The sequence below is a fragment of the Vibrio penaeicida genome, assembly GCF_019977755.1.
GTDB lineage: Bacteria > Pseudomonadota > Gammaproteobacteria > Enterobacterales > Vibrionaceae > Vibrio > Vibrio penaeicida.
This window is the reverse complement of the sequence record NZ_AP025144.1, coordinates 115,343-230,685: the sequence shown is the minus strand read 5'-3', so window position 1 is coordinate 230,685 and position 115,343 is coordinate 115,343. Positions and strand designations below refer to the sequence as shown.

Annotated in this window: 100 protein-coding genes, 3 tRNA genes, 6 rRNA genes, 1 pseudogene and 1 riboswitch (2 of these 111 running past the window's edge); of the genes and pseudogenes, 30 read left to right on the top strand and 80 right to left on the bottom strand. The window is 45.1% G+C overall.

All coding sequences use genetic code 11. From position 1 onward, the window contains the following. A protein-coding gene (gene murB, locus LDO37_RS01050) for a UDP-N-acetylmuramate dehydrogenase (RefSeq protein ID WP_126606384.1) crosses the window boundary here: on the bottom strand, positions 1-275 show its beginning. 769 nt of this gene lie to the left of the window's left edge; only the first 275 of its 1,044 coding nucleotides appear in the window; its start codon is at positions 273-275; its stop codon lies beyond the left edge, outside the window. 66 nt (positions 276-341) lie between these two features. Between murB and LDO37_RS01045 the strand changes: the two genes are divergently transcribed. The 3 genes from LDO37_RS01045 to LDO37_RS01035 all read left to right on the top strand — a co-directional run bounded on the left by LDO37_RS01045 (position 342) and on the right by LDO37_RS01035 (position 3,397). Continuing rightward, positions 342-767: a GNAT family N-acetyltransferase gene (locus tag LDO37_RS01045; protein ID WP_126606379.1), complete on the top strand. Its 426-nt coding sequence runs from the start codon at positions 342-344 to the stop codon at positions 765-767. A 101-nt stretch (positions 768-868) separates the two neighbouring features. After that, positions 869-2,209, top strand: a complete 1,341-nt coding sequence (pssA, locus tag LDO37_RS01040; protein WP_126606380.1) for a CDP-diacylglycerol--serine O-phosphatidyltransferase — start codon at positions 869-871, stop codon at positions 2,207-2,209. 146 nt (positions 2,210-2,355) lie between these two features. After that, a protein-coding gene (locus LDO37_RS01035; protein WP_224056041.1) for an IS630 family transposase occupies positions 2,356-3,397 on the top strand; the annotation gives its coding sequence in 2 pieces (ribosomal slippage) (positions 2,356-2,814 and positions 2,816-3,397; 1,041 coding nt in all). A 42-nt stretch (positions 3,398-3,439) separates the two neighbouring features. Here LDO37_RS01035 and LDO37_RS01030 read toward each other — a convergent pair. The 9 genes from LDO37_RS01030 to LDO37_RS00990 all read right to left on the bottom strand — a co-directional run bounded on the left by LDO37_RS01030 (position 3,440) and on the right by LDO37_RS00990 (position 14,359). Beyond that, positions 3,440-3,530: transfer RNA gene (locus LDO37_RS01030), tRNA-Ser, on the bottom strand. 88 nt (positions 3,531-3,618) lie between these two features. After that, a 5S ribosomal RNA gene (gene rrf / locus LDO37_RS01025) occupies positions 3,619-3,735 on the bottom strand. 93 nt (positions 3,736-3,828) lie between these two features. After that, positions 3,829-6,713 (bottom strand): 23S ribosomal RNA (locus tag LDO37_RS01020). A 351-nt stretch (positions 6,714-7,064) separates the two neighbouring features. Continuing rightward, a tRNA-Ala gene (locus tag LDO37_RS01015) sits at positions 7,065-7,140 on the bottom strand. A gap of 75 nt (positions 7,141-7,215) precedes the next feature. Further along, positions 7,216-8,754: ribosomal RNA gene (locus tag LDO37_RS01010) — 16S ribosomal RNA — on the bottom strand. Positions 8,755-9,145: 391 nt separating this feature from the next. Then, positions 9,146-9,261 (bottom strand): 5S ribosomal RNA (gene rrf, locus LDO37_RS01005). A 107-nt stretch (positions 9,262-9,368) separates the two neighbouring features. Then, positions 9,369-12,257 (bottom strand): 23S ribosomal RNA (locus tag LDO37_RS01000). 371 nt (positions 12,258-12,628) lie between these two features. Continuing rightward, positions 12,629-12,704 (bottom strand) — tRNA-Glu (locus LDO37_RS00995). Between the two features lie 119 nt (positions 12,705-12,823). Beyond that, positions 12,824-14,359, bottom strand: a 16S ribosomal RNA gene (locus LDO37_RS00990). Together the 16S, 23S and 5S rRNA genes with 3 tRNA genes alongside form the textbook arrangement of a ribosomal RNA operon. A 592-nt stretch (positions 14,360-14,951) precedes the next feature. Here LDO37_RS00990 and LDO37_RS00985 point away from each other — a divergent pair. Continuing rightward, positions 14,952-15,392, top strand: a complete 441-nt coding sequence (locus LDO37_RS00985; RefSeq protein WP_101114508.1) for an RNA recognition motif domain-containing protein — start codon at positions 14,952-14,954, stop codon at positions 15,390-15,392. Here the strand turns inward: LDO37_RS00985 and murI are convergent. The 4 genes and pseudogenes from murI to LDO37_RS00965 form a co-directional block, all read right to left on the bottom strand. After that, on the bottom strand, positions 15,367-16,164 hold the full coding sequence (gene murI, locus LDO37_RS00980; RefSeq protein ID WP_224055299.1) for a glutamate racemase: 798 nt from the start codon (positions 16,162-16,164) through the stop codon (positions 15,367-15,369). The two genes, LDO37_RS00985 and murI, sit on opposite strands and share 26 nt — an antisense overlap. Positions 16,165-16,198: 34 nt before the next feature. Then, positions 16,199-16,843 (bottom strand): annotated as a pseudogene (locus tag LDO37_RS00975) (Dph6-related ATP pyrophosphatase); the annotation flags it as partial. Between the two features lie 15 nt (positions 16,844-16,858). Then, positions 16,859-17,970, bottom strand: a protein-coding gene (locus LDO37_RS00970; RefSeq protein ID WP_224055501.1) for an IS3 family transposase whose coding sequence is annotated in 2 segments (ribosomal slippage) — positions 16,859-17,718 and positions 17,718-17,970 — 1,113 coding nt in all. Because the reading frame shifts where the segments join, the coding sequence is not laid out codon by codon here. A gap of 171 nt (positions 17,971-18,141) precedes the next feature. Continuing rightward, on the bottom strand, positions 18,142-20,010 hold the full coding sequence (locus LDO37_RS00965) for a TonB-dependent receptor domain-containing protein (RefSeq protein WP_185829698.1): 1,869 nt from the start codon (positions 20,008-20,010) through the stop codon (positions 18,142-18,144). Between the two features lie 66 nt (positions 20,011-20,076). Then, positions 20,077-20,311, bottom strand: a riboswitch (cobalamin riboswitch). A 200-nt stretch (positions 20,312-20,511) separates the two neighbouring features. On the opposite strand from LDO37_RS00965, the gene trmA reads away from it, so the two are divergent. Beyond that, on the top strand, positions 20,512-21,621 hold the full coding sequence (gene trmA, locus LDO37_RS00960) for a tRNA (uridine(54)-C5)-methyltransferase TrmA (RefSeq protein WP_126606127.1): 1,110 nt from the start codon (positions 20,512-20,514) through the stop codon (positions 21,619-21,621). Positions 21,622-21,671: 50 nt separating this feature from the next. On the opposite strand, the gene LDO37_RS00955 is transcribed toward trmA, so the two are convergent. Further along, positions 21,672-22,043 (bottom strand): YijD family membrane protein, encoded by a 372-nt coding sequence (locus LDO37_RS00955; protein ID WP_126606126.1) that lies wholly within the window; start codon positions 22,041-22,043, stop codon positions 21,672-21,674. Continuing rightward, the gene (fabR, locus tag LDO37_RS00950; protein ID WP_126606125.1) at positions 22,033-22,701 is read right to left on the bottom strand and encodes an HTH-type transcriptional repressor FabR; all 669 of its coding nucleotides are present in this window, start codon (positions 22,699-22,701) and stop codon (positions 22,033-22,035) included. Before fabR ends, LDO37_RS00955 begins: the two co-directional genes overlap by 11 nt. A 271-nt stretch (positions 22,702-22,972) precedes the next feature. Here fabR and sthA point away from each other — a divergent pair, with 271 nt between their 5' ends. Further along, on the top strand, positions 22,973-24,370 hold the full coding sequence (sthA, locus tag LDO37_RS00945) for a Si-specific NAD(P)(+) transhydrogenase (protein ID WP_101114515.1): 1,398 nt from the start codon (positions 22,973-22,975) through the stop codon (positions 24,368-24,370). Between the two features lie 81 nt (positions 24,371-24,451). Here the strand turns inward: sthA and dinF are convergent, their stop codons facing one another. The 3 genes from dinF to lexA form a co-directional block, all read right to left on the bottom strand. Further along, positions 24,452-25,723, bottom strand: a complete 1,272-nt coding sequence (gene dinF / locus LDO37_RS00940) for an MATE family efflux transporter DinF (protein WP_233448298.1) — start codon at positions 25,721-25,723, stop codon at positions 24,452-24,454. Positions 25,724-25,853: 130 nt separating this feature from the next. Beyond that, entirely contained in the window at positions 25,854-26,669 is an 816-nt protein-coding gene (locus LDO37_RS00935) for a class I SAM-dependent methyltransferase (RefSeq protein ID WP_126606123.1), read from the bottom strand. 63 nt (positions 26,670-26,732) lie between these two features. Further along, complete coding sequence (gene lexA / locus LDO37_RS00930; RefSeq protein ID WP_104400174.1) at positions 26,733-27,347, bottom strand: transcriptional repressor LexA; 615 nt, start codon at positions 27,345-27,347, stop codon at positions 26,733-26,735. Between the two features lie 316 nt (positions 27,348-27,663). Between lexA and plsB the strand changes: the two genes are divergently transcribed. Further along, on the top strand, positions 27,664-30,087 hold the full coding sequence (gene plsB, locus LDO37_RS00925) for a glycerol-3-phosphate 1-O-acyltransferase PlsB (RefSeq protein WP_126606130.1): 2,424 nt from the start codon (positions 27,664-27,666) through the stop codon (positions 30,085-30,087). A gap of 80 nt (positions 30,088-30,167) precedes the next feature. On the opposite strand, the gene LDO37_RS00920 is transcribed toward plsB, so the two are convergent. Continuing rightward, a complete protein-coding gene (locus LDO37_RS00920; protein ID WP_126606122.1) occupies positions 30,168-30,632 on the bottom strand; it encodes an ATP-dependent Lon protease in 465 nt (154 codons plus the stop codon). Positions 30,633-30,773: 141 nt separating this feature from the next. Beyond that, on the bottom strand, positions 30,774-31,538 hold the full coding sequence (gene bioH / locus LDO37_RS00915) for a pimeloyl-ACP methyl ester esterase BioH (protein ID WP_126606121.1): 765 nt from the start codon (positions 31,536-31,538) through the stop codon (positions 30,774-30,776). A 79-nt stretch (positions 31,539-31,617) separates the two neighbouring features. On the opposite strand from bioH, the gene LDO37_RS00910 reads away from it, so the two are divergent. Together LDO37_RS00910 and nfuA are read left to right on the top strand one after the other, a co-directional pair. Continuing rightward, positions 31,618-32,328 carry a ComF family protein gene (locus LDO37_RS00910; protein WP_126606120.1) on the top strand — a complete coding sequence of 237 codons (711 nt, stop codon included), beginning with the start codon at positions 31,618-31,620 and terminating at the stop codon, positions 32,326-32,328. A gap of 90 nt (positions 32,329-32,418) precedes the next feature. After that, a complete protein-coding gene (gene nfuA / locus LDO37_RS00905) occupies positions 32,419-33,006 on the top strand; it encodes a Fe-S biogenesis protein NfuA (protein ID WP_101114522.1) in 588 nt (195 codons plus the stop codon). A gap of 111 nt (positions 33,007-33,117) precedes the next feature. On the opposite strand, the gene LDO37_RS00900 is transcribed toward nfuA, so the two are convergent. The 15 genes from LDO37_RS00900 to gspC form a co-directional block, all read right to left on the bottom strand. Next, positions 33,118-34,416 carry a serine protease gene (locus tag LDO37_RS00900; RefSeq protein WP_126606129.1) on the bottom strand — a complete coding sequence of 433 codons (1,299 nt, stop codon included), beginning with the start codon at positions 34,414-34,416 and terminating at the stop codon, positions 33,118-33,120. 314 nt (positions 34,417-34,730) lie between these two features. After that, positions 34,731-35,552: a 3'(2'),5'-bisphosphate nucleotidase CysQ gene (cysQ, locus tag LDO37_RS00895; RefSeq protein WP_101114523.1), complete on the bottom strand. Its 822-nt coding sequence runs from the start codon at positions 35,550-35,552 to the stop codon at positions 34,731-34,733. An 11-nt stretch (positions 35,553-35,563) separates the two neighbouring features. After that, the gene (gene nudE, locus LDO37_RS00890; protein WP_101114524.1) at positions 35,564-36,118 is read right to left on the bottom strand and encodes an ADP compounds hydrolase NudE; all 555 of its coding nucleotides are present in this window, start codon (positions 36,116-36,118) and stop codon (positions 35,564-35,566) included. A gap of 230 nt (positions 36,119-36,348) precedes the next feature. Next, positions 36,349-37,107, bottom strand: a complete 759-nt coding sequence (locus tag LDO37_RS00885; RefSeq protein WP_126606119.1) for a type II secretion system protein N — start codon at positions 37,105-37,107, stop codon at positions 36,349-36,351. Between the two features lies 1 nt (position 37,108). After that, positions 37,109-37,597: a type II secretion system protein M gene (locus tag LDO37_RS00880; protein WP_126606118.1), complete on the bottom strand. Its 489-nt coding sequence runs from the start codon at positions 37,595-37,597 to the stop codon at positions 37,109-37,111. Continuing rightward, positions 37,594-38,853: a type II secretion system protein GspL gene (gene gspL / locus LDO37_RS00875; RefSeq protein ID WP_126606117.1), complete on the bottom strand. Its 1,260-nt coding sequence runs from the start codon at positions 38,851-38,853 to the stop codon at positions 37,594-37,596. Before gspL ends, LDO37_RS00880 begins: the two co-directional genes overlap by 4 nt. After that, a complete protein-coding gene (gene gspK / locus LDO37_RS00870) occupies positions 38,822-39,838 on the bottom strand; it encodes a type II secretion system minor pseudopilin GspK (protein WP_126606116.1) in 1,017 nt (338 codons plus the stop codon). The genes gspL and gspK overlap by 32 nt, the downstream gene beginning before the upstream one ends. Then, positions 39,831-40,508 (bottom strand): type II secretion system minor pseudopilin GspJ, encoded by a 678-nt coding sequence (gene gspJ / locus LDO37_RS00865; RefSeq protein WP_101114529.1) that lies wholly within the window; start codon positions 40,506-40,508, stop codon positions 39,831-39,833. Before gspJ ends, gspK begins: the two co-directional genes overlap by 8 nt. Beyond that, complete coding sequence (gspI, locus tag LDO37_RS00860; protein ID WP_126606115.1) at positions 40,495-40,872, bottom strand: type II secretion system minor pseudopilin GspI; 378 nt, start codon at positions 40,870-40,872, stop codon at positions 40,495-40,497. Before gspI ends, gspJ begins: the two co-directional genes overlap by 14 nt. Further along, positions 40,859-41,443, bottom strand: coding sequence for a type II secretion system minor pseudopilin GspH (gspH, locus tag LDO37_RS00855; RefSeq protein WP_101114531.1), 585 nt, complete (start codon positions 41,441-41,443; stop codon positions 40,859-40,861). The genes gspI and gspH overlap by 14 nt, the downstream gene beginning before the upstream one ends. A gap of 44 nt (positions 41,444-41,487) precedes the next feature. Further along, positions 41,488-41,937 carry a type II secretion system major pseudopilin GspG gene (gene gspG, locus LDO37_RS00850; RefSeq protein ID WP_126606114.1) on the bottom strand — a complete coding sequence of 150 codons (450 nt, stop codon included), beginning with the start codon at positions 41,935-41,937 and terminating at the stop codon, positions 41,488-41,490. A 149-nt stretch (positions 41,938-42,086) separates the two neighbouring features. Next, positions 42,087-43,310 carry a type II secretion system inner membrane protein GspF gene (gspF, locus tag LDO37_RS00845; protein ID WP_126606113.1) on the bottom strand — a complete coding sequence of 408 codons (1,224 nt, stop codon included), beginning with the start codon at positions 43,308-43,310 and terminating at the stop codon, positions 42,087-42,089. Beyond that, positions 43,310-44,815: a type II secretion system ATPase GspE gene (gene gspE / locus LDO37_RS00840; RefSeq protein WP_126606112.1), complete on the bottom strand. Its 1,506-nt coding sequence runs from the start codon at positions 44,813-44,815 to the stop codon at positions 43,310-43,312. Before gspE ends, gspF begins: the two co-directional genes overlap by 1 nt. Beyond that, entirely contained in the window at positions 44,815-46,845 is a 2,031-nt protein-coding gene (gspD, locus tag LDO37_RS00835) for a type II secretion system secretin GspD (RefSeq protein ID WP_126606111.1), read from the bottom strand. The genes gspE and gspD overlap by 1 nt, the downstream gene beginning before the upstream one ends. A gap of 42 nt (positions 46,846-46,887) precedes the next feature. Further along, positions 46,888-47,826, bottom strand: a complete 939-nt coding sequence (gene gspC / locus LDO37_RS00830) for a type II secretion system protein GspC (protein ID WP_126606110.1) — start codon at positions 47,824-47,826, stop codon at positions 46,888-46,890. A 259-nt stretch (positions 47,827-48,085) separates the two neighbouring features. Between gspC and hslR the strand changes: the two genes are divergently transcribed. The 4 genes from hslR to LDO37_RS00810 all read left to right on the top strand — a co-directional run bounded on the left by hslR (position 48,086) and on the right by LDO37_RS00810 (position 53,399). Continuing rightward, on the top strand, positions 48,086-48,475 hold the full coding sequence (gene hslR, locus LDO37_RS00825; RefSeq protein ID WP_101114537.1) for a ribosome-associated heat shock protein Hsp15: 390 nt from the start codon (positions 48,086-48,088) through the stop codon (positions 48,473-48,475). 17 nt (positions 48,476-48,492) lie between these two features. Continuing rightward, on the top strand, positions 48,493-49,368 hold the full coding sequence (hslO, locus tag LDO37_RS00820) for an Hsp33 family molecular chaperone HslO (RefSeq protein ID WP_126606109.1): 876 nt from the start codon (positions 48,493-48,495) through the stop codon (positions 49,366-49,368). Positions 49,369-49,712: 344 nt separating this feature from the next. Next, complete coding sequence (gene pckA / locus LDO37_RS00815; RefSeq protein WP_126606108.1) at positions 49,713-51,338, top strand: phosphoenolpyruvate carboxykinase (ATP); 1,626 nt, start codon at positions 49,713-49,715, stop codon at positions 51,336-51,338. 126 nt (positions 51,339-51,464) lie between these two features. Continuing rightward, the gene (locus LDO37_RS00810) at positions 51,465-53,399 is read left to right on the top strand and encodes an AsmA family protein (RefSeq protein WP_126606107.1); all 1,935 of its coding nucleotides are present in this window, start codon (positions 51,465-51,467) and stop codon (positions 53,397-53,399) included. 6 nt (positions 53,400-53,405) lie between these two features. Here LDO37_RS00810 and LDO37_RS00805 read toward each other — a convergent pair whose 3' ends face one another. From LDO37_RS00805 to LDO37_RS00795, 3 genes are all read right to left on the bottom strand, one after another. After that, positions 53,406-54,323, bottom strand: a complete 918-nt coding sequence (locus LDO37_RS00805; RefSeq protein ID WP_101114541.1) for a bifunctional GNAT family N-acetyltransferase/hotdog fold thioesterase — start codon at positions 54,321-54,323, stop codon at positions 53,406-53,408. A 93-nt stretch (positions 54,324-54,416) separates the two neighbouring features. Further along, positions 54,417-54,851, bottom strand: a complete 435-nt coding sequence (dtd, locus tag LDO37_RS00800; protein WP_126606106.1) for a D-aminoacyl-tRNA deacylase — start codon at positions 54,849-54,851, stop codon at positions 54,417-54,419. Further along, a complete protein-coding gene (locus LDO37_RS00795) occupies positions 54,848-55,747 on the bottom strand; it encodes a virulence factor BrkB family protein (RefSeq protein WP_126606105.1) in 900 nt (299 codons plus the stop codon). Before LDO37_RS00795 ends, dtd begins: the two co-directional genes overlap by 4 nt. Before the next feature lie 34 nt (positions 55,748-55,781). Here LDO37_RS00795 and LDO37_RS00790 point away from each other — a divergent pair, with 34 nt between their 5' ends. Then, positions 55,782-56,417 carry a DUF2959 domain-containing protein gene (locus LDO37_RS00790; RefSeq protein ID WP_126606104.1) on the top strand — a complete coding sequence of 212 codons (636 nt, stop codon included), beginning with the start codon at positions 55,782-55,784 and terminating at the stop codon, positions 56,415-56,417. Positions 56,418-56,524: 107 nt separating this feature from the next. Here the strand turns inward: LDO37_RS00790 and hemN are convergent, their stop codons facing one another. From hemN to LDO37_RS00765, 5 genes are all read right to left on the bottom strand, one after another. Then, positions 56,525-57,898: an oxygen-independent coproporphyrinogen III oxidase gene (hemN, locus tag LDO37_RS00785; RefSeq protein ID WP_399481183.1), complete on the bottom strand. Its 1,374-nt coding sequence runs from the start codon at positions 57,896-57,898 to the stop codon at positions 56,525-56,527. Positions 57,899-58,092: 194 nt separating this feature from the next. Next, positions 58,093-58,587: a DUF2489 domain-containing protein gene (locus tag LDO37_RS00780; RefSeq protein WP_126606102.1), complete on the bottom strand. Its 495-nt coding sequence runs from the start codon at positions 58,585-58,587 to the stop codon at positions 58,093-58,095. An 11-nt stretch (positions 58,588-58,598) separates the two neighbouring features. Further along, complete coding sequence (gene yihI / locus LDO37_RS00775) at positions 58,599-59,147, bottom strand: Der GTPase-activating protein YihI (protein WP_126606101.1); 549 nt, start codon at positions 59,145-59,147, stop codon at positions 58,599-58,601. Beyond that, a complete protein-coding gene (locus LDO37_RS00770; protein ID WP_126606100.1) occupies positions 59,134-59,784 on the bottom strand; it encodes a class I SAM-dependent methyltransferase in 651 nt (216 codons plus the stop codon). The genes yihI and LDO37_RS00770 overlap by 14 nt, the downstream gene beginning before the upstream one ends. Positions 59,785-59,970: 186 nt before the next feature. Then, positions 59,971-60,588, bottom strand: coding sequence for a c-type cytochrome (locus tag LDO37_RS00765; protein ID WP_126606099.1), 618 nt, complete (start codon positions 60,586-60,588; stop codon positions 59,971-59,973). A 150-nt stretch (positions 60,589-60,738) separates the two neighbouring features. Here LDO37_RS00765 and yihA point away from each other — a divergent pair, with 150 nt between their 5' ends. Further along, complete coding sequence (yihA, locus tag LDO37_RS00760; protein ID WP_101114550.1) at positions 60,739-61,395, top strand: ribosome biogenesis GTP-binding protein YihA/YsxC; 657 nt, start codon at positions 60,739-60,741, stop codon at positions 61,393-61,395. Positions 61,396-61,906: 511 nt separating this feature from the next. Here yihA and LDO37_RS30385 read toward each other — a convergent pair. From LDO37_RS30385 to hemB, 4 genes are all read right to left on the bottom strand, one after another. Next, complete coding sequence (locus tag LDO37_RS30385) at positions 61,907-61,954, bottom strand: hypothetical protein (RefSeq protein WP_438356636.1); 48 nt, start codon at positions 61,952-61,954, stop codon at positions 61,907-61,909. Between the two features lie 191 nt (positions 61,955-62,145). Beyond that, the gene (gene polA, locus LDO37_RS00755; protein ID WP_126607808.1) at positions 62,146-64,941 is read right to left on the bottom strand and encodes a DNA polymerase I; all 2,796 of its coding nucleotides are present in this window, start codon (positions 64,939-64,941) and stop codon (positions 62,146-62,148) included. 846 nt (positions 64,942-65,787) lie between these two features. After that, the gene (locus tag LDO37_RS00750) at positions 65,788-66,222 is read right to left on the bottom strand and encodes a GNAT family N-acetyltransferase (RefSeq protein ID WP_126607816.1); all 435 of its coding nucleotides are present in this window, start codon (positions 66,220-66,222) and stop codon (positions 65,788-65,790) included. Between the two features lie 69 nt (positions 66,223-66,291). Continuing rightward, a complete protein-coding gene (gene hemB / locus LDO37_RS00745; protein ID WP_126607809.1) occupies positions 66,292-67,335 on the bottom strand; it encodes a porphobilinogen synthase in 1,044 nt (347 codons plus the stop codon). Between the two features lie 175 nt (positions 67,336-67,510). Between hemB and LDO37_RS00740 the strand changes: the two genes are divergently transcribed. Further along, complete coding sequence (locus tag LDO37_RS00740) at positions 67,511-68,275, top strand: TatD family hydrolase (RefSeq protein ID WP_126607810.1); 765 nt, start codon at positions 67,511-67,513, stop codon at positions 68,273-68,275. 60 nt (positions 68,276-68,335) lie between these two features. Here the strand turns inward: LDO37_RS00740 and tatC are convergent, their stop codons facing one another. From tatC to rmuC, 7 genes are read right to left on the bottom strand one after another with little or no spacing between them, the layout of a single operon-like run. After that, positions 68,336-69,088, bottom strand: a complete 753-nt coding sequence (tatC, locus tag LDO37_RS00735) for a twin-arginine translocase subunit TatC (RefSeq protein WP_101114554.1) — start codon at positions 69,086-69,088, stop codon at positions 68,336-68,338. Positions 69,089-69,142: 54 nt separating this feature from the next. After that, positions 69,143-69,481 (bottom strand): Sec-independent protein translocase protein TatB, encoded by a 339-nt coding sequence (gene tatB / locus LDO37_RS00730; RefSeq protein ID WP_126607811.1) that lies wholly within the window; start codon positions 69,479-69,481, stop codon positions 69,143-69,145. Between the two features lie 3 nt (positions 69,482-69,484). After that, a complete protein-coding gene (gene tatA / locus LDO37_RS00725; protein ID WP_101114556.1) occupies positions 69,485-69,733 on the bottom strand; it encodes a Sec-independent protein translocase subunit TatA in 249 nt (82 codons plus the stop codon). Between the two features lie 58 nt (positions 69,734-69,791). After that, positions 69,792-71,426 carry a ubiquinone biosynthesis regulatory protein kinase UbiB gene (ubiB, locus tag LDO37_RS00720; RefSeq protein ID WP_126607812.1) on the bottom strand — a complete coding sequence of 545 codons (1,635 nt, stop codon included), beginning with the start codon at positions 71,424-71,426 and terminating at the stop codon, positions 69,792-69,794. Next, a complete protein-coding gene (locus LDO37_RS00715; protein WP_126607813.1) occupies positions 71,423-72,028 on the bottom strand; it encodes a ubiquinone biosynthesis accessory factor UbiJ in 606 nt (201 codons plus the stop codon). The genes ubiB and LDO37_RS00715 overlap by 4 nt, the downstream gene beginning before the upstream one ends. Positions 72,029-72,035: 7 nt before the next feature. Further along, positions 72,036-72,818: a bifunctional demethylmenaquinone methyltransferase/2-methoxy-6-polyprenyl-1,4-benzoquinol methylase UbiE gene (ubiE, locus tag LDO37_RS00710; RefSeq protein ID WP_101114559.1), complete on the bottom strand. Its 783-nt coding sequence runs from the start codon at positions 72,816-72,818 to the stop codon at positions 72,036-72,038. Between the two features lie 40 nt (positions 72,819-72,858). Beyond that, on the bottom strand, positions 72,859-74,361 hold the full coding sequence (rmuC, locus tag LDO37_RS00705) for a DNA recombination protein RmuC (protein ID WP_126607814.1): 1,503 nt from the start codon (positions 74,359-74,361) through the stop codon (positions 72,859-72,861). Between the two features lie 117 nt (positions 74,362-74,478). On the opposite strand from rmuC, the gene LDO37_RS00700 reads away from it, so the two are divergent. Continuing rightward, on the top strand, positions 74,479-75,381 hold the full coding sequence (locus LDO37_RS00700; RefSeq protein WP_126607815.1) for a DMT family transporter: 903 nt from the start codon (positions 74,479-74,481) through the stop codon (positions 75,379-75,381). A gap of 334 nt (positions 75,382-75,715) precedes the next feature. Here the strand turns inward: LDO37_RS00700 and LDO37_RS00695 are convergent, their stop codons facing one another. Continuing rightward, the gene (locus LDO37_RS00695; protein WP_101114562.1) at positions 75,716-76,066 is read right to left on the bottom strand and encodes a DUF413 domain-containing protein; all 351 of its coding nucleotides are present in this window, start codon (positions 76,064-76,066) and stop codon (positions 75,716-75,718) included. A gap of 213 nt (positions 76,067-76,279) precedes the next feature. On the opposite strand from LDO37_RS00695, the gene LDO37_RS00690 reads away from it, so the two are divergent. Next, a complete protein-coding gene (locus LDO37_RS00690) occupies positions 76,280-77,167 on the top strand; it encodes a LysR family transcriptional regulator (RefSeq protein WP_126610207.1) in 888 nt (295 codons plus the stop codon). A gap of 103 nt (positions 77,168-77,270) precedes the next feature. Here the strand turns inward: LDO37_RS00690 and LDO37_RS00685 are convergent, their stop codons facing one another. From LDO37_RS00685 to LDO37_RS00605, 17 genes are all read right to left on the bottom strand, one after another. Continuing rightward, positions 77,271-78,500: a DegT/DnrJ/EryC1/StrS family aminotransferase gene (locus tag LDO37_RS00685; RefSeq protein ID WP_101114564.1), complete on the bottom strand. Its 1,230-nt coding sequence runs from the start codon at positions 78,498-78,500 to the stop codon at positions 77,271-77,273. A 9-nt stretch (positions 78,501-78,509) separates the two neighbouring features. Next, positions 78,510-79,880, bottom strand: a complete 1,371-nt coding sequence (locus LDO37_RS00680; RefSeq protein ID WP_126610206.1) for an FAD-dependent oxidoreductase — start codon at positions 79,878-79,880, stop codon at positions 78,510-78,512. A gap of 20 nt (positions 79,881-79,900) precedes the next feature. Beyond that, positions 79,901-81,100 carry an MFS transporter gene (locus LDO37_RS00675; RefSeq protein WP_104400216.1) on the bottom strand — a complete coding sequence of 400 codons (1,200 nt, stop codon included), beginning with the start codon at positions 81,098-81,100 and terminating at the stop codon, positions 79,901-79,903. A 457-nt stretch (positions 81,101-81,557) separates the two neighbouring features. Next, a complete protein-coding gene (locus LDO37_RS00670; RefSeq protein ID WP_224055423.1) occupies positions 81,558-81,767 on the bottom strand; it encodes a substrate-binding domain-containing protein in 210 nt (69 codons plus the stop codon). Positions 81,768-81,832: 65 nt separating this feature from the next. Further along, complete coding sequence (locus LDO37_RS00665; RefSeq protein WP_126606740.1) at positions 81,833-83,221, bottom strand: vWA domain-containing protein; 1,389 nt, start codon at positions 83,219-83,221, stop codon at positions 81,833-81,835. Position 83,222: 1 nt separating this feature from the next. Beyond that, entirely contained in the window at positions 83,223-83,648 is a 426-nt protein-coding gene (locus tag LDO37_RS00660) for a hypothetical protein (protein ID WP_224055296.1), read from the bottom strand. Positions 83,649-83,722: 74 nt separating this feature from the next. Beyond that, positions 83,723-84,193 carry a TadE/TadG family type IV pilus assembly protein gene (locus LDO37_RS00655; protein WP_126606738.1) on the bottom strand — a complete coding sequence of 157 codons (471 nt, stop codon included), beginning with the start codon at positions 84,191-84,193 and terminating at the stop codon, positions 83,723-83,725. After that, complete coding sequence (locus LDO37_RS00650) at positions 84,190-84,960, bottom strand: tetratricopeptide repeat protein (protein ID WP_126606737.1); 771 nt, start codon at positions 84,958-84,960, stop codon at positions 84,190-84,192. Before LDO37_RS00650 ends, LDO37_RS00655 begins: the two co-directional genes overlap by 4 nt. Further along, positions 84,957-85,877 (bottom strand): type II secretion system F family protein, encoded by a 921-nt coding sequence (locus LDO37_RS00645; protein WP_224055295.1) that lies wholly within the window; start codon positions 85,875-85,877, stop codon positions 84,957-84,959. Before LDO37_RS00645 ends, LDO37_RS00650 begins: the two co-directional genes overlap by 4 nt. Positions 85,878-85,882: 5 nt before the next feature. Further along, positions 85,883-86,782, bottom strand: a complete 900-nt coding sequence (locus LDO37_RS00640; RefSeq protein WP_126606736.1) for a type II secretion system F family protein — start codon at positions 86,780-86,782, stop codon at positions 85,883-85,885. Further along, the gene (locus LDO37_RS00635) at positions 86,782-88,080 is read right to left on the bottom strand and encodes a CpaF family protein (protein WP_126606735.1); all 1,299 of its coding nucleotides are present in this window, start codon (positions 88,078-88,080) and stop codon (positions 86,782-86,784) included. Before LDO37_RS00635 ends, LDO37_RS00640 begins: the two co-directional genes overlap by 1 nt. A gap of 6 nt (positions 88,081-88,086) precedes the next feature. Beyond that, a complete protein-coding gene (locus tag LDO37_RS00630) occupies positions 88,087-89,205 on the bottom strand; it encodes an AAA family ATPase (RefSeq protein WP_126606734.1) in 1,119 nt (372 codons plus the stop codon). Between the two features lie 3 nt (positions 89,206-89,208). Continuing rightward, positions 89,209-89,769, bottom strand: a complete 561-nt coding sequence (locus LDO37_RS00625) for a hypothetical protein (protein ID WP_126606733.1) — start codon at positions 89,767-89,769, stop codon at positions 89,209-89,211. An 8-nt stretch (positions 89,770-89,777) separates the two neighbouring features. Next, positions 89,778-91,196 carry a type II and III secretion system protein family protein gene (locus LDO37_RS00620; RefSeq protein ID WP_126606732.1) on the bottom strand — a complete coding sequence of 473 codons (1,419 nt, stop codon included), beginning with the start codon at positions 91,194-91,196 and terminating at the stop codon, positions 89,778-89,780. Positions 91,197-91,199: 3 nt separating this feature from the next. After that, a complete protein-coding gene (cpaB, locus tag LDO37_RS00615; RefSeq protein ID WP_126606731.1) occupies positions 91,200-92,093 on the bottom strand; it encodes a Flp pilus assembly protein CpaB in 894 nt (297 codons plus the stop codon). A 13-nt stretch (positions 92,094-92,106) separates the two neighbouring features. After that, positions 92,107-92,547, bottom strand: a complete 441-nt coding sequence (locus LDO37_RS00610) for an A24 family peptidase (protein ID WP_126606730.1) — start codon at positions 92,545-92,547, stop codon at positions 92,107-92,109. Further along, a complete protein-coding gene (locus tag LDO37_RS00605) occupies positions 92,537-92,737 on the bottom strand; it encodes a Flp family type IVb pilin (RefSeq protein WP_022551875.1) in 201 nt (66 codons plus the stop codon). Before LDO37_RS00605 ends, LDO37_RS00610 begins: the two co-directional genes overlap by 11 nt. Before the next feature lie 231 nt (positions 92,738-92,968). Between LDO37_RS00605 and LDO37_RS00600 the strand changes: the two genes are divergently transcribed. The 6 genes from LDO37_RS00600 to LDO37_RS00575 all read left to right on the top strand — a co-directional run bounded on the left by LDO37_RS00600 (position 92,969) and on the right by LDO37_RS00575 (position 99,859). After that, positions 92,969-96,559, top strand: a complete 3,591-nt coding sequence (locus tag LDO37_RS00600) for a DUF1566 domain-containing protein (protein ID WP_126606729.1) — start codon at positions 92,969-92,971, stop codon at positions 96,557-96,559. 13 nt (positions 96,560-96,572) lie between these two features. After that, the gene (locus tag LDO37_RS00595; protein ID WP_126606728.1) at positions 96,573-97,265 is read left to right on the top strand and encodes a hypothetical protein; all 693 of its coding nucleotides are present in this window, start codon (positions 96,573-96,575) and stop codon (positions 97,263-97,265) included. Between the two features lie 339 nt (positions 97,266-97,604). Continuing rightward, a complete protein-coding gene (gene tnpB, locus LDO37_RS00590; protein WP_185829732.1) occupies positions 97,605-97,829 on the top strand; it encodes an IS66 family insertion sequence element accessory protein TnpB in 225 nt (74 codons plus the stop codon). A 323-nt stretch (positions 97,830-98,152) separates the two neighbouring features. Next, positions 98,153-98,509, top strand: coding sequence for a hypothetical protein (locus tag LDO37_RS00585; protein WP_185829731.1), 357 nt, complete (start codon positions 98,153-98,155; stop codon positions 98,507-98,509). Further along, positions 98,449-98,808, top strand: coding sequence for a hypothetical protein (locus tag LDO37_RS00580; protein WP_126606725.1), 360 nt, complete (start codon positions 98,449-98,451; stop codon positions 98,806-98,808). The genes LDO37_RS00585 and LDO37_RS00580 overlap by 61 nt, the downstream gene beginning before the upstream one ends. 79 nt (positions 98,809-98,887) lie before the next feature. After that, positions 98,888-99,859, top strand: coding sequence for an aldo/keto reductase (locus LDO37_RS00575; protein ID WP_221768512.1), 972 nt, complete (start codon positions 98,888-98,890; stop codon positions 99,857-99,859). A 420-nt stretch (positions 99,860-100,279) separates the two neighbouring features. On the opposite strand, the gene LDO37_RS00570 is transcribed toward LDO37_RS00575, so the two are convergent. The 3 genes from LDO37_RS00570 to ftnA all read right to left on the bottom strand — a co-directional run bounded on the left by LDO37_RS00570 (position 100,280) and on the right by ftnA (position 102,538). Next, a complete protein-coding gene (locus LDO37_RS00570) occupies positions 100,280-101,467 on the bottom strand; it encodes a BaiN/RdsA family NAD(P)/FAD-dependent oxidoreductase (RefSeq protein ID WP_126606723.1) in 1,188 nt (395 codons plus the stop codon). A 149-nt stretch (positions 101,468-101,616) separates the two neighbouring features. Further along, on the bottom strand, positions 101,617-101,940 hold the full coding sequence (gene uspB, locus LDO37_RS00565; RefSeq protein WP_126606722.1) for a universal stress protein UspB: 324 nt from the start codon (positions 101,938-101,940) through the stop codon (positions 101,617-101,619). A 67-nt stretch (positions 101,941-102,007) separates the two neighbouring features. Further along, complete coding sequence (gene ftnA / locus LDO37_RS00560) at positions 102,008-102,538, bottom strand: non-heme ferritin (protein WP_101114582.1); 531 nt, start codon at positions 102,536-102,538, stop codon at positions 102,008-102,010. A gap of 263 nt (positions 102,539-102,801) precedes the next feature. On the opposite strand from ftnA, the gene LDO37_RS00555 reads away from it, so the two are divergent. Next, positions 102,802-103,230: a universal stress protein gene (locus tag LDO37_RS00555; RefSeq protein WP_126606721.1), complete on the top strand. Its 429-nt coding sequence runs from the start codon at positions 102,802-102,804 to the stop codon at positions 103,228-103,230. 109 nt (positions 103,231-103,339) lie between these two features. On the opposite strand, the gene LDO37_RS00550 is transcribed toward LDO37_RS00555, so the two are convergent. From LDO37_RS00550 to LDO37_RS00540, 3 genes are all read right to left on the bottom strand, one after another. Then, the gene (locus LDO37_RS00550; RefSeq protein ID WP_126606720.1) at positions 103,340-103,858 is read right to left on the bottom strand and encodes a hypothetical protein; all 519 of its coding nucleotides are present in this window, start codon (positions 103,856-103,858) and stop codon (positions 103,340-103,342) included. Positions 103,859-103,981: 123 nt separating this feature from the next. Beyond that, on the bottom strand, positions 103,982-104,761 hold the full coding sequence (locus LDO37_RS00545; protein ID WP_126606719.1) for a class I SAM-dependent methyltransferase: 780 nt from the start codon (positions 104,759-104,761) through the stop codon (positions 103,982-103,984). Between the two features lie 100 nt (positions 104,762-104,861). After that, complete coding sequence (locus tag LDO37_RS00540; RefSeq protein WP_224055293.1) at positions 104,862-108,044, bottom strand: ABC transporter substrate binding protein; 3,183 nt, start codon at positions 108,042-108,044, stop codon at positions 104,862-104,864. A gap of 131 nt (positions 108,045-108,175) precedes the next feature. Between LDO37_RS00540 and asnC the strand changes: the two genes are divergently transcribed. Continuing rightward, positions 108,176-108,640 (top strand): transcriptional regulator AsnC, encoded by a 465-nt coding sequence (asnC, locus tag LDO37_RS00535; protein ID WP_101114587.1) that lies wholly within the window; start codon positions 108,176-108,178, stop codon positions 108,638-108,640. Between the two features lie 65 nt (positions 108,641-108,705). Here the strand turns inward: asnC and prlC are convergent, their stop codons facing one another. Further along, positions 108,706-110,748: an oligopeptidase A gene (prlC, locus tag LDO37_RS00530; protein WP_126606718.1), complete on the bottom strand. Its 2,043-nt coding sequence runs from the start codon at positions 110,746-110,748 to the stop codon at positions 108,706-108,708. 151 nt (positions 110,749-110,899) lie between these two features. Here prlC and LDO37_RS00525 point away from each other — a divergent pair, with 151 nt between their 5' ends. The 4 genes from LDO37_RS00525 to LDO37_RS00510 all read left to right on the top strand — a co-directional run. Then, entirely contained in the window at positions 110,900-111,739 is an 840-nt protein-coding gene (locus tag LDO37_RS00525) for a 23S rRNA (adenine(2030)-N(6))-methyltransferase RlmJ (protein ID WP_126606717.1), read from the top strand. Between the two features lie 61 nt (positions 111,740-111,800). Further along, positions 111,801-113,156 (top strand): glutathione-disulfide reductase, encoded by a 1,356-nt coding sequence (gene gorA, locus LDO37_RS00520; protein WP_126606716.1) that lies wholly within the window; start codon positions 111,801-111,803, stop codon positions 113,154-113,156. Between the two features lie 241 nt (positions 113,157-113,397). After that, on the top strand, positions 113,398-114,432 hold the full coding sequence (locus LDO37_RS00515) for an FHA domain-containing protein (RefSeq protein WP_126606715.1): 1,035 nt from the start codon (positions 113,398-113,400) through the stop codon (positions 114,430-114,432). 42 nt (positions 114,433-114,474) lie between these two features. Then, a protein-coding gene (locus tag LDO37_RS00510) for a TOMM system kinase/cyclase fusion protein (RefSeq protein ID WP_126606714.1) crosses the window boundary here: on the top strand, positions 114,475-115,343 show its beginning. The gene runs 3,148 nt beyond the window's last position; only the first 869 of its 4,017 coding nucleotides appear in the window; it begins with the start codon at positions 114,475-114,477; its stop codon lies off the right edge, out of view.

The following is a 115,343-nucleotide window of genomic DNA, read 5'->3' as shown; positions in this document are numbered from 1 at the left end:
TCTTCTCCACCTTGAACACTCAGATGAAAATGAGTCTCTGATTCAGAGACAGACTTTCCTTTTAACCTATTGAGCATCACAACACCCTGGAAGTCTTGTGTGAATAACACGTTACTGCCTTTACCTAGCATCAACTTCGGCAACTCATTCCATTCTGGTTTATTGTAGACGTCTCTAAGGTCTTCTATTGATTCAATAACAGCCATATGACGACATTGGACATCAATACCAAAGGTATGAAAGGGCTTCAAACTATTGTTTTTGTATATCTGCATAATATTTGGAGTTAGAATTTCACTAAAGAGCATATTACCTCAACTATTTAGCGAGCGCAGTGACGAATGAGTGAGCTTGAAGTCAAAAAACTCGACCCAACCCTTTTGCCTTTGGTGAAGCGCTTTTATAAACAGTATTATCCTTCCGCAAAACCCAAATCAGATGAGCTAATTCTTGGCGGATATCTTAATGGAACCTTAGTATCTACTGTACGATTTCGAACTATTGAAGACAGTCGTCTTTTGACAGGTATGCTAGTTGCAAAAGAGCATCAAAATAAAGGCTTAGGTCACAACTTATTAGTTTTCTGTCAAGATGACATTTTACAAGAAGGTGATTTCTGCTTTGCTTATGAGCATTTGAACAATTTTTATCATTCGCATGGATTTAGAACTGTCGAAATAGAAGACCTACCTAATGGGTTAAGGAATTTGTTTATCAGATATCTCCGTAGTGGCAAAAAATTAAACGCGATGAAATACTTTGTATAAGATTATTCCGCATATGTTTGAGTTATCTAGTCAATGTGGTCCGACTTTTGGTAAAATGAACGATTAGCCGTCAATCATATAAAGAAGGTAAAGCCTCTAACATGATCGCAACCAGGAATCTCATTAAGACACTTCCAACAATTGCGCAAAATCCAGATTCTTTTGAGGTTCTGTATTCTGCAAAATCGTTTCGTGAACACCTGCTTAGTGCGATTAAGCAAGCAACTCATCGAATCTACATTGTTGCACTTTATCTAGAAGATGATGACGCCGGTAGGGAAGTGTTGACTGCTCTTTACGAGGCAAAACAAAAAAAGCCAGATTTAGACATTAAGATCTGTGTAGATTGGCATCGAGCTCAGAGAGGGCTGATTGGTGCGGAAGCATCCGAGGGTAACGCAGCACTATATAAGAAATTTGCAGAGCTATATGAACAGCCTATTCCTGTATATGGTGTCCCAGTCCGAGGACGTGAAGTCTTTGGGGTTCTTCACCTAAAAGGCTTTGTTATTGATAATTCTGTGATATATAGCGGAGCCAGCCTAAACAACATCTACCTCAATTTTAATGGTAAGTATCGCTTTGATCGCTACCATGTCTTTCATAATGAATACTTAGCCAACTGTATGACGAATTACATCGAACAATCGATGATTCAACATCCAGCGGTCAACAATCTGGCATGTAGTAGCAAGCCCAACACAAAGTCAATTAAACCAGCAATTCGACAACTTAGATCATCTTTGGCGCAGAGCCAATATAAATTTGATCATCAGAATGTGGGTTCTGAACAGGTAGCTGTAACACCTCTTGTTGGCGTAGGAAAGCGACGTAATAGACTTAATCAGAGCATCAACCATTTAGTCGCTCTAGCAAAAGACGAAGTCTTTATTTGTACACCTTATTTTAATTTTCCTAAAAGCCTAGCAAGACAGATTAAAAAAGCACTAAATCGTGGTGTAAAGGTCACTATTGTCGTTGGTGATAAAACCGCCAATGATTTCTATATCCCACCGGAAAAGGAATTCAAGACAATCGCAGGGCTACCTTATTTATATGAAATGAACTTAAGGCGCTTTGCGAAAGTCAATGAAGCAAATATTGCTAGCCGAATGCTCAATATCAGAGTTTGGAAGCATGATTCAAATAGCTACCACCTAAAAGGCATATGGGTCGATAAAAGGTACATGCTTATCACAGGTAACAACCTTAACCCTAGGGCTTGGAAGTTAGATTTAGAAAACGCGATCCTTATACAAGATCACTACAATCATCTGACTGAGAAGTTTGAGAAGGAAGTAGAAAACATCCTGCAGCACACAGAACTTATTTGCACCTACAGGCAATTAGATAAGGTAGAAAATTACCCGCTAGAGGTCCAAAAGCTTATTCGAAAAATTACTCGAGTCAGTGTAGACAAAATTCTTAAGCAAATACTTTAAAAGTCGAATTGAATAATAGAAAGCCCAGCAATCGCTGGGCTTTTTTTACTTGCCTTAGGATCGTTTATCTCAGCTAGAAGTCATACCAATCTAAGTAAAAATATGATCTGATTGATGCTATTACTTTCTCGTGAAAAAAAGATGCCATGGACAGCCTCAATAACATTGACTTTAAAAAGCTTGCTAGCCAACAAAAATCTATCCAAATGAAGATGCGATTACTCGCATTGGCCCATTTTAAAGATGGTCACTCTCGCACCCAAATCGCCAAGTTCCTTAAAGTCAGTAGAACCAGTGTAAACAAATGGGTACAAACGTTCCTTGAGGAAGGACTTGAAGGGTTGCAAGAAAAACCAAGAACAGGTCGGCCTGCCTTCCTGAATCCTCAACAACGTGAGCAATTAAGCCTGTACATAAAAAATCGAGCAGAGGATTCATCTGGGGGCAGGTTAACTGGCGCTGACATTCATACCTATATCGTCAAAGAGTTTGGTAAGTACTACCATCCAGATTCCATTTACTATTTGCTCAATCATATGGGCTTCTCTTGGATAACTTCTCGCTCCAAGCACCCTCGACAATCCCAACAAATCCAAGACGATTTTAAAAAAATTCAAAATTGAAACGATCCTTAAGATCCCTGGTCATATGGGACTAGAGAGCGTTGATGTCTGGTTTCAAGATGAAGCGAGATTTGGCCAGCAAAATACGACAACTCGACTTTGGGCTGAACGGGGTTCAAGGCCGAGAGCGGTAAAACAACAGCAATTTGAGTATGCTTATTTGTTTGGCTCAGTATGCCCGACTAGAGGGATCGGAGAAGCAATGGTTGTTCCTTGGGTTAACAAGGAGATTATGGTTGAGCACCTTAAGCAGATCTCCGCAGTCACCGAAAGAGGTCGTCACGCAGTGGTCATTATGGATGGTGCAGGCTGGCACACCAATGATATTGCACAAGAGTTCCATAATCTCAGTATCATCAAACTCCCCCCCTACTCACCAGAGCTAAACCCAATTGAGCAAGTTTGGAGTTGGCTCAGGCAGCACTATCTTGCCAACCAAAATTTTGACGATTATCGCAATATTGTGTCGAAGGTATGCACTGCGTGGAATCGATTCTTGGAAAATCCCGTAACCAAAATACGTACTAGAGAATGGTATGGGTTTGAAATAGAATTCGATAGCTAGAATGTAAAAAACCCGCTGATATATCAGCGGGTTTTTTAATAGTGGCGGAGAGATAGGGATTTGAACCCTAGATACGCTATTAACGTATGCCGGTTTTCAAGACCGGTGCTTTCAACCACTCAGCCATCTCTCCACAAATTGTTACTAAAACTTAGTCTTACAGTAAAATACTAATTTTAGTTTTGCTTTCAAATTATCAATACTTGAAAGCGATATTTAAAGCCTGGCGATGTCCTACTCTCACATGGGGAAACCCCACACTACCATCGGCGCTATTGCGTTTCACTTCTGAGTTCGGCATGGAAATCAGGTGGGTCCACAACGCTATGGTCGCCAAGCAAATTCTTAATCTGGAAAGCTGTTTTTTTAGTTCTGATTCTTACACATTCAATCTGTTCTTATCTGAGCCCACAAAACCCCTTGGGTGTTGTATGGTTAAGCCTCACGGGCAATTAGTACAGGTTAGCTCAACGCCTCACAACGCTTACACACCCTGCCTATCAACGTTCTGGTCTCGAACAACCCTTTAGGATACTTAAAGTATCAGGGAAGACTCATCTCAGGGCTCGCTTCCCGCTTAGATGCTTTCAGCGGTTATCGATTCCGAACTTAGCTACCGGGCAATGCCATTGGCATGACAACCCGAACACCAGAGGTTCGTCCACTCCGGTCCTCTCGTACTAGGAGCAGCCCCTTCAATCTTCCAACGCCCACGGCAGATAGGGACCGAACTGTCTCACGACGTTCTAAACCCAGCTCGCGTACCACTTTAAATGGCGAACAGCCATACCCTTGGGACCGACTTCAGCCCCAGGATGTGATGAGCCGACATCGAGGTGCCAAACACCGCCGTCGATATGAACTCTTGGGCGGTATCAGCCTGTTATCCCGGAGTACCTTTTATCCGTTGAGCGATGTACTCTTCCATTCAGAACCACCGGATCACTATGACCTGCTTTCGCACCTGCTCGAATTGTCATTCTCGCAGTCAAGCGGGCTTATGCCATTGCACTAACCACACGATGTCCAACCGTGTTTAGCCCACCTTCGTGCTCCTCCGTTACTCTTTGGGAGGAGACCGCCCCAGTCAAACTACCCACCAGGCACTGTCCTCACCCCAGATAATGGGTAAAGTTAGAACATCAAAGCTACAAGGGTGGTATTTCAAGGACGGCTCCACCATATCTAGCGACATGGTTTCAAAGCCTCCCACCTATCCTACACATGTAGGTTCAATGTTCAGTGCCAAGCTGTAGTAAAGGTTCACGGGGTCTTTCCGTCTAGCCGCGGGTACACTGCATCTTCACAGCGATTTCAATTTCACTGAGTCTCGGGTGGAGACAGCGTACCATCATTACGCCATTCGTGCAGGTCGGAACTTACCCGACAAGGAATTTCGCTACCTTAGGACCGTTATAGTTACGTACCGCCGTTTACCGGGCTTCGATCAAGAGCTTCGTCCGAAGACTAACCCCATCAATTAACCTTCCGGCACCGGGCAGGCGTCACACCGTATACGTCATCTTACGATTTTGCACAGTGCTGTGTTTTTAATAAACAGTTGCAGCCACCTGGTATCTGCGACTCCTAATAGCTCCATCCGCGAGGGACTTCACCGTCAAGAGCGTACCTTCTCCCGAAGTTACGGTACCATTTTGCCTAGTTCCTTCACCCGAGTTCTCTCAAGCGCCTTGGTATTCTCTACCCGACCACCTGTGTCGGTTTGGGGTACGATTCCTTACAATCTGAAGCTTAGAGGCTTTTCCTGGAAGCATGGCATCAATGACTTCACTGCCGTAGCAGCTCGACGTCGTGTCTCAGCCTTAATGACGGTCCGGATTTACCTAAACCATCAGCCTACGCACTTGAACCTGGACAACCATCGCCGGCCCACTTAGCCTTCTCCGTCCCCCCATCGCAATTGTAAGAAGTACGGGAATATTAACCCGTTTCCCATCGACTACGCTTTTCAGCCTCGCCTTAGGGGTCGACTTACCCTGCCCCGATTAACGTTGGACAGGAACCCTTGGTCTTCCGGCGAGGGAGTTTTTCACTCCCTTTATCGTTACTCATGTCAGCATTCGCACTTCTGATACCTCCAGCAGCCCTTACAGACCACCTTCAACGGCTTACAGAACGCTCCCCTACCCCGCAATCAAAAGATTGCAGCCGCAGCTTCGGTTTACTACTTAGCCCCGTTACATCTTCCGCGCACTGACTCGACCAGTGAGCTATTACGCTTTCTTTAAATGATGGCTGCTTCTAAGCCAACATCCTGGCTGTCTGAGCCTTCCCACATCGTTTCCCACTTAGTAGTAATTTGGGACCTTAGCTGGCGGTCTGGGTTGTTTCCCTCTCCACGACGGACGTTAGCACCCGCCGTGTGTCTCCCGGATAGTACTTACTGGTATTCGGAGTTTGCAAAGGGTTGGTAAGTCGGGATGACCCCCTAGCCTTAACAGTGCTCTACCCCCAGTAGTATTCGTCCGAGGCGCTACCTAAATAGCTTTCGGGGAGAACCAGCTATCTCCAGGTTTGATTGGCCTTTCACCCCTAGCCACAAGTCATCCGCTAATTTTTCAACATTAGTCGGTTCGGTCCTCCAGTTGATGTTACTCAACCTTCAACCTGCCCATGGCTAGATCACCTGGTTTCGGGTCTATATCCAGAGACTGAACGCCCAGTTAAGACTCGGTTTCCCTACGGCTCCCCTAAACGGTTAACCTTGCCACTGAATATAAGTCGCTGACCCATTATACAAAAGGTACGCAGTCACACCACAAAGGTGCTCCTACTGCTTGTACGTACACGGTTTCAGGTTCTATTTCACTCCCCTCACAGGGGTTCTTTTCGCCTTTCCCTCACGGTACTGGTTCACTATCGGTCAGTCAGTAGTATTTAGCCTTGGAGGATGGTCCCCCCATATTCAGACAGGATATCACGTGTCCCGCCTTACTCGATTTCACTCAATGTGCGTTGTCGGTTACGGGGCTATCACCCTGTATCGCGTCCCTTTCCAGAGACTTCACCTGACGCACAAAAAGCTTAAGGGCTAACCCAATTTCGCTCGCCGCTACTTTCGGGATCTCGGTTGATTTCTCTTCCTCGGGGTACTTAGATGTTTCAGTTCCCCCGGTTTGCCTCCTGCTGCTATGTATTCACAACAGGATACTTACTTATGTAAGTGGGTTTCCCCATTCGGAAATCGTAGACTCAAGTGGCTTTTACTGCCTAATCTACGCTTATCGCAAGTTAATACGTCCTTCGTCGCCTCTGACTGCCAAGGCATCCACCGTGTACGCTTAGTCACTTAACCATACAACCCCAAGAGGTTTCGATTTGCGTTCACTTTTGAAAGTGAAGACAAAAAGGTGTATGGCAAACAACCAAGGTTTATTGTTGTCTCTTTGTTATGAGCGAGACAACACTTCGATTTTGCCGGACTCAAATATGTTTTCACTTTCGTGAAAACCCAAGAACACTTGAATGTGTGTTGGTACCTACTCTCATAGAGAATAGGATTTGAGAACTTTTAATTTGAATAACAACGCTTATCCGAAGATAAGGGGATTGTTGTTATTCGTCAGCTTTCCAAATTGTTAAAGAGCGTGATTCGTTAAGAACCATTTTTAAATATTCTCTGATTTAAGAGAAGAACACTTAAAGATGGTGGAGCTATGCGGGATCGAACCGCAGACCTCTTCGCTGCCAGCGAAGCGCTCTCCCAGCTGAGCTATAGCCCCATCTGGAAGTTTTCTTACTCTTAACTTTATAAACCGTATCAATCTGTGTGGGTACTCATCGCGATAATCATCGTATAAGGAGGTGATCCAGCCCCAGGTTCCCCTAGGGCTACCTTGTTACGACTTCACCCCAGTCATGAACCACAAAGTGGTAAGCGTCCCCCCGAAGGTTAAACTACCTACTTCTTTTGCAGCCCACTCCCATGGTGTGACGGGCGGTGTGTACAAGGCCCGGGAACGTATTCACCGTGGCATTCTGATCCACGATTACTAGCGATTCCGACTTCATGGAGTCGAGTTGCAGACTCCAATCCGGACTACGACGCACTTTTTGGGATTCGCTCACCATCGCTGGTTGGCCGCCCTCTGTATGCGCCATTGTAGCACGTGTGTAGCCCTACTCGTAAGGGCCATGATGACTTGACGTCGTCCCCACCTTCCTCCGGTTTATCACCGGCAGTCTCCCTGGAGTTCCCACCATTACGTGCTGGCAAACAAGGATAAGGGTTGCGCTCGTTGCGGGACTTAACCCAACATTTCACAACACGAGCTGACGACAGCCATGCAGCACCTGTCTCTCAGTTCCCGAAGGCACAAGACTGTCTCCAGTCTCTTCTGAGGATGTCAAGAGTAGGTAAGGTTCTTCGCGTTGCATCGAATTAAACCACATGCTCCACCGCTTGTGCGGGCCCCCGTCAATTCATTTGAGTTTTAATCTTGCGACCGTACTCCCCAGGCGGTCTACTTAACGCGTTAGCTCCGAAAGCCACGGCTCAAGGCCACAACCTCCAAGTAGACATCGTTTACGGCGTGGACTACCAGGGTATCTAATCCTGTTTGCTCCCCACGCTTTCGCATCTGAGTGTCAGTATCTGTCCAGGGGGCCGCCTTCGCCACTGGTATTCCTTCAGATCTCTACGCATTTCACCGCTACACCTGAAATTCTACCCCCCTCTACAGTACTCTAGCCTGCCAGTTTCAAATGCGGTTCCGAGGTTGAGCCCGGCTTTCACATCTGACTTAACAAACCACCTGCATGCGCTTTACGCCCAGTAATTCCGATTAACGCTCGCACCCTCCGTATTACCGCGGCTGCTGGCACGGAGTTAGCCGGTGCTTCTTCTGCAGCTAACGTCAAGATATGAAGCTATTAACTTCACACCCTTCCTCACTGCTGAAAGTACTTTACAACCCGAAGTACTTCTTCATACACGCGGCATGGCTGCATCAGGCTTGCGCCCATTGTGCAATATTCCCCACTGCTGCCTCCCGTAGGAGTCTGGACCGTGTCTCAGTTCCAGTGTGGCTGATCATCCTCTCAGACCAGCTAGGGATCGTCGCCTTGGTGAGCCTTTACCTCACCAACTAGCTAATCCCACCTGGGCATATCCTGACGCGAGAGGCCCGAAGGTCCCTCTCTTTGACTCGAAGGCATTATGCGGTATTAGCCATCGTTTCCAATGGTTATCCCCCACATCAGGGCAATTTCCCAGGCATTACTCACCCGTCCGCCGCTCGACGCCGAATAGCAAGCTATTCTCGTTTCCGCTCGACTTGCATGTGTTAGGCCTGCCGCCAGCGTTCAATCTGAGCCATGATCAAACTCTTCAATTTAAGATTTTGTTCGGCTCAATGAATACTGACTTCAAAACTAATATTTATGAAAACATAAACATGTAATTCTAAAGCTTATTATCGTTCCAACAGAACGATAATGAATTGACTGTGCCAAATAACTTCTTTCTATAAAGAAAATCATTATTCGTATTGGTCACTCAGTTCATTGAAACCTAAATTGTTTCCGGAGAAACTATTTGGATTATCATCAACGAGTGCCCACACAGATTGATAGGTCTATATTGTTAAAGAGCTTTGCTTTCAGTGTGTTACCACTTAGGCAGGACGCGTATAATACGCGACTGACTTTGGAAGTCAACATAAAATTCTAAACTTTTGTTTAAAATTTTATGGTGACTGAACTCAATAAAGTTCAATCAAAATCAAAGCCTGGCGATGTCCTACTCTCACATGGGGAAACCCCACACTACCATCGGCGCTATTGCGTTTCACTTCTGAGTTCGGCATGGAATCAGGTGGGTCCACAACGCTATGGTCGCCAAGCAAATTCTTAATTCGGAAAGCTGCTATCTCTTAAATAAAGAGCAAGTTCTAATTCTACACATTCAATCTGTTCTTGTCTGAGTCCATCAAAACCCCTTGGGTGTTGTATGGTTAAGCCTCACGGGCAATTAGTACAGGTTAGCTCAACGCCTCACAACGCTTACACACCCTGCCTATCAACGTTCTGGTCTCGAACAACCCTTTAGGACACTTAAAGTGTCAGGGAAGACTCATCTCAGGGCTCGCTTCCCGCTTAGATGCTTTCAGCGGTTATCGATTCCGAACTTAGCTACCGGGCAATGCCATTGGCATGACAACCCGAACACCAGAGGTTCGTCCACTCCGGTCCTCTCGTACTAGGAGCAGCCCCCTTCAATCTTCCAACGCCCACGGCAGATAGGGACCGAACTGTCTCACGACGTTCTAAACCCAGCTCGCGTACCACTTTAAATGGCGAACAGCCATACCCTTGGGACCGACTTCAGCCCCAGGATGTGATGAGCCGACATCGAGGTGCCAAACACCGCCGTCGATATGAACTCTTGGGCGGTATCAGCCTGTTATCCCCGGAGTACCTTTTATCCGTTGAGCGATAGCTACTTCCATTCAGAACCACCGGATCACTATGACCTGCTTTCGCACCTGCTCGAATTGTCATTCTCGCAGTCAAGCGGGCTTATGCCATTGCACTAACCACACGATGTCCAACCGTGTTTAGCCCACCTTCGTGCTCCTCCGTTACTCTTTGGGAGGAGACCGCCCCAGTCAAACTACCCACCAGGCACTGTCCTCACCCCAGATAATGGAAAGTTAGAACATCAAAGCTACAAGGGTGGTATTTCAAGGACGGCTCCACCATATCTAGCGACATGGTTTCAAAGCCTCCCACCTATCCTACACATGTAGGTTCAATGTTCAGTGCCAAGCTGTAGTAAAGGTTCACGGGGTCTTTCCGTCTAGCCGCGGGTACACTGCATCTTCACAGCGATTTCAATTTCACTGAGTCTCGGGTGGAGACAGCGTGGACCATCATTACGCCATTCGTGCAGGTCGGAACTTACCCGACAAGGAATTTCGCTACCTTAGGACCGTTATAGTTACGTACCGCCGTTTACCAGGGCTTCGATCAAGAGCTTCGTCCGAAGACTAACCCCATCAATTAACCTTCCGGCACCGGGCAGGCGTCACACCGTATACGTCATCTTACGATTTTGCACAGTGCTGTGTTTTTAATAAACAGTTGCAGCCACCTGGTATCTGCGACTCCTAATAGCTCCATCCGCGAGGGACTTCACCGTCAAGAGCGTACCTTCTCCCGAAGTTACGGTACCATTTTGCCTAGTTCCTTCACCCGAGTTCTCTCAAGCGCCTTGGTATTCTCTACCCGACCACCTGTGTCGGTTTGGGGTACGATTCCTTACAATCTGAAGCTTAGAGGCTTTTCCTGGAAGCATGGCATCAATGACTTCACTGCCGTAGCAGCTCGACGTCGTGTCTCAGCCTTAATGACGGTCCGGATTTACCTAAACCATCAGCCTACGCACTTGAACCTGGACAACCATCGCCGGCACTTAGCCTTCTCCGTCCCCCCATCGCAATTGTAAGAAGTACGGGAATATTAACCCGTTTCCCATCGACTACGCTTTTCAGCCTCGCCTTAGGGGTCGACTTACCCTGCCCCGATTAACGTTGGACAGGAACCCTTGGTCTTCCGGCGAGGGAGTTTTTCACTCCCTTTATCGTTACTCATGTCAGCATTCGCACTTCTGATACCTCCAGCAGCCCTTACAGACCACCTTCAACGGCTTACAGAACGCTCCCCTACCCCGCAATCAAAAGATTGCAGCCGCAGCTTCGGTTTACTACTTAGCCCCGTTACATCTTCCGCGCAGTACTGACTCGACCAGTGAGCTATTACGCTTTCTTTAAATGATGGCTGCTTCTAAGCCAACATCCTGGCTGTCTGAGCCTTCCCACATCGTTTCCCACTTAGTAGTAATTTGGGACCTTAGCTGGCGGTCTGGGTTGTTTCCCTCTCCACGACGGACGTTAGCACCCGCCGTGTGTCTCCGGATAGTACTTACTGGTATTCGGAGTTTGCAAAGGGTTGGTAAGTCGGGATGACCCCCTAGCCTTAACAGTGCTCTACCCCCAGTAGTATTCGTCCGAGGCGCTACCTAAATAGCTTTCGGGGAGAACCAGCTATCTCCAGGTTTGATTGGTACTTTCACCCCTAGCCACAAGTCATCCGCTAATTTTTCAACATTAGTCGGTTCGGTCCTCCAGTTGATGTTACTCAACCTTCAACCTGCCCATGGCTAGATCACCTGGTTTCGGGTCTATATCCAGAGACTGAACGCCCAGTTAAGACTCGGTTTCCCTACGGCTCCCCTAAACGGTTAACCTTGCCACTGAATATAAGTCGCTGACCCATTATACAAAAGGTACGCAGTCACACCACAAAGGTGCTCCTACTGCTTGTACGTACACGGTTTCAGGTTCTATTTCACTCCCCTCACAGGGGTTCTTTTCGCCTTTCCCTCACGGTACTGGTTCACTATCGGTCAGTCAGTAGTATTTAGCCTTGGAGGATGGTCCCCCCATATTCAGACAGGATATCACGTGTCCCGCCTTACTCGATTTCACTTAATGTGCGTTGTCGGTTACGGGGCTATCACCCTGTATCGCGTCCCTTTCCAGAGACTTCACCTGACGCACAAAAAGCTTAAGGGCTAACCCAATTTCGCTCGCCGCTACTTTCGGGATCTCGGTTGATTTCTCTTCCTCGGGGTACTTAGATGTTTCAGTTCCCCCAGTTTGCCTCCTGCTGCTATGTATTCACAACAGGATACTTACTTATGTAAGTGGGTTTCCCCATTCGGAAATCGTAGACTCAAGTGGCTTTTACTGCCTAATCTACGCTTATCGCAAGTTAATACGTCCTTCGTCGCCTCTGACTGCCAAGGCATCCACCGTGTACGCTTAGTCACTTAACCATACAACCCCAAGAGGTTTCGATTTGCGTTCACTTTTGAAAGTGAAGACAAAAAGGTGTATGGCAAACAACCAAGGTTTATTGTTGTCTCTTTGTTATGAGCGAGACAACACTTCGATTTTACCGGACTCAAATATGTTTTCACTTTCATGAAAACCCAAGAACACTTGAATGTGTGTTGGTACCTAAATGAACAAATCATCTAGGATTTGAGAACTTTTAATTTGAATAACAACGCTTATCCGTAGATAAGGGGATTGTTGTTATTCGTCAGCTTTCCAAATTGTTAAAGAGCGTGGTTGTCTTTCTAGTGAAAGAAACCATGTTTAAAAGCACTCGGTTTTCTTTATTCAAAGAAAATGCATTTAAAGATGGTATCCCGTAGGGGAGTCGAACCCCTGTTACCGCCGTGAAAGGGCGGTGTCCTAGGCCTCTAGACGAACGGGACAACGTGTTTTCTTCGTTTTTATAACGAGAAAAAAAATTGAACGTGTAGAAACGCCCATGCTCTCTTTACTGTATAAACCGTATCAATCTGTGTGGGTACTCATCACGATAATCATCGTATAAGGAGGTGATCCAGCCCCAGGTTCCCCTAGGGCTACCTTGTTACGACTTCACCCCAGTCATGAACCACAAAGTGGTAAGCGTCCCCCCGAAGGTTAAACTACCTACTTCTTTTGCAGCCCACTCCCATGGTGTGACGGGCGGTGTGTACAAGGCCCGGGAACGTATTCACCGTGGCATTCTGATCCACGATTACTAGCGATTCCGACTTCATGGAGTCGAGTTGCAGACTCCAATCCGGACTACGACACACTTTTTGGGATTCGCTCACCATCGCTGGTTGGCCGCCCTCTGTATGCGCCATTGTAGCACGTGTGTAGCCCTACTCGTAAGGGCCATGATGACTTGACGTCGTCCCCACCTTCCTCCGGTTTATCACCGGCAGTCTCCCTGGAGTTCCCACCATTACGTGCTGGCAAACAAGGATAAGGGTTGCGCTCGTTGCGGGACTTAACCCAACATTTCACAACACGAGCTGACGACAGCCATGCAGCACCTGTCTCATAGTTCCCGAAGGCACCAAAGCATCTCTGCTAAGTTCTATGGATGTCAAGAGTAGGTAAGGTTCTTCGCGTTGCATCGAATTAAACCACATGCTCCACCGCTTGTGCGGGCCCCCGTCAATTCATTTGAGTTTTAATCTTGCGACCGTACTCCCAGGCGGTCTACTTAACGCGTTAGCTCCGAAAGCCACGGCTCAGTACCACAACCTCCAAGTAGACATCGTTTACGGCGTGGACTACCAGGGTATCTAATCCTGTTTGCTCCCCACGCTTTCGCATCTGAGTGTCAGTATCTGTCCAGGTGTACGCCTTCGCCACTGGTATTCCTTCAGATCTCTACGCATTTCACCGCTACACCTGAAATTCTACCCCCTCTACAGTACTCTAGCCTGCCAGTTTCAAATGCGGTTCCGAGGTTGAGCCCTGGCTTTCACATCTGACTTAACAAACCACCTGCATGCGCTTTACGCCCAGTAATTCCGATTAACGCTCGCACCCTCCGTATTACCGCGGCTGCTGGCACGGAGTTAGCCGGTGCTTCTTCTGCAGCTAACGTCAAGATATGAAGCTATTAACTTCACACCCTTCCTCACTGCTGAAAGTACTTTACAACCCGAACCTTCTTCATACACGCGGCATGGCTGCATCAGGCTTGCGCCCATTGTGCAATATTCCCCACTGCTGCCTCCCGTAGGAGTCTGGACCGTGTCTCAGTTCCAGTGTGGCTGATCATCCTCTCAGACCAGCTAGGGATCGTCGCCTTGGTGAGCCTTTACCTCACCAACTAGCTAATCCCACCTGGGCATATCCTGACGCGAGAGGCCCGAAGGTCCCCCTCTTTGGCCCGAAGGCATTATGCGGTATTAGCCATCGTTTCCAATGGTTATCCCCCACATCAGGGCAATTTCCCAGGCATTACTCACCCGTCCGCCGCTCGACGCCGAATAGCAAGCTATTCTCGTTTCCGCTCGACTTGCATGTGTTAGGCCTGCCGCCAGCGTTCAATCTGAGCCATGATCAAACTCTTCAATTTAAGATTTTGTTCGGCTCAATGAATACTGACTTCAAACTACGTATGTAATTTAAAGCTATTATCGCTCCAACAGAACGATAATGAATTGACTGTGCCAAGACCGAAGTCTTGATTGGTCACTCAGTTCATTGAAACCTAAATTGATACCGAAGTATCTATTTGGATTATCATCAACGAGTGCCCACACAGATTGATAGGTCTATATTGTTAAAGAGCTTTTTCTAACTGACTAGGCGCTCTGCGTCTTGCCGTTAGGGGTGCGTACTATACGCTCCAGTTTTTGAGAGTCAAGAATTTTTTCAAACTTTCTTTTCCTCTCTTCCCAGCTCGTCGTGTGACTTCCGTCTCACTCCGTGTCGGTGAGGCGGCATTATAGGGAGATAAGAATGGATGACAAGTCTTTTTTGAAAATTAATTTCCAAGTGAATAATTTTCAATCAAAAGTCGAATTATCGAATAAAATTTCAACATTTGAAGGGTATCACAGCAATTGGTTGGAATTTCCTCATGCTTAAACGTAAGATCTGTGTGTCTATTTTGTTAATAGCGCTTTGCATCTTATTACTTCACAATTTCAATGTAGTATTCAGATATGAACTCAAAAAAATCTTATTTATTAGTTATCGCACTGGCAGTATTGGGCGCTGCAGCCTTTTCACAAATTGCAGTACCACCAGCTACCGCTTTTATCATTGGCGTTTTTACTTGCGCGCTTATCTTATCCCTTTCTAACCCCTCTTCAGAGCAAGCAAGTAATGACAAATCAGCTACCACAACTCTTTATGTGGGGAACCTTCCTTATAAAGCTAACGAAACCCATGTTCGGCAGTTGTTTTCGAAACACGGACAAGTATTCGCTGTAAGGTTAATGAAAGACAAACGTACAGGTAAACGAAGAGGATTCGGCTTTGTTGTTGTATCAAGGGAAGACACAGACAAAGTCATTCAAGGATTAAATGAACAGGACTATATGGAGAGAACGCTTAAAGTTAGAGTCGCCAACGACCCTAAACATCCGGAAACGGCTGAATAACGGTTTCGGAAAAACCCATCTTTTTTAATGTAGAGTTAAGTGCATCACCGCCTCGTGGTGGTGCACTACAAAAAATCTGATTTAACTGTTTCCTCTCTAACCCCGAATTTGCTTTCAAAAGAAAGGCCACGCGGCGAGCAATAGCGTTACCAGAATCTATCAATACCACGTCTTTCAACACTCGACTAATTTCATCTTTCAGAAGTGGGAAATGTGTACACCCTAAAACCGCAACGTCTATTTGATTAATAATAGGCGAGAGCAAAGCCGTCATTTCTTTCGAGCAAACCGTTTCCGAGCGTAACTTTCGCTCAGCCATTTCCACTAGTTTCGTGGAGCCTAATAGCTTTACTTCTTTGTCTTTAGCGAAGTCTTTAATGAGATCGTGTGTGTAGTCGCGTGTAATCGTTGCTGGGGTTGCAATCAGACCGACACCTATTTTGGAGATCAATGATGCTGGTTTTATAGCGGGAACCACTCCCACAATAGGAATGGATAACGCAGCCCTTAAGTGGGGTAAGACCAATGTACTGGCCGTATTACAAGCGATAACCACTAAATCGATATCGTATTCTCGACAATATTGAGTGATCAAGGTTTGAACGCGATACACCAGCGTATCTCCATCTAGCTCTCCGTATGGATATGCCGCGTTGTCAAAAAGATAGAGGTACTCCAATTGCGGAAGCAACGCTTTCAGTTCTAAGTATACGGAGAGACCTCCAACACCAGAATCAAAAATGAGCACTCTCTTTTCTGTTTTTTTATCCACGTTCGTTTTTACCCCAATAAAAGCTGGATGTATATTACTGGTAAAGTGACTCCTCGCCAATATTAGCCACATAACGTAAGTGGTGAAACCGCTCGGTGCACTCAATGGAAATAGACCGCAAGCATAAATTATGACTAAAACAAGGAGCGGATGTCACTAAAGTGTGAAATTCACCATTCTCTCCGCAAGGATCAATTCCGTTAGGTAAGTTAGCGATCAACTCTTTGCTATACCACTCACCACATAGGCTGGAAGGCAATTTGTTCCCATCCACCGTCACTACAATGGTTTCAATTCCTCTATCCAGTATTTCACTCGCTAATTCTGTACTGGGTGTCCCCATCAACGGAAATACACACTCCCACCCTGCTTTCTCAATATAGCTTTTTCGATATTCAATGATGCCATTACAAAACATGTCTCCAAACGCAACGGCATCTATCTCTAGCTTTGAGTTTTTTAACCCTTTAACTATATAACTCTGATAAACCTCGTTGGGTGGAAACACTTCAGGAAGTTGAATCGTGACTAACGGCAAATTGGCGAGTTCCGCTTGCATTTTTACAACCGAAATGGGCGTTACCTGAAATGGGACTTCGCCGTCTACGTGAGTCGTGTACAACCCGACGACTTCATATTGAGGGTCTTCGAGTAGACGAATGAGCGTTAGCGTAGAATTGTAAACATCCCTTTTTTAGTGACACCCTAAATTAGAGTCTTCCGGCAATTTCAACTTAGCAAGATATTCCCAAGGGGTCAGGTCACCCAGCGAGCTGTGGGGACGTTCATCGTTGTATTCTCGAACCCAGTTTTCTGTTAGCTCACGTACCTCTTTTAACGTTCTGAACACATACATGTTGAGTATTTCATCTCGATAGGTCCGGTTGAACCTTTCAACAAACGAGTTTTGTGTGGGCTTGCCTGGCTGTATGAATTCGAGTTGTATGTCATGTTGTTCCGCCCATTCAGCTAAAGCCGTTGAGATAAACTCTGGACCGTTATCCATACGTAACTGACTCGGATAACCTCGCCAGGCGACGATGCGTTCCAACACGCGAACAACTCTTTGAGCGGGAAGATTCAAGTCAATTTCAATGGCCAGCACTTCACGGTTAAAGTCATCGATAACATTGAACGTCCTGAAGCGTCTACCACACATCAGTGAATCGCTCATGAAATCCATTGACCAACATTGATTGAACGTTTCTGGCACACAGAGAGGGGCAGGCTCTCTTGTTGGTAGCCGCTTCTTTCCACGACGGCGCTTATTCAACTTCAGTTCGCAGTAGAGTCGATGCACTCGTTTGTGGTTCCAGCGATACCCCCATCGCTTAAGCACTTTGAATAACATGCCAAAACCATATGCAGGATAACGTTCAACGGCTTCTTGCAAGGCGGCAATCACAGGGGTATCTCGGTGCTTATCTGGTCGATACCGATAGACCGAGTCACTGATGCCGACTAAACGACAAGCCCTACGCAGACTCACACAGTGACAATTATTGACGTAATCCACCCACTCTCGCCGAATCGTGGGCTTTACAGCTTTTTTTCGACGATATCCTTAAGGATTTTATGGTCGAGGCTCAGTTCAGCAAACATTTGCTTCAGGCGTCGGTTTTCATCCTCAAGCTCCTTCAGTCGCTTCACGTCTGAGGCTTCCATGCCGCCGTACTTGGACTTCCAGTTGTAGTAAGTGGCATCTGATATGCCATACTCTCGGCAGACCTCTTTGACCAACCTGCCAGCCTCAACTTCTTTCAGAATCTTGACGATTTGCGTTTCTGTATAGCGTGATTTTTTCATCAGTGTTCTCCATTTGGTTTAGTTTAAACCGAAGAACTCTAATTCTAAATGTCCCTAGTTTAGGGGATGATTACAGAATCTTTACCTGATGACCAACTGATGATGACTTTTTTGGGATTTCTCATATTGTATATTGTGAAAAAAACCGCCCGAAGGCGGTTTTTTTTGATACTAGAATTGGTAGGACGCATTAACAAAGTAAGCTCTATCTTGAGTCTCATACTTGTGTGCCGTCTGATATTGGGTATTAAATAGGTTTTCTACTTTGCCACGTAGCTTCCACTGTTCAGTCAACTGATACGCCAAAGTAAGATTAACTAGGCTGTATGGATCAAGCTCGGTGGTGTTCTTAGCATCATCATATCTTTTGCCTTGGTATTGATATGCAAGATCACCACGCCAATTGTTGTATTCATAGCTCACTAACCATTTAGCGGCAAAGTTTGCTCTACGAGCCAGCTTTTTATCCTGAACATCTTCTGGCTGTCCCCAACCAGCGACGTTAACTTTATTATTATGGTCTAGGAAGTCTAGTGAAAGCGAATGTGAAAGCTCACCAGTGGTAAATTGAGAGCTCAACTCAATGCCGTTAATTGTAGCATCTGAGTTTTTCAGCTCTTCACCTTTAGACTGATAGCTAACTAAATTTGTAATTGTATTTGAGTAACCCACTAATCTAACGTCAGCTAAGTCGGAGAAAAATTCTACACCAGCCTCTACATTTAGGGACTCTTCTGGTTTTAGGTCTTCATTACCATATCCTGGCCAATATAGGTCATTGTAGGTCGGAGCTCGGAAAGCTGTACCACCAGATGCTACCAGTCTCCAACTTTGATTAATTAGGTATCCCGCACCTAACTGCCAGGTTGATTTACTACCGTATACTTCATTGTCATCGTGTCGAAGGCTCGCCTCCAACTGAAGACCTTGGTTTTGGTAAAAAGCAGATGCAAATACGGCATTATTCTTACGGCTGGTACCATCATACTTTTTATAGACGTTGCTGCTCCAGATCTTAGAGTCTGCTACAGAGTCTTTCGTCAGGTCTACACCTGCTTGAACAGTGACGCTATCTGTTAGTTGGTAAGCGTTAATCCAGTTGATGGCTTGACGATCAGTTATTAGTTGGCTGCCCGGGAACTCGCCACCTTTATTGTTGCTATCATCTCTGTTCATAGAGACTGACAACGACGAACGGTACTTTTGTCCCGCATACCCTAGTACAGCGGCATAGTTATACAAAGTCGTTTCTTGTTCATCTGGAGACAAATTTCCAGAGCTACTGTAGCTTTCATATTCAGACATGCCCTTGTGATGAAAACCCATTACTTTTGCTGTCCAAACTGGTGACAGCTGAGTTCCGAATTCAAAGATAATGTCTTGGCGACTGTAACCATCATCGTCAGGTTGTTCTGGTCCAGTACCAACAACATCAAAGCCATCTGATGACTCTGTATTAACTGACATATTGATCCATGAACTATCACCTACTTTCGAGCTAACGGCAGCCGCACCTTGACGATAATTATCACTGCCTGCACCAACCTGTATACTAATCGAGTCTTCATCAGCACCTGATGAGCTGACAATATTAATCACACCACCAATAGCATCGGCACCATAAACAGCTGCTCGAGCGCCTTTAACCAACTCAATGCGCTCAACACCCACCAAAGGAATTGAAGTGAAGTTGGCACTACCTGTTGTAGCGCTGCCTATTCTCACGCCGTTATAAAGAACGATGATTTGGCTAGAACTGGTGCCCCGAACAAAAACAGAGCTTGACTGACCACGCCCACCATTCTGCGCTATTTGCACACCAGGAAGCAGCGATAGAGCCTCGGTAAGCGACTTAATCTGGAGATTTTGAATTTGTTCTTGGGTAATAACATCTACCGTTGCAGTAACTTGACCAACAGATTGCTCGAATCGGTTTGCTGTCACTACGAGAGTTTCGGTATCTGCCGCTTCTTGAGCTACAGAAATGGAGGCGTGTGTAAGCAGCGACGCTACTGTGGTCGCTAGAAGAGTTTTTTTCATTGTCATTTCCTAAGTCGCGAGAATCCTTCTAAGACCAAGCAGTAAGTTTCAACACTGCTAATATCCGCTTGGCTCTTATTACTGGCAGGTATTCGGACTTAAGAGCTCACCTTAATCTATAGGAACACGAGTTCCATACAGATTCAGATACCTAGCACCCCACTTCCCACTTACAGACAGTAAGCAGTGTTTGGATTCAATCCGAGGTGTTCGTTCTCTTTTACCGCTGCGCGTCAGTTCTGGATTTCCACCAGATTCCCTTTTCAGTCAAAAATTGACCACCAGCTTGGGCGAGGATACTAGTTCGCAATCTTACGGATGTCTAGACGTATTTCTTCTAACCTATTATCACTCTCGTCAATAGCACAAACATTCAGCAAATCTATGACGCTATGGGTCAACAAGCTATCTCATGTGTCAGCCAGAAAGACAAAGCTGGACAAATAAAGTGGATTGAATAAAATCTGCGCTCCCTGTACCGAAGCAATAAGGCATAACTCCATGGCGTCACTTGATGTAAACCCAGAGCATTATCAAGCTCAACTTGCTGAGAAAACCCAGCGCCTAACTGAGATGTTTGCTCCTTTCAATGCACCAGAACTTGAAGTGTATGAGTCCCCAGATCAGCACTACCGCATGAGAGCGGAATTTCGAGTTTGGCACGAAGGTGAAGAGCTCTACTACATCATGTTCAACCAAGAGACACGTGAAAAATACCGCGTAGATACGTTCCCTGCTGCAAGTCGTTTAATCAATGATCTTATGCCGTTATTGATCGACGCGATGAAAGATAACGATACGCTGCGCCGAAAGCTGTTCCAAGTGGACTTTTTATCCACACTCAGCGGTGAAATCTTGGTGTCTTTGCTTTACCACCGTCAATTAGATGAAGACTGGGTTTCTCAGGCAAAAGCACTAAAACAACGACTCAATGATGAAGGTTTCAATCTCAACTTAATTGGTCGTGCTCGAAAAATGAAAATCGTGCTCGATAAAGATTACGTTATCGAGAAGCTGAACGTGAATGGTGATACTTATGTGTATCAGCAGGTAGAGAATAGCTTTACACAGCCTAATGGTATCGTTGCTCAGAAAATGTTGGAGTGGGCAGTAGATTGCACCCAAGAAAGTACAGGGGATCTTCTAGAGCTTTATTGTGGGAACGGAAATTTCTCGTTAGCACTGGCACAGAATTTCGATCGCGTTTTGGCAACAGAGTTAGCTAAACCTTCTGTCGATTCTGCACAATTTAATATTGAAGCGAACAACATCGATAACGTACAAATTGTCCGGATGTCAGCGGAAGAATTTACAGAAGCAATGGAAGGCAAGCGAGAGTTTCGTCGTTTAAAGCAACAGAATGTCGATCTGACAAGCTATAACTGCAACACCATCTTTGTTGATCCTCCTCGTGCTGGCATGGATATCGACACATGTAAGATGGTTCAAGGGTACGAGCGCATTATGTACATTTCTTGCAACCCAGAAACATTGAAAGATAACTTAGATATTTTGAGTGAAACTCACCATATCACTCGCTTTGCATTATTCGATCAATTCCCATATACCCATCATATGGAAGCGGGTGTTTTCTTAGAAAGAAAAGCCTAAACAAAAAAAACCGCTCAGATGAGCGGTTTTTTTAGCTAAAATTTAGTGTTCTACTGAGGCTTCGCGATATACCCCAGCTTCTTACCTACCCAAACAAGGAGAAGCAGCGTCACTATAATCGAGAAGAAATTTGATCCTGACTCTGGGTGTTGCGCCCCTATGAACGCCGAATAACCAAACGCCCCCACAAAGAAACATGCTAAAGCAACCATTGGGATTTCTTCAGAAACAGGGTGGCGTAGATATTCTTGATACAGATTCTGAACAGCCAATACCAACGCTATCAATGGAAACACAGAGAAAGCCACTTCACTGACTGTCAATGCTGACAACAGGGCGTTACCACACATACCCGCGATTAGAGCTAAGAGGAGAGTTTTCTTTTCTGACCCTTGGTCAGCGATAGGAGCTTCATTCGACATTGCTTTGTCCTGCCTTATTCTTCTTTAGTTCATTTTCTTTTCGGTACACATGGGCACCTTTTGCAATCATTCTGAGCTGGGTTATCAAGCGATTCGCCAGTTCAGTTCGTTCATCTTTTTCTAAATCTAGAGCTTCTGCACCAGAGCTAAAAACCAGTGTGACAGATGCTTCGGCCTGAGTGAAAGCGCCTTCTCTAGATACACCATTGATTACTAAATATTCAGTAAGTTCCGCAACAAAGTGCTGAATTTCTCGAGCAACAGCTGCACGAAACTCAGACGACGTCCCCGAACGTTCTCGTAACAACAACCGAAAAACGTTTGGGCTGCTCTCGATAAACTCCATAAACGTGTCTATCGATGTTTTAATCACACTGCCTTCTTTGGCAATACGCTGCCTAGCTTGGCGCATTAATTGACGGAGCAGTAAACCGCCTTCGTCGACCATCGTCAATCCAAGCTCATCCATGTCTTTAAAGTGACGATAGAAAGACGTCGGAGCGATACCCGCCTCTCTCGCTACTTCACGTAAGCTTAGATTAGAAAAACTGCGATCGGCACTTAACTGACTAAAAGCGGCATCGATTACTGAACGTCGGGTTTTTTCCTTTTGTTGAGCTCGGATACCCAAACTCTTTTTTATATTCTCGTTTGTCATTCTTAACTACGCTTTATAGAGAAACTGACCTAACAGGCAAGCCTTACTATACCGTGAATGCAGTAAGAGTCTATGAGACAACCGCGGATACTTTACGGATTTTTCGCGGAAATGCTCGCCTGTTACTCGAAGTTACTGATGACTTCACAAATTCTGATTGAAACACAACGTGATCCTCACCACTGTCTACTGGTGAGACCATTTACCTGTAAAATGAAGTCGTTAAAATATCGCTACAGCAATGTTAACTATCATTACAAAAGGCAAATATATGACCTCAACGCACTTCGATGCAATAGTAATAGGCAGTGGTCCTGGTGGTGAAGGGGCTGCAATGGGCTTAACAAAATCGGGGTTAAACGTTGCAATCATTGAGCGGGAGAGCAGTGTCGGTGGAGGATGTACTCATTGGGGTACCATACCTTCTAAAGCACTGAGACATGCGGTTAGCCGCATCATAGAATTCAATAATAATCCTCTCTTCTGCCACAATAATTCCAGCCTCCACTCTACGTTTTCCAATATTCTTGGTCACGCTAAAAGCGTTATCGACAAACAAACTCGCCTAAGACAAGGTTTTTACGATCGGAATGAGTGTTCTCTGATTTTTGGTGAAGCTCGATTCATCGCCAGCAATACGATAGAAGTGCTTCAACCCGATGGCACTGTGGAACAATACACCGCAGATAAGTTTGTCATCGCAACAGGTTCTCGCCCATACAGACCAGCCGATGTTGACTTCACTCATGACCGTATATACGACAGTGATTCAATTTTGTCGCTCGAGCACGACCCACGCCATATCATTATTTATGGTGCTGGTGTCATCGGCTGTGAGTACGCTTCTATCTTCCGTGGGCTCGGTGTAAAAACCGACCTCATCAACACACGCGACAGGCTGCTATCTTTCCTAGATAACGAAACCTCCGATGCACTGTCTTATCACTTTTGGAATAGCGGTGTCATTATTCGCAACGATGAAACTTATGAGCGAATTGAAGCCTCCGATGAAGGTGTTGTGATTCATTTGGAGTCGGGTAAAAAAATGCGAGCAGACTGTATCCTTTACGCCAATGGACGAACAGGTAATACGGATAAGTTGAATTTAGAGAATGTGGGTCTAACCCCTGACTCTCGTGGTCAGCTCAGCGTGAACACCAATTACCAAACCGATGTAGAACACATTTACGCGGTTGGTGATGTAATTGGTTACCCAAGTCTTGCTAGCGCAGCATACGATCAAGGTCGATTTGTTGCTCAGGCCATCACCAAAGGTCAGGCTGACAATCACCTGATTGAAGATATCCCGACGGGTATCTACACCATCCCTGAAATCAGCTCTGTAGGTAAAACCGAGCAAGAGCTAACAGCTGCAAAAATCCCGTATGAAGTAGGTCGTTCGTCATTTAAGCACCTTGCAAGGGCGCAAATAGCAGGAAAAGATATTGGCTCATTAAAAATACTTTTCCACCGTGAGACAAAAGAAATATTGGGTATTCACTGTTTTGGTGAACGTGCAGCGGAAATTATCCATATCGGACAAGCCATCATGGAACAGAAAGGCGAGGCGAATACCATTGAGTACTTCGTCAACACTACATTTAACTACCCGACAATGGCAGAAGCGTACCGAGTCGCGGCATTGAATGGTTTAAACCGTTTGTTCTGATTTCACAGTTTCAGCGCTTCAAAGCAAGAGGGTCAGCATTCGCTGACCTTCTTTTTTGGAAATCAATACTGCACATAGTTACTAAGCAAGAAACTGATTTCTTCGCCATTGATAGACAAACACAATCGCTAACCCTAGCCCTCTCATCCCCATAAAACTCAACATAGCCAACCATAAAGCATGGTTGCCAAAGTCAGAGAAAGCGAAAAAGACAAGGAAGAAACTGCACATCGCAACAAACATGCTATTGCGCATTTCTTTACCTTTCGTGGCGCCAATAAAGATGCCGTCGAATAGGAAGCACCACATTGAAACCAGTGGCATTGCGATTAGCCATGGCAAGTAAACGTTAGCATGCTCTCGAACAATAGGAATGTCTGTGATCATCGAGATCAGTAGCGATCCCCCCAAAGCAAACACCAGCGTCAAGAGTGCACAGATAATTAAACTCCAGAAAAACGTTCCTATCAGCGACAGTTTCAACTGCTTCTCATCTTTGGCTCCAATGGCCTTCCCTACCATTGCTTCCATCGCATAGGCAAAGCCGTCCATGCCGTAAGAGATCATCATCAAAAAGCTCATCAATACTGCGTTTGCCGCCACCACGTCATCGCCAAAGCTGGCACCTTGAAAAGTCATAAACGTAAACGCTGCCTGTAAGCACAATGAACGCAAAAATATGTCGCGATTAAGACGAACGAACCGCCCTATTCCATTGGTGAGCGCACCAAGTTGGCTGAAAACAGATGGCAGAGTGAGCTTAATCCACGTGCGATAAACAAAGAATAAACCTAAAGACATGCCCGTATAGTCGGCCAGTACAGATGCCAATGCTGCCCCTTCTACTTTCCAGCCAAAACCCATAACGAAAAGAAGATCGAGCATAATATTTGTAAGGTTGGACACAATCACGATCCACATCGGGGCTTTTGCGTTTTGTGTACCTAATAGCCACCCAAGAATAACGAAATTAGCAAGTGCGGCTGGCGCACTCCATACCCGTATTGAAAAGTACTGTTGACCATAAAATTTCACCTGATCGCTGGCGTCACTCAGAGCAAACACCCACTCTGAAATCCATGGATGAAGTGAAAGGAATAGTAGCGCGAACATTCCAGCCATCATTAAGCCTTGAAGCAACACAAGACAAAGCTGCTCCCCGCTTTTTGCTCCCGTAGCTTGTGCTGTTAAACCAGTTGTCGCCATACGCAGGAAGCCCAGTAGCCAAAACGACACACTTATCATCGTGCCGCCCAACGCCACTCCCCCTAAATACCAAGCATGATCTAGATGCCCAATAACCGCAGCGTCCACCAAGCCAAGTAAAGGAATGGTGATATTGGACAAAACCATAGGAATAGCAAGCCAAAGCACTTGCTTGTGCAAAGACCAATTAGAGAGAAAGGATAGATATTGGGATTTAATCACGTGGAACCTCGACAATTATGGCGTCGAGGTTAGCGTTTAGCGATTGATTAATCAATCACCATCGCATGTGCAGAAGGACAGGGGTCACTCGGTGCTTGAAGAAGGACATTTTTGATAGCCAACGTTGCCAGCGTTTCCATCGACTGCAGTTTTTATCCATAGGTGAATGGACCGTAACCCATTGATACCAAGGAAGCCAGTTAAGCAATTTCTCTTTAGGTCGGCTGATTGCGTGTTTGTAACCGCCTCCACCGAGTTTTTTACCCCAATGAGAATTCGCTAAGTCCCCCGCCAAAACAAAACACGCTTGAGCATGAATAAATCGACGACCCAATGTTCTAATAAACTGAGCAACTTGAGATTCGTCGCAATCAAGGAGTGCATGTTCACAGACAATAAGAACAGGGGAAGATTCGGGAACAGGTAAATCGTTAAGCCAGTCGGTATCAACTACGCTGCCGCATCGTAATTGGTAACGCTCACTTGGATGAAAGAGCTTTTGTCGCCAGAGTAAATTTTCGCTGATATCCAGTTCCAGCCAATGACAACGACCGTTATCTAAGCGGTAGAAACGGGTATCCAATCCAGCCCCAACGTTCAAGATCCAAGCTTCAGGGTTATCCATCAAAAAGCTTTTCACTCTTTCATCACACAGCTGGGTTAGAGTGGCATTCAGAAGTTGCTTCTGATCAACATCGCCAGACAAACACTCAGGTGCTAACTCACAACGCTTACAAGCACTAGCCGCAATAGGATCGTAAACCAATCCATCGTCAACCAAGCTTTCTCTGCTCCGCAACCACATAGGCTGAAGCAGATTCGCTGGAATCTGGTAGTGAGATTTAGGTCGTTTGAAGTGAGGTTGTGTCATTATCATCTTCCCTACAATAATAGCTAGATGATAATGACTATCATTTAATAATGCAAAATTTAATTACATCCAATCTGCATTTCTGATCACACCAACGGCAATACCTTCAATCGCTAAATGCTGCGAGGTGAGATCGACTTTGATCGGTTCAAACTCTTCATTTTCAGCATGAAGCAGAACCGTAGAGCCTTTACGCTCAAGACGCTTAACTGTCACGTCTTCATCGACTCTAGCAACAACAACCTGTCCATCACGCACATCTGAGGTTTTATGAACAGCCAACAAATCGCCATCCATAATGCCAATATCTTTCATGCTCATACCGTTAACACGAAGCAAAAAATCAGCTTGCGGTTTAAACATGGCAGGATCAACTTGGTAATGTGTTTCAACGTGTTCTTGAGCCAGAATAGGCTCACCTGCTGCAACCTGACCAATCAAAGGTAAACCGTCTTCTTCTTCATCTTCTAGAAGAATTCGGATACCGCGTGAAGCGCCGGGGATAATCTCGATCACTTCTTTTCTGGCAAGAGCTTTTAAATGTTCTTCTGCTGCATTGGCAGAACGGAAACCCAACTCACGGGCAATTTCTGCACGAGTGGGTGGCATACCGGATACATCGATCTTATCTTTGATTAAATCGAAAACTTGTTGTTGGCGCGGCGTTAATGGCTTCATGATCCACCTGTCTTTTTATACAGTTAACTGTGAGTATATCCAGTAAATCAACGAAATCAAAGACAATTGTCTATTTTTTAACGGGTTTGTTGTTTTGGGTTCATGCTATGTCCATCTGCCTTCGATATGCTTTGCGAAATAAGAGCTCAATTCATCTCCGTTTCATTGATGCGAGCCGATGTAGCGCTTTAGAGATAGTGGCAAATTTGAATAAAAGGTTAGACCAGTTTCTGCTATCCTTGCAGCGCAATTAATCAAGTGGTGATGTTTTAAACAACTCGCCATCGAAACAAACATGTTGAGGCAAACATTCGCTATGTCTTCTGGACAATCTCTTTCTAGAACTTTGATGAAGTTACCTTTGTCGGTATTGGTAAAAGGGACAACTATCCCATCGAATCCGGTAGAAGATTTGGGAATCGATATTTCCAAACCCATCGTTTACGCACTGCCGTTTCGCTCTAACGTCGACCTTCTGACATTCCAAAGGTATGCCCTAGAACAGGGGTTACCCGATCCGTTGACCCCACTGGAAATCAATGGTCAGCCGTTTGGACGCTTTGTGTTTACCTCTTCACGACCTACGTTGATTCAGAATGATCACGATGCGCCCTCTGAGTCCGTTGATTTGTTTACGAAGCTACTCGGTTTGCATAACAGTGACAGTGACTTAGATGTGCAAGTGCTGCCTGTAAGTGTACTTTGGGGTCGAAAACCAGGAAAAGAAGAGAACCAAAAACCGTACCTTGAAAGTTTAAATGGTCCTCAAAAAGCAAAAGCATTACTGCTTTCAGGGCGAGACTGTCTCGTGCGATTTAGCCCTGTGGTTTCGCTGCGTTCAATGGCAGATAGCCACGGTACCGACCAAGAAATCGCTCACAAATTAACACGAGTTGCTAGAATTCATTTTTCTCGCCAAAAATTGGCGGCGTCAGGTCCGAACCTTCCTAATCGCCAAGTTTTGTTTCAACGCTTATTGAAATCTGAAGCCATTAAAAAAGCGGTCGCAGACGAAGTCAAAAGCAAAAACATTAGCCAAGAAAAAGCCGAAAAAGAAGCCAAAGCGATCATGGATGAAATCGCCGCCGATTTTTCTTATTCATTGGTTAAACGCGGCGATCGCTTCTTAGGTTGGTTGTGGAACAAACTTTACCAAGGTCTAAGTATCAACAACGCTTCCACTGTGCGAAAGCTGGCGCAGGATGGTCACGAAATTGTTTACGTGCCTTGTCATCGAAGCCATATGGATTACTTGCTTTTGTCCTATGTGTTGTATCAAGAAGGGATGGTTCCTCCACACATTGCCGCTGGAATCAATTTAAACTTCTTCCCTGCAGGGCCTATCTTCCGCCGAGGAGGCGCGTTCTTTATTCGTCGCAGCTTTAAAGGCAATAAACTGTATTCCACGATCTTCCGCGAATATCTTGCAGAACTGTTTGCCAAAGGGTATTCCGTTGAATACTTCAGTGAAGGTGGTCGCTCCCGAACAGGGCGATTGTTGCAAGCGAAAACCGGCATGTTAGCCATGACGATTCAAGCAATGCTGCGAGGGTTAAATCGCCCCGTGACTCTAGTGCCTGTCTATATTGGCTATGAACATGTTATGGAAGTATCCACCTACGCAAAAGAACTCAGAGGCAAACGCAAAGAAAAAGAAAATGCGGGTCTTGTTCTGAAAACGTTGCGCAAACTTCGTAATTTTGGACAGGGGTATGTGAACTTTGGTGAACCTATTCCACTGAACCAATACCTTAACGAACATGTACCAGATTGGACAAACGACATTGATGCGGTTAACAGCCCTAAACCTCAGTGGATGACACCCGTGGTGAACCATTTGGCTGAGAAAATGATGACGCACATAAACAAAGCAGCGGCCACTAATGCGCTAACCTTGTGTGCTCTCGCCTTATCGGCATCTAGGCAACGCGCTTTGTCTCGCGAAACTTTGGTTCAGCAGATAGACAGCTACCTAGCGTTACTTCGCCAAGTCCCTTATTCCTGCACCAGCACTACACCAGATAGCAATGCGGAAGACTTGGTTCATCATGCAATAAGCTTAGATAAATTTGTCATTGAACCCGACAGTATGGGCGACATCATCTCCCTTGATCGCCAACAGTCCATTCTGATGACGTACTACCGTAATAACATCATTCACTTATTTGCTATCCCCTCTTTGATAGCTCAACTGGTTGTTCAGCATGAAAATATCAAGCTGTCCTCAATCATTGATTCGGTAACAACCTTGTACCCTTTCTTAAAGAAAGAGCTGTTTATCCATTATGACGAAAGTGATATCGGAGACGTGGTTACCCAGACAATCGAAGAGTTTACTCGGCAAGAACTGATTACCTTAAAAGATGGAAACGTATCTTTAAGCCAATGCCGGATACAGTCTCTGATTTTATACGCTAGAACCATACAGGAAACACTGCAGCGTTATTCTATTGCCATTACCCAACTCGTAGCGGCACCTGAATTGGGTAGAACAGAACTGGAGCAACACAGCCAACAAGTGGCACAAAGGCTTGGTCGTTTGCATGGTATCAACGCGCCAGAATTTTTTGACAAAGGAGTATTCGCCGCTCTGTTTAGTACTCTAAAAGAGCAAGGCTACTTGGATGTAGACGGACAATGTGATTTGGAAAAGACAAAGCAGCTGGCAGAAACGCTTTCAAAGCTATTGCCAACAGAAGTTAAATTGACCATACAAGAAAGCCGGCAATCGGAAAGCTAAAAAGCAATTCGAAAGTAAAAAAGCAATCAGAAAGTTAAAAAAAGAGACCACCTAAACGGTGGTCTTTTTGATTTGGCGATTTAAGTAATCGCAATCACTTCTGAAGGCGTATGAGGCGCGACAGAATGCCCATAATGGTATTTAATAATGGTGCGGCGTTTCGCCATCTTACCTTCATTAATCGCATCGTTCAGCACACTGGCTGGCAAACGGAAACGGATGGTATACCCCTTTCCTTGCTGGGCACTGTAGGATTGCAGTGCAATTAAATCAAACAACCGTTCAAGCTTGTCGATAGGCTCTTCGTGATACTCAGTTTCAGCATCGGAATCCAACTCGTAGTCGGGATGGTCTTCTGCATTCCAAGCGGCACGTTTTCGACGCCTTTCCTCTAGCGTTGCCTTTCGCTCTGCACTCGACTTGGTCAATTCTGTAGCGGGTGCTATAGGCTCTTTGACTTTATTGTCTCGTGCAACTTGTTCGGTTTGTATATTGACCGACGGGGCAATCAGCGGAACGCTGGCACTGGTCGGGTTCACTAACATAACAAACCTCCCACAACGGTAACATTGCCGTGAAACAGGTACATATAAGGAGTCTCACGACCTCTTGCCAATAATGGCAATGGCAAAACCAATCTGGTTACAGTTTAGCCTGCTTACACTTATAACGGCAGATTGTTCAATTTATTTACAGAAGTCGGTGATCTTTTCACAAAACAGTTCGAGCTCTGTCATAAAAGGGGCGTGTGATGATTGTTCAAACGTGTGCTGATGACTGTTGGGTGCCCATGTTTGCATGTCTTTGGCAACTTTAATGGGGACCAGCCCGTCCAAGCGCCCGTATACTCGCAGATAAGGCACCTTAATCTCAGCGACATCGGAGCGGAGATCAATATTCGCTAACATATCTAACCCCGCTAGTAGCACCTTAGGATCGGGCAGTGGACGTGAAAGCACCGCTTGTTTTAATTGCTTCACATCTTGGCGAGCGGATGGGCTACCCATAGCTTGGAGTGCCATGAAACGTTCAACAGTTTGCTGGAAATCCTCAACCAACTGCTCTGTAAATAAGGTCAGTACATTAGGCTGAATGCCACGCCAAGGCTTTTCGGCTGCAAATTTTGGCGAGCTGGCTACCGTGATCAACTTAGTGACTCTTTCGCTGTGCTTTAGTGCTATGTGGGTTGCCACTAAGCCACCCAGTGACCACCCGACCCAAATGGCTTTTTCAGGCGCATCTTGCAGAATACTCTCCGCTATTGTTTCAAGATTTTTTGCATGAACTTGGTGGCTATGGCCGTACCCAGGTAAATCCACAACGTGGACAGAAAAGTGGCGAGCCAAGCGCTCTGCCGTTTGCTGCCAAACCGCACCATTCATTCCCCATCCATGAAGCAATATCAGATCTGGACCTTGCCCGAATGATTGCCAATACAACGATGTTGTCATGCTTTTTCCCTTAAAACGTATTTCGTACAGCAAATGTATTTAGTAAGATACTCAACCCAATGAATACAAAAGACTTTATATGGCTTTTTCCCACTGGCTGAAAATTAAAATTCACCACCATTTTAAACTTCAATGCCCTTCATGTGGTCTGAACATTGAGGAAAGTACACCAAAAACAAGATGGTGTGGCGCTTGTTTAGAGGATCTGAGAGAAAAGCACCGATGTTTACAATGTGGGCTACCCACCCTCAATACGGTTGAGCAGTGCGGTCAATGCCTCTCAGCACCTCCACCATGGCGGCGCTTATATTGTGTGGGAGATTATCAGCCCCCATTATCGAACTATATTCACAGCTTCAAACATCAACATCAATTCTGGTTGTCTGGAGATCTCACCTATCTCCTTGCAGAGCAAATTTCTCAGCCTGCTGAGATTATTACATCAGTTCCACTCCATTGGCGTCGGCAACTTTGGCGAGGCTACAATCAAAGCGATTACCTAGCGAAATCATTGTGCCAGCACCTTGGTGTCACCGAGCGCTTTGACAATCAAATATTCAGACGCATAAAGTCCACTCGCGCACAACAGGGGCTCGATCGTAAAGCCCGCCTTCTCAACCTAAGAAATGCATTCACTCTCGATTCTTCTCGTGTGGCAAAACACATGGCGATTGTTGATGACGTCGTGACGACGGGCAGCACTATCCGACAATTATGCCAATTACTACTTGATGTTGGGGTAGAAAGGGTCGATATTTACTGCGTATGCCGAACCCCTGATCCGACTTAACGTAAATAAGTTATGACTTAAAAAGCTGGATCGAAATATCGACAGGGGTAAAATGGTCAAATAGTTTACAAAATCACTCGGGTATTGGTCGTGTCAAATACAATTACTATTACGGAAAACGCACAATCTCACTTTGGGAAATTGCTTGAGCAGCAACCTGAAGGCACAAACATTCGTGTCTTTGTGGTAAACCCAGGAACGCAAAACGCTGAGTGTGGCGTTTCTTACTGCCCACCAGAAGCTGTGGAAGCCAGCGATACTGAATTAACATTTGAACTCTTTTCTGCGTTTGTCGACGAACTCAGCCTACCATTCCTTGAAGATGCAGAGATCGACTTCGTTACAGATAAGATGGGGTCTCAGCTTACGCTTAAAGCACCGAATGCAAAAATGCGTAAAGTGTCTGATGACGCATCATTAATGGAACGCGTCGAATACGCTATTCAAACTCAGGTTAACCCTCAACTGGCAGGGCACGGTGGTCACGTAAGTCTGATCGAAATTTCAGAAAGCGGTGTTGCACTGGTTCAGTTTGGCGGCGGCTGTAACGGTTGCTCCATGGTTGATGTCACGTTGAAAGAAGGGATTGAGAAAGAACTCTTGGCTCAATTCGAAGGTGAATTGACAGCGGTACGTGACTCTACTGAGCACGACCGAGGAGAACACTCTTACTACTAAGCACTAAATCACCGCAGGTAGAAAGAATCAAACAGACGAAAGCCGGGAATAATGATTCCCGGCTTTTTATTTGGTTTAGCGTTGCTTTACCGCAAACTTAAAGCACATCGATTACAGCTTGCTCCAAGCATCATTCCAAGCCCAGCCTGTACCTGGTGCGTATGCCCCACCAGCCGAGCACCAAAGTCCGCCAGGGAACCCTAGGCATTGGTAACGATTGCCATCTTCAGCCAGAACCACTGTACCAAATGTGTAGCTGCCAATATTTTGTGGGTATACGTGATCATAGTTGCCACCTCCACCACCAGCCGTTGTAGCATCTGCACTCACATTTGCTTGGTACGTGCTTGTACCTTGATCCGTTGAGAAGGAAAGCTGCGCCTTCGCTAGACCCGCTTGAGTTGCACCAAATTCGACAGCGACCTGACAGCTTTGGTTTGCAGTCAACGTTGTTTGAGAACAGGTATCACGACCAACAACTACTGAGGTAGCGACACCGGACGCTACCGCGCGGACGTTGTTCAAAGTAAACGACTGTGTGCCGTTATTTTTAATACTAAACGTATGAGATTTCGTTTCACCGACTTTAAACGAAGACAATGTCTGGTTCTTGGTGTATCCAACGGCGTAGCTGCCGCCAGGGTTAGAGGTAATGACCGTATCTAGCCAGCTGCGTAAGGCAGCAATATCACTATAAACGCCATACTTACCAGGACGCGCACAACCAATACCCCAACTTACAATACCCAACTGAGTTATCACACCAGAACGATTGACAACAATTGGACCACCACTATCACCCTGACAAGAATCCTTACCACCAGCAGAGAAACCAGCACAGAATGCAACATTGCCTACATTGGTGTAGCTTCCACCAGCTGCTCGACACGTCGCATCGGAAATCAGAGGAACGTCAACAGATTGTAGCTTATAAGGCGAGCTGCCTCCTTCAGAGGTACGACCAAGCCCTGCAACACTTAATGTATCACCAATACCTGCATACTGACTCAAAGAACCATCCGCTATCTCTACCTTCACAGCAGACGGGAGATCATTGGTCAATTTCAAAACGGCGATATCGTTTGTAAACGTACGTTTGTCGTAGTTAGGGTGCATGTAAATCTTACTAACGTTAGCGCGCTGACCATCTGTTCCGTTGTAGATGAATCCACCGACTTTAACAGCAATACCAGATGGCGAGTCCCCGTCTACACAGTGCGCAGCAGTTAGTACGTAACCATCACCTAAGTAGCTCGCACCACAGTAAGAACGGTTTCCGTAACGTGAAACAATTTGGGTATAGAATCCCCAGTCAGCAGTATTTGCGTTACCACCACCAACAATGCGTGGTGAAATTTCAAAACTGGCGCCTTGTACTTCTGCGCCTATGGATGCCATAGGTGCAAGCATGGCTGTGACTAGGGCCATATTCCTTGTTATTTTCAAAATATTATCCTCATATTTTTTGTGTAATGCCGCTCTTTGTTATCTGGCGACGTTGTATACACAAGCACGTTTTTTGAAAAAACCAAGGCATGAATAGAGGAAAAAACCCAGACTGCGACCACAATTTCACCAACAGGTAACTAACTTGTTTATCAGTGAATTTTTCTTGGTTGAATAGCCTTCAATTACAGGGTAGGAGACTGTAATTGAAAGCTATTTTAATCATGAGTTTTGAGAGGTCAACTCAAATATTGAGCGTATAAAAAAGAAAGGTTGAGCTACTTATGAGCCAATAGAATCGAATTCCATGGCAGTTCCTCATCACCTAAAACAATAAAATTAGGATTTTCTAATGTTTCTCTTTCATTGTAAGAAAGCGGTTCTAATTTAGTGCTGAGAATGCGACCACCCGCTTCACTGACAATGCACTGTGTCGCGGCAGTATCCCATTCTCCAGTTGGACCTAATCTTAGGTAGCAATCTACTGCCCCTTCTGCCACTAAGCAGGCTTTAAGTGCTGCTGACCCTAACGGTACTAAGTCAAAATTCCAAGATGGGCACAACTTACTGGTAATGCTATTGATGTCTTGACGGCGACTAATGGCAATCGCTAAAGATTGGCTTTCGCTGTGATGGCGATGCGTTTCAATCGCCACACTTTCGTCCATATCTGGAATTTTCCAAGCGCCTTTCCCTTTGTAGGCATAATAAGTGACGCCCGAAACTGGCGCATATACCACACCCATAACGGGTTCGTTGTCTTCAACTAGAGCAATAATAGTGGCGAAATCGCCACTGCGTGCAATGAATTCCTGAGTCCCATCTAAAGGGTCGACGAGCCAGTAACGGCTCCATTGACACCGTTTTTCAAGGCTGATATCCGAATCTTCTTCCGACAAAACAGGAATATCGGGAGTCAATTCAGTCAGCCGCTCAAGGATCAGTTTGTGCGCGGCAATATCTGCACTCGTAACCGGTGTAGCATCCGATTTGGTGTATTCTTCGTATTGTTTGTTTTCGTAGATATCATGTATGAGCTGACCAGCACTGCGGGCAACCGTGATAACTGAAGGGATAAGGTGAGAAAGATCTTCCGCCATAGGGCATTTCCTTACTCAGACGTGTTTAAATACCGCTGAGCTAACATCAGTGCAGTAATACTGCGGGCTTCACAAAAATCCAGATGGGTCAGCAGCTCATCAGCTTGCTGTAATGGCCAACGTACCAATTCTAGAGGTTCTGGCTCATCCCCTTCCAGTGATTCTGAATACAGGTCGCGTGCCAGAAACAACGTCATCTTACTTGAGAAGTAAGATGGAGCCAGCACCACCTCTTTAAGAGGGGTTAATTCTGTCGCTCCGTATCCAATTTCTTCTTTTAATTCTCGGTTTGCTGCCTCAATAGGCAACTCACCAGGATCCACTAAACCTTTAGGGAACCCGAGCTCATAGCGCTCTGTACCTGCTGCGTATTCACGGATTAAAAGTAAGTCCCCTTGCTCCGTTACAGGCACAATCATGACCGCTGAACGGCCACTAGGCTTCATTCGCTCATAGATTCGCTCTTCTCCGTTTGAAAAACGTAAATCCAGCGACTCTATAGTAAATAGTTTAGATTGGGCGACCGTTTTTGTAGCTAAAATTTGTGGCTTTTTTTCACTTGCCATAACCTTTCCTTAAAAATCTGACCCAATCATTAGCATGGAACAATATATCATCAAAAATAATCAACTGTTGGCATTTCGAGATTGATTTTTGTTCGTATTAGCTCAATCTACACTCAAACCATCTCCAAATACAGGGCGCAGAGCTAACAACTTGAAGTGGTTTAAGTATAACGTTATCAATAACAAAATGGCCCAGCAATGCTGAGCCATTTTAATTCATCTAATCGCCTCTATAGACGCCCAGAGTACTGAAAGGGAAACTGACCTTTGTTATTCGGGTTGCCCAGCCAATTCAGCTGACTCCCCATCGATTGAGGGAATTCGGCTCCAGGCTTGAACCATGCATTCACACTGTATTGCTGGTCAGGCGTTAAGTTTGCATCAAACGCGCTCGTCACCTGAGCATGTTTCTGCTCGCCTTTTGCAGTCAATTTATTATCTTGGCATGCCAAGTCAGAAGTGACTTCACCCAAGATAAGACTGCCTAGTGGTGTGCCTAGCGTGCCACCATTCCAAGCCAAATTACCCGTTGCACTTTCACACCATGGCTGAGCATATTGGAACTCTTTAATCGCTAGTTCAAATTGCCCCTCTACCTGAACTGGAGCGGGAATCTGCGCGAATCCTAATATTTTTTCAGCAGGCATCGACGCAAAAATGCTGTGACCATAAAGCCCGCCAAAGCCCATACCCAGAGCACCTTTACCGTGTAATTGGAGCTCACTACCACGACCAAACCGCACTTGATATTCAGCCTTGCCAGTCAGTAGGGCTGAAGGTTGAAAGTCCCAGCTAAGCTGACCAAAATTTTGACCTTGCCACGTTAACTTAGACGCTTGTCCACGCCACAACGTTCCAGACAGACTTCCCACGCCTAATCCCTGAATTTTGGGAGCATATTGATACACAAATGCAACTGGCATGTGCACAACAAGGCTTACGATGAGCACTAAAACAAAAACGGACACATACCCAATTATACGCTTCAAGTTAACTGCCTCTTTTTAGCTGTAATCGGTTTACTTCAACTTGACCAGTAGTTTCTGTACGAGTGATATCAAGAAATTCCACTTCGATACCATGTTGTTCACGTAAATCAGCAAGCCAAGAGACTAACTGATTAAATGGCACTGGTTGAACCCATACTTGCAAGCTTTCGCTACGTGGCTGCATTCGAATAAGTTCAATTTGATATCGTCGCGTGGTCGAAGAAACAACTTGATTAAGTGGTTGCCCAGATACATTCACACTTCCACCCGATACTGCTCTGAGCGTCGTAATGGAGTTCGCACTTTTTGTTACCCAATCTAAAAGCTGCTTTTCACTAGCGATTTTAGTCTGTGCTGTATCCGCTCTTTCATTTAGCGGCGCAATGCCGCCCCAATATATAGCAAATGCCAGCACCAAAAAGCTGCAACCAGCCATTAAACGCTGCTCTCTTTGCGATATGGATTGCCACCATGCATTAACTTTATTCATGGTTTTCTCCTAATCACGTAGCTGCCAAACACTTCGCTGCCACTTCTATTCAACTGACCTTGCTCAACCTCAAATTGTTGCGCGAGATCCGCTCGTGCTGTTTCGAAGGTTTGAAAATCTTTACTTTTCGCTTGAATACGAATTTCGTTTCTAGCACCGTCGTATTTCACACTTAAGACGTCAATAGCACCATTTTTTTTCAAGGCTTGTGGCAACTGAGCCAACCAAACCAACATGGATTCATCGCCTCCACCTCCGGACAAACGAGACTCCTCATCACGCATTTGTCTTTTTAGGTAACTGACGGTCGGAATTTTTCGCTTATTCGGAAATACTTGACGGAAAATACGCTCGCTTTCCGCTCGATACTCTGCTGCTTGTGCTTCAAATGCATTCACTTGAAGTACATTTTGTGTGGTCAGTACACCTAATAAAAGCACCGCTGCAATGGCGGCTTTTTGCCACACTTTCCAGTGTTTAGTTAGAGAAGATGATGGCTTAAAGCTCCCCGTAAGAAGGTTTACTTTCGATGCCAGTGCGCCTTGCGTAAGCAGCGACATTGCTAGTTCAGCGTCTTCAGCTTTCCATTGACCTGGAAGTTGTTCGTGATCTTCCGGCAAAGGGCTATAACTGGATACGGCTTTTTCTTGAAGCGTCTCTTCGTCTAAAGGCACTTCTGGATCGTCATCTTGATTTGAAACCAAACTAAATGGTTCAGATGGCAGTAATGAAAGCCACTCATTTTGGAGAGTAAACCCAGAATGAGCTCCGCTACGGAATAGCCACTGATTGTTAATTTGGAGTGCGCTTATCTCACTGTCTTGCCAAGGCAGTGCAAGACAGTCAGGCATTATTTGCCTAACGTTAATATGGTGCTCGCGTAGATCACTTAATAGGTTATCTAAAAATTGACGATCTACAGCGGCAACATCGGCTTTTGCACCTCGTTTAGCCAACACAGAAAAGTGCAACTCATCAACATCTTGCGCAACATCATCTTCGACCAAAAACGGTAACATGGTGTTTAGCTGTCGCGCTCCACCTGCAGGTATATCTACTTCTTTAAGCAGCACATCACTGCTAGACAACAACACAATGGTCGGGCGTTGGGTGGCATAACTCGCTATGTCACCCAGTTGATCGCGGTGACTCAGATCACCACTTGCGATCACCTCTTGCTGACTCGGAGACCAAACCAGCCACTGTATTGGGGCGTCTACCTGACTACTTACTCTTACGGTCAGAAACTCGCTCACTGATTCCTCCAAAACTACGACGGACGACCGTCGCTTGTTTTCTATCCTTACTGTAGAGCAGGCTACGTATCCTGACCCTTGATTCATCGACCATCACTTGAGCATCCAGCTCAAAGTATCGGCTGTCTACTGCAATATGCGCCTGTGCTTCCTTACGCACTTTTTCTTCAATTCCGTTAATGACTGGCTCTGACATAAAACTGTCTATGCTGTCCCACCCATCAAATTTTCGATTGGCGATAAGCTCTTTGGCGTTGCTGCTGCTTAAGTGCGGCTGGAATAAGGCTGCCAAAATGTCTGCCTGATCTTCGGAAATTGTATTTACGTTGAGTTTCCACTCGTTGGTAGGTAATGCACATACTAAAGGGGACAATTTATCCATAATAGGCGCACTTACCTGCTGGATCGCTCTTAACTCTGAGCGATCTGCTAAAAATCCATTCGCAGTCAAATAAGGAGGCTGAAACCCCTCATAAGTACTGTCTTCTGCGCCATAACTTGTGAGTACATTGGCATCATTATCAACAAAATCCCAACTGGAATCCGCGATCACTTCTGCGGTATAGGGTTCAACGTCTTGTTGCTCAATAATGTTTTGCCACACCTTAACAAGAAACGGCTTCTGGGCAGTTTCTACCCGAGCTTTAACACTGGTCAATACATTGATGTTAAAGCACGCCTGCATGTCAACCAACTTACCTTTGGCTGTGCCATAATCCAGTGGGTATGTCTGTTCTTTTAACGCCCATGGCTGGCTGAGGTTGATTGTTTCATTATCTTTGTAGCTTTGTTCTATACCGACTTTAGCTAACGCTTCAACACCAAGGCTATACCAATACGCTTGCTGATGATTGACCTGATTACCCGCTCGATGAAAATTGATGAACAAGCGCTCAGACATCGATGCCGCTATTGCCGTCATGACAGCCAGCAAGAGCAATACTACGATTAAAGCCACACCAGATTGGGAGGAACGCTTAACCATTATTTCCTCCGCCAGAATTTTCTCCCTCAGACCCTTGTTGCTGCTTGGGAGTAACAATAGAAAGTTCACCGCCAGGCGTCAGATACACTCGCTCTATTTCGCCGTAATCTTTCAATGTTAGTGTTATCGCAATCGCAGCAGGTAATGCTCTAGGCTTAGTCCATTCCTCTTTCCATTCACCATTTTCGTAAAACGTTACGGAAAAGGCTTCAACATCTTCCAAAATTGGACGAGATAAAGGTAACTGACCTGCTGGGGTGTCTGAGTATCGCCACCATACCCTCTCAAGCTTTTCTTCACGGATTCGATACCCTACTTTTGTGACTTCCCCTCTAGGGAAAACACTTTGCGGGTTTTGCCACCCTAATCGGTTAAAAATAATGCCTTTATCATCAGATTCTAAGACATAGTCTCCGTAACTTAACAAGGTTTCAGACGGCGATTCTCCGTTGGTTCTCATCTGGCGTAACGCCATCTGTCTGAAATCGTTATCCATCCAGATAAGCGCTCTCTGCATAGTTTGCAGGCGCTCTGTTTTTTCAATCGACTGCGCGTTGCTCAACTGTACCTGATTAACAACTTGATACGCTGCCATGCTTAAGCTGGCAAATACCGCGATCGCCACCAGCACTTCAATGAGAGTAAATCCTGATGCTTTATGGTGACGCATAACTTCTCACCGTCACTATGGCACTTTTGCCATCTGCCTCTTTAGAAACAGACACATCGAAAGCGCTGATAACACCATTGTCAGTTGGCACGGGTTTAACCAACCAGTACCATGTCTGTCCCGCCAATTCTTCTTTGCCTTTCTGTTCTTTTTTTGGCGCTTTACCAAGCAGAGCTTTTGCCATTTGGTTGTCCGCTACCATGGCAGCAAACATTTTTTCCTCTAGATAGCCGAGCGTATTGATATGCTGAGTGACCGCCCTCACCACACTGATGGCAGCCGTTGCAAAAATAGCGAGTGCTACCAGCACTTCTATCAAGGTCATACCACGAGTGCGATGGGCGCTTGGCCTATTCATCTTCATCGCGCTCTCCTGGTCTGAATATACTTATAAACCCATTATCGGCGGCTTTAATACGCCATCCATCTTGAAATTCATCCCCAACGTTGGGATAAAATGCAACTTGAAAAGGGGTTATCTCACCACTTGAAAGAACCATTACTTGAGGCGGAGGTGATTGCTTTTTCTTTTCTTCATCGGCGAACATCTCCTCATCAAACAGACTTCCTGGCTCAAACAAGCGATCATCGTCGCCCCATTCATCACTGCCCAATTGCAAAGATATCGCAAATTCAGCTTCTAAATCCGACTCTGAGTAGTACCGATTTTCCGCCATTTTTTCCCAACCTTCATTGGTGAGCGTTACAAATCGATACTGCCCTTTGTCTTCATCAAACCAAACACCAAAATCCTTTCCATTCAACATGGCATCTTCATTAAGAAGCTGTAAGCGCTGAGAAAATCGCTGAGCATGTTCCTCAAGCCGATCATCACTTGAAGACGGCAGCGTCGTAATAACCGCTACCGCACTGAGTGACAAGAGCACTAAAACCAACATGATTTCTATTAATGTAAAGCCACGTTGTTTATTCATGCGTATTCGCTTACTACCAAATGAAAAATGGGAAGCCAGTAAAATTACTGGTAGTCCTGCATGTTCCAGTTACCAATGTCGGCTTGAACACCTTCACCACCCTCTTGACCATCAGCACCTAACGTAAAGACGTCGATTGTGCCGTTATCACCTGGGCTCAGATATTGATATTCATTACCCCAAGGATCGTTAGGTAGGCGTCGGATGTACCCGCCATCGCGGTAGTTACGCGGCTCTGGTGAAGCTGATGGTTTAGAAACCAACGCTTCCAACCCCTGATCCGTTGATGGATAAACACTGTTATCCAACTTGTACATATCTAAAGCATTTTCTAGAGCGACAATGTCAGTAATGGCTTTCTGTTGGTCAGCTGTTTCTTTGTTACCTAATAAGTTAGGTACAACGAAACTCGCCAGAATACCCAAAATGACAACCACAACCATGACTTCTAATAGCGTAAAGCCAGACTGCTTTTTATTACTTCTGTTATGCATATTTCCTCCAAAATGCGCGCTGTAATCATTCTACACGCACGTTACATTCCGACATTCAACTTGCTTAAAGTCGATTTCAATTCATGGAACCGCTTTAAGCACAAATAAAACAAAATAAATTAAGACACACGCCTTCGTTAACTCGATTCTTATTTACCTGACACCAAATTGTTGAGCTCTAATAATGGCATCAGCGTCGCCACCACAATGAACAAAACAATGCCGGCCATGCAAACAATCAATAGTGGTTCAAATACCCCTAATGCCATGTTGACCTGAGATTCAAAATCTCGGTCTTGGTTGTCCGCAGCACGAGTCAACATTTGCTCAAGCTCACCACTTTGCTCTCCACTGGCGATCATATGCAACATCATGGGTGGGAAAAGACGAGTTTGTTCCAAGGATTTTCTTAAACTTGCCCCTTCTCGGACCTTATCCGCTGCCAACAAAACTTGCTCTTTGACAAATTGATTGCTCATTACGTCTGCTGCGACTTTCATACCGTCCAATAAGGGAATGGCGCTGGACGTACAAATCGACAGTGTGCGTGCAAAACGAGAGGTATTAAGACCGCGTGCTACTTTGCCAATAACAGGTAATCCGAGGATCCAACGATCCCACTTTAAGCGAATAGACGGTTTTCGCAGCGCAGCTTGAAACAACACAATGCTGACCAGGGTCACCACAACCAAAACCACGCCCCAGTTCAGAACAAAGTTACTTGCCAGTAATAAGAATTCGGTGGATGCAGGCAGCTTTTGTCCCATTTGAACAAATTGGTCGACAATTTTAGGAACCACGGTCGCGAGAAGAAAAGCGATAACAGAGACAGCGATCAACGTCAGCATGACGGGGTAAATCATCGCTTGTTGAAGCTTAGATCGCATCTTCTGACGGTTTTCTGCGTAGTCGGCAAGGCGATCTAGCACCGTATCTAAATGCCCTGATTTCTCACCCGCAGCTACCATCGCTCGGAAAAGGTCATCAAACACATGTGGGTAATCACCTAAGCTGTCTGAAAGCGTATACCCTTCAACAACTCGAGAGCGAACTGCCACCATCATGGTGCGAATATGCGCTTTTTCGGTTTGTTCCGCGACGGCTTTCAAACATTCTTCTAGGGGCATTCCTGCCTGAACGAGTGTTGATAGTTGACGAGTCAGTAATGCTAAATCGTTGGTACTGATCCCACGCTTAAAAGAGAAACCAGACGAAGAGGCTTTCGCTTCTTTTACTTTTGTTTCAATCACTTCAACAGGAATCAAGCCTTGTTCTTTTAACTTTTGACGAACTTGGCGTGCGTTATCCCCTTCGATAACACCTTTTTTCTGTTTTCCCTTAGCATCCAGAGCTTTATATTCAAATGCCGCCATTATACTTCCTTGGTCACGCGCATGACTTCTTCAAGCGTCGTTTTCCCTTGGCGGACCTTACTCAAACCATCATCACGAATACTTGGTGTGGCACCACGTACATGTTTTTCAATGGCTTGTTCTCCGGCTTCACTATGAATAAGCTCTTGAACGTCATCATCGATAACCAACAATTCATGGATACCAGTACGTCCACGATATCCCTTAAAGTTGCACGATTCACAACCACAGGCTTTGTACAACGTAAGGGGCTCAGCTTCTGTCAGATTAAACAGCTTTTTCTGCTCTTTATCTGCTTCATATGGCTTCTTACAATCAGGACAAAGGGTACGAACCAATCGCTGTGCAAGGACGCCCAGTAGAGAAGACGAAATCAAGAACGGTTCGATACCCATATCACGCAATCGCGTAATCGCACCTACTGCTGTATTGGTGTGTAAAGTCGACATCACTAAGTGACCCGTTAACGATGCTTGAACACCAATTTGGGCAGTCTCTAAGTCACGTATTTCCCCGACCATCACCACATCGGGATCCTGACGAAGAATTGCACGTAAGCCACGGGCAAACGTCATGTCTACTTTCGGGTTTACCTGAGTCTGACCGATACCGTCGATATCAAATTCAATCGGATCTTCCACCGTTAAGATATTGCTTTCGGTGCTGTTCAGCTCTTGAAGACCCGCATACAAGGTGGTGGATTTACCTGAACCCGTAGGACCAGTAACCAAAATGATACCGTGAGGACGTTTGATCAGAGTTTGGAAGCCGTCATGATTGCGAGGCGTCATACCAAGGCTATGTAAATCAAGGCGAGTCGCGTTTTTATCAAGAAGACGCATCACCACACGCTCACCGTGTGATGATGGCATAGTCGACACACGAACATCGACCGCTCGTCCACCTATTCGCAGTGAAATTCGACCATCTTGCGGAACTCGCTTCTCTGCAATATCCAATTTCGCCATAACTTTAACGCGAGAAACAAGCAACGGTGCTAGCTTTCTGCTTGGTGCGAGAACTTCACGCAAAACGCCATCCACACGGAAACGAATGGAAAGGGATTTTTCGAAGGTTTCGATATGAATATCCGACGCGCCTTCTTTGATCGCTTCACCGAGCATAGCGTTAATCAGTTTGATGATTGGCGCATCGTCTTCTGATTCCAACAAGTCTTCATTTTGTGGCAGCTCTTCAGCCAACGAAAAGAAGTCGTCGTTGTCGGCACCGATATCTTCCATTAACTGACGCGCTTCAGAAGAGTCTCGTTGATACAACTCTGTTAACTTACTCTCAAAGTCTTGAGCGGCAAGAGCAACAGGGGTGAATGATTTTTTCACCACTCGACGTACTTCAGTGAGTACGTCAAGTGCTAAAGGTTCTACATAATAAAGGCTAGGTAAAGCACCCGGCTGAGTGGCGACTTCCATCGCCACTTTATGTCGGTTAGCAAAAGCAAAAGGTAAGCGAACAAAGCCTTCAGAAACGACCAGCGTATCCGCCATTATTTTGCCTCCAGCTGCTCAATGAATGCTCGCAACTCTTCAGGGTGGCGAATATCTTCACCATACTTAGGAAGCACAGGAACAAATTCATCATTCAGTAACTTCAAGCCTTCTTCAGCTTTGAGAAGTTGCTCGGCACGAATGTAGTTGTATTTGCGCTGGCTAATACCATCGGCCGTTACGCCATCTCGAATAATGGTTGGCTTGATAAAGACCATCAGGTTTTTCTTCGATACTTTTGTACTGGTTGATTTAAACAAATGCCCTAAGATTGGAATGTCACCGAGCAATGGCACTTTCGCTTCACTTTCTAAAGCACGTTCGTCAATCAAACCACCTAGTACCAACATTTGACCATCTTGAATCATCACCGACGTATTAAGTTGACGCTTAGCGAATCGTACATCGACCGCTCCATCTGCACCCAATACATTCGACACTTCTTGTTCAATGGTCAATTGAACTGAGTCGCCTTCGTTGATTTGCGGAACCACTTTCAGTTTGATACCGACTTCTTTTCGTTCAACCGTGCTGAATGGGTTGTCATTATTAGAGCCAGTAGCAGAACCAGTCAAAACAGGCACTTCTTCACCAACAACAAATGACGCTTCACCGTTATCCATCACCGTAATGCTTGGAGAAGAAAGAATATTCGAATTGGAATCACTTGAAACAGCGCTCACTAACGCAGTCCAATCACCCGCGATAAAACTAAGCGCGGCACCATTCACACCGCCAAGCGCCTTAGCCAAAGTGTCGTAGCTACCCTTAGTGGTGGTCGTTTCATTTCGCAAAAACTCGCCGTCGGAGTTATAAACCGCTTTTGTCTCAGTGGTATCTTTAGCTTCTTCCAAGCCAACCATAACACTGCCTATAGACGCACCAGAATTCGCAAACTGTACAGCAGCACCTGTACTTAAGTTACCCCACTGAACACCAAGGTTAGCGCCATCGCCTTCATCTAACTCCACGATCATCGCTTCGATAAGCACTTGCGCACGGCGAATGTCTAATTGGGAAATCACATCTTCGATGGCACGCATAATATCTGGCGGAGCCGTTACGACTAATGCATTGGTACCAACGTGAGCAGAGATCATGACTTCGTTACGTGCTTTCGCACCACCGCCACCTTGAGCTCCGCCTTGCTTTTCAGCTTGCAGATTATCGGAAACACCTTTCAGCACATCAACAAGGTCTTCCGCTTTAGCATACTTAAGGTAAACCACTCGGTTGTTGCCTTTGGTTGCCATTTCTACATCCAACTGCATGATAAGCTTGCGTAGGCGTTTACGAACCTGCGGGTCACCCGATATAAGAATCGAGTTAGTGCGCTCATCCGCCACTAGTTTAGGTTCTAAGAAAGCGGGAGTATTTTTTTGAGCCGTCGATTTGTTCAATGCCTCAACAATACGAACCATTTCCGCTGCAGATGCATTTCTAAGCTCTACAACTTCGATTTCTTTGTCACCTGCACGGTCAACACGCTCGATAATTTCAGCAAGGCGGTTAACAACCGCCGCACGACCTGTGATCAATATGATATTCGCAGGATCATAGTGCACGACGTTACCCGCACCCGCATTGTCATTTAGCTGACGTAATAATGGAGAAAGTTCTCTTACGGATACATTTCGTACTGCCACAACTCGCGTGATAACGGCATCGCCTTGTACACGAGTCTCGTCTCCAACAACAGGGATAGCAGCCGTCTTGGCATCTTTATCACGTACGATCTTAAGTACGCCATTTTCCATTTCTACTGCAGCAAAGCCGTATACTTCCAAAACATTTAGGAAAAAGTGGTAGTACTGCTCTTCATTCAACACGTCATAACTTCGAACATCGATTTTTCCTCGAATTGCCGGATCGACAATGATGGTTTTTTCGAGGTTACGTCCAACAATATTGATGAACTCTTTAATATCGGTTCCCTTGAAACTGGCACTAAACTCACTTGCCACCAATGCTGGTGACCATGCAAGGCTACCAGCAAGCAACCAGGTTCCTTTGTTTAACCACTGTTTCACGTGATACTCCCACTCATACCCCAACGCAGTTCTGCGTCGGTTTTAAAACTCAATAAAGATTTCGTGCCTTTGACCGTCGCGCTCGACTGTCAGGTTCAATTCCGTCATATCAGATATACTTTGCCACACTTTTCCCATGGCAGAAGGGTCACTCAGATCCGCTCCATTAAGTTGCGTCGCGATATCACCTTCTTTTAACCCAACCGCATCAAACAAATCTCTTTGGCTACCAGGTCCTACTCTATACCCTACGATATCGCCTTCTCTTCTGACCTGAGAAAGACGAATGTATTGCATTATTTGCTGAGGGTTTTGAGAAATTTCGCGTCTGATCTGCTCAATCTCGTTAACACCTGGAAAGCTTCCGACATTTGAATCGGATGTTGGCGGTGGTTCTGATGCATTTTGTTGTGCCAGTTTGCTGTATTCGACACCTTCTAGCATCAAAGTTTCATCCTGCCCCTGATTATCGATAATTACGCGATCAACCAATACCCCTTTAAGTGAAGCGCGCGTGCCTTCAATCTGCTCACCAATACCATACGTTTGTTGTTGGCCTCGGTTAGCAATGACTGCCAAACTGCTGTCTATTGAAGAGCTTGCAACCACTCCAACCAAAACCAAACTCAATCGAGTCTTGGGTGCGTCTTTCACGACAGGCTTTGGCTTAGGTTTTGCCACTGGTTTATCAGAATAACGACCGAATAGATGGGCATCGAGCAAAGAAGCGATAGCATCACCCGACGCTGCTTCGATAGATCCAGGAACAGCCTGTGTAGCCACTGTTGTCGGCGACCAGCGGGTAACGCCGCTGTCTTGAGGAATTAATTGCCAACTAAGCTGCCCGACAATCCAAGCAGAGATGGCAATCAGCAATAATGTCAACCAGGCACTCAGCTTTCCTTGTTGTTTGACGATAAACGCCAGAAAAGCGGTGAACTTCTGATCTAATTGATATTTTTGCACCACCGAAGATGACATGTATCATGCGCTCCCTGTATTAAAACTTCAGATATGTTAAGGCAGTCTGATAAATAAAAGTCAAAGCCTACACAAAGGCTTGCGCATTGTCATATAAATTGATGGATACCAAATATCGTTCTTATAAAGATTAGCAACAATTCACATTAACAGACTTTAGACTGATTACGTTTCATCCCATTTTAGGTTGAAAACCCTCATACTCGTCACCATTGTGTAAATAATGAGGCAAGTCAATCATTAGAGACACGAATTTACTATGAGTTCAAATACTGCCACGGTTAGGCTCGACAAATGGCTTTGGGCCGCTCGTTTCTACAAAACGCGATCTATCGCACGGAATATGGTTGATGGAGGAAAAGTCCATTATAATGGTCAACGTTCCAAGCCGAGCAAAATTGTCGAACTTGGTGCAACCATATTGCTGAGACAAGGGCATGAAGAGAAAACGGTGATCATTGAAAAGATATCCGATCAACGTCGCGGCGCTCCAGAAGCTCAACTGCTTTACCGAGAAACCGAAGACAGCCTTCTTAAACGTGAAGACAATGCACAAAAAAGAAAGCTGAATACCCTGTACAGCCCAAGCCCGGAAAGACGCCCGGATAAAAAACAGCGTCGAGACATCATAAAGTTCAAGAATCAATAAATGCTGGAGCTCCTCGCATGGCAAACAACCAATTGCATCGCTACTTATTTGAAAATTTATCCGTTCGTGGCGAATTGGTACAACTGGATAGTACGTACCAAGAAATCATTTCAAGCAAGGAATACCCAGTACCGGTTAAAAATCTGTTGGGTGAGCTTCTCGTTGCCACAACGCTGCTAACTGCGACTCTAAAGTTCGAAGGGTCTATCACACTCCAATTGCAGGGTGATGGCCCTGTTCCGTTAGTTGTGATCAATGGCGATCATGACCAGAAAGTTCGCGGAGTAGCTCGCTGGGAAGGCGATCTAGCCGATGACGCAACGCTACATCAATTGATAGGCAAAGGTCACCTCGTGATCACCATTGCTCCTAAGCAAGGCGAACGTTACCAAGGTGTGGTCGGTCTAGAAGGGGAAACGTTGTCAGAAGTTCTTGAAGTGTATTTTGAACGCTCTGAACAGCTTCAAACTCGCCTATGGTTCCGCCTTGGTGAACATGAAGGTAAAGCACATGCAGCAGGTATGTTGTTGCAAACCATGCCAGATGGCACTGGTTCAGCGAATGATTTTGAACACCTAGAGCAACTCACCGACACGGTGAAAAATGAAGAGTTGTTTGGATTGCCCGCTAACGATGTACTTTATCGTCTTTATAACCAAGAGAAAGTACAACTGTTTAAAGCACAGCCAGTCGAGTTTTTCTGCGGCTGTTCGCGTGAAAGAAGTGGCGCTGCCATTATCACAGTTTCACGAGATGAAATTAATGACATTTTAGCGACTGAAGGATCCGTTTCTTTACATTGTGATTACTGCGGCACGGATTACTCGTTTAACGAAGATGACGTATCTGAGCTTTATGAGCAAGCCACTGACAGCAACGATACCCTTCACTAATCCATTATTTTTCACGCTTTAATAAGCACCTAGAATACTTTCTAAAAGCCAGCTCAATGCTGGCTTTTTTAATGCCTTTTCGCTACTAAAACACACATTTATATCACCGTACGCTATACTTATTTTTGTCAAAGTATTAATCCTTTTGATCTAGCGCAAAGGATTGCGCGAGCGATAAAATGAGCAAGCCAAACTGTGACAAGAGTGTAAAAACCCCACTCACCTCAGGGATAAAATATTCAACAAGACCTGAGATGAGAGTTGCTCAAAGTTGCCAAAGTGGTGAGCAGAAAACTATAAATAATTACAAAACCCCTACAATTTATACCCTACAAGGAGCACCTATGACCGTTATGGAACATACAAAGGCTGCACACATCGATCTTACCCGACACGGAATCACTGGCGTGACTGAGGTTTTGCGTAACCCAAGTTATGAGCAGTTGTTTGAAGAAGAAACACGCCCAGAGCTTGAAGGCTACGAAAAAGGTACAGTTACAGAACTTGGTGCCGTTGCTGTCGACACTGGTATTTTTACTGGTCGCTCACCGAAAGATAAATACATCGTTAAAGACGAGACGACCAAAGACACTCTGTGGTGGTCTGATCAAGGGAAAAATGACAATAAGCCAATTACCCAAGAAACATGGACTGAGCTAAGAGATTTGGTGACGGATCAGCTTTCAGGTAAGCGTCTTTTTGTAATTGATGGTTTTTGCGGTGCCAACCCTGATACTCGCTTAAGCGTTCGAATCATTACAGAAGTTGCATGGCAGGCCCACTTCGTAAAAAACATGTTCATTCGTCCTACTGATGAAGAACTTGCCTCGTTCGAACCGGATTTTGTTGTTATGAATGGAGCGAAGACAACCAATCCTAATTGGGAAGCCCAAGGTCTGAACTCCGAGAACTTCGTCGCTTTCAACCTTACAGAGCGTGTGCAAATCATCGGAGGCACATGGTATGGCGGTGAAATGAAGAAAGGGATGTTTGCCGTAATGAACTACCTTCTTCCTTTGCAAGGTATCGCTTCAATGCACTGCAGCGCTAACGTTGGCAAAGAAGGGGATGTCGCTGTGTTCTTCGGTTTATCAGGAACAGGTAAAACGACTTTATCAACCGACCCGAAACGCGAACTTATTGGGGACGATGAACACGGCTGGGACGATGACGGTATCTTCAATTTTGAAGGAGGCTGTTACGCCAAAACGATTCGTCTATCCAAAGAAGCGGAACCCGATATTTTTAACGCTATTCGCCGTGATGCTTTGCTGGAAAACGTAACCGTTCGCGCTGATGGCTCTATCGATTTTGATGATGGCTCTAAGACTGAAAACACACGTGTTTCTTACCCAATACACCACATCGATAATATTGTTAAACCAGTCTCGAAAGCAGGTCACGCGCAGAAAGTTATTTTCCTTACTGCTGATGCTTTTGGGGTTCTTCCTCCAGTATCGAAGCTAACTCCAGAGCAAACGAAGTATCACTTCTTGTCTGGGTTCACAGCAAAACTGGCAGGTACAGAGCGCGGTATCACAGAACCTACACCAACGTTCTCTGCTGCATTTGGCGCTGCATTCTTAACATTGCACCCAACTCAGTACGCTGAAGTGCTGGTGAAACGTATGGAAGCTGCTGGAGCGGAAGCTTACCTCGTCAACACTGGTTGGAATGGAACAGGCAAACGCATCTCGATTCAAGACACTCGCGGAATCATCGATGCGATTCTAGATGGCTCGATTGACCACGCAGATACGAAAGTCATCCCAGTCTTCAACCTTGAAGTGCCAACTGCTTTACATGGTGTTGATACCGGCATTCTTGATCCTCGTGACACCTACACCGATCCACTTCAGTGGGATAGCAAAGCCGAGGATTTAGCCAACCGCTTTATCAATAACTTTGCCCAATACACAGACAATGATGAAGGTAAGTCATTAGTTGCGGCGGGTCCTCAACTCAGTTAATGCTTACGAAAGTGGATTAAAGTAGCAAATCCATTACCAAGCCCCTCTTTCGAGGGGCTTTTTATTGAATCCAATCGATAATTGAGCCAATCTGAAAGCTGGATTGAGAAATTTGGAACAAGGAAGATGAGAAAAGCCTCCACGGTTGTGGTTTTATTCTTACTGCTGATCGTTGTTTCAGTGCTGGCATTATTTGGCAGCCTGCATACCCGCTATGCTACGTCGGTGGTGAATTTCATTGCCAATCAAGTGAGTAACCTCACTATCCAAATAGAAAACGTGGAGTATCAATCCCCATATCAATTAACACTTCATGGTGTTGAGCTTTCAACGCAGCCTGAACCCATGTTCATCGAAACAGCAAATATCTGGCTCGACCCTGAAATCTTTAATGGCACAAAAATCAGTATTGCGAGTTTGCAGCTCAGTGGGATGCAACTACAAAAGGGCGTACCCAACATTCGCCCACTTTCTTTTGTTAAAGTGCACCAAATTGCCGTGGACAACCTCGATTTCTCCAACCAAGAATGGATCGTAAGAGGGCTTAAATTCCAGATAAAACAGCCCGTTGTTAGCGATCATCCTGTATGGCGTTGGTATGGCGAAATTCAATTGAGCGCCGATCAAATCTATTGGCAAAATGAAGCTTTCAATCATACGTTGTTAGACGCCGATATTTTTGCAGACAGTAAGAAGATATATGGCCTGTCCTTCAGCTGGCGCGGAGGAACACTATCTGGTCAAGCCGAATGGAAAGACGGGCGTTGGAGCGTCGTTAACGCCGCGCTGAATGAGCTGACAGTAACTAAAAACGATTGGAAAACCCTCAAGAAATTCAAATGGGCAAGTACCGACAGCTCTGAGATTGCCATAAAGCGCTTAGATGTACTGCGTAGCGATTTGGAATTCCCTTCTTTCGCGATGGTTCAGGCAGATATGACACTGGAAGACATTCGCTTTCCCTTCGGATTATGGAAACAGCCCTCTGGCTCGATTTCACTCAATGCTGAAAGCATTGATTATGCCGATCAACTGTGGCTAGAACCCGCTCTTGAAGCCAGCTTTTCACCTGATCTTATTACGGTGCACAGTGCCAATCTTGGAATGGATCAAGGCTATATCCAGGTTAATGGCGAGTTTACTCCTGATACTTGGCATTTAGCGCAACTTAACTTAACGGGTATTGAATGGCATACCGACAGCGAGCTGTCACTGACGCCTTTTAAAGAACAAATCGACCGTCTCGCCAATCTGACCATTGACCAGCTTTCCGTAAAACGTGCGCAGTATATTGACCTAGAGTCAGAGCCAAAACGCCAGATCTCCGGACTAAATATTCAGGGAAATCAATTGGATGTACTTAGAAATGGTCAAGTTGGCTTATGGCAAGGGCGACTAGCATTAACAGCAAACAGTGCCAACTTTGGAAAATTGATTGGCTCTCAATTACTTGTAGAAGCTCATGCCAATGCTGGAATCAGTTATCTGGATAAAGTCATCATCCCAGTTAATGATGGACTGATTCGCGCGCAAGGACAGTGGGATTATCGTCAACACAGCCGTCCGTGGGCGCTCAAATTCCAAGGTGATGGTATTCCGATAGAGACACTTCAGTACGTTCACCCACTGCCTCTCGACTTGTCGGGCCTGACTGACACCCAATTTGAGCTCTCGGGGTTGTCTGGTGACACGGCTTCATTCAATCACAGCGTTTCAGGCTTCATTTCGACCCAATTTCGCGACCTGACGACCGCTTCTCACTTCGCTGCATTGATGGATCCTAGTATCCCTCTTGAGCTATCAAAGAAAGAACCTGAGCCCGTTTCTGTGTCTGACTTTATTATTGATGTCGATCGAGGAAGAATCACAATGCAAGAATCGCGCATTCAAGGAGGAGACTTTGCCGGTTCGATACATGGAAATGTTGATTTGGTGAATGCGGATAAGGGAAACATTACGCTCATGTTAAAAGGGGAATGTGGAGAGTGGATGTATCAACCACTCTCTAGTGCTCCGATTACACGAGAAGACTGTCAAACACTAGAAAAACTCATACCTTAGCATTCCCTAGCGCCCTAGCATTCCCTGATAATTAGGCAGAAGCATGTACGTGCCAGTAAACTCCACAGCCGCATGTTCGCCGCTGTAAATCGTCACATTAATGACGACACGTGCTTTACGCCCAGCGGCTAACCTGTCTAAGTCACCACTGATTCCATCGAGCGACGTTGCTGCAATTGGGCTTTGTTCAACGGCATGGCAGTAACGTATACGACTGTCCACCAGCACAATGTCTGCTTCCAACTCACGCTCTTTCATCAAGAGCCAAGTCATCCCCCACCCCGTTAGTGTCGCTAAAGTAAACGCTGAACCAGCAAACAAGGTGTTGTGAGGGTTTAAATTAGGGTTTAGCTGAGCACTGCATTCAAAACGGTAGCCCGTGTATTGATTGATCTTAATGCCCATTTTGTCACTAATAGGGATTTGGCTTTCCCAGCGATCTTGCAATTCTGCACACCACTCCGGACGTCGCAATACATTCGCCAATGGATCCAGCGATTTCACCATTTGTTGGTGACGCATAGGACCACGTTCGTCATTGAGTTCACCTTGGCTTTCAAAGCCATTTTTCTCGTAGAAGGCAATCGCGTCTTCACGTGCATTACACACTAAGCGCTTAACCCCTTCTTGGCGAGCAAACGACTCCAACGCCACCATAACTAGCGATCCAATACCTTTACTTCGGCGATTCGGTTTCACCGCCATGTAGCGGATCTGACCTTCATTATCAGGCGTAATGTACAAACGCCCAATAGCCATCGGACGACCTTTACCGTCGACGATCATTCTGTGATGGCTAAGTTCATCGTATTCATCCCTTTCCGAACCGACAGGCAAACGCCAAGGTTCACGCAGCATTTGCCAGCGAAAGTGGTAGTACTTATTCAGCTGGTTCGCTGTTTTTGGGGTGACTAGTTTAAACATGAGATTCCTTTGCTCGTTAGCACTCTTTCAGAGATCGAAAGCTTGTATGCAGTTTGAAAGCTTATACGGATATTTGAAGCTTGGTCTTGCTGACTAAACTTGTAGCCAGAAAGTCACTGGTCCATCATTGACCAAAGACACTTTCATATCAGCGCCAAATCGTCCTCTCTCTGTACTGATTTTTTCGGCGCATCGATCAGAGAAATAATCGTACAAACGCTCCGCCTCGACGGGATGGGCACCTTTAGAGAAGCCCGGGCGTGTCCCCTTTTTCGTGTCCGCCGGTAATGTAAATTGAGACACGACTAAAACACTTCCGTTCACTTCTTGGACATTCAGATTCATTTTTCCCTGATCATCTTCAAAAATTCGGTAGGTTAGAACACGTTCCATCAGGCGTTTCGCCTTGGCTTCGTCGTCTTCTCTTTCAACACCAAGCAGGATAAGAATCCCTTTATTGATCTCGCCAACTGCAGTGCCATCAACATGGACTGCAGCCTCACTGACTCTTTGAATTAAGGCGATCATCCGTCGCTTCCTTGTTGTTCTTCTTTATTTTCGAGCTCGGTACTGTACCACATTTCTCGCTCTCCAAGGCTTGCTGTCACTTCTGCTCCTACCAGAACAATCAACCAACACAAGTAAACCCAAACAAAAAGAATCGGTATAGCAGCTAATGCACCGTAAATAAGCTGGTAAGACGGGAACTGAGTAATATACATAGCAAAACCTTTTTTACTCAGTTCAAATAGTATGGCAGCCACGAGAGCGCCTAGCGCTGCGTCTTTCAACATTACCTTCTTGTTTGGCACCAACATGTATAGCCCCATAAATGCACAAAAAGATAAAATAAAAGGCAACCAACTCAACAATTCGGAGTACACCGTCGATATAGTCTCGCTTTCAATCAAATTAAGAGACGTCACATAAGACGTGGCGGCAATAGAAGTGCCAACAAGAATCGGCCCTAGTGTTAACACCATCCAGTACATTGAAAACGAATACACACGGCGACGCTTTTTTTCTACACGCCAAATATAGTTTAAGTTTTTATCGATATTGGAAATCAGCATCAAGGCAGCCACAAACAGAAAACCGCCACCAACCGCGGTCATTTTGCCAGTATTAGCAACAAAGTCATTCAGTGCTGACTTCACTGCTGCTCCGGCTGCTGGCACGAAGTTAGTAATCACAAACTCCTGAAGAACGTCCCCTGCATTGGCAAACACCGGAAATTTAGAAAGCACCGAAAGCAATACTGTCAACATAGGGACAAGCGACAATAGCGTGATGTACGCCATGTACCCAGCACTTACGGTTAAACGGTCATGTCCCATGCGCCCAAGTAGATAACGGAAAAATTGTTGAGAATGTACGGCGATCTCTTCGAACTTCAACTTGTATCTCCTTGTTAAGTCGTCCATAGTTCTTTCAATTCTATACGAAAAGGAAATCCAAATGCGTTTTGTTTTTGCTATGGCTATGTCTTTATTTTTTATTACTGGATGCCAATCAACGTATTATTCAGCGATGGAGAAAGTGGGTGTTCACAAACGCGACATCATGGTCGATAGGGTGGAAGATGCCAGAACCGCACAACAAGAAGCCCAAGAGGAATTTTCGAGTGCACTTGAAGCCCTTTCTGCCTTAACGCAATTTGATGGCGGCGATTTGGAATCGATGTATAAGAAAATCGACGCCAAGTATGAAGACAGCGTAGATGCAGCTGAAGCGGTTTCTAGTCGAATCAGTTCCATTGAAGATGTGTCGGATGCCCTTTTTGAGGAATGGGAAGAAGAGCTCACCCTATACACTAGCAGTAAACTTCGCCGCGACAGTGAGTCCAAACTCAAGCAAACCAAGGCGTCATACAATACCATGCTACGTGCCATGAAGCGGGCAGAGAAAAAAATGACGCCTGTGCTCAACACCTTACAAGACAACACACTCTATTTAAAGCATAACTTGAATGCGAGTGCCATTGGGTCACTGCAAGGCGAGTTTATGAGTTTAGAGAAAGACATTGAAGTGGCGATCAAAGAGATGAAATCCGCCATAGCAGAATCGGATAAATTTTTGGCGAAGCTTAAATAGGCCGAACTCTACAGAGCCTTCGTTCGGTACTGATAAAAGCCATATAGACTCAAAACACCAAAAAGGGGCATCAAGCCCCTTTTGTTTATTCAAATATTCGAGTTTCTCTAAATCACGCGTGAAAATTGCTGCTGACGTGCCTTATCTCGTAGGTATTTATCGAAGCACATACAGATGTTTCGAATCAACAGGCGACCGCGCAACGTGACGCGAATTTCGGTATCATCCACTTCGACCAACCTGTCATCCACAAAAGTTTGCAACAGTTCTAAGTCTTCTTTGAAGTAGCGATTAAACTCAACATCAAATTCATTTTCAATGAACGTTTTATCCAGCTTAAAGTTGCAGATTAGCTGTTTTATGACTTCACGTCTCAGCAGGTCATCAGAATCCAACGATACGCCCTTCCAAAGCGCATGACGCAGTTCATTAACTTGGGCATAGTATTTCTTCAGCTCTTTTTGATTCTGAGCGTAGCTGTCTCCAATCATAGAAATCGCAGACACTCCAAATCCCACTAAATCGCAATCGCCTTGCGTGGTATAGCCTTGGAAATTACGGTGCAGAATGCCTTCGCGTTGTGCGACTGCAAGCTCGTCTTCTGGTTGCGCAAAGTGGTCCATTCCAATGAATTGGTAACCTGCGCCCGTCAATGTACCTATGGTATCTTGAAGAATCGCCATCTTCTCACTTGGCGCAGGTAAGTCAGCGTCTTTGATTTTACGCTGCGCGGCGAATAGCTGAGGCATGTGGGCATAGTTAAACACCGACAAACGACCCGGTTGCATTTTCAGCACTTGCTCTAACGTTTTCGCAAAAGAAGCTTGAGTTTGCTTGGGTAAACCGTAAATCAAATCCAGATTGGTAGAGCGAAAACCAAGCTGTTTGGCTTTTTCAACCATGTCGATGATAAATTGCTCATCTTGCTCACGATTAACCAGTTTTTGTACTTCTTTATCAAAGTCTTGAACACCAATACTTAAACGGTTAAACCCTTCAGCACGCAGGTGATCAAGCATATTCAGCTCAATCTCTCTTGGATCAACTTCGATACTGATTTCAGCACTCGCATCAAATTGAAACTCTTCACGAAGCAGAGACATCAAACGTGATATTTGGGTCTTATCAAGGAAGGTTGGTGTCCCCCCTCCAAAATGCAATTGCGTCACATGGCGATGGTGAAGCAAGGAAGCACGTTGTCGAATTTCATGTTCTAGTACATCTAGGTATTCATCCGCTTTATGCTGATGACGTGTGATCACCTTATTGCAACCACAGTAGTAGCAAAGCTTGTGGCAAAACGGAATATGCACGTACAGTGACAATGGGCGCTCTGGGTATTGTGCGCAGGCCATATCGAATTCAGCAATGGTATAGGCTTCATGAAATTCCAACGCAGTTGGATAAGAAGTGTATCTCGGCCCTGAGTAATTGTATTTATCTAATACAGTTTGATCCCAAACAATTTGCTCACTCGACATTGTTTTGTGACTCGACATCGCTTTGTGCTTCCGGTTTAGTGCTTAGGGGCGTATTTTGCCATATCACAATGATAGTGACGGTATACGCTGTCGGATTTAATAATAGAAATGTTCAGAAGTGCTAGTGAGATCACTCGCACTCTGAGATCGATCCCAGAACATGATCTGGGTCGATCCATATAATGATAAATAAATCAGGAAGCGATCACATTGATATTGATCTGGTTGTTCAGCGGTTTGATTTTGTCTTTGAGTATTTTAAGCTCTTCGACAATGGCATCATTTAAACGGACTTCTGCTTTCTGGCGAGCCAGAGTCTGCTGCATGCGCTCTTTCTTCGCCAATGTTTGCCTATCTTCTCCACGAGCCATATCCTTAACGACATGATACAACTCGGCAATTGCAGGGTATTCTTTATCGAAGTCAATTCGATCTTCACCCTGCACGTAATCTAGGATGCAATAAACGCGAATGCTGATTTCAGACAGATCACATTGCCCCTGAATTCCAGCCGCGCAAAGAGTATCAACGTTTTCAAAAATGTTGGCATTACGTTTATCAATCGCCAGCGCTTTGTGTTTCGCTTGCAGTTCCTTCTGCTTTTTCAGTTGCAGTAAAAGATAACCTGCGTACGCGGCCAGCCCCAAAATGATGAGCCCACCAATCACAGCTAATACGGTTACTGACATTACTTTCTCGCCTATTCTTTCAAGTTATCTATATCTAGATCTTCGAACTGAGAGAGTAAATCATCGTCAGATTTCGCTTTAGCAGGTGCTTGAAACGCTTCTTCAGTTTCTTCTACTTCTGGTTCCATCAACCCAAGTTGATTCATCAGAACTTCGATACGATCCAGTTTTTCATCCACGAACTGTTGTAGACCTTTACCCAAGCTTTCGCCTGCGTCGATTCGATCTAGTAATACAGCCAGCTGTGCATCATTTTCCAACATTTCAAGCTCTTGCTCAGCGGAAAGACGTCGCTCTTGCTTCGTTGGCTTTTTCGTTGGTTCAATAATCAACGGAATCTTTTTCTTGCTGCCCAAGCGAGGGTCACGTTTTTGACCGTTGCCAGAGTGCTTCGATTCGGAGGCTTCAGAATGACGGCTACCCGACTTCAAACCTTTACGTTTTTTCAGCTTTTTACGCAAGCGACCTTCAACGTCAGATTCGCTGCGATTACGCGTTACAATTACTTCAGGTTCGCCTATTACGGCACCTGGTTTTCTAGATTTTTTACTTCGACTCATTACTGGGTTTCCTCAGTAAAATTACATCATTGCCAATAAACTCGAGTTGGAGTCCGTCCCGTCGCGCTAAGTATTGAAACGTTGCACGACTAAAAAAGATCACATGTGTAAGATCATTTTTATAATGCCATCCAGCAAACGCTTCAAGGCTAATCACCATTTTGGTCATTATCCCTAGCCATCCGCCTGGTTTGACTAAACTCAACCATTGCTGCCACACTTCATCGGGTTGATAGAGGTGTTCTATTACCTCGGTGGCAGTTACGAAATCATACGCTCTTTCAAGTACCCTCTTATCAGGATAATAGTAGAGATCGTAAAGAGAAACGGTATGCCCGCTCTCTTCTAACATGAGAGACAGTGTAGGACCGGGTCCACAACCAAAATCCAGCCCATGCGAATGCGGTTTGACTCGCTCAATTATCGGCGTGGACATTCGGCTCAAAAAACGACGGTATCCTTCATCAGAAGGGTCATTCTCGTGCCAATCATACATGGTCTTTTCTTCTTCTGCCGTCAAGCGCTGATTGGGATCAACAAACACCAATTCGCATTGCTGACATTGATGATAGCGTCGACGACGGTCTTCAAAGTAGTCGGAAGTCTGCGATGAGTCGCAGAGCGGACATACATGCATGTAGGCATCCTCAGTTAGGGATGCGAAACATACCAGAAAGTGAGGTTAGAGTGGAGTTTTATTGAGCACTTTCTGCTTAATCATGGTAAAAAGAGCCGTTGATGGGATTGAAACGCAAAAAGCGGCAAAAAAATCGCCGCTTTTTAGTCTCAATAAAGACAATATAGGGTTGTCTTCAAATAAGGCTTAGTGCAAACCGCCCATGTATTTGGACAGTATGTCGATGTCTTCGTCTGTCAGCTTTTTCGCGATATCACGCATCATTGCGTTCATATCGTTGTTGCGATCTCCGGAACGGAATTTAACCAATTGAGCTTTGATGTAATCAGGATGTTGACCCGACACTTTAGGAAATCCTGAAAGCTCAGTACCGTTACCACGAGGACCATGACAAGCAATACAAGCTGTAATGCCACGTTGCATATCACCAGCGGCGTACAGCACTTTACCGCGATCGACCACTTCATCAGGAGTCGTACTTTCTGCGGTTGTCAGTGACGAATAATAAGCAGAAAGATCTGCGATGTCTTCGTCTGACAATGGAACGGCCATGGCACTCATAGCAGGATCATAACGACCTTGCTTTCCGCCTGTCTGCCCGCCTAGCTTGAGATCTTTTAACTGTTTCTCAAGATATTTGGCATGCTGACCAGCCAGTTTTGGATTAATTGGAATCAAACTGTTACCGTCTGCACCGTGGCAGGCTGCACAAGTAAGAGATTTTGCTTTACCAGCTTCAATACTACCTTGGGCCCATACAGAGCAGCTGGCTAATAAACTCAAGATTAGCACTAATTTTTTCATGACATTCCATTATAATTATCAAGCTTCCAGTACCACATGATGTGGTTGGCTATTGGTACAATAAAACGACCTTATGCCGAGCAGGGATATTTTACACAAATTCACAAAAAAGTAATCAATCGACTACACAAAGACGAGATGGAGTTAACAGTGAGCGCAAAAATTCATTACCAGAACACACATTTTATTACCAGCGCCCCTGACATACGTCACTTGCCAGAGGATAAGGGAATAGAAGTTGCGTTTGCTGGTCGCTCTAACGCCGGTAAGTCCAGTGCACTAAATCGACTAACTAACCAAAGAAGTTTAGCAAAAACCAGTAAAACTCCAGGTCGTACTCAATTAATTAACCTATTTAAAGTATATGACAACTGCCACATTGTTGATCTTCCGGGTTATGGTTTTGCGCAAGTGCCTTTGGAGTTGAAGAAAAAGTGGCACCAGTCCTTAGGTGAGTACCTTCAAAAACGCCAATCGCTTAAAGGCTTAGTGGTTCTGATGGACATTCGCCATCCAATGAAAGATTTGGATCAGCAGCTTATTTACTGGGCTGTAGATTCAGGTATTCCAGTTCAAGTGCTGCTCACCAAAGCCGACAAGCTGAAAAGCGGAGCGAGAAAAGCCTCACTACTTAAAATCCGCGAAGCCGCGTTAGCGTTTGGTGGCGAAGTGAAAGTAGACGCATTTTCTTCTTTGAAAGGCATTGGTGTTGACCAGTTGAGAGCGAAGATGGACGAATGGTTTGCACCAGCTCTAATAGAAGAGAGCGAAGAAGGTGAAATCCCATCACAACCAAATGAAGAATAAGCTGTTTTTCTCTTAGAGACAAAAGTCCCCACCTGTATTGGTGGGGCAACGGGAGAGAAATAGGAGGTATTATTATTATAGGTAAAAAGCATTCATGATCTCCCATCAAAACTCAAGGTCTTTCTATACTTTTTTTTAAAAACTTGCCACCTGACACCTTTTACTATCAGGGCTTATTTGCATAAACCTCTTGTTTCACGCCTTCCATAACCAAATTTCACATCAAGCTTATTTTTCAACAAAAAACATCTTATTGATAATGCGGTTTTTTACTACAAAAAGCTCTTCAGTGAAGAAATCTGAATAAATTTATTTACATGAAATTGAAGTTATTAACTTGGCTTTGAGAGGATTGGTTTGCAAAATTCTAGCGAATACGTTTTGAATTGCATTCCATGAAGAAATGAGTTTGTGTGGAAAAGAGAAGCACTAAATACTCGACATTACAATAATATGTTGTTTTTATTACAATAAAAAACGCCCCAGTCAAAAACTGACTGGGGCGGCTGAATCAGCCTAATCCAATAACGTGAAACAAAAGGTCTGAAAGATAGAACATCTTACCTCTGTACCCTACGAGAGATAATGTACAACATTTACTCAGGGATGAAAACTATTTTTGTAGTTTTTTTTCATCAATAATTTGTAAAAGTACATTAACACTTTATTTTACACGACTTTTTTTAGCTCATAAAAAAGCCAGCATGTGCGCTGGCTCATATATATTTGCTAGATTAGAGCAAGATTTGGCTAGTGAGCTTGATCCCAGTTGTCACCATGCCCTGCTTCCGCCACTAATGGGACATTTAGATCTGCTGCAGATTCCATCAGTTTTTGTACTTTACTTTCAACTTCGGAAAGAACTGACTCTTCTACCTCAAACACCAATTCATCGTGTACCTGCATCAGCAGTTTCACTTTGCCATCGCCTTCAGCTTGTATCCACGCATCCACCAGTAACATGGCTTTCTTAATAATGTCAGCCGCAGTTCCCTGCATAGGGGCGTTAATCGCCGCACGCTCTGCTGCTTTACGACGCATACCGTTACGAGACTTTATCTCTGGTAGATGCAAACGACGACCTTCAAGCGTTTCGACAAACCCTTGCTCTGCTGCATTACTTCGTGTGTCTTCCATGTACTGCATCACACCAGGGTAGCGTTCAAAATATTTATCCATGTATCCCTGCGCTTCACCGCGAGGAATACCAAGTTGTTTAGCAAGACCAAACGCACTCATACCGTAGATGAGTCCAAAGTTGACGGCTTTAGCGCGGCGACGTTGTTCGCTGCTGACCTGCTCAATATCGACGCCCATGACTTCTGCTGCTGTTGCAGAGTGAATGTCCTTCCCTTGGCTAAAGGCATCTAGAAGTGCTTGGTCACCCGATAAGTGCGCCATGATTCTCAATTCGATTTGAGAGTAATCGACCGCGAGAATCTTCCAACCATGAGGAGCGACGAATGCCTGGCGAATTCGTCGGCCTTCTTCATTTCGGATAGGGATATTCTGCAAATTAGGATCGGTAGAAGAGAAACGCCCCGTTGCCGTTACCGCTTGATGATACGACGTATGCACTCGACCTGTTGTTGGGTTGATCATCTTAGGAAGTTTATCGGTGTAAGTAGATTTCAGTTTCGCTAAGCCGCGATACTCTAGAATCACTTTCGGCAACGGATAATCTAAGGCTAAATCTTGCAGGACTTCTTCATTTGTAGAAGGCGCACCCGATGGTGTTTTCTTTAGAACAGGTAGCCCCATTTTCTCAAATAATATGGCTTGAAGCTGTTTTGGAGAACTTAGGTTAAATTTATCGCCAGCAAGCTCATATGCCTTTTGTTCCAGTTCATCCAACCGTACAGCAATTTCTTGTGATTGCGCACCTAATAACATGTCGTCAATAATAACGCCCGTGCGCTCTATACGTGACAGCACTGGAACCAAAGGCATTTCGATGTCTTGGTATATATGGTTAAGCTTTTCATCTTGCTCTAGATTGCTGTAAATACGATTATGCAAACGAAGTGTGACATCCGCATCTTCCGCCGCGTAGGGTGAAGCTTCTTCCAAATCAATTTGATTAAACGTCAGCTGGTTTTTCCCCTTACCTGCGATCGATTCAAAAGACATGCAGCTGTGCTGTAGGAAGCGAAGCGCTAAGCTGTCCATATCGTGTTTACCGCCGACACTGTTATACACATAAGACGCTAGCATGGTGTCGTGCTTGATACCCTGCATTTCAATGTCATAGCGAGCCAATACACTGGCGTCGTACTTCAAGTTCTGCCCCACTTTAGCGACATTACTGTCTTCTAGTAAAGGCTTGAGCTGCTCCAGTACCCAGTCTCGATCCAATTGCTCTGGTGCATCCAAGTAGTCATGTGCGACGGGCACATACGCAGCCACACCTTCTTCTGTAGCGAACGATAAGCCTATAAGATTCGCTACCATGTAATCCAAGCTATCTGTTTCGGTATCAAACGCAATCAGCGGAGCAGCTTTCAGTTTTTCTAACCAAGCGTTAAAGCTCTCTTGTGTTAGGACCGTTTCGTACTGACTGCGATCAATCGAAACAGCGCTGGTATCCATGCTGTCTACAGAAGCAGAAGAAGTAGAGTTTGCCCCAGACGCATTGTTGCCAATGGCTTCTACCTCGCCAGTACCGCCTTCAAGCAATTCATTTAGCCAAGATTTGAAAACCAATTGCCCATACAGCTTGATCAGCTCGTCTTTGTTGGGGGTTTCTTTTTTAAGGGTTTCAGGTGTCTCTTCTAGCTCAACATCCAGTTTAATGGTCGCTAACTCATAAGACAGGTATGCGTTCTCTTTGTTATCTGTTAACTTTTTCGCCATGGTTTTTGAGCCACGAAAGCCAAGAGGTGCAATATCGTCTAAGTTTTCATAGAGCTTACTCAAACCGCCAATGCCTTGTAGCAAAGCCGTTGCGGTTTTATCACCAACACCAGGGACGCCCGGAATGTTATCGACTTTATCCCCCATCAATGCGAGGTAGTCGATAATCAATTCAGGAGGGATACCAAACTTGTCCACAACGCCTTCACGATCCATGACGACATTCGTCATAGTGTTTATCAGTGTGACGTTTTCATCCACAAGCTGCGCCATGTCTTTGTCGCCAGTACTGATCAATACCGGCATTCCCGCTTTTGAAGCTTGAGCGGCCAATGTACCAATCACATCATCGGCTTCAACGCCAGGCACACAGATAAGTGGAAGCCCCATGGCTTTAATAACATTGTGTAAAGGTTCTATCTGACAACGCAAATCGTCAGGCATTGGTGGGCGGTTAGCTTTGTATTCCGGATACATATCATCACGGAATGTTTTGCCCTTAGCATCAAAGATGACCGCAATTCGCTCAGAACTAAATTGGCGCATCATACTGCGCAGCATGTTCACCACGCCATAAACCGCATTGGTCGGTATGTCGCCATTACTCATGGTACCGGGGTATGCGTGAAACGCCCGATAAAGATACGATGAGCCATCAATGAGAATCAAAGGGTTGTCTGGTATGGTTGCCATAATCTGTCTGTCCAAATACAGTGCGAGAAATAATGGGCTTAGAATGCCATGACTCGACTTGGGATACCACGTTCGCAAACTCAAAATGAAGCTGGAGTGCCATTTCTCAGCCAACTGTTAAAGCGAGTCCCAAAAAGCACCTCTAAGAAAGAAGCTTGTTGCGCAACAAATCATAACCATAACTGTGGATAACTCTGTTGGTAAAAGTTACCCACAGATGATTAACAGTCAAAAAAACATGCTTATTTTCTTTTAAAAACCATTAAATACAATCACTTAACCAAATTTAGATCCTAAGATCTTTGATCTTATTATGATCATGCCTTGTGGAAAATAATTTGAGTAAGAGAAAATAATCTAAAAAATCAATAGAAATATTTGACATTTTAATCAGTATTTAGAGTACGGCATTCGAAGGTAATGTAAGAAAGAATCATACTGAGTATTGAGTAGTCGATAACGAACGATCTATGGACCATTTGAGGTGAATTTACCGCCATTTATATGTTCTATACCACTATTCGTGGTTTGTTAAGCTTTCGAGGTAGATTGTGAAGTAGAAGAAAATGAAGCCGTAAGGGAGAGAAAAGTAAATTTTAGATAAAAGAAAGCGACATCTAATGATGTCGCCTAGCAGAAGTGGCCGAAATGATGAAATATATCACTTCGCCTTAAAGCTAAATTACACTGGAAGCAATGTGAGCAATGTCGTGTCATTCAAGAATCAGTGCAAGTTCGCTTGAAACTGAAATCAATTCCTTTTGAACTGTTCCTTATTCCCTAAGACGAGTTCAATAATAATGATTCTCATTTGCAGGTCAATAGCTAAACGAGAATTTTTCTCATTTATTTTTTGATTTTTTTTATGAAATGGATTCGAGACTCTAGGATATCAGGATATTTTTCAACCATATCAACCAGATATCCGTTACGTATTAAGAGACGCAGCATAGACGGAAATTCATTGCGAGACTTCACATTTATTTGCTTATACCCACTTTTTATCGCCCATTTCTCCTGTTCTTCCAGTAAAAGTTGGGCGACTCCTCTTTTTCTTCCTTCGGGTAAAACACCGCCAAACCAGCTATAGAAACTGTCTTTATCCAGTTCGTAGCCTATTTTGAAACCAAGTAGATGGCCATCATCCTCGGCAATGAGAACAAGATTCACCTTATCTTGTAACCTCTTGGCCAAGTTAAGGACGGTTTCCTTGTGCACAAATTCAGGAATAGCGTTCGCTACGTCAATACACTCATCTAGGCTTCCCGTTCGAATTTTCATAACAACTCCAAACAAAAAAGCCGAACCATCAGGCTCAGCTTTTAAATGATAAAAACTACCGGCCAACATTTATTCTGGCTGGGTATTCTCTTTTGCTTGAGCGCCTTCTTCCGCAAGCCACTCAGCCACGTCTTTTGCAAAATAAGTCAGAATACCGTCTGCACCAGCACGCTTAAAGCACAACAGAGATTCAAGTACTGTCTCGCGTTCCTTTAACCAGCCATTCTGAATAGCGGCTTTATGCATCGCATATTCACCAGAGACTTGGTAAGCAAAGGTTGGAACCTGTAATTCGCTTTTTACGCGTCGGACCACGTCCAGATATGGCATTCCTGGCTTAACCATTACCATGTCCGCACCTTCGTTGATGTCCATTGCGACTTCTTGCAATGCTTCATCACTATTCGCAGGGTCCATTTGGTAATTTTTCTTATCGCCACCTTTAAGATTAGATGCCGATCCGACCGCATCACGGAAAGGTCCGTAATAGTGAGAAGCGTACTTCGCAGAATAGGCCATGATTTGAGTATGAATATGGCCCGCCTCTTCTAACGCCTCGCGAATTTTGCCAATTCGACCATCCATCATATCGGAAGGGGCAACTACATCGGCGCCAGCTTCCGCATGAGAGATAGCTTGCTTGATGAGCACTTCCGTCGTCTCGTCATTCAGTACATAGCCATCTTCATCAATGATGCCGTCTTGTCCATGTGTCGTAAACGGGTCTAACGCAACGTCCGTGATCACACCAATATTTGGGATATGCTCTTTTAACAGCTTAACAGCACGCTGCACTAACCCATCGGGGCTATACGCTTCTGTCGCACACAGGCTTTTAGCGTCTTGAGTGACAACAGGAAAAAGCGCAATCGCTGGAACACCCAATTTAGACAAATATTCCGCTTCTTCTAGCATCAAGTCGATCGACAAACGCTCAATGCCCGGCATCGATTCTACTGGCTCGCGTCGGTTCTTACCCATCAAGATAAAGATTGGGTAAATCAAATCGTTAACTGTTACTTGGTTTTCCGCCATTAAACGGCGGCTGAAATCATGCTTTCGCATACGTCGCATACGGCGACCTGGAAATTGACCTTGGATGGAAACAGACACGCTATTCTCCTTGTCTGGAAAAATTCTGGCAGAAACTATATCACTCTCGCCTGATCACGCCAGTAAGAATCGACAAAAATGCCCTTAGACGCAGAGTTTTATAATCCCGAGCATGAGTTTTAAAATCTCAGGTATACTGAGACAAGAATTTTGTCATTAACACTCAAATACCAACATGATAGATACTCACGCTCACATTTACGCCGCAGAATTTGATGAAGACAGAGAAGCCGTTATTACTCGTGCTTTAGAACAAAATATAGACCAAATTTTAATGCCGAATATCGATCTCGATTCGATTGCACCCATGCTAAAAACACAGGAACAATTCCCTGGTGTTTGTCACTCTATGATGGGGCTGCATCCTTGCTACGTGAATGCCGACGTCGAGAGCACTCTGGCTGAAATTTATTCTTGGTTTGATAAACATAATTTCATTGCCGTCGGTGAAATAGGTATTGATCTGTATTGGGACAAAACCTTTAGAACCGAACAAGAAAAAGCCTTCACAACTCAGCTCAATTGGGCAAAAGAGTTAGATTTACCAGTTGTGATCCACACTCGGGACTCCATAGAGCAAACTCTACCTTTACTTGCTAAAGAACAAGATGGTCGCCTTTCTGGTGTATTCCACTGTTTTGGTGGAAGCTTAGAAGAAGCCAAAGCGATCAATGATTTAGGCTTTCATCTTGGCTTAGGTGGTGTGTCTACGTTCAAAAATGGCGGGATGGACAAAGTGATCCCTCATTTAGATATGGATTACGTGATTGTGGAAACCGACTGCCCTTACCTAGCACCTGTCCCTCATCGTGGAAAACGAAACGAGCCCGCTTACACTCAGCTTGTTGCCCAGCGCGTGGCCGATCTTAGAGAATTATCATTAGACCAAGTCGATCAGATAACGACGCAGAATGCGAAAAAACTGTTCCGCTTATCGTAAGACTTGGTGTGAAAACATCGCCTCTAAAAATAAAAACTGCGCTCGAATGGCGCAGTTTTTTTATTCTTCCGGTTGCCCGATTTCTTGAGGTTCTCGTCGCCCATAGAAGCGAGCAAAGAATAGTCCTACCTCGAACAACAAACACATTGGAATCGCCAATAATGTTTGAGAGATCATATCAGGTGGCGTCAGCATCATGCCAACAACAAACGCTGCGACAACGATGTAAGGGCGCTTTTCACTGAGGCTTTTTACGTCCGTAGCGCCAGTCCAGCACAATAAAATAATCGCAACAGGCACTTCAAAAGCAATGCCAAATGCCATAAACAGAGCCAGAACAAAATCTAGATAACTGGATATGTCCGTCGCAAACTCTACGCCACCAAGGGAAATCGCAGTAAAGAAACCAAATACCAGCGGGAAAACCACAAAGTACGCAAACGCGACACCGCAATAGAACAACACTGAGCTCGAAAACAGCAGTGGCATGATCAACTTGCGTTCATGCTTATAAAGACCAGGGGCAACAAAAGCCCAGATCTGATAAAGAATCAAAGGAACAGCAACAAAAATCGACGCCACTAATGTTAACTTCAGAGGCGTAAAGAATGGCGATGCCACATCGGTCGCGATCATCGTCGCACCTTCCGGCAACCTTTCAATTAAAGGCGCGGAAACAAACTCATAGATTTCGTTGGCAAACCAGATCAACCCTAAAAAAACCACCATCACCGACACTATTGCTTTCAATAGTCGGTTGCGCAGTTCAATTAAGTGACTGATCAATGGTTGCGTTTGCTCAACAGAAGACATATCGAACCTCAACAACGGGGATCAAAAAAGAGCTGCCTGATGCAGCTCTTTACTTTACTCATCGGCTTTCTTATCTGAAGGTGCCGGGGCATCTTCTTTACTTGCATAGGGCCTTTGTACATCCTGCGCTGCCTGTTTGAGTTCATCAACAGAGGCTTTTAAATCGGGAGAGAGATCTTCCATCCCCATTTGTTCCGCTTTACGCAGGTTATCTTGCAGCTCTTGCACTTTCAGCTCGTGCGACAATTCGTCTTTAACGTTATTTGCCATGCTTTTCGCTGCACCGACAAATCGAGAAACACTACGAATGGCAACGGGTAACCGCTCCGGACCTAAAACCACAAGCCCGACGACAGATATTAATACCAGTTCCCAAAAACCGATATCAAACACGTGTTACGCCTGCTCTTTGTTTTTAGCGGTATCAGTATCAGAAGTTGCATCTGTTTTCTTCTGTTCGATGTTTTGCGTCTCAAAGTCAGCGTCTTTCTTTTCAGTCGATGCTTTGTCTTCGTCGCTCATCGCTTTTTTGAAGCCTTTTACAGCACCGCCTAAGTCGCCACCAATGTTACGGAGCTTCTTAGTTCCAAACAGCAATAGCACAATAACGGCTATAATAATTAGTTGGGTTACACTAATACCCATTTCGCTCACCTCGGGTTAGTTTTTGTAAAAATATAATCTTTTAAAGAAAGTCTACCGCCTAATTACGGTAAGCACGCCAACTAAACAACCAAAATGTGACACCAACGAGGCCACTGCTTAAAGCAAATGGTTCATATTGACTATCCAGTAAGATAGCCCCGCACACAATTAACGTTGCCCCAATTCCAAATAAAAACCTTCCGGTTCCTTGCTGGCGTTTGGATTGACGGTATCCTTGATAAAGCTTATCCATGCGCTGATCTAAAGCCCTACCTTGCTTAAGGCTATCGTACAACAGCTCAGGCAATTCTGGCAGTTTTTCTGCCCAAAATGGTGCTTTATCTTTTACTGCATTGATCACAGCCTGTGGACCTACTTGATTTGCCATCCAAGTTTCCAGAAATGGCTTCGCGGTTTTCCACAAATCAAGCTGAGGGTAAAGCTGACGCCCCAACCCTTCCACATAAAGAAGCGTTTTCTGCAAAAGTACCAGCTGTGGTTGCACTTCCATATTAAAGCGTCGGGCGGTATTGAAAAGGTTGAGCAGAACATGCCCAAACGAGATCTCACCCAGTGGCTTGGCAAATATCGGCTCACACACCATGCGGATAGCAAATTCAAATTCCTGCACATTGGTGTCGGCGGGTACCCAGCCAGAATCGACATGCAACTCGGCAACTTTGCGATAATCGCGATTGAAAAACGCCAACAAGTTTTCTGCCAAGTAGCGTTGATCTTCTCTGTTCAAGGTACCAACAATGCCACAATCCAAACCAATCCACATTGGATCGTCTGGATGTTCAGGCTTCACAAAGACATTTCCTGGGTGCATATCGGCATGAAAGAAGCTGTCGCGAAATACCTGAGTAAAGAAAACGCTAACAGCGCGCTCAGACAACAGGCTCATGTTCGTGCCGTTAGCGTGAAGCGCCTCTATATCAGACACCTGAATACCATAGATCCGTTCAGATACCATCAAGGTTTCGCTGCTTAAATCCGAAATCACCTCGGGTACATACAGCTCTTTACTGCCTTCAAAGTTGCGTCTTAGCTGTATCGCATTGGCGGCTTCTCGTCTCAGGTCGAGTTCGTCCAGCAAAGTTTTTTCGTATTCTCGAACCACTTCAACAGGCTTTAATCGCCTAGTTTCTGGCAATGCTTTGGCAACGATTTTCGCCATCCGATACATTAACTTCAAATCCGCGTCGATCACGGGTTTGATGTCTGGACGAATAATTTTCAGCACTACTTCGCGTCCGCTGTCTTTCAACTTCGCAGTATGTACTTGGGCAATCGAAGCCGAGGCAAGCGGTTTGATATCAAAATCCGTAAACCAATTATCTAGGCTGCCGCCAAGCGCTTTCTCCATTTGATCTTTCGCTAGCTGACCATCAAAAGGGGCAACTTGATCTTGCAACAACGCCAATTGGTCGGCGATGTGAGGAGGAAAGAGATCGCGGCGAGTCGACATCATTTGACCGAACTTAATCCAAACAGGACCTAGCTCTTGCAGCGCCAAACGAATGCGATTGCCGAGCTCTTTGTCTTGATGTTTGTTTTTAAGCCAAAACAGCCCTTTACGAGCAAGAAGTGGGGCACGGGTAAGGTGATGGTCGGGTAATAATTCATCCAGCCCATATTCAAGCTGAACTTTTACAATTCGATATAGGCGGCGTAATTCAGCTGGTGTCATGCTTTCTCCAGCAGTGCATTAAGGCGAGATTCTGTGCGTGCCACAGCACTGGCAATATCGTCCACTTGATCACAAAAGTGTGCGACTTCAGGAGGAGGAGGCGCAATACGCCACTCTTCCGTCAACACTTGAGCGATATGGTCTTGCTTTTTCTCGGCATTTTTTTTGACCCACTCAACGCTTTGCTTCGCGCTAGAGACAAAAGTATGGGCAATCACATCCCCTGTTACACGAGAAAGCCACTCTTCGAGATCGGGTTTGGCATCCGTCAATAATTGAGAGAACTTTTGTGCCAGTTGAATATCGCCTTCCAGCACCAGTTTGTCTTGTTTGATCAGTTGCGTAATATTCGCCTGTTCACGTAACTCAGGTAAAACACTTAGGCTCAAAGACAGATAACAGTCTGCGTCCCCTTCAAAATGTGCCAGCACGTCAATCTGCTGGCTAAAAATAAAGGTGAGGGTTTTGTTGATTTCTTTTACGTGAACCTGAATCACCTGCCCTTTCAGACGGGTCATGCGTTTCACTAAGGCAGGGTCATCCTGAATCAGGGTATTAAGCGTGGTTTCCACCACAGCGGTGACCAAAGGTTCAAATGGCATAGTAACCTCAGTATTTAAAACCACGGTGTAGTGCAACAATACCGCCTGTTAAATTGTAGTATTTGGTTTGCTCAAAACCCGCTTCATCCATCATGCCTTTCAGTGTTTCTTGGTCTGGGTGCATTCGGATGGATTCCGCCAAATAGCGATAGCTTTCAGCATCGTTGGCAATCAACTCGCCCATTTTAGGCAGTAAATGGAACGAATACGCGTCGTAGACCTTAGAAAGCGGCTCGAATACAGGTTTAGAAAATTCCAGAACCAGCAGACGACCACCAGGCTTAAGCACGCGATACATTGAACGAAGCGCTTTTTCTTTGTCCGTTACATTTCGCAAACAGAAACTAATGGTAATACAATCGAAGTGATTGTCTGGGAAAGGCAGTTCTTCCGCATTGGCTTGAACATAATTAACGTTACCTACGATGCCTTTATCGCGCAGTTTATCGCGACCCACATTCAGCATGGAATTGTTAATATCGGCAAGGATCACGTTCCCTTTTTCACCGACAATACGAGAAAATTTCGCCGTCAGGTCGCCAGTACCACCACCCAAGTCGAGAACACGCTGACCAGGGCGTACGCCGCTGCAGTCAATCGTGAAACGTTTCCACAACCGATGAATACCACCAGACATCAAATCATTCATGATGTCGTATTTCGCTGCAACCGAGTGGAATACTTCGGCCACTTTCTCCACTTTTTCTTCCTTGGCTACGGTTGTGAAGCCAAAATGTGTTGTGTCGTCAACGGGTGAAGCAGGGGTATTCTGAACGTTTGTTTCTGTCATCATTTTTCCTCGTAAACAATCCCTTGGGCATTGCGAGCGCTTAGTCTACTTTATCCTCAAGCGGTTGTCTTTCCACTAACGTGTCATTTTGCGCGATTTCCAACAGGGTATCTGGAATACTACGTTTAACTTCGACCCCAAGATCTTTGAAACTCTCCGCTTGCCGCACAACGTTGCCTCTTCCGGTAGCCAATTTGTTCATGGCACCCTGAAAATTCTGATTGGCTTTATCCAGTGCTCCGCCCAAACTCTCCATGTCGGTTAGGAATAGTCGGAGTTTGTCGTACAACTTGGCGGCTCGCTCAGCTATGATTTGCGCGTTTTGATTTTGTCTGTCATTGCGCCATAAATTGTCGATGGTTCGTAGAGCCACCAGCAAAGTGGTTGGGCTCACTATGATGATATTGTGCCTCATGGCGTCTTTCACCAAACTTGGGTCGGCTTGAATGGCAACCTGAAATGCGGGTTCAACTGGCACGAACATCAGCACGTAATCCAAGCTTTGAATGCCTTTGAGTTTCTGGTAATCCTTTTGACTGAGCCCTTTTATGTGCGCACGTAACGCAAGTAGGTGCTCACTTAATGCTGCATCGCGTTCAGAATCGGTATCGGCGTGAAAATAACGTTCGTAAGCGACTAACGCCATTTTGGAATCCACAACCACTTGCTTGTCGTGGGGTAAGTGAACAATCACATCGGGCTGATAACGCTTGCCAGCTTCGTCTTGTAAACTGACTTGCGTTTGGTATTCGTGCCCTTCACGAAGACCCGATTCCGCCAACACACGAGCCAACACAACTTCGCCCCAATTCCCTTGCTGCTTATTGTCCCCTTTCAGCGCTTGAGTCAAATTCAGGGCTTCTTGTGCCATTTGCTCATTGAGCTTTTGTAAGTTACGAAGTTCGTGCACCAAGGTATGACGCTCTTTGGCTTCATGCCCAAAGCTGTCCGACACTTGTTTTTTAAACCCTTCAATCTGATCTTTGAGTGGATTGAGTAACCCTTCTAAACTTTGGCGATTTTGTTGGTCAACTTTAGCGGTTTTATTTTCAAAAAGTTGATTGGCTAAGTGTTCAAATTGTTGTTTGAGTCGTTGCTCTGCGTTCTCCAGCAACGCTAACTTTTCCTCACTGGCTTGCTGGGCTTGATGATGGCGTGCATCCTGTTCACGCTGGCTGGCTTGTGCTTCTGCCAGTTCACGTCGGAGCTGGTCGACGGTTGTAGCCAGTGCTTGTTTCTCTTGGCGAAGTGAATCTAGTTGCCTCAATTTTTCCATCGCGACCAACATTTTTCCATGAGTCTGTTTTAACTCAAAGGCAGATTGGTCTCGGGCATTATCAAGTTCATCCAGATCTTGCTGTGCAGAAGCAAGTTGCTCGGCGGTTTTTTGGTGGAGTTGTTTCTCTGTCTCCAGTTCTTGCTCTTGGCGCTGGAGTTCCAGCCGCATTTTTTGTTTCACCCACCAGCCTGAAATGATCATTCCAGTGACAAAAATGCCAAAAGCGCTTAAAAGAAGCTGCTGATTCTCCACTATCCACTGCATAATGTTTGCCTAAGTTTTTGACTTAACTCTTTGATAGTATTTTTACACTGGATAAATGTCCAGTTTTTGGCTTCAGTCCAATCCATTTTCGCGCCCAGAAGTAAGGAAAAATGAAGAATGAAAAATGAGCGACAGGCGTTGATTTATGGCATAAGTGCCGTGCTTTTATGGTCTACGGTTGCCACCGCGTTCAAATTGACGTTAGCGGAATTTACCCCAATCCAGATGCTTACTGCGGCCAGTTTGGTTTCGGCCATTGCGTTGTTTGTGATTTGCGGTGTTCAGGGAAACCTCGGCCAGTTAAAAAATACATATGCCGCTAACCCTTGGTTTTATTTGTTGCTTGGGCTCATCAACCCACTCTTCTACTATTTGATTCTTTTCAAAGCTTACGACTTGTTGCCCGCTTCACAGGCCCAGCCCCTCAATTACAGTTGGGCAATCACACTGACATTAATGGCGGCGGTGTTTTTAGGGCAAAAGATTCGTAAACAAGACTGGGCGGCATGCCTACTTGGTTATGCTGGCGTTGTCGTTATTGCAACCAAAGGTAATGTGCTCGCGCTGGAATTTGAAAACCCAATGGGCGTTGGATTAGCTCTGCTTTCCACTGTTTTATGGGCTGGGTATTGGATATTAAACACCAAAAACAAAGCCGATCCTGTATTGGGTGTATTACTTGGGTTTCTCGTCGCGTTGCCGTTTGCTTTCGCCATCAGTTTTTATGAAGGAGCCAGTTGGGAGCACATTAGCCTGAAGGGCTGGGTAGCCGTAACGTATGTCGGGCTCTTTGAGATGGGTGTGACATTTGTTTTATGGCTAAGTGCCCTTAAGGCAACGGAAAATACCGCACGAATCAGCAACCTCATATTCACGTCACCGTTTATTTCGCTTATGTTGCTCGCGACCATTATTGGCGAAGAGATTCACCCTTCTACCTTTATTGGGTTGGTGATGATTGTCGTTGGTTTACTCATTCAGCAAATAAAGCGTAAGCCTAAAGCGAGCCAAAAAGCCTAAATATACTCACACCACCTCAAGATACTAGGTTCAGCGAGAATTGCTTGGTTTTCAGGCAAGGCACCAATTTGCAGATCTAGTGGTTCTAAATCAAGAATTGGTAACGCAGAATGAAAACCAAGCAAACTCGCCCTTGGGAGCTCATCTTCTGTCCCATTTCATCGTCAAAAAACTTGGAAAGGACTCGTCATTCCACTGCGTTCTTTTCCTTGAAATGAAACAGAAGATGGAGCTCTGAATCCTGCACCTTGAGGTGGTGTGAGTATATACCCAAATGACAAAACGGCACCTCATCGGTGCCGTCTGCTTTGGAATTAAACCCGCTCAACTCACTTTATTCGTCGTCGATTGTGATCAACTCTTCCGACTCTTCTTCAACCTGCTTACCTATCGTGTGAAGCGTGTGGAACGTACGTCGACCATAAGCAATTTTGTGATATTTTAACCACACATTTTCAAGCTTTGTCTTGGCTTTTCCGGGGTTTTCCAGCACCTTAAGAAAGTGTTTTTCTTCGCTGTTTTCAGGTTCTAATTCACCATGCTGTAACGCATTGAGTGTATCACCATAAGTAGTGAGAAGATCGCACTCCATAAGAGTGAAGTCGCCGGATTTTCCAAATCCACGTGGAAACTTCTTATTATCGAAAAAACGTTTTTGTCCAACACGAACTTCGATGTCTGACATAGTTGCCTCAGATATTGATACAAATTAAAAGGTGTCGTATGAGGTGAAAATTAGGACGTAAACTGAAAAAAGAAAAACAAATTATTTTTATCGTAAACACAAAAATCTATTATTGATTTGTGAGCCCCGTAGATCTAAAAATGCATATAAAAAATACTGGTTCCAATGAACGTTAATTGGGTATCAAAACGGCTAAGCCACTCTGGATAAATTATGGATGTAAAAGTATTCCGTACGTTTCTCGAAGTTGCACGAGTTCGTCACTTTGGACGAGCTTCAGAAAACCTCTATATCACTCAAGCTGCTGTCAGTGCTCGGATCAAGCAGTTAGAAAGCTATTTCGATACCAACTTATTCATTCGCGATCGGAACAGCATTAAGCTTACCAGTGCCGGAGAGAAGTTGATTTCCTACGCGGAGATCATGGTAAACACGCTTCAGCAAGCCAAAACCGAACTCTCTTTAGCAGAAGATAAATCAATCCAATTAACTTTGGCTGGCACGCCCAACATCTGGGATGCGTATTTGCAGAACTGTTTGAGTGTTATCGCTGACACGTTTAGCGGCTATGCCTTTCAAGCAGAAGCGTTAGCGAGAGAAAACCTTAACCGGCGTTTATTGGAAAAAACGCTCGATATGGCGTTTGCCTTTGACCCCCTCAAATCAGACGAACTGGCTTGTAAGAAAGTGGCTGACTTGGTTCTGCTTTTGGTGTCGACGGAAAAAACCGATGCTCATGGTGCTCTAAACAATCGCTACGTGTACGTTGACTGGGGAACTCGATTTGCTTCGGAACACGCCGATCGGCATCGCAAGCTTGCTCCGCCATTACTTAGAACATCCACTGCTCGTATTGCATTGGATTTTATCTTGGATAAGGGTGGCGCTGCCTATCTGCCGGCTTCGATTGTTGAACCCTTCGTAGCTTCTGGTCAGCTTCATCAAATCAAAGACATAGAGCCGTGGTATAGACCTATTTACCTGAGTTATCGCAAGGACACATCGGCCATTGAAGCGGTGCAACGTATCGAAGGCATGGTAAAAGACATCGACCCACTCACCGCATTCAGCTTGCAACAAGCTGGCGAAATGGGCGTTTAGCTTCTAGTCGTCCAGCAACCTTCAGCAATATGCCCTACCTAACATAAAAAAGGAGCGCCTCATTAGGCGCTCCTTTTAGACTCATTGCTCTTATTCCGACATTTTATTTTTTATAATGTTCGTACACCTTGTTAAAGGCGGCGTAGAAGGCTTCCATCAAATGTTCGTCGTACACTGGGTGCGTGTGAAATACCAACGTAGTTTCACCGAGCGTTTTTGCCATCGGGCAATCCGCTTGCCATTCTTCTAATGAAGGTGACCCCTCCATATTGGCAAACGCTTGCTCTTTATAGATCTCAGGCCAAGGAACAGGGTACGCAGGTACCCCTTCAGCAGCCATCGCATTAGCAAACGTTTTGATGTCGCAATCCAGCAGAGACATATCCAAAATGTACGGTGCCCACCAGTAAGAGTTCACTCTCTTTTCATCGTCAATAGGCAGATGTGACACCAAAGGATGCTCTTCCAACAAAGCAGTCAAACGCTTACCATTCTTGATGCGCTGTTCTAAATTACCACTGTTAAACTTCGCTAACTCTTTGATGCCAATCGCCGATTGAATCTCAGTCATTCTGAAGTTGAAACCCAATCTCACGTGAATGTAGGGCAGCTTCTGTTCCAATTCAAACAGGTGCAGTCGCTTTTCAACATCAAAGCCGTGGTCTCGGAACGAACGACATTTCCACGCTAGATCTTCAGAACCGACAAAAATCGCACCGCCTTCACCACCAGTGGTGATGTGCTTGCTTTGACAGAAGCTAAAACACCCTGCATCACTCACGGTACCCAATAGCTGACCATCGTATTGCGACCCTAGTGCCTGCGCACAGTCTTCAATCACCAGCAAGTTATGAGCTTTTGCAATGGCATTGATAGCGTCCATATCGCTGGGTACACCAAAAGTATGGACAACAAGAATGGCTTTGGTTTTTGGCGTAATATGACGCTCTAGCTTACTGGCATCCAATGTGTGGCTTTCGTCCACATCGGCAAAAACAGGTTTAGCACCGGCTTGCATGATGGAAAAAGCAGAGGCAATAAACGTGTATGGCTGACAGATTATTTCGTCGCCGTCACTGATACCCAAGGAGGTGAATGCCGTATGCAAAGCCGACGTGCCATTGGTGGTCGTGATCACATGACCATCACCAAGGTAAGATTCAAGATCGGCCTCAAACTGGCGACCTCGGTTGCCCGTCCAGTAGTTAATTTCTCCGGTTTCTAAAATGTTCTCAATGTCTCCCAGTACCGATTTATCCAAACTCGGCCACGCTGGAAGCGGCTCAGAAACAATCGGCTCACCACCTAATAATGCTAAGGTTTTATTACTCATTTTCTATTCCTAAATATGTGATGCTAGCCAACGGGACATAGCACAAATCGTCAGTGCAGGGTTTGCAATGCCTAGCCTTGGGAACGCACCGGGGCCAATGGCATACAGCCCAGGCATCGCGGCTAACTCAAGTTCCTCGGTTAATGCGTTAACACCTTTTCCTGCCAGCGGGTGGCAAGCGCTTTCATGTTCGTAAGCACCATAAGGAAAGGTGAACCGAGTAAAGACATTGGTTTGAGAAGTGGTATCTAAACTATTGAGCGCAATGTCGAATTCATCTTGAATGGATGAATCAGCAAAAGATTTGAAGTGTTTGCCTTGTTTTTCATCTTCAGTAGGGGATAAAGCACGCAGATCCGCATTCAGCTTTTCGCGAGCAAATTCCACTAATCTATTAGCAACTTTGTTGTAGTTATCGATATCACGCTCAGAATGGTGAGCGTCGATCGCAAGCTCTGCTTTGCCACCACTGACTTGACAGCGCAACTGGCTCAACGGTGAATCTTCTGGGTTTTGTTCTACTACCGCCATCAGCAATAACAACCTGTCGCCATCAGGCGTTCTAGGTCGCTCAACCACAAAAATATTGGCGTTCAGGTCGTGGTGCTTACTGTAGCCATGCCACAGCATTTCGTGTCTGTAGGCACCTATTTCGGTTCCTTCTTTTACTTTGACCGCAATACCCAAACAGTAATGATCCGTCAGTTCAGACGTAAAGCTTTGCCCAATCGAGCTAGCGATTATAGCGTTGTTCACCATCGCAGAAGCCGCCAGCACACACTTTGAGAATCCTGTCTGGTTCACGGTTTTACCGCTGGTGTCTGTTAGATAAAATTGACCATTTGATTTTGCCACCTTCGCAATTTTAGCGCGCTCGATGGTAATTACGCCGTCTCGGATAAAGCTCTCTAGGGAGTGCATTGGGCTGTAGGAAGTGAATCGGCCATCTTCCATAAATCGTGCAGCCTGAGGCACATGTGTTAAGAAATCCGCAACTGGGTTGGAAGGTGTCATCTCAGGAAATTGAGAAGAAAAGCCTTGGGTTAACTCTGGATATAGGCCATTCTTTCCCGCCAAGATCTGTTGCCAGCTCTTAGGCCATGAGGCAAGTGCAGCCTCCTCAAGAGGCAACATAACCCCGTGGTAGCAAAGTGACCGTCCACCAAGCCGCTCACTGATCCCCCCTTGTCCCCAATGGTTGTTCGCCGTCCAAGGTCTTAATTTTTCATCACCCGTTAGTATTCTGGTATCAAAATGCACGTGTTCTTGACGAAGGCTTGGACCCGCTTCATAAATATGTACACGCTTTCCACTTACTGCGGCATAGAGGGCAAATTCTAACCCCGATAAACCACCACCTACTACACATAGGTTACTCATACTTTCTCCTTGTATTATTTTTATTGGTGTTTCTTTCTGTCAATGAAATACAGTACGAGCAAGCCAACCAGTCCAACGATGGACGATAACCAAATAGCCCCTTTGGTCTCGAAGTAATACATACCCACGAAATAGACCACAGAGGACACTGACGAAGAAATAAAGAAAGAGATGGAAAGTAACGAGCCACCCACACCAGCACGACCTGTTGCCAACGATTGCAAGAAACCAATAGGAATACTGATTAAACACGCAGCACCAAGTGCAAGCATAGGGATGAGTAAATAAATATGCGTCATGGTTTGTGTGAAGGAAAGTAACGCAATAGAAATAGCGAATATCACTGCACCGATAATAATGACACTGGATGGTTGCATTTTGGATGCTAAACGCGACCAATAAAAAATAAAGAACACTTCAAAAATAGCAATACTGGCTTCAAAAGCACCAATACCCGAATATCCACCTTGAACTTGATTAACGATAATAAGTGGTACCGTGGCGTCTAATGTAAAAAGCATATTGGTGACAAGAGAAACACTGATTAATTTAATCACATTTTCTTTATTAAATACTTTTAATAATGATTCAGATGCCTTATCTGATTTATATTCGACGTTTTTTAAGGGTTCATTAGAAAATACCCCTAAGATAAGGGCAGCAAAGATACCTGCGTACAGCCATACATATATGAGTTGATTTTTTTCTAGTGCTAAAGAGCCAATCACACCTAGTGTAGCCACATAGCCCATTGAGTACACTGATCGCAACGCTGCATTTTCTTTATGTTGGTCGTTGCCTTCAACGTTTTGACGCTTTGCTGCCGCATACCCAAATATCAGTGAGTTGATAACAAAAAAGACAGGCAGAAGTAAGCAGTTAGCAACAAAATAGACTATTTCATTCGGCCAAAAATACAGGCTGAGGTTACCGACAATACCGCAGAATGCACAAATATAAATGTACTTAACAAAGCTACCATTTATATCAGATCGCATCCCAAAGAAAATACTGAATATTGTTATGACTATTCCAGAGAATAACATCACCAAGCTATAAGAAAGCTCGGAGACGCCAACAACATCAATACCAAATATATTTTTATAGGGATTAACTGCTGCACTTGCACTCGCAAGAAGGAAAATAGCCAGAACCTGTTTGTTCATAAATAAAGAAGATGAATTCTTATATAAACCAGGCAAATCAATATTTTTAAACAAAATAGTCCCTTAATGAAAAGTCAATTAACTACTTCCCTAAAATCACATGGATTTATTAGGGATAATTGGGCTTTTAACACGTCGATATGGCAGTGCTTACGCGGAATTGATGCTATACACAACAAAACTTACAACAACTTGTTTTATAAATGCGTGCGGCAGAGCTCAACTTTTCAAGATGAAACAACAGGGTGTTGTTTTTTAAGAATAAAATGTTGAAAACACAGAGATATTAAGCTGTTAACATCAACTTAATGGTGACTTAAAGAGAATTAATTCCAAGAAGCACGAAAATTCAGTCAGGTGTCGATAGTAACGGCTAAAATGAAGTTCAAAGCACTTTAACATTTTGATAATTATATATATTTCAAAATGTAAAATAACAAAAAACTCAATAGAAAGGGAAAAGATGCTGAATGTGTATAGAGCGACGTAAAAGGACCCTAGCGTCCTTCTACTATACGTTGGACACCGATCCTCGAATCACTAAGCGGGGTTTGATTTTGATTTCGCACAACGCGTCTTTTTCATCAAACTTTCTTTGAATACCATCCAGTGCCTGCGTGGCAATGGTGTTCAGCGGAATGTCGACGGTTGTAAGCTTGGGATAACTCAAGTCTGATTGATAAATATTGTCGTACCCAATATTGGAGAGATCTTGAGGAATGAAAGGTTGTACCTTGTGCAGGAATAATAAAGTCAGCCCCTTAGTAAACTAAGAGGCTGCGTGATTTATTTCACCAGTTCAATCTTGTTAAGCGTGGTAGCTACTTGTTGAAGCACTGTTCTTATGGTTCGGTTGTTGGCAGGGAAGTACCGGCCCGGACTGGCGCACGATTTCATGGATTGAGAGCGATTATTGAAGTCAATGGCGATGATTTCAATGCCTTTCTTTTTCATCTCTCGACATAGGGAGACTTGTTTCCGGTCACGCATTTTAGGGTCGGTTAAGTGATCGCCATCAGTAAACAAGATCATCACTTTTTTATTGTTAGGCAAACCGTAATCTCTAGGCAGCTCGGATTTTTTCTTGTCCCATTTTCCTCTCCATTCTGGAGAGAGTAAACGCCAAGCCCAAACAATTCCTTCAGCATTATTGGTGCTCACCTCTGGATACATTGTTTTAAGCCCTCTGACGAGTTCTTTATGGTTGGACAAATAAGGTAGAACCTTACTGACACCACAGTCGGAATTATCAAATAGAGCCAGTAAATGTTTCCAGTTAGGACGATAGGGATCTTTATTGTCTTTTGGATAAAACTCTAACAGTGGCGTGCCATCTTGAAATTCCGGTACCCCAGGAGGAAAAGCGGTATGCAAAACAAACCTGAGATCCTGATGTTGTGGGCCACGCTCTAAGTTTCTAATCCAAGTTGGTGTCATGGCGCTGGCGTTAGATAAACCTTCCTGAACTTCCGTGAGCTGGGTACACATGGCTCCACGCCAACGATCTGGTATCTTATCGCTCAGCAGATCCCTCCAGCGCATTTCCTTAAACAAAGGCTTAAGACCTCTGGGAACCTTGATGGCGCTAGGCTTAAAAAACTCAGGTCTAAGGCCAATATTGACATAGCCAGTCGCTGGAACAATGCTAACGGTTTTACTTAAGTTACGTCTCTCTTGTGCATAGAGAATATCAGCAAAATCTCGTAGACCTTTTAATGCTTGCTCCATAGGTTTGTCCATCATGGAACCAGACACATCCAGCATAACGGCTATTTCTAGGGTCAATTGATGAAGTTGGGATTTTGCGTGATGTTTTATATCTAAATTGCCGGTTTGAAGTTGGTCCGTGAGCACCAGTTGATCTAAGTCCACCGTCCCTTTTACGCTAACCGAGGCATCGCTTTCCCGTTTATGCAGTGACGCCGTAGGATCTTTTAATCCAGAAGTATCTGACTCTATGTTCGCTTCCAAAAGCTGCTGGGCATCCAGAGCGGAAGTATGACTGTCTGAAGCTGAATACAAGATGGAGTCGGCCAGCATAGAGAGTCGGCTGTCGGTGATGCTTGAAATAATGACCACCAGAACAAAACTAAAAAATGTGAGCATGCCGGACAGAAACAGAGCGGTTGATACAGAGATAACGCCCCGCTGTTTGTGTCTTTGTAAAGTACCCATCTTAGTTGACCTCTCGGATCATGCTTGAAGAAAAACGACCTTTCGGCCACAGGTTCCAAATTGGATTGGTCTCTTCAGGGTCAAAACATAGGGTGACTTCGACCAAACTCCCTAATGCAAAATCCGGCCAACGCTTGGTCAATGGGCAGCGACCATCAAGTAAAATAACGGTGGTTTCATCGGTTGCGGCATTATAAGTGGCAATGGATAAGCCAGCTTGCCCTTTGGCTATAAACTCTAATTGGGTTTCTGCAAAGTCACGGAAATAAGGAAGCTGAGCGATATTGTTCTCTCTTGTTAGTGTTCTCTGATTTCCGACCAGTGTCAGTATGTTGTAGTTTAAGTTAATGAGTCTCTGTTCAACACGCATGATGGTGAGTAGCTCCGACGAAGCCAGTATGATGGTCAGTAATATAGGAGCAATCATGGCCATCTCTAGACTTATGCTTCCTTTGGCTCTGGAAGGGAGACCGGACTGACGTAGCTTTTTTATGCACATAGTTAGTTAAACAATAAATCCTGAGAAATAATGACGGTACTGGTTTGTTTGAGTTTTTCAGGTTCAAAGAAGCCCAGCGGGCTAAATTTCAACTCAGTCGTCAAGGTGGCCGTCACTCGGTAAACGGGATCAGAAGGACGATAAATAGGGTCAACCTCTTCTTCTTCATCTTCCACTTGCAACAGGGCATCCATCGAATCAAACTTGATCAGTTCAATGGTGACCGAGTCGAGAAATCCAAAGCCGTGCTCTTCAACCATACGTTTTACTTTCCCGCTGGTTAAAGGGTTGTTGTACCAATTTTCTGTAAGCAGTTCGCGAAGAGATTGACGCATGGCATGTTCGAGCAATCCGTATTGAAGATGGAGCCGCGATACATCAAAAAACATCAAAGTGATCCCGAGAAAAACAGGCATCAAAAAAGCGGTTTCAAGACTGATCACCCCTTTTTGCCGTTTTGACGAGCTTGTCATAGTAGGGTTCCTGAGCCATTTAAACGACCTTTGAGTATCGACAGATCTCTTTCCACTTCACTGGCTGGTAAATGACGAGTTAACAGAGCCCGAGCTTGATCTTCATCGCCTTCTGCCAGAAGTAATAGGGCAAAGTTAAGCTCGACCTGAATAGGCAACTGCTGATACGCCAACAAAGGCTCAAAAGTCTGTCGTGCCTTAGCCAACTGATTGTCCTGCAGATAGCTAAGCGCTAAATTGGAGCGATAATGAGGATTGTCGGGGGCAAGGGCGACAGCTTGGGTGAGCTCTGAACGAGCTCGTTCTAAATCAAACTCCAGTAAAGCGATGCCTAGCCCGTTATGAAGTCGAGCCTTAATACGATTATTATTCGCCTTGCTGACCCCCAGTTCATAGACGGCAATGGCTTCTGGCACTCTTGCTGCTGCCAGAAGATAACGACCTAAGTACATACTAGCCTGGGCAGCGATAGGATCTTCAGCTAAGGTGACGTGTTTTAGTTTGGCGATAGCCGCTTCTTTTTTGTCTTGGTTATACTGGCTTCGGGCAAGCATAAGCTGATATTCCAGTTTGTCTGGGTATGCGCTAAGCAGCCTTAAGTACTGCTCTTCAGCCTTTGCAAATTGTCCGTAGTTAAAGGAAGCTTCAGCCAGAACTTTTTCGTTATTTTCCGTCTGTTTGTTCACTTTTTGCGGCGTTGCGCAGCCTAGCAGCATAAGACAAAGGTAAATGGAGGCTAGGCCTTTAAAGGTAAAAAATGAACTCATCGTAAGCTCTCTAGTAATAGGTTCATTGTTGGGGTAATGATAAGAACAAGCAGAGGCAACATAATAAGCGCCATTTGAATCAAGGTAATGCGACTTGGCAGCTTACCGGCTTGTTCCTGAAGGGCCATTTTTCTCATTTGGCGCGCATCATCACTGATGGTTCTCATGGTTTCCGCAAGAGGAGAACCATATCGCTCGGCCATAGAAATGGTGCTTGCCAAACGCTCAAGTTCTTTTAATCCGGTTCTCCATGCCAGTTTTTTCAGACACTCAGAAGATTCTCCCCGCACTTGGATCTCAGCGTGGGTACGCAAAAACTGGTTGGCTAACATGGGTTCCACATCAAGTAGGTATGTGCCGACTTTTTCCAAGGCACGTTCAAGAGACAATCCGGCTTCTACGCTAATAACCATCAGATCGATGGCGTCTGGAACCACTTGTTGTTGTTTTTGTATCGCTTGGCGGGCCAAACGTTTCAGCCAGTACTCCGGAAGGTTTGAACCAAGTACATAGCTAATTAAAATAAACATGACGGTCATGGCTTCAAGAAGCTCTTCTTGAGACCAACGCCAAAAAAGGGCAATAACGGCCGCCATCAAGCCAAGAAACAGCTTGGCACCTCGTGTTGAGTTCAGTGCAGTTGGTGATTGTATCCCCGCTTGTTCTAACATTTGAACAAGGCGTTTTTTCTCTTTGTCTGATACCGGATACAGCACCCCTAACGAGCTCCAGAATGACGGAGTTTGTTGGGCAACGCCGACGTCTTCATCGTCGTTGATTTTTGTGTATCGTGCACACTGTTCCTGCCAACGCGCAAGGGTTTGCTGAGACAAGAAAAAAGTCGCTAACACAAGGATGAAAATCATCACCAATGCCAATGAGACAATCCAAAAGTTGGGGATAGTGGTCAGTTCCATGATACTTATCCTTTTAACTGTGTCATACGTCGAATGAGAAAAAGGCCAAACAGAATGCTAGTGACGACATATGCCATAACAAGTTGCCCTCCCGTTGAAGCCATTAAAAAGTCAAAGTGTTCTTTGCCTGTGGTAAACAGCACTAAACAGACCAGAACAGGTAGAGCCGCCAGTACTTTAGCTGAGTTACGGGACTCAGATGTAATGCTGAGAATGCTGGCATTAAGTTCGGCTCGGGCTCTTAATGTATGACTGAGTCTTTCCAGTACGCCTGTCAGGCGACCACCGGTTTCTTGTTGCAGACTCAGTACTATGGTTAAGAATCGAAACTCAGCAATAGGCATTCTTTTCGCAGCATGCTTCATTACGTCAGGTAAAGTCTGACCGACACTGAGCTCATCGTGCATTCGTTCAAACAGACGTCGAGTGATGCCATCGTGCTGGTGAGATATTTCAAGAAAGGTATCCGCCATTGGAGCGCCAACACGTAACGCCCTTAACAAACCATCGATGATGTCTGGCAGCTCATTACGAAAATGGTCCATGGCTTTTTGTTGTTGCTGAAGATAGAAAAAATAGCCGGCTAAGCCAATACTGACGGCACTCAATGGAATGGATACGTACCAATCCATGCCGTTGATAATCAGCAGAGTCGAAAAAGCCACCAGCGCGACTATGCCACCCGCCGCCCATTGACGAAGCTTTTCATACCCCAGAAAGGTCACCAAGTTTTGGAACCATTGCCAACGCTCCCAGAAAGGAGCGACGCTCTCCTGATCTTGGGACAGTGCCACTAAGGTGTATCGGCCGAGCTGTTTTTTCCAACCGTCCTGCTTTTCTATATGATGCCAGGCAAAGGCACCGGCGATTAACCACACCAAGGTGATTCCAATCAGCAAAGCCACTATGATTTCTCCACGCTGGTTTGCATCTCTTCTTCCAGAGCAAAGTGAGAGGCTTTTTCTAGCAGGGCTTCAGAGACATTGAATACGTTGTAGTCACCGTGTATCTGATGTTTATCCGCGCGTTTGAGATCAAAACGGAAAATCGGCTTGAGCTCAATGTGCTCGCCCTGGCTCCCTACGACTTCACTGATGGCGGTAATACGGCGATGCCCATCTCTCATTCTTTCCAGTTGCACAACGACATCGATAGCGCTGACAATTTGACTGCGTATGATTTGATCCGACAGTCGCTCACCACCCATTTGCAACATGTTTGTTAGACGAACAATGGCATCTTGGGGGTTGTTTGCGTGAAGAGTACAAAGCGAGCCGTCATGTCCCGTATTCATCGCCTGCAACATATCAAAGGCTTCCGCCCCACGAACTTCACCTAAAACAATTCTATCTGGACGCATACGAAGTGCGTTTTTGACCAAATCGCGAACATTCACCTCTCCGTTCCCTTCCGTACTCGCGTTACGAGTTTCCAAAGGAACCCAGTGCGGCTGTGCTAAAGAGAGCTCTGCTGCATCTTCTATGGTAATGATGCGTTCGTCTTCACTGATATGTCGACTCAACGCATTCAACAGGGTTGTTTTACCTGAACCCGTTCCTCCTGAAATAAGGATATTGCAGCGGCAGTGTGTTGCGATGGCCAAAAAGTCAGCCATTTGGGAAGACAAACTCTGTTTGCTCACCAGGCTATCCAGCATCATTTTGTTGGCTGGAAATTTACGGATAGAGATACAGGTACCGTGTAATGCAAGTGGCGGAGCGATGACGTTTACTCGGCTGCCATCTTTAAGTCTTGCATCAACCATAGGGTTTGACTCATCCACTCTTCGCCCTATTGCATTCACAATACGCTGAGCGACGTTCAAAACATGCTTACTGTCCCTAAATCGAATGTCGGTTTTTTGTAGAATACCCTGACGCTCCACATACACAGTATCAGGGCCGTTCACTAAAATGTCTGAAACACTTGGATCTTCTAACAAAGGTTGAATCGGGCCAATGCCCACCATTTCATCAACCAATTGAAGCGCAAGAACAGCCAATTCCTGATTGTTGTATGGCAGCATTTTTTTTGAAGCAATATTAGCTAAAGCTTCTCGGACTCTCGGTAGCAACTCATCTCTGCTTAGGTTAGCGGCAACCGATGGATCAACCAGCTCATAAAAGGCACTTTTCGCCTCATCTGACATGGTTAACAGTTGATGAGTTCTCTGCTTGGGCGCAAGGCTGCTTTGTCTAAACATGAGCAATTACCTTTTTGCTGCCGAGCTGACCATTTGGCCTAGCTGAGCAAGCTTTTTACTGAATCGAGTACTTTGAGACATAATAGGTTTGCCTACCAGTTCTGACTTTTCAAACGCTTTGGCATCAAAAGGGAACTCAAGGGACAAGTCTAAGCTTAGAGACTTACTCAGTTCAGTCTTAGGCACTCGCCCTTTACTTTTTCTGCACAAATTACCCACCAAAATCTGTCTTTGATGTGTCGATTGAACGCGCGCTCTAAGTTTGGCTAAAAAGCGGTAACTATTAAGGCTGTAATCGGTGACGTAAATACAGTTATCGGCTTTTTCAATGACGTCTAACATGGCTGGATTATGGAGGTTGGGTATATCAATAATCACCGTACCATAGTGCTCTGCCAGAGCCTGAATGGTCTCAGTTATCGAGCCATGATTGTCGGAGGGTAACTGGCTATCTTGACCATAAAACAGGTGCAGTGTTTTTGAAAACTGATGGCTACTGTGAGCGAGCAGAGTTTCGTCAATACGATCCGCATCTTTTAGAATATTTTCTAAATTGGGTTCATAGTCGGTGCCAAGTAAAATAGGGTGCTGACTATGGAAGACATCAAGGTCGACAAGCGCAACGTGCTGACTTTGCTTTTCTGCAAGATAGTAGCCTAAGTTGCTGGCAATAGTACTGACACCACAGCCGCCTGAACTACCAAGAACACAGATGACTTTGCCCGTACGTAGGGATTTTTTCACCTGATGACCTTGAAGATGAAGCAAACTCAGTCTCAGTGCATCGGCATCAAGAGGAGTTGTGTGGTAATCATTCACTCCGGCAAACATTAAGTGGCGATAAAGGGTCACTTCTTGCTTTTTCCCCAGAACGATCAACTTCATCTGAGGAGGGCAATGATGTGATAGCTCACTAAGAGCGCTGTCTAAGTTGACACAGTCACCTCCATCAACCAACAAAAGGTCGGGGGCGCCATGTTTTGTACACCACTCTCTTGCCTTGTTAATGTCGCCTTTTTGTACCTGAATATTCTGGTTATCAATGTCGGCAGCCAGTTGAGTGATGATTTGTTGACTGTGGTCGTCTAATACAAAAGCAACGACGTTAAACGTACTGTCTGACACGGGTTAATCCTCTCCGGTTACTGACTGCTTTTCCGCAGATTTGATTTTGTTGTTGTAAAGTCTTTGAACAGCACCGGCAGATAGTGCAGTGTTATGCTCTTGGTAGATATTCCCCTGATGCCATGCCATTTTATCGCTGGCACTGGCGTACTGATTGCGCAATTGCTGGCAGGCTTGAGGACTCACAGGAACAGCAGATTTATTGTATCGACACGTATCCGGCGCAAAAATCACTTCGATATCTCCCTGCATGGTTTCCTCCACACTAGGGGTATGATCCAGCTCTACTTGCATTAAGAGTTTGTTTGATAGGTGGCTTTCAATCTCTTGTTTTTCTGATTGACTAAGCAAGCCGCCTTGCAGAGTAATGTTTATCTCTCCCACTTCTTCTCGATGAATAAGGGGCGCGGTTAACTGATCTAACACGACAGGCAGTGTTTCCCTGTCAGCGTTAAATTCAGCCGTGTCGGTGTAACTATGATGCGGAAGTACTTGATTTGGTGCGACACAAGCGACCAGTGCAGGCAACAACAAAGCCACTGAACAAAGTTTTAATTGATTCATCATGATTCCTAATAGTTGTAACCGTAGTTGCCAAACAACCTGCTGTTTTGATCGTGTGTTTCCCCTGTTTTCTGCAGGAATACGCGCTCAAAACGACTCGCTGGTCTGTAACGATCCAGAGGTGTGGTAAGAAGAGAGGGATCACTTGTGGGTTCGACTAATCGGGCAGTGGCAATAATAACCAACTCACTTTCTGAGTTTTTGAAACTGTTGTTACTAAAAAAAGGGGCCAGTACAGGGATTTCGCCAAGAAAAGGCAAAGCTTCCACTTTATGATCTTGATAGGTGCGAACTAAGCCGGCTAGCGCAAAGCTTTGTCCATCTGCCAGTTCGATGGTAGTGGTGGCTCGGCGGGTTTCGATTCCCGGTACTTCAACACCGGCAATGGAGACGCTGTTTTCACGGCTTAACGTCGATACTTCTGGCGCAACCGTTAGACTGATCTGGTTGTTGCTCAGTACGGTTGGCGTCAACTCCAAAGCGATACCAAACTTTTTAAACTCAATGCTGACACCGTCGTCGCCATTGTCGACAGGGAAGGGAAATTCTCCTCCAGACATAAAGGTGGCAGCTTCTCCAGACTTAGCCGTTAGATTAGGCTCAGCAAGGACATTCACTAGACTGTTTTCGACTAAGGCATCAATGATCACGTTTAGACCATGCTGATCGGGTCCACTAGGCAAGTTGTTAGTAGGAAACTTATTGCCTGGCGTTACCCCAAGAGCGGTTTGCAAACTGTCCCAAGTACCCCAACGCATGTTACCAACAGAGCTCCATCTCAGACCCAGTTGTTCACTGGTTGTCCGCTCCATCTCGACGATACGTACGGAGATATTAACCTGCGTGCTTCCTGCGGTTTTTAGTTGATTAACCACTAACGGGTAAGTACCCATACCACCGCCAGGCTTCGCTGCTCCGTTTGCCCTAGCACCATTCCCGTCCTGTGAAGAAGGCGCGCCCATGGTTTGTGTATCTTCTTCTTGAAGAGATTTCGCATAACCAGAAGCCATGCTGAGAATTTCATGAGCTTGCAATGGTGTCGATACTTCTCCCATTGCAATAATAGCCCCGCCACTGTAGGCAAAGGAGACGCTAGCATCAGGGAAAGCATGTCGGACATTTTGCTCCAGATCAGAGATATCAACGCTGATCACAATTTTGTAATGAGCCAATGTAGAAGCGTTAGCACCAAGGACAAGTATGTCTGTCTCCCCTAACTTTTTACCCGCAATCATAATGTGTTGACTGGAGGGAGCATGTACAACAAGTAAGTCAGGATCAGACACAAAGATGTCTTGCACCTCACCGGAAACAGCAATTAAACGATTTTCGTTAACGGAGATTTCTAGCGTGTTAACTTTTGCATAGACCTGAGCAGAGCAAAGCAGTGTCAGCACACATATACAGAGTGTTTTGAAAGTGTTCATGAGTTATCTCGCTGTCGGTTTTTCTTGTGTACGGACATCCTGACCGTCAAAAATTCGGATAGAGTGCTGTGGCCGCATGCGCGGATTATGGTTATCAGAAATTTCCTCATCCCATAGCGTGACGTTGTCTGATTGAGCTAGGCTTGCATCTTGATAGGCGCTACGAAGTAAAAGAGACAAAGCACCAAGCTTACGAGCCAGCAGCAAACGTTGCGCTTGATCGGCCGTCACTTCAAAAGTGACCGGGACCGTGCGCTCCCCGTTTTGATTGAGTGAACTTGATGGATCTTGTTTCTCTGGACCACTCAGGATGTCGGTCAAAACATTGTCTACCGCTAGCAAGCGAACATTTTCTAAAACTAAGTTGTTAGCGTGTTTAGTCACTTCCCCAAACCCTTCTTCATCTTGATGTTTTTTGGAAGTGGTTAAGAGGATATCGACATAGTTACCTGCTCGAATTAATCCGTAATTGCTACCAGCAAAGGTGATATCTAAGGTGACGCCTTTCATCCCAGGAGCAAGCATAGAAGAGAGGTAATGGCTTTGTTCCGGTCGGATAATGACAGAGGAGGTTAAAGGCTGACCAGCGACAAGGGATTGAGTGATCAAGCTGCCTTCTAATGATTTGAGTTCGACAAAATCTTTTAAAAACAGATCAATCAATTGATGTTCAGAGTCATCGAACGGTGCCCAGGTGAAATCCTGAGAGCGAAGTAAAGAACCGACTTGAATAGGGTATTTGGCAACCAAAATCCTTGGAGCAATCGCTTTAGGTTCTTCTACTTTGACCTGTTCTTCTGTTTTTGATACTGGCGTTGCCGCCGTATTTGACCAGACAAACATTAGCGTAACGAGTAGTAAACCTATGCTAATGAGCACAAAAAGTAACTTTTTCATGGTGTTTGCTTTTTTAAATGTAGTGAATGGTTGTTATGGCACTGCCAGCAATTGCGACGGCATAAGGCACCGTTTTTATAGGGGAGTGTTTTATCAAACCCAATCCGACTAAATGGTTGTATACGAGAATGGCTATACTTAATCCTCCACCTACCAAAGCGGTTTGCAGTAACAACCACTGCCAATGTTCGATGGAGCCATAGGCGCATATTGCCAGCAGCTTACTGTCACCAGCCCCTAGCCAACGATAGTGGAAGGCAACAATGCCTAGAAACAAAATGATCAAACTAATGGTGGCGTGATAAACGCTAAACGGGACTGCAGTGAACACCACAATCGCCAGTATCAATAACGCCCAGTTTGGGACTGTTCGATTTCTTATGTCAGTCAGTGAAACTATGCATAACAGAGCAAAAGTGGTGGCTTTGAGTAATAAAAGGAAATTACTCTCCACTGGCACCCATGTTCATACCGTCAATAATGGCCTGGAACTTATCTTTTAGAGCGGTGATGAATAGACCGTCAGAACCAAAAATCGCCAAGATCCCCGCAGCTAAACCTGCCGCAAGAATTCCGTATTCAATAGCTGTAGCGCCACTTTCATCTTTAAAGTAGCGTTTTAGAAGGTTGGTGAAACCATTCATTGAAAATATTCCTTATATTGCATTCAGCAGTCAAATGATTATGAGAATTATTATTAATATCATTGAGAAAATCAATAACAATATTATAATATATTCTAAATAACCATTAACATACAGAATAACAATCTGTAATTATACAGAATGCCAGTCATATATAATCATTTATGAGACACACTTGCAGAACGATACACCGTTTTAATTTGGCTGGAATAGTGTTTTTAAGGAATAATCATGCTCTTTAAACGTATAGTTATTACCAGTTTGCTTGGTTTGGCTACCTTAGGTTGTAGTGAAAGACCAACAGATGGAGTAGCGTCGCCCCCCGGAGGAGGAAACAGTGGAACCACTAAGCCGGGAAATCCGGGAACCTCGAACCCCGGAAACCCAGGAACAACGCCCGGTAACCCAGGGGGAGTAGTCACCCCTCCGCAACCACCTACTCAGCTTCGGGATATCACTATTTCAGGGCCTGTGCCTCTGGCAACGGCTACCGATATTTTCGAGTTCAAAGTGTGTGCGGGGAACACTTGTGACACATGGCAGAGTGCTGTACCGGAAGGCAGTTATGAATACACCTTTGAAGTCTCACAATGGCCTGACAATCAGCCTATTTCTGTGGAAGGCTGGATCGCAAGCCAATCAACGGCGAGTACTAGAACCAGCCATGCAGGCGGAGCCACCACTACAACAGCGCAAAGTAAGTACTTTAAGACGGAGTTAGACACCTTAGCGAGCATCATTCAAATGGACAGTTCTGGCGATGGTGTGATTGATGAAACCGAGTTAGTGACTCTGTCGTTAGATCCCATTACTCAAGCATTTAATACCGTCGCTAAGCATCTGCTTTCTACCAGTTTAACCCAGTATGCCAATCTGCCCGTCAGGCAAAAAAATGAAGCCGTTAGGCGTTACCTCTCAGAGCAAAGTAACAGCACTTGGGTGCATTTAACACAAGATCAAAGAACGGCTATCTATGACCATATGAAGACCACGGGCAGCAGTAGCTGGCGTCCTTCTTATTATGGCAGTTACACCCTAAGCCTCACGCCCGAGCAATGGTTACTGATTAAAGGTAATCCCAATACACCATTAGATGAGCAGGTGGTTGAGATAAATACCGCTCAGCTAAAAGTCATTAACCCGCCTAACCATAACAGGGCAATGTTAAATTGGCTGTTTAGATTGACGACTCAGCAACTTGCCAATGCTCGTGGAGAGCTGGTTTATACCCAACAGCTAGTGATTGAACTGGCTGCGGTTTATGAGCAGATGGCGGACCAAGGAGAGCGTGATCTGACTCTTGACTGGAATCAGGACAGGAAACTTAAAGAGCATGTCGCCATAGCGAACCCGGGGGACGGCGAACCTACGGTGTTTGATGCACCATTTGATCTAGTTATTAGCGATTCATGGCGTGACAGTCAGTACGATTTGCTTGGGCTCTATGATGCTCTCGACATCGAAACCGGTAAAGGCGCCCCTATTACTTGGACATTGAGTCCGGCTGATATTGAACATATTTATGAACAATATCAGCAGGATGTTGCGGCCGACCCAGACACTAATCCTAGCAAGTACTTTACTCTGCCCAATACCACGTGGCCGGGTAGTGGTACGGGATTACAAGCATTGGGCAAAAAAATACTGGTTGCGCTCGCTGCTGATCCTAAAGAGCCAATCTGGAAACATTATAAAGCGCAAGTTGGCAAAACGGTGCCTACTTATCCTCAGATGAACATTACCGCTGATGAACAGATAGAGAGGCGCCACCTAAGATCTTGGAGTAATTTGGAGAATGCCAATTACCACCATCCGCTTAAGAAGCAGATAATGGGATTGGCGCCTGAACAGCATCTTCGTATCAGTGGCCGTTTCCCAGTCGAGTTAGAAGAAGCGTCAGTAGAAGTGGTATTGGGTACTCGCCTAAACAAGCCAAAAGAACAAGACACCAATGGTCGTCAACCTATTGGACGCCATGAACCAATTGCTCTGATTGATCTTGATGGTCAACGCAGAAAAACCATGGATTATGCAGGCAAAAATGGCTTCGTTTTTACCATTCCATTGCGCAATGTCGATAATAATTTAGAGAGGTGTCAGCCAGGCAAACCGCCAGTTCCGAACAGAGAGTTTGAGTACAACTACGAGTACACGGAAGATGAAATGCACGACACGTTGACCATTCATATCCGCGACAACAAAACTGGCGTCCAGCTAAGGTCGGTATTGGGATCATTCTGTGAATTAGTGAAACGTGATACCAATGGTAATGGCACTTTAGAAATCAGCGAACTGGAACGATTAAGCGTCGGCTATATCTCGAGTGCGCAAGCGGCGTTAATGTTCAAAACCTCGTTATCAAAGCATGGATACGCGGGTTACCTCTACCCGTTTACCCTTGATGAGATCGCTGCTCGATATAATGCTTTCCCCCGTCAGCAAGTTGAATTTTTGGCTGCAATATTTGCGCTGCAAGTGGAAGGTAAGTTGTTTGGTCGATCGATCGATCTGGTTGAAAGCGCCGACATTTATATGGATGTTCTGGATATTCTTGATATCGACATGTTAGGAAACTACGGCGTGGTATCCAGTAATAACCTGCTGCCAGATATGGAGAACTTGCAAGACAGATTTGCGGCTAAGTATGCCATTGGTGAAGTGCTCATTAATAACCTTGATGTCAATGTCTCTCACATTACTCAAAATATGACTCAGCTATTAGCCAACTCAGAGGAAGACAAATACTACTTCGAGTTTTCAAGACCAGGAAGTTGGGTAACCGTTTACCCGGTTAGCGTGTTGGATCCTACCTGCCAGGTGGTTCTTAATCACGATCAAGTGCTAGGCGTTCGTATTGATGGTAAAGGCAAAAATGAAGATGGCCACTGGGTGACCATTGGATGGGATAAACAAGTTGGCGCCACCCAATACACATTAGGTTGGGGCAGCAATCAATTTGAAAATGTTGTCGATGCTGAACATCAAAAACCTACGAATAAGTTAAGGGCGACCATCACAGGGCTAACATTTGAGCAGGCTTATCATATCCGTGTTCAGAGTAATATTGGAACGCCAAGTGCTCTATTAACCTATTCCCCTCAACATATCCATATTGCTGACTCACGTGTGACTGCGGGTATTGAGTCTGATGATAGCCACCGTGGTAGAGACAGCGACACCGCATGTGACCCACTAAGTGGTAAAGCCAGAAATAGCAATAAAGATGGCATGTTGGGTGCCCGCTACGTCAAATTGAACAATGATGGCGTACCATTGATTCGACAAGACCTGACGTATAAGCAAAGTCCATTTTCTTGTGTCCTTGATGCCCATACTGGACTGGTTTGGGAAACCAAACATGGACGTCAAGATGATGAGCCTTACACCATTTTTGATGGTGACAATATGTTTGTTAGAGATGCAACCAACGCTGGTGATGTGTTTGATGGTACCTGTGCGTTACCTAACTTGAACGTCGTTTCGACGGATCCAAAGCAGTGTACGGTTGAAAACCAGATTACTTGGATAAACAGCAAAAAACGTTGTGGATTAAGCAACTGGCGTATTCCTACGCTGGAAGAGGGTTACGCTTTGTTCGACTTCGGTAGAAACCGTGCGTCCAACCTAGATACTCGTTATTTCCCTAATTTGTACTTCCCAAGAATGAACGACAGCACATTCCATGGATTTTGGTTAGATGCGCCAAGTATGGATGGTCTAAAAAATCGAGCACTGACGGCGTTCTGGCTAGAAGCTAAGTACTTTAATAATTCGGATCATAACCCGCTGGTACTAATCAGTGATGGTTACTATGCAGAGTAAAAGGAACAAACGAGTGAAATATTTAACAGCATGTTTATCTCTGATGGTCACGTCTGCATGGGCTAACGAAGACTTACGCGTATGTTTAGCCGATACGGAAATGAACCCAAGTAACCGCTTTACTCATGAAGTGCTCACCACCGATGCAGGAGATTACAAAGTAGTGAATGATGCAGCGACAGGGCTGCAGTGGAGTTACTGCTTTATCGGGCAAACACTGAGTAGCGATCAAATGAGTTGCGAGGGTGTACCTACCGTGGCTATGGATCTGTTCCCAGAGCGTAAGTTCTATCCGAATGTGAGAGAAAAAACCCTAGAAATCGTTGAAGCAGAGAATCAGCGATTAGGGGAATCTAACCATTTATGGCATCTGCCAAATATGAAAGATTTGCTCACTATTTATAATGATCGATGTGTTCCAGCGACGTATCCCATGTTTAGCTATAAGATTGGTCTCACAACAGAAGAGATCATTGCGCTAAAAGATACGGATTTTGATTGGAGCTGGCCAGATAATGAAAAAGCGATCGCGTCTGAAAAAATATATAGAGGGCAGGCTTATCATTCACTTCAAGTAAGTACAGACTCGAATCTACCGGGCGACTACTTGTTCTTTTATACGGTTCCATTTAATGGCCACAGTTCACCACTGAGAGCCCATTCACGAGATTACAGTATGATGCGTTTGGTAAGGAAAAAACCATAACAGTAGTAAAAAAACCAGTCAGCAATAGCTGACTGGTTTTTTAGATAGAATTGTCTCGTCCTGAATCTTGAGCCAAGGCGAATTTTGTCAGCAACAGGGGATCAACCCCAACTATTTCAGTAAACGTAAAGCGGAGCTAACCAACTGCGAGTCCCCCGCGAGCTGATAAGCCCTCTCCCTTTGCTCAATTGCTCCAAGGTGATCATGCATCTTCCCAACTCTAGCTCAATCTGGGTCAAGCTCAGCTTCTGCTCCCCCCGATGTCGAACCACGCTGGTTGGCGCCCCTGATACGCGAACTCGCCGTATGAGGATGTTTGCTCATGTTAGCAAGATCTACTTGCATAAGACCCTCGTCGACTTCCACAAAGGGCTCAACGGTCTATCCCTATTGGTAGAGCAGCAAATGGCGTTATCACCGTTTTCCGGTACTTTGTTTGTATTTTTCACCCGTCACAGAGACAAGCTCAAGGTGCTCTACTGGGATAAAACCGGTTTCAGCCTGTGGCACAAGCACGGCTGCCGCTATTGCGAACACGAAAGCACAGAGGTGGCTGAAAAATGAGCGAAGTACATGCCGACAGGATTTAACAAAATGTTCACGCTCTCACCCTGCCTCTATGTATGGGTATATTTTGAGTTTTTGTCACAATCCTAACCACTCCCATTTATTAAAATTCTATTTCTATAAAATTGAAACAATGTATCAAAAATGATAAATTGCGGTGAATATTATAACTTTCTAAACTGAGAGAATTCGACTTGGATCTAAAAAACAAGCTGTTGAGGGGTGGCTATCCACTCTCAACCCAGGCTGATTCACCCTATTTATTCAGCCTTCGCATAGTGCTACCTATACTCTTTCTATCAGTTCATTTGGTTAGTTTATTGGCGCCTGCCAAAGCCGCCACTTTGCTGCAAAGGCAGTATATACAAGGCACACCTACTATTGTGACAGGGCCGCTTTCCGATCTGGCTATTGAAATAAACAGTGCTGATGACAGTATGATTATTCCCCATACTGAAGCAATAGCTACTAATGCTGCGGAGTTTTCTGTCGGTTTCTGGATGAAACTAACAGAAGGTCATAATGGTGTTTGGCGTAGCATCATGCAGAAGGGAAGTTCAGCGAATGAAAGAACAATTGCGATGTGGATGCGACCAGTGACTGGGAAGGTCATAACTTGGATTTTGGTCGAGCCAATGGCATTGATGCATTGCTCGCAGACGAGTTTAATTGTTTAGGGCGTTACAGTGATGCTGATAAAAATAATTGTATTGCGATTCGGTTTCTAGGCAGGAACAAATCAACTTTGCTAACTGGTGCATTTAAAACACCATCATTAAGAGGCGTTGCTTTAACTCCTCCCTATTTTCACCACGGAAAAGCCGAAAACCTTTTTGCTGTTATTAATCACTACAATGACAATGATAATTCACTAGGAGCTATGTCTGTTCACGAGTTGACTGATATAAACCTGAGCGATGAGGAAGTCAAAAAGCTAGTCGCCTTCCTAAAATCCTTGTCACCATTCGTTAATTGAACAACTATTAGAGACGTTATCTATGATACTCAAAGATCCTAATGTCCAACATCAAGCCAGTGCAGACAGGTACGAAAACATGTCGTATCAAAGGTGCGGCCGCAGCGGTGTTATTTTGCCTCGCCTCTCGTTAGGCTTGTGGCAGAATTTTGGCGGAGTAGACCCGATTGAAAAGTCCAGAGATATTATCAGAACAGCATTTGATCTTGGTATAACTCACTTTGATCTTGCTAATAACTATGGTCCTCCGCATGGAGCTGCAGAGGAAACCTTTGGGTCTGTACTGAACAAAGATCTTGCTGGCTACAGAGATGAATTATTTATTTCTAGCAAGGCTGGCTACGGCATGTGGGCAGGACCTTATGGTAAAGGTGGGTCGAGAAAGTACCTGCTGGCAAGTTGTGATCAAAGCCTGCATCGACTGGGAGTGGAGTATCTGGATGTATTCTATTCTCACCTGCCGGATCCGGATACACCTCTAGAAGAAACTATGATGGCTCTCGATCATATTGTTCGCTCCGGACGTGCCCTTTATATTGGTTTATCAAATTACAGTCCCCAGGAAACTGAAGCCGCGATAAGAATATTAAAGGAGCTGGGTACGCCAATGCTGATGCATCAGCCAAGGTATAGTTTGTTTGATCGCACTATTGAACAGGGACTGACAGCATTGGCGCAACGGGAAGGTTTTGGTCTTACTGTGTTCTCACCGTTGGCGCAGGGAATGTTGACCAACAAATACCTGTCAGGAATTCCGGAAGGATCCAGAGCTGCACGTCCTGAAATAATGCACTTGAATGCACATCAGCTCAGTCAAGAAAAGCTGAGTATTGTTCATAAACTAAACAACATGGCTGAAAACAGAGGACAGACTTTGGCGCAAATGGCTATTGCATGGGTTCTCAATAACGATGCTGTCACCAGCGCAATTATTGGTGCCAGTAGTGTTGACCAGCTGAAGAGCAGTGTGCATGCGCTGCATTGTGCTTCTTTTACCGAAGCTGAACTCGATACGATTGACGGCATTATCAATAAAACCTGCTACTTGTAACTGAGTGTACAGGGGCTGGTGATTGTTGCTTGTCTACCTTGTTGAACCGGCAGGTATTCAGTTTGCGGTGCGCATCGCTTAGTTTATCTAACGAGTGGTGTGCAAAGCTTCCGCTCCTGTTCACGCTCCTCGCTTACATCCATATAGGCGATGCAGTGGGCGTGCATTTATGCGTCGCCGCAGAGCTGATTGCTTAGTCGAGCAGGTTAGAATAGAAGCCCATCACACGGCCATCTTGAGTGGTTCGATTAAAGTTATTTCATGCTTAGTCAACGGGTTCTGACTTGCCTTTACAAGCTGCGCGTACACAAATCCAATAAGGGCTTGACCTGCATATGGTTAATCACCACCTCAACGCCATCAGCCATGTAGATCAAATAACTTTATCGACTATATACAAACTTCATTGTACCCAAACACCTACACCCACTGCCCAGCAACAAAACCGCTCGACCATGCCCATTGGAAATTGTAGCCACCAAGCCAGCCCGTCACATCCATCACTTCTCCAACGAAGTACAGCCCTTGAATATCCTTGCACTCCATGGTTTTAGACGACAAGTGATCGGTATTCACACCACCCAAAGTGACCTCTGCCGTGCGATACCCTTCAGTACCATTTGGTAGGATTTGCCAGTTTTCTAGGTGTGTCTCGATGGCTTGCAGTTCTTTGTCGTTGAACTGCTTGAGGGGTTTATCCACCAGCTCTTTGCGCTCTATTAGCGTCTCAACCAAACGCTTAGGAAGTACTTTGGAAAGCGTATTCTTTAAGCTTTGATTCGGGTGTTTTTCGCGAGAAGTGGTCAGCAGATCCATTACATCTGCTTCAGGAACTAAGTTAATCGTAACCTTCTGACCAGCTTGCCAGAATGAAGATATCTGTAATACCGCAGGACCAGATAAACCACGATGGGTAAACAGCAGCGCTTCTTTGAAAACGGTGCCGTCTTCGGCGGTGATTTCAGAAGGAATAGCAATGCCAGATAGCGGCTCAAACGCTTCCTTATCTTCTTTATGCAGTGTGAAAGGCACCAAACCAGCGGTAGTCGAAATCACTTCTAGCCCAAATTGCTCGGCAACTTGATAACCAAAGGGCGTCGCCCCCAATTTCGGCATGGATAAGCCACCCGTAGCTATCACTAAAGATGCACAGGTAATTTCATCGGTGTCTATTTGGAATGAAAAACCGCTGTCTGTTTTTTGAATGTTGTGGATATCAGCGCGATAACGTTGGGTAATATTCGGTTGGTCGCACTCTTTTAGCAAAACGTTCACGATGTCTTTCGCTGAGTCGAGACAAAACAGCTGCCCATGATCGCGTTCTTCAAAATCAACGCCATATTTCGAAACCAGCGAGATGAAGTCCCAATTGGTGTATTGCGACAAGGCGGATTTCACGAAATGGGGGTTCTGGCACAAGAAGTTATTTGCCGTCACATCGTAGTTAGTGAAGTTACACCGACCGCCACCCGAGATCAGAATTTTTCGCCCCGGCTTTTTGGCATGATCCACCACCAATACTCGGCGACCACGCTTGCCCGCTTCGGCTGCACACATTAAGCCTGCCGCTCCGGCACCAATGACTACGACATCAAATTCTGAACTCATTACTTCTTCCACAACGACTTGAGCTTTGGGGTTTGCTGCGCTCAATCAAAATAAAAAGGATGCGCGAATTATCGCGCATCCTTGCAAATCTGGTGGGTATTTTACCCAGAGTTACGCTGGGTTTCTACCTCGTCTTGTTGAGCCTTTAATTACAGCATGATGGCAGCAAATAAAGTCACACCAAGTAACGTTGTCGTGAGTATAAACAACTCTCTGACTTTATTGCATTTCCCGGTAAAAATAGGATCGTGATGATGCAGATACTCACGGCTTTTCAAGTAATGAAAAAGTCGGACTTGTTTGGTGACGTTACCGTGCGTAGTGAAAAAACCACCACCATCTACCTGCTGATACAGTAATGGATGGGCTTCGCGCATGATATAAATGAGCGCGCGTAACGCGGTAAGGTATCTCGCCATATTAACGCAGCTGACGAGCATAAGCGTGAATAGAATAGTATCGACACTGATCATCTTTTCCTCCCTACATCTTCTTAGACGCCAAAAGGAAAAGACAATCAAATTGACTTTAACTCGCTACTTAGACTGCAGCGGAAGCGTCCATGATAGAAGACGAACCTTCTTTTGCCATGGCTGCTAGATCTTTGTCGATAAAGAACAGCGCTTTACCGTCTTCACCTACAAGTTCCAGCTTATCTAAAATCCCTTTAAACAATTTCTCTTCTTCATGTTGCTCTGCAACGTACCACTGAAGAAAATTAAAGGTTGAGTAGTCTTGGCTAGTAAATGCACCGTGCGCCAGTTTGTTGATTTTTTGAGTGATCATTTGCTCATGTTCAAACGTTTCACGGAAAACATCACCAAGGCTACCAAATTCGTGCTTTGGCGCTTCTATAGCACCTAAGATAGGCATTGCCCCTGTTTCACTCACGTAAGTAAAGAGACGTTGCATATGCTCCATTTCTTCTACTGCGTGAGCACGCAAAAACTCGGCCGCACCTTCAAATCCTTTATCTTCACACCAAGCACTCATTTGTAAGTATAGATTGGATGAAAAGAATTCGAGATTTATTTGCTCATTCAGTTGTTCGACCATTGTCTGAGACAGCATGAAATGCTCCTGTTAAATACTTGTAATTGTTGTCACTATAACACGATATAAGGGAGCGTCGATGCTTCAATTTTCTCATTGAGAATAAGAACAATTAGCCCAAAAAACCCTATCGTGAACCAAAAATCTACCTTAATTTAATATGAGTAGGTACGTATAAGATAGCAATGGGATCTCTTTGGCAAAATATTGATAGATGAAATGCTAGTCTTAAATCAGAACTGTTGAAGGGAATTGTCCGAGTACGGGCAGGAGGATAGATTATGAGCTATCAACATATATTGGTCACTGTCGACCTATCAGACGACAGCAAAATTCTGATTGAGAAAGCCGTCAAACTTGCTTCCCCTCTTGAAGCCGCTGTCTCCTTTATTCACATCGATGTGAATTATGCCGAGCTCTATACCGGGCTTATCGATATCAACCTTGCCGATACTCAACACCACAATATGGAAGCTTCCCAAAAACAGCTGCAAATATTGGCCGACCACGCCAACTACCCGATCAAGCACACCTTAGTCGGAACAGGGGATTTGAGCGGCGAGCTATGCGAAGCCATCAATGACCTGAAAATAGACTTGGTGGTATGTGGGCACCACCAAGATTTTTGGAGCAAGCTGCTTTCTTCTACGCGACAGCTCATCAATTGCACTCCAGTCGATATGTTGGTGGTGCCATTGCAAGACAGTTGAAGCCTGTAAAATCTAGATTATCGACTCAATCAAATAATCAAATCTCTGAGGCATAAAAATGGCGAGCATTGAGCTCGCCATTTTTATGTATTTTTCACGCTACGTTGAATCAATGAATATGCTGGTGTTGAGGTAAGATCCCCTGTGCCGCAAGAACACCCTGATTAATTCGACTGAAGCGACTTTCTAATTTCTTGTGTTTCTTGAGTAATTTCTTTTGCTTTTTAAGTATTTTCTTCTGTTTTTTCAATATGCCTTTCAGCTTTTTCTGACCTTTCTTTTGTTTTTTCAATGCTTTTTTCGACAACGTCAATTCATTGCTTGTGGTCAGTATAGGCTGAGATGGTTCAATCGAGATTTCAACACCATCGGCAACAGAGGTGGCTTGGTCCAAAACGCGGTCAGCAGCGAGAGATTCAGCAACCAAACCACATTTGACTTGTTTCTCTGAGGCATTTTCCATACAAGATGCTGGCGGAATAGCGGCAGGTTTACACAGATTCTTTTTGTCAGAAGATGAACGCGCACAAGAGCGGCAAAGATATTTAGGGGAAGACACCAAAGCATGGATTTCACCCAAACTGGCGCTGATGTCACGACGATTTAGTTTGCAAAAACGCTCTGCCATTTTACTGCTCCGGCTCTAATATCCGCAATCACACACTCAAAGTGGAATTAACTATAAGAATCATTCTTACTTAGATATACAGATCGAAATGCGCCGAAGCAAGCGGTAATTTGCGTCGAATTGTTATGTCATTGATGCCTTTACATATACATCAAATCGATTTTTTTTGGTCTCTATCGCCATGGACGGTTTTTCGCCATCTAACCAGTCGGAATAGTCAGGACGTTTAACCACAACGCGTTTTGTTGCCAGTTCAAAAGCAGGCGTTAATAACCCATCAGCATCATGGTCTGCACCGACTAACGATTGAAAAACTCGCATCTCTTTTTTCACTAACGCTGATTTCTTTTTGTTCTCTGGATGAGGGTACATTGGGTCGAGGTAAACCACATCAGGAGCTTCAAACTCTGCGTTATTACGCAATTCATTTAACGCGTCGAGACTCGATGCATGAAGAAGAGACATTCTTTCACTCACCCAGCCACCAATTTCTGGATCGAGCTTGGCTCTTGATAAGCCGTCATCTAACAGCGCCGCTACCACTGGGTTTCGCTCCACCATTTGAACTTTACACCCCAGAGAAGCCAATACAAATGCATCTCGCCCTAATCCTGCGGTGCCATCCAGAATCGTCGGTGTCGCCCCTTTATTTAAACCCGCAGCTTTGGCGATTGCCTGCCCTTTACCACCACCGAATTTACGCCTGTGACCGACGGCTCCACCCACTAAGTCGACGTAGATCGCCCCAAGCTTTATTTCATCTAACTTGCGCAGCTCTAAGCGTTCATGAGTAAGCACCAAACCAAATTCAGATTCAGGGTCATGAGTCAGCCCCCACTGCTCAGCAATGGCGTTGAGTTCAGGTTGTCGATGAGGGGCTTCGCAGATAAGGTTCAGCTGCACGGTTGGCTCCAAGGGGAAATTTTTGCGTCAGTTTACCTGAATAACCTCAGATTCACACAATAATCACGAATGGCAATCACGAACCGCTGAGTGAATGCCGCTATTCATTTTCCGTAAGTAATGTGCGCTTTTCTTGAACGAGCTCGTCCACCAGTTCTGACAGAGGTTTGGGCATACCAATATGATAACCCTGACCATAATTCACACCTAATTTGCTCAAGCAAGCCATCACGGCAGACGACTCCACAAATTCAGCAACGGTGACTTTGCCCATTTGCTGAGCGAGATCGTTAATGGAGCGAACCATGACATAATCGCTCTCATTTTGGTCTATATCTCGCACAAAAATGCCATCAATCTTCACGATATCGACGGGGAGGGTTTTTAGGTAACCAAATGAAGACAGCCCAGAACCAAAATCATCCAACGCCACCAAACAACCTAAAGATTTCAATTCGGTAAATGCTTGGCTTGCTTGCTTGATGCTATGAATCGCCGCGGTTTCCGTTATCTCTAGGCAGATTTTATGATTAGGAAAATTGCTCTGCTGCAACGCGTCTTTCAACGTTGTCATAAAATCTTGATTGCCTACCGATTGACCCGAAACATTAATCGATACTCGATCGAGATACGCGGCTTGCTCTGGATGTTCATCCAGCCAGCTCAACGTCCTAGTGACGACAAATTTATCAACCAAATGCGCAATATTGTAACGCTCAGTCGCAGGCATGAAGACACCAGGGGAAATGTAATCTCCATTGGAGTCCACCAGTCGAACCAATATTTCAAAGTAGCATTGGTGAGCATTCTCCTCGTCTAAACCCTGAATTTGCTGAGCAAACAACTGCAAACGCTCATTCGCAATCGCTTCATGCACTAAGTTCACGCTTTCCATCTCGCGTTCACGCTGTTTGAGCTCTTCATCGTGAAGTAAGTAAAGCTGATAGCGGTTTCTGCCTTCTTCCTTGGCGGCGTGGCACGCCGTATCTGCGTGGGCGTGTACCATCTGAGGCGAGTCCGCTGTATGGTCGATAAGACGTATGCCGATGGAACAGCTGATGTTTAACGTCAGGTCATCACGAACAAATGGGTGCTGGTTCAATTGGTCAATGATCGACTGAGCAATATCGGTCGCTTCACTTTTGGTGCAATCTCGCAATAACACAGCAAACTCATCACCTCCCATGCGCGATAAAATGGCGCTATTGGGCAATATTTGTTGTATCAGTAACGCACAAAATGCAATGGCTTCGTCACCTGCTTCATGCCCTACCGTATCGTTAATCACCTTGAGCTGATCGAGATCGAGGAACAGCATAGCGTGAGTGCGAACATGCCCTTCCACTTCCACCATGGCTTTTTGCAATTGCTGCTCAAAGAAGTTTCGGTTGTAAGTGCCTGTCAGTAAATCGTGTTGGGCCTGATACGCCAATTGCTGTGATAAATCATGGGTTTCACTGATGTCTTCACCCACAATCAGTAATTGATGAGTTTCGGTTAATGGGCGGATATTTTCTCGAACCCATATGGTGAAGCCGCTCGCTGTCGTGTATTCAATTTCGCGTCGCCAAACAGAAAGATGGTGGGGTTTGGGCTGAAGTAACACCTGTCGCGCATTCAGTTCTACCGAACCGGCATAGAAATCTTCCAATTTCCGACCCAGCATTTGCTGCGAGGAATAGCTCAACAACTCTTGTGCGAATCGATTCACCGCTTGAATTCGGTTGTTTTCATCCAACGTCATCATCATCACGGGTTGCTTTTCGTAGTAATGACGAAAATCGGCTTCACTGGCGAGCAATTTTTGCTCGGTCGCTTTACGTGCAGTGATGTCTTGCGCTTCTAAGAGGAAATGGCATTGATCGCCAATCTCATGAGGCAATGGCTTAATCGCAACATCCAGAACACTTAATCCGTAATGCTGGCGAACCAACTCTGCTTCAAATCGAACGGAGTCTTCTTGTCCTATCTGCTCTAGGTATTCTTTGAAGATTTTCTTTGACTCGTCACACCACCCGCGATATTGCCAAATAGGACGACCATACTGCGCCCCTTTCACATACAGTAAATCTTGGAGTTTGTTGTTGCTCGATACCAATTTTCCAAACTGATCCACAATGCCGATGTATTGATAGCTTTGGTCGAATATGGACTCCAGCAAAACTTGGCTTTGTTTGGCTTGTGTTTCACTCTGCTTGAGACGCTTCATGTAATATAGCAGCGAACCAATAACGACCAATAGAATAAAGACAGCCATTGAGAGTACTTTTATCTCGCGGGCGTACTGCACAAAATACGGCTCTGGTTTGTTCAGTATGGTATCCGCGAGCACTGCCGAATCTTTCATGCCCCACTGTTGCAGCACCTGATAATCCAATTTTAAATGGGTGCGAATAGGACGAGGGGCAGGCAATGGCTCCCCCTCTTTCTGGTTCAACACTTTAACAAGCAGCTCTCCGACCGCAGAGCCATTGGCAAACCCATCTTGCATAAAACCGCCGACGCTGCCCAACCCAAGACCCGCGTTGTAAGCCATATATACAGGGGCATTCGCTCGCTCATTGAGGGTTTTCCAGGACACGTCCTCAATCACGTTGCCCTGTTTATCACGAAAATATATCCAGAATAGGATGCTGTTTTCTGCATTCAAGCCAGAGGCAACATCCAGCAGTTTATCAAATGACTCTGGAACAACACTTTCCACCAGTGATCGGTCTTCTGGGTTCTCATTCAGGTATTTGGCGATCTGAGCTCTGGCCGCCTCCCCTGTTACTGAATAATCAGTGAGTACGACAACGCGCTCCACATTCGGCTGTAACTTCTTGATCAAACGAATGTTGTTGTGAAGGTCAATATTTTCGGAAATGCCCGTGGCATTCAGATCTTTATGAAGTTTAGGTGAATAATTGTTGATACCGCCAAAGATAACGGGCGTGTCACCGACGTATTCATGCAGGTTTTGCATCATATTGAGCGCGTTATTGTCGCTCACGATGATGGCTTTGAAAGACTCTTGTTCTAACTTGGTTTTGAACAAGTTTTCTAATCGGGCAAAATATTCTGGCGTTTGTAAGCGCTTAGAATCGAGGTAGAACACGCGATTGGGGATTTGGTGTGTGTCGAGACGCTGAGCCAGACCTTCTTGAAAGTTGTCTGTCCAGAAAAAGCCTTGATGGTATGAATGCACCACCAATACGTTCTCGCTCGCCTGTAAGGCAAAGCTCAACATGAGCGTTAGTATTATCCCAACAATCCGCACTCGGTACGCTCTCTCTATATCCATTCAATTTCAGTGAGTATATCAGATGATGACCTCAAGAGCTGTTGTGAAGCATGAGTTTGCAAGATAGGATGTAGCCAATGAATCAGAGGCTTATACCCTCCATCTATCGGGATTGATCAAAGGAAACAAGTATGCAAACCGCCACAGCACGTCTTGATGATCTGGACCGCGAAATTCTTAAAGCGCTAATGGAAGACGCCAGAACCCCTTATGCAGAAATGGCAAAGCAGTTCAACGTCAGCCCAGCCACCATTCACGTGCGCATCGAAAAAATGAAAGCGGCGGATGTGATTGAAGGTACGGAAGTGATCGTCAATACCAAAAAACTGGGGTACGACGTCTGCTGTTTTATCGGAATCAACCTCAATGCGGCGCGCGATTACCATTCTGCTCTAGAAAAACTGAATGCTTTAGATGAAGTGGTCGAAGCCTATTACACCACAGGGGCATACAACATTTTTGTAAAGCTCATGTGTAAATCGATCGAAGAGCTGCAATTTGTGCTGATAGACAAACTTCAAGCCATCGATGAAGTTCAGTCGACAGAGACTCTGATTTCTCTACAAAACCCCATCAATAGAAATGTGAATCCCTAAGTTTACTTATCCCAATAAAAAACCACCCGAAGGTGGTTTTTGTAAATCTAAGTCAGGCTGGGCAATTACGCGGTAATACCAGAGTGACGGAGCAAGGCATCGATTTCAGGCTCGCGACCACGGAAACGCTTAAACAATTCCATTGGCTCTTCACTGCCACCCATTTCCAGAATGTTATTCAGGAATGAACGTCCAGTATCTTCATTGAAAATACCTTCATCTTCGAAACGTGAGTACGCATCTGAAGACAACACTTCTGCCCATAAGTAGCTGTAGTAACCTGCACTGTAGCCACCCGCGAAAATATGGCTGAAGCTATGAGAGAAACGGTTCCACTCAACGCTTGGCAATACCGCGACTTTCTCTTTCACTTGCGCCAACGTTTCTAGCACACGAGCACCGATGTCTGGATCGTATTCGGTGTGAAGTGTGAAATCGAACAGGCCAAGCTCTAATTGGCGAAGAATAAACATCGCGGATTGGAAGTTTTTCGCTGCCAGCATTTTATCCAACATGGCTTTTGGAAGCGGTTCGCCCGTTTCGTAATGACCCGAGATAAACGCCAGCGCTTCTTCTTCCCAACACCAGTTTTCTAGGAACTGGCTTGGCAGTTCGACGGCATCCCAAGGTACACCGTTGATGCCCGATACCGCCGATACATCGATTTGCGTCAGCATGTGGTGAATACCGTGACCTGTTTCGTGGAACAAGGTAACAACTTCATCGTGAGTGAATAGTGCTGGCTTATCGCCTACTGGCTTGTTGAAGTTACACACCAAGTAAGCCACTGGGGTTTGCAATTCACCATCAGCGTTAGTACGACGCACACGACATTCGTCCATCCACGCGCCGCCACGCTTGTGCTCGCGAGCGTACAAGTCTAGGTAGAAACTGCCACGCAGTGTGCCATTGCTGTCGAAGATGTCGTAAAACTTCACCGACTCATGCCATACGTCTACCCCTTCACGCTCAGTCACTTTCATGCCAAACACGCGATCCAAGACTTCAAATAGACCAGATACCGCTTTGTCTTCAGGGAAGTAAGGGCGCAACTCTTCGTCAGAGATCTGGAATAGATGCTGCTTTTGTTTCTCGCTGTAGTAAGCGATGTCCCAAAGATTCAGCTCAGAAACGCCAAACTCTTGCTCTGCAAAATCACGCAGTTCTTGAACTTCACGCTCACCTTGTGGTTTGGCTTTCACCGCCAACTCGTTTAAAAAGCCCAGCACTTGCTGTGGGTTTTCAGCCATTTTTGTCGCCAGTGATTTTTCACTGAACGCACTAAAGCCGAGTAAACGGGCAATTTCATGACGCAGTTTCAACTGCTCTGTGATCAATTCAGTATTATCCCACTTACCCGCATTAGGTCCCCGATCAGAAGCGCGAGTCACGTAGGCTTCGTACAGCTCTTTACGCAGAGCTTGGTTATCACAGTAAGTCAAAACTGGAAGATAAGAAGGAATATCCAGCGTCAGCAACCAACCATCCAGCTCTTTGGCTTCTGCTGCAGCTTTTGCTGCCGCCAATGCCGATTCCGGCATGCCAGCCAGCTCTTTTTCATCGGTAACTTGCTTCGACCACCCCATGGTAGCGTCCAGTACGTTGTTCGAAAACTGAGAGCTCAATTCCGACATGCGCTTGCTGATTTCACCGTAGCGATGTTGTTCGTCTGCTGGTAAGCCAATACCCGACAAATCAAAGTCACGTAGCGCATCAATAATGCTTTTCTTCTGCGCCTGAGACAAAGTACCAAATTCATCTGAAGCTTTTATTGCTTTGTACGCGTCGTACAATCCTTTGTGTTGTCCAACCCAAGTGCCGTACTCAGACAGCAATGGAAGGCAGCTTTCATACGCTTCGCGCAGCTCGTTGCTGTTCTTTACCGAGTTCAAGTGACTCACTGGAGACCAAATCTGGTTTAGTTTGTCATCCACTTCCGCTAATGGTGCACATACGCTGTTCCAGCTTGGTGTCGCATTGTTTGCGACCACTTCATCCACTTTGGCACGACACGCATCAATCGCTTGCTCAACGGCAGGTTTTACGTGCTCTGGCTTAATGTCGGAAAACGGGGGAAGATCAGTAAACGTCAGTAATGGGTTAGACATTTTTCATTCCTTTTATCATTTTGTCCTTTACTAAATGTAGGTCGGGACGGGATTTTTCAATAGCCAACGTCGGCAAGGCTCACACAGTGAACCCTGCCTTTGATATAATGAGCCTCTTGCGCTCGCCAATTCAAACTTGTAAGAGACTATTTTGTTAAGTTACCGTCACAGCTTCCATGCAGGCAACCATGCCGATGTACTGAAACATATTGTTCAGTCTTTAATACTGAACGCATTGAATCAAAAAGAAAAACCTTACGTGTATCACGATACACACTCTGGTGTGGGTCGCTACGACTTAACGCACGAATGGTCCGAAAAAACGGGCGAATACAAACAAGGTATCGCTCGCTTATGGCAAGCAAACAACCTTCCGGAAGAAATACACACTTACCTTGAAGCCGTCCAGTCTTTGAATCAGGATAGCAGTTTACGTTACTACCCTGGTTCACCTCGTGTCGCACGTGCTCATATTCGCAAGCAAGACAGAATGGTGTTAACCGAACTTCATCCGAGCGATCACCCTCTTTTGGAACAAGAGTTTCATCGTGATCGCCAAGTCAGCATTTACAAAGAAGACGGGTTTCAACGTTTAAAAGCAAGCTTGCCACCGAAAGAGCGACGCGGCCTTGTTTTGATTGATCCGCCTTATGAATTAGCACACGAATACCGCGATGTGGTGAATGCCATTGCCCAATCTCATAAACGTTGGGCGACTGGTGTTTATGCGATCTGGTACCCAGTGGTGAACCGTCACGACATCGATGACATGCTCTCAGGGCTTGAAAAACTCGGAATTAGAAAGATATTACAAATAGAACTGGGCGTCTCTGCCGATACGAATGAGCGCGGCATGACCGCTTCTGGGATGATTGTGATCAACCCGCCATGGAAGCTAGAAAGCCAAATGAAAGAAATTCTTCCATATTTAAAGGAAGTAATTGCGCCAGTAACGGGTCACTTTAAGGTGGAATGGATCGTTCCAGAATAAGCTTGAACGAATCATTCAGAGCGCAACCCAATAATAAATGAAACAATAATCGGAGAAAGTCATGGCAACACATTTTGATTATATTTGCATCGGCGGCGGCAGCGGCGGCATTGCCTCTGCAAACCGTGCATCGATGTATGGTGCCAAAGTCGCGCTCATTGAAGCTCAAGATCTTGGCGGTACGTGCGTAAACGTAGGTTGCGTTCCAAAGAAAGTGATGTGGCATGGCGCTCAAGTCGCAGAAGCAATGAATCTGTATGCTGAAGACTATGGCTTCGATGTTGATGTAAAAGGGTTTAATTGGAGTAAGCTGGTTGAAAATCGTCAAGCTTACATTGGCCGTATTCATCAGTCTTACGACCGCGTATTGGGCAACAACAAAGTCAATGTGATTAAAGGCTTTGCTAAGTTTGTTGATGCGAAAACAGTAGAAGTGAACGGCGAGCATTACACCGCAGACCACATTCTGATTGCAGTAGGCGGCCGCCCGACTATCCCTAACATTCCTGGTGCTGAATACGGCATCGACTCCAATGGCTTTTTCGACCTTGAAGAGCAGCCAAAACGCGTAGCGGTTGTGGGTGCAGGCTACATTGCCGTTGAAATCGCAGGCGTACTGAACGCATTGGGCACGGAAACGCATCTGTTTGTGCGTAAAGAGTCACCACTTCGCAGCTTTGACCCGCTTATCGTTGAAACGCTAATGGAAGTGATGGAAGCAGAAGGTCCAACACTTCATACGAATTCAGTTCCAAAAGAAGTGGTAAAAGAAGACGATGGCAGCCTAACGCTGCATTTCGAAAGCGGTCGTAGCCAAAATGTCGATACCCTAATCTGGGCGATCGGTCGTCACCCTGCTACTGATGCTATCAACCTTGCTTCAACAGGTGTTGAAACCACCGATTACGGCTACATCAAAGTAGACGAATACCAGCAAACCAACGTTGATGGTATTTACTGTGTAGGCGACATCATGGAAGGCGGTATCGAACTAACACCTGTTGCGGTTAAAGCGGGTCGCCAGTTGTCTGAGCGTTTGTTCAACAACAAGCCAAACGCAAAAATGGATTACAACCTCGTGCCTACTGTTGTATTCAGCCATCCACCAATTGGCACCATTGGCTTAACCGAGCAAGAAGCCATTGATCAATACGGCGAAGAGAACGTTAAAGTGTACACCTCGGGCTTCACAGCCATGTACACCGCGGTTACTCAGCATCGTCAACCATGCAAAATGAAGCTGGTTTGTGCAGGCGATGATGAAAAAGTGGTTGGCCTACACGGTATTGGTTTCGCAGTAGACGAAATGATTCAAGGCTTCGGCGTCGCCATGAAGATGGGCGCAACCAAAGAAGACTTCGACAGCGTGGTGGCTATCCACCCAACGGGCTCGGAAGAGTTCGTTACCATGAGATAAGCTTCTTAGCTTCTGCGTTAAAGAACATTACTCATAAGGTCAGTATTTTTATACTGGCCTTATTTTTTATTCCCGATCTCTCGTTCGTGTTGTTCTGTAATACCGTGAAACGGCACACATAATTTTTGCAAATGGTTACACTACGTACTAATAACCGTTGTCATTAATAAAACTATATGCGTATTATCCTTATAAAACTGAATCGATATAAATTCATAAGATACTGTCTGGATACATACTCATGTCGATCAACCATAAAACCCAATCATTCGATAAAATACTCTCTGCATCCGATAACGCATCAGCCTCTCCATTATCAGAAAACCTCTATTTCCATGGAGGGATACTGAATTCATCTTCGGGTGACAACATCTATTTAAGGCAGTATCACACGATTGGTCGTTCAAAAGATTGCCATACGCCACTATCACGAAACGATATATCTCGAATACATGCCGTCATGTTTTGGCAAGAAAACGGTTGGTACATTCAAGATAAAAGCACAAATGGTGTCTGGGTAAACCGTAAAAGAATCGCGAAAGACCAAACCGTCGCTCTACAGAAAAACGATCAGATCGCTCTATCTTCAAAGGCTGGTGATACTTTCACATTGGTATCGAGCGATGAACCAAGTGATATGCTGATTAATTCCAAGTCTCTTCCTTCCATTTGCTTGAATAAGCCGTTCACCAAGCTCTCCAAACAGTTTTCCCTCTACTTTGAAAATGGGATTTGGTATCTAGAAACATTGGTTGACGACAACTGGGAAAGCACCAAAGTTTATGATGGCGACACCATTCACATTGATGGTGGAGAATACACACTTCAAACCAACCGCATAGAAGAAAAAACCTGCCAGAACCGTCCGGTGGTGCGAACCATTGAAGATTTGACGTTCCACATAAATGTTTCCAGTGATGAAGAAGAAATCCAGTTATCCATTAATGATTCTGAACACACGGCAACCATTGGCGGGCACCGTCTATACAACCAACTCTATTTGTTCCTTTGTTTGGCTAGACAATCTAATTCTGATCGCGCACTAGGGTACGAACCTGCTCATTGCGGATGGGTGAATTTGAATGAGCTCTCCAATTCACTCGGTATCGAACCTGAAAATACCCGCATACGTCTTCACCGATTGCGCACTCGCTTAAGAGATACCGCCAGCTTTAGCGGTATAGATGCTTGCCAAATCTTACAGCTTCAAGGAGGCGAAGTTCGTTTAAATACCGCCAATATTGAGATAGTTAAAGGCGGAAAGAATGAAAGCTAACCCACAATCGCAAACTCGAAAGCTAAGCCGATATGCCCCATTATGTTACCTAATCTAGAAATCCGGCAGGCGTTGTCTGCAAAAGGGTACGAATTAGAACACAAGATTGGCGAAGGCGGTTTTGGCTCCGTCTATAAAGCCAAATACTTGAATACCGAACAAAGCGTTGCGATAAAGTTTTTGCAACTAGACACGGGGTTCAACGAACAAAAAAGACAACGAGAAATCGCGCGCTTTGATCGCGAGAGCCAGTTTGTTAGTCAATTTAGCCACCCCAATATTGTGCGGCTTTTGGATAAGGGAAGCGTCGCGACAAGCTGTATCTACAGTGTGTTTGAATATGTGGAAGGCACACCGCTGAACGAGCACCTTCATACCTACGGTGCACTTGATGTCGAAAGCACCCGCTCCATCATGCTTCAGGTTTTAGATGCCCTTGTTCATGCACATCAATGTGGCGTTATCCATCGCGATATCAAGCCTTCAAATATCATGCTGTCTCACAACGGCGCCAAGCTTCATGCCAAATTGCTCGATTTTGGCATCAGTACGCAAGCGTTTGAAAATAGAACATCCAGTTACCAAACGCTCACGTTAGACCAAGAAACACTGGGCACACCAACCTATTGTGCGCCGGAACAGTTGAGGGGAGAAGCCGTTACCTTTAGTTCGGATCTCTATATGTGGGGCTTGGTCTTCATTGAATGCCTGACGGGCTCACCAGCCGTAAAAGGGGGAGGCATTGCCGAGACTTACCACCAACACCTAAGCGATACGCCAATTCCTGTGCCTAAGGAATTGTTGTCTCATCCTCTTGGGAGTTTGCTGCGGCAAGTTTTACAAAAACGAGTCAATGAACGAACCGTAAGCGCAGAAGAAACTTACAGCCAACTCGATAGTATGATCGTCAG

Excerpts from the sequence above, each read along its gene's own strand:
- LDO37_RS01045 (WP_126606379.1), top strand. The coding sequence starts at position 342 with ATGAGTGAGCTTGAAGTCAAAAAACTCGACCCAACCCTTTTGCCTTTG.
- pssA (WP_126606380.1), top strand. The coding sequence starts at position 869 with ATGATCGCAACCAGGAATCTCATTAAGACACTTCCAACAATTGCGCAA.
- LDO37_RS00985 (WP_101114508.1), top strand. The coding sequence starts at position 14,952 with ATGAACTCAAAAAAATCTTATTTATTAGTTATCGCACTGGCAGTATTG.
- LDO37_RS00965 (WP_185829698.1), bottom strand. The coding sequence starts at position 20,010 with ATGAAAAAAACTCTTCTAGCGACCACAGTAGCGTCGCTGCTTACACAC.
- trmA (WP_126606127.1), top strand. The coding sequence starts at position 20,512 with ATGGCGTCACTTGATGTAAACCCAGAGCATTATCAAGCTCAACTTGCT.
- LDO37_RS00955 (WP_126606126.1), bottom strand. The coding sequence starts at position 22,043 with ATGTCGAATGAAGCTCCTATCGCTGACCAAGGGTCAGAAAAGAAAACT.
- fabR (WP_126606125.1), bottom strand. The coding sequence starts at position 22,701 with ATGACAAACGAGAATATAAAAAAGAGTTTGGGTATCCGAGCTCAACAA.
- sthA (WP_101114515.1), top strand. The coding sequence starts at position 22,973 with ATGACCTCAACGCACTTCGATGCAATAGTAATAGGCAGTGGTCCTGGT.
- dinF (WP_233448298.1), bottom strand. The coding sequence starts at position 25,723 with ATGGTTTTGTCCAATATCACCATTCCTTTACTTGGCTTGGTGGACGCT.
- LDO37_RS00935 (WP_126606123.1), bottom strand. The coding sequence starts at position 26,669 with ATGACACAACCTCACTTCAAACGACCTAAATCTCACTACCAGATTCCA.
- lexA (WP_104400174.1), bottom strand. The coding sequence starts at position 27,347 with ATGAAGCCATTAACGCCGCGCCAACAACAAGTTTTCGATTTAATCAAA.
- plsB (WP_126606130.1), top strand. The coding sequence starts at position 27,664 with ATGTCTTCTGGACAATCTCTTTCTAGAACTTTGATGAAGTTACCTTTG.
- LDO37_RS00920 (WP_126606122.1), bottom strand. The coding sequence starts at position 30,632 with ATGTTAGTGAACCCGACCAGTGCCAGCGTTCCGCTGATTGCCCCGTCG.
- bioH (WP_126606121.1), bottom strand. The coding sequence starts at position 31,538 with ATGACAACATCGTTGTATTGGCAATCATTCGGGCAAGGTCCAGATCTG.
- LDO37_RS00910 (WP_126606120.1), top strand. The coding sequence starts at position 31,618 with ATGGCTTTTTCCCACTGGCTGAAAATTAAAATTCACCACCATTTTAAA.
- LDO37_RS00900 (WP_126606129.1), bottom strand. The coding sequence starts at position 34,416 with ATGCTTGCACCTATGGCATCCATAGGCGCAGAAGTACAAGGCGCCAGT.
- cysQ (WP_101114523.1), bottom strand. The coding sequence starts at position 35,552 with ATGGCGGAAGATCTTTCTCACCTTATCCCTTCAGTTATCACGGTTGCC.
- nudE (WP_101114524.1), bottom strand. The coding sequence starts at position 36,118 with ATGGCAAGTGAAAAAAAGCCACAAATTTTAGCTACAAAAACGGTCGCC.
- LDO37_RS00880 (WP_126606118.1), bottom strand. The coding sequence starts at position 37,597 with ATGAATAAAGTTAATGCATGGTGGCAATCCATATCGCAAAGAGAGCAG.
- gspK (WP_126606116.1), bottom strand. The coding sequence starts at position 39,838 with ATGGTTAAGCGTTCCTCCCAATCTGGTGTGGCTTTAATCGTAGTATTG.
- gspJ (WP_101114529.1), bottom strand. The coding sequence starts at position 40,508 with ATGCGTCACCATAAAGCATCAGGATTTACTCTCATTGAAGTGCTGGTG.
- gspI (WP_126606115.1), bottom strand. The coding sequence starts at position 40,872 with ATGAAGATGAATAGGCCAAGCGCCCATCGCACTCGTGGTATGACCTTG.
- gspH (WP_101114531.1), bottom strand. The coding sequence starts at position 41,443 with ATGAATAAACAACGTGGCTTTACATTAATAGAAATCATGTTGGTTTTA.
- gspG (WP_126606114.1), bottom strand. The coding sequence starts at position 41,937 with ATGCATAACAGAAGTAATAAAAAGCAGTCTGGCTTTACGCTATTAGAA.
- gspF (WP_126606113.1), bottom strand. The coding sequence starts at position 43,310 with ATGGCGGCATTTGAATATAAAGCTCTGGATGCTAAGGGAAAACAGAAA.
- gspE (WP_126606112.1), bottom strand. The coding sequence starts at position 44,815 with ATGGCGGATACGCTGGTCGTTTCTGAAGGCTTTGTTCGCTTACCTTTT.
- gspC (WP_126606110.1), bottom strand. The coding sequence starts at position 47,826 with ATGTCATCTTCGGTGGTGCAAAAATATCAATTAGATCAGAAGTTCACC.
- hslR (WP_101114537.1), top strand. The coding sequence starts at position 48,086 with ATGAGTTCAAATACTGCCACGGTTAGGCTCGACAAATGGCTTTGGGCC.
- hslO (WP_126606109.1), top strand. The coding sequence starts at position 48,493 with ATGGCAAACAACCAATTGCATCGCTACTTATTTGAAAATTTATCCGTT.
- pckA (WP_126606108.1), top strand. The coding sequence starts at position 49,713 with ATGACCGTTATGGAACATACAAAGGCTGCACACATCGATCTTACCCGA.
- LDO37_RS00810 (WP_126606107.1), top strand. The coding sequence starts at position 51,465 with ATGAGAAAAGCCTCCACGGTTGTGGTTTTATTCTTACTGCTGATCGTT.
- LDO37_RS00805 (WP_101114541.1), bottom strand. The coding sequence starts at position 54,323 with ATGTTTAAACTAGTCACCCCAAAAACAGCGAACCAGCTGAATAAGTAC.
- dtd (WP_126606106.1), bottom strand. The coding sequence starts at position 54,851 with ATGATCGCCTTAATTCAAAGAGTCAGTGAGGCTGCAGTCCATGTTGAT.
- LDO37_RS00795 (WP_126606105.1), bottom strand. The coding sequence starts at position 55,747 with ATGGACGACTTAACAAGGAGATACAAGTTGAAGTTCGAAGAGATCGCC.
- LDO37_RS00790 (WP_126606104.1), top strand. The coding sequence starts at position 55,782 with ATGCGTTTTGTTTTTGCTATGGCTATGTCTTTATTTTTTATTACTGGA.
- hemN (WP_399481183.1), bottom strand. The coding sequence starts at position 57,898 with ATGTCGAGTGAGCAAATTGTTTGGGATCAAACTGTATTAGATAAATAC.
- LDO37_RS00780 (WP_126606102.1), bottom strand. The coding sequence starts at position 58,587 with ATGTCAGTAACCGTATTAGCTGTGATTGGTGGGCTCATCATTTTGGGG.
- yihI (WP_126606101.1), bottom strand. The coding sequence starts at position 59,147 with ATGAGTCGAAGTAAAAAATCTAGAAAACCAGGTGCCGTAATAGGCGAA.
- LDO37_RS00770 (WP_126606100.1), bottom strand. The coding sequence starts at position 59,784 with ATGCATGTATGTCCGCTCTGCGACTCATCGCAGACTTCCGACTACTTT.
- LDO37_RS00765 (WP_126606099.1), bottom strand. The coding sequence starts at position 60,588 with ATGAAAAAATTAGTGCTAATCTTGAGTTTATTAGCCAGCTGCTCTGTA.
- polA (WP_126607808.1), bottom strand. The coding sequence starts at position 64,941 with ATGGCAACCATACCAGACAACCCTTTGATTCTCATTGATGGCTCATCG.
- LDO37_RS00750 (WP_126607816.1), bottom strand. The coding sequence starts at position 66,222 with ATGAAAATTCGAACGGGAAGCCTAGATGAGTGTATTGACGTAGCGAAC.
- LDO37_RS00740 (WP_126607810.1), top strand. The coding sequence starts at position 67,511 with ATGATAGATACTCACGCTCACATTTACGCCGCAGAATTTGATGAAGAC.
- tatC (WP_101114554.1), bottom strand. The coding sequence starts at position 69,088 with ATGTCTTCTGTTGAGCAAACGCAACCATTGATCAGTCACTTAATTGAA.
- tatA (WP_101114556.1), bottom strand. The coding sequence starts at position 69,733 with ATGGGTATTAGTGTAACCCAACTAATTATTATAGCCGTTATTGTGCTA.
- ubiB (WP_126607812.1), bottom strand. The coding sequence starts at position 71,426 with ATGACACCAGCTGAATTACGCCGCCTATATCGAATTGTAAAAGTTCAG.
- LDO37_RS00715 (WP_126607813.1), bottom strand. The coding sequence starts at position 72,028 with ATGCCATTTGAACCTTTGGTCACCGCTGTGGTGGAAACCACGCTTAAT.
- ubiE (WP_101114559.1), bottom strand. The coding sequence starts at position 72,818 with ATGACAGAAACAAACGTTCAGAATACCCCTGCTTCACCCGTTGACGAC.
- rmuC (WP_126607814.1), bottom strand. The coding sequence starts at position 74,361 with ATGCAGTGGATAGTGGAGAATCAGCAGCTTCTTTTAAGCGCTTTTGGC.
- LDO37_RS00700 (WP_126607815.1), top strand. The coding sequence starts at position 74,479 with ATGAAAAATGAGCGACAGGCGTTGATTTATGGCATAAGTGCCGTGCTT.
- LDO37_RS00695 (WP_101114562.1), bottom strand. The coding sequence starts at position 76,066 with ATGTCAGACATCGAAGTTCGTGTTGGACAAAAACGTTTTTTCGATAAT.
- LDO37_RS00690 (WP_126610207.1), top strand. The coding sequence starts at position 76,280 with ATGGATGTAAAAGTATTCCGTACGTTTCTCGAAGTTGCACGAGTTCGT.
- LDO37_RS00685 (WP_101114564.1), bottom strand. The coding sequence starts at position 78,500 with ATGAGTAATAAAACCTTAGCATTATTAGGTGGTGAGCCGATTGTTTCT.
- LDO37_RS00680 (WP_126610206.1), bottom strand. The coding sequence starts at position 79,880 with ATGAGTAACCTATGTGTAGTAGGTGGTGGTTTATCGGGGTTAGAATTT.
- LDO37_RS00665 (WP_126606740.1), bottom strand. The coding sequence starts at position 83,221 with ATGGGTACTTTACAAAGACACAAACAGCGGGGCGTTATCTCTGTATCA.
- LDO37_RS00660 (WP_224055296.1), bottom strand. The coding sequence starts at position 83,648 with ATGATTGCTCCTATATTACTGACCATCATACTGGCTTCGTCGGAGCTA.
- LDO37_RS00655 (WP_126606738.1), bottom strand. The coding sequence starts at position 84,193 with ATGACAAGCTCGTCAAAACGGCAAAAAGGGGTGATCAGTCTTGAAACC.
- LDO37_RS00650 (WP_126606737.1), bottom strand. The coding sequence starts at position 84,960 with ATGAGTTCATTTTTTACCTTTAAAGGCCTAGCCTCCATTTACCTTTGT.
- LDO37_RS00645 (WP_224055295.1), bottom strand. The coding sequence starts at position 85,877 with ATGGAACTGACCACTATCCCCAACTTTTGGATTGTCTCATTGGCATTG.
- LDO37_RS00635 (WP_126606735.1), bottom strand. The coding sequence starts at position 88,080 with ATGTTTAGACAAAGCAGCCTTGCGCCCAAGCAGAGAACTCATCAACTG.
- LDO37_RS00625 (WP_126606733.1), bottom strand. The coding sequence starts at position 89,769 with ATGAATCAATTAAAACTTTGTTCAGTGGCTTTGTTGTTGCCTGCACTG.
- LDO37_RS00620 (WP_126606732.1), bottom strand. The coding sequence starts at position 91,196 with ATGAACACTTTCAAAACACTCTGTATATGTGTGCTGACACTGCTTTGC.
- cpaB (WP_126606731.1), bottom strand. The coding sequence starts at position 92,093 with ATGAAAAAGTTACTTTTTGTGCTCATTAGCATAGGTTTACTACTCGTT.
- LDO37_RS00605 (WP_022551875.1), bottom strand. The coding sequence starts at position 92,737 with ATGAATGGTTTCACCAACCTTCTAAAACGCTACTTTAAAGATGAAAGT.
- LDO37_RS00600 (WP_126606729.1), top strand. The coding sequence starts at position 92,969 with ATGCTCTTTAAACGTATAGTTATTACCAGTTTGCTTGGTTTGGCTACC.
- LDO37_RS00575 (WP_221768512.1), top strand. The coding sequence starts at position 98,888 with ATGTCGTATCAAAGGTGCGGCCGCAGCGGTGTTATTTTGCCTCGCCTC.
- LDO37_RS00570 (WP_126606723.1), bottom strand. The coding sequence starts at position 101,467 with ATGAGTTCAGAATTTGATGTCGTAGTCATTGGTGCCGGAGCGGCAGGC.
- uspB (WP_126606722.1), bottom strand. The coding sequence starts at position 101,940 with ATGATCAGTGTCGATACTATTCTATTCACGCTTATGCTCGTCAGCTGC.
- ftnA (WP_101114582.1), bottom strand. The coding sequence starts at position 102,538 with ATGCTGTCTCAGACAATGGTCGAACAACTGAATGAGCAAATAAATCTC.
- LDO37_RS00555 (WP_126606721.1), top strand. The coding sequence starts at position 102,802 with ATGAGCTATCAACATATATTGGTCACTGTCGACCTATCAGACGACAGC.
- LDO37_RS00550 (WP_126606720.1), bottom strand. The coding sequence starts at position 103,858 with ATGGCAGAGCGTTTTTGCAAACTAAATCGTCGTGACATCAGCGCCAGT.
- LDO37_RS00540 (WP_224055293.1), bottom strand. The coding sequence starts at position 108,044 with ATGGATATAGAGAGAGCGTACCGAGTGCGGATTGTTGGGATAATACTA.
- asnC (WP_101114587.1), top strand. The coding sequence starts at position 108,176 with ATGCAAACCGCCACAGCACGTCTTGATGATCTGGACCGCGAAATTCTT.
- prlC (WP_126606718.1), bottom strand. The coding sequence starts at position 110,748 with ATGTCTAACCCATTACTGACGTTTACTGATCTTCCCCCGTTTTCCGAC.
- gorA (WP_126606716.1), top strand. The coding sequence starts at position 111,801 with ATGGCAACACATTTTGATTATATTTGCATCGGCGGCGGCAGCGGCGGC.
- LDO37_RS00515 (WP_126606715.1), top strand. The coding sequence starts at position 113,398 with ATGTCGATCAACCATAAAACCCAATCATTCGATAAAATACTCTCTGCA.